Consider the following 115,343-nt stretch of genomic DNA (forward strand, 5'->3'; position numbering starts at 1 on the left):
GGGTTTATCCGCCTGGGCAGTTAAAGCCCGGGAATATGGCATCATCGACCACTACGTCGACAACTTCGCCCCGCGCGCGTTTTTCTCTACCCTGACTAACGTGAACTTCGACTCCCCGCGCATTGTGGGCTACGCCCGCGAAGCCATCGCCCTGCGTGAAGCCCTGAAAGCGCAGTGCCTGAATGTGGATGCCAGCGCCCGTGTCGACAACCCAATGGCCGACCTGCAGCTGGTCAGCGACGATCTGGGCGATCTGCAGCGTCAGGCGGCTGAATTTACCCCGAACAAAGACAAAGCGGCGATTGGCGAGAACATTCTCGGCCTGCGTCTGCTCTGCCTGTACGGCCTGAAAGGGGCCGCGGCCTATATGGAGCACGCCCACGTTCTGGATCAGTACGACAACGACATCTACGCCCAGTACCACAAAATTATGGCGTGGCTCGGCACCTGGCCTTCCGACATGAACGCCCTGCTCGAGTGTTCCATGGAGATCGGCCAGATGAACTTCAAAGTGATGAGCATCCTGGACGCCGGTGAAACCACCAAATATGGCCACCCAACCCCGACGCAGGTCAACGTCAAAGCGACCGAAGGCAAGTGCATCCTGATCTCCGGTCACGACCTGAAAGATCTCTACAACCTGCTGGAGCAGACCGACGGCACCGGCGTTAACGTCTACACCCACGGTGAGATGCTGCCCGCCCACGGCTACCCGGAACTGCGTAAATTCAAACATCTGATCGGGAACTACGGCAGCGGCTGGCAGAATCAGCAGGTGGAATTCGCCCGCTTCCCGGGCCCTATCGTGATGACCTCGAACTGCATCATCGACCCGACAGTGGGTGCTTACGATGACCGTATCTGGACCCGCAGCATCGTCGGCTGGCCGGGCGTGAGCCACCTTGAAGGCGACGATTTTGGTCCGGTAATTGCCCAGGCCCAGCAGATGGCGGGCTTCCCCTACAGTGAAATTCCACACCTGATCACCGTCGGTTTCGGTCGCCAGACCCTGCTGGGGGCGGCGGATTCCCTGATTGACCTGGTGAGCCGCGAAAAACTGCGTCACATCTTCCTGGTCGGCGGCTGCGACGGTGCGCGCGGGGAACGTAATTACTTCACCGACTTCGCCACCAGCGTACCGGACGACTGCCTGATCCTGACCCTGGCCTGCGGTAAGTACCGCTTCAACAAGCTGGAGTTCGGCGATATCGAAGGGCTGCCGCGCCTGATCGATGCCGGTCAGTGTAACGATGCCTACTCCGCGATCATCCTCGCGGTCACTCTGGCGGAAAAACTGGGCTGCGGCGTAAACGATCTGCCGCTGTCGCTGGTGCTCTCCTGGTTCGAGCAGAAAGCGATTGTGATCCTGCTGACCCTGCTCTCGCTGGGCGTGAAAAACATCGTCACCGGCCCGACGGCACCGGGCTTCTTTACCCCGGATCTGCTGGCGGTTCTCAACGAGAAGTTCGGTCTGCGTTCCGTGACCACCGTTGAAGACGATATGAAGCAACTGCTGAGCGCGTAAGGAGTAAAAGTATGACGATGCCAACCCATCAGTGCCCATGGCGGATGCAGGTTCACCACATCCATCAGGAAACGCCGGATGTCTGGACGATTTCGCTGCTGTGCCACGACTATTATCCTTACCGTGCCGGGCAGTATGCGCTGGTCAGCGTGCGTAACTCCGCAGAGACGCTGCGGGCGTATACGATCTCCTCAACGCCGGGCATCAGCGAGTACATAACGCTGACAGTTCGTCGCATTGATGAGGGGGCGGGCTCACAGTGGCTGACCGGTGAGGTGAAGCGTGGGGATTACATCTGGCTGTCGGACGCGCAGGGTGATTTTACCTGTGACGATAAGCCGGAAGATAAATTCCTGCTGCTGGCCGCTGGCTGCGGCGTCACGCCGGTAATGTCGATGCGTCGCTGGCTGGCGAAGAATCGCCCGCAGGCTGACGTGGCGGTGATCTTCAGCGTGCGCTCGCCGCAGGATGTCATTTTTGCAGACGAATGGCGTCACTACCCGGTTACCCTGGTGGCGGAAAACAACGCCACAGAGGGATTTGTCGCCGGTCGCCTGAGCCGCGAACTGCTGCAAAGCATACCGGACATCGCCTCACGCACGGTGATGACCTGTGGCCCGGCGCCCTATATGGAGATCGTTGAAGAAGAGGTGAAGGCCCTGGGCGTGACCCGCTTCTTTAAAGAGCAGTTCTTTACTCCGGTCGCGGAAGCCGCCACCAGCGGGCTGAAGATCACCAAACTGCAGCCTGCGAAAACCTTCTTTGGCCGCGTGGGCAGCACGCTGCTGGAGGCGCTGGAGAGCAATAACGTGCCGGTGGTGGCTGCCTGTCGTGCAGGCGTGTGCGGCTGCTGTAAAACAAAAGTGGTGGACGGGAACTATACCGTTACCAGCACCATGACGCTGACGGATGCCGAAGTGGCGGAAGGCTATGTGCTGGCCTGCTCCTGCCATCCGCAGGGGGATCTGGTGCTGGCCTGATAAAAAGCCCGGTGGCGCTACGCTTACCGGGCCTACAAAACCGTACTCCGAACGCCCGGTGGCGCTACGCTTACCGGGCCGACAAAAGACCGCGAACCGTAGGCCGGGCAAACGCAGTGCCGCCCGGCATTACCGTCGCAGAGGAGTTACTTCCACGCCGGATCGCTCACCACTGCAAACCGCCCTGCCCCTAAAAATGCCACGGCCAGCGCGCCAACGAAGAAGTAGATCAGACTCTCAATCGCCCATGCCCCTACTGCATCCAGCGCGAAGGTTTTGCCTGTGCCCACCATCAGCCACGCCACCACCATGGTGAAAGCTAATACCAGCGCCGCCGGACGGGTAAGAATACCGAGGATAATCAGGATCGGTGCCACCACTTCGCCAATCAGCACCCCATAGGCAATAAAGCCCGGCAGTCCTTTCGCCACCAGCATGCCTGCAATTCCCCCAACCCCGTCAATAGCCTTATGCAGTCCATGAAAGAGCATCAGCCCCCCCACTGCCAGACGCAGCAACAGCCTTCCAAAATCGTCATGCATTAGCGTTTTATTAACAGCTATTAACAATGATTTAACTATCTGAATTTACTCCGGTTTTTAATATTTACCGCCGCAGGATATGACGAAATATTGCACTTTGAAAGCAACTATTAATCAGGGGGAATAAACAGGCATAGCGGTGAGTTTCATCTAAGCTTGAAAGCGTTATCACATTCAGGAGATGGACTACCATGAAACAAACCGTGGCGAACTATATTGCGAAAATGCTGGAACAGGCCGGGGTAAAACGGATCTGGGGTGTTACCGGGGATTCCCTCAACGGTCTGAGCGACAGCCTGAACCGAATGGGCACCATCGAATGGATGCCGACCCGCCATGAGGAGGTCGCCGCGTTCGCCGCCGGGGCAGAAGCCCAACTTACCGGAGAGCTGGCGGTCTGCGCAGGCTCGTGCGGGCCAGGCAACCTGCACCTGATCAACGGCCTGTTTGATTGTCACCGTAACCATGTCCCGGTGCTGGCTATCGCCGCACACATTCCGTCGAGCGAGATTGGCAGCGGCTATTTTCAGGAGACGCATCCGCAGGAGCTGTTCCGTGAATGCAGCCACTACTGTGAACTGGTCTCCTCCCCTGAGCAGATCCCCCAGGTGCTGGCCCTGGCGATGCGCAACGCCATTCTGAAGCGCGGCGTCTCGGTGATTGTGCTGCCAGGCGACGTGGCGCTGCAGGCGGCCCCGGAAAGTGCCAGCACCCACTGGTATCCCGCGCCCCAGCCGGTGGTGACCCCCGCCCTCGCTGAGCTGAAAAAACTGGCCCAGCTGCTGCGCTACTCCAGCAATATCGCCCTGATGTGCGGCAGCGGCTGCGCCGGGGCCCATGAAGAGCTGCTGGAATTTGCCGGCACCCTGAAGGCGCCGATTGTTCACGCCCTGCGCGGGAAAGAGCATGTGGAGTACGATAACCCGTACGACGTGGGGATGACCGGGCTAATTGGCTTCTCCTCCGGGTTCCACACCATGATGAATGCCGACACCCTGGTGCTGCTCGGGACCCAGTTTCCCTATCGCGCCTTCTACCCTACTGACGCCAAAATTATCCAGATCGACATTAACCCCGCCAGCATCGGGGCGCACAGCAAAGTGGATATGGCGCTGGTGGGCGACATCAAGGCGACCCTGAGCGCACTCATGCCGCTGCTGGAGGAGAAGACCGATCGCACCTTCCTGGACAAGGCCCTGAGTGATTATCGCGATGCCCGCAAAGGGCTGGATGACAAGGCGAAACCCAGCGATAAAGCGCTGCACCCGCAGTATCTGGCCCAGCAGATCAGCCGTTACGCCGACGAAGACGCCATCTTTACCTGTGACGTGGGTACCCCCACCGTCTGGGCGGCACGCTACCTGAAAATGAACGGCAAGCGCCGCCTGCTGGGGTCGTTTAACCACGGCTCAATGGCTAACGCCATGCCGCAGGCGCTGGGGGCGAAAGCCACCGCGCCGGACCGTCAGGTTGTGGCGATGTGCGGCGACGGCGGCTTCAGCATGCTGATGGGCGATTTCCTTTCGGTGGCGCAGATGAAACTGCCGATCAAAATCATCGTCTTTAACAACAGCGTGCTGGGCTTTGTGGCGATGGAGATGAAGGCCGGAGGCTATCTGACCGACGGTACGGATCTGCACGACACCAACTTCGCCGCCATCGCCGAAGCCTGCGGCATAACCGGCATCCGCGTGGAGAAAGCCTCAGAGGTGGATGAGGCCTTGCAGCGCGCCTTTGCCACCGACGGCCCGGTGTTGGTGGATGTGGTGGTGGCCAAAGAGGAGCTGGCTATTCCGCCGCAGATCAAGCTGGAACAGGCGAAGGGCTTTAGTCTGTACATGCTGCGCGCCATTATTAGTGGTCGCGGTGACGAAGTTTTGGAGCTGGCAAAAACCAACTGGCTCAGGTAAAACATTTCACATCACCTTTTAAACTATAGGGATGTGAAATGATTGATTTACGTAGCGATACCGTAACCCGCCCGACGCAGGCCATGCTCAAGGAGATGCTGGCCGCGCCGGTCGGGGACGACGTCTATGGCGATGACCCCACCGTTAACGAACTTCAGCGCTATGCCGCCGAACTGAGTGGCCACGAGGCTGCGCTGTTCCTGCCCACCGGCACCCAGGCGAACCTGGTGGCGCTGCTCAGCCACTGCGAGCGCGGCGAAGAGTATATCGTCGGCCAGGGGGCACATAACTATCTGTACGAAGCGGGCGGCGCGGCGGTGCTCGGCAGTATTCAGCCCCAGCCTATCGATGCCGCCTCCGACGGCTCCCTGCCGCTGGACAAGGTGGCGGCGAAAATCAAAGCCGACGACATTCACTTCGCCCGCACTAAATTGCTCAGCCTCGAAAACACCCATAACGGCAAAGTGCTGCCGCGCGACTACCTGAAAGCGGCGTGGGAGTTTACCCGCGAGCGCAAACTGGGGCTGCACGTCGACGGTGCGCGCATCTTCAACGCCGTGGTGGAGTATGGCTGCGAGCTGAAAGAGATTACGCAATATTGCGACTCGTTCACCATTTGTCTCTCCAAAGGGCTGGGCACGCCGGTGGGTTCTCTGCTGGTGGGCAACGCCGACTATATCAAGCGCGCCAACCGCTGGCGCAAAATGACCGGCGGCGGCATGCGCCAGGCCGGGATCCTTGCCGCGGCGGGTCTGTACGCCCTGAAAAATAACGTTGTCCGCCTGAAGGACGATCACGACAACGCCGCGTGGATGGCTGCGCAGCTGCGCGAGATCGGCGCTGACGTCATGCGTCACGACACCAATATGCTGTTTGTCCGCGTCGGAGAGGAACACGCCGCGGCGCTGGGCGAATTTATGAAGGCGCGCGGCGTGCTGATTAACGCCTCGCCGGTGGTTCGTCTGGTGATGCATCTCGACGTCAACCGCGAGCAGCTGGCAGACGTGGTTGCCCACTGGCAGGCGTTTTTGCAGCGCTAAGGAGTCCTCGTGCCGCAACGTATTCTGGTGCTCGGTGCCAGCGGGTATATCGGTCAACATCTGGTGGCCGTCCTGAGCGCACACGGGCATCAGGTACGGGCTGCGGCACGCAGCATCGAGCGCCTGCAAAAGCAGGCCCTGCCCAACGTCACCTGCCATGCTATCGACCTCAACTGGCCGCAGACGCTGGCGGCGCTGCTGGAGGGGGTGGATACCCTTTACTATCTGGTACACAGCATGGGCGAAGGGGGCGACTTTATCGCCCACGAGCGCCAGGTGGCGATGAACGTGCGGGATCTGCTGCTGGAACACCCGGTTAAGCAGATTATCTTCCTCAGTTCGTTACAGGCACCCGAGCATGAGCAGTCCGACCATCTGCGTGCCCGGCAGCTTACCGCCGACACCCTGCGCAGCGCCGGGATCCCGCTTACCGAACTGCGGGCCGGGATCATCGTTGGCGCCGGTTCTGCCGCCTTCGAAGTGATGCGCGATATGGTCTATAACCTGCCGGTGCTGACCCCGCCGCGCTGGGTGCGCTCGCGCACCACGCCGATTGCGCTGGAGAACTTGCTGCACTATCTGGTGGAGCTGCTCAATCACCCGGCCACAGAGAACCGGGTGCTGGAGGCCGCCGGGCCCGAGGTGCTGAGCTATCAGCAGCAGTTCGAACATTTTATGGCAGTGAGTGGCCGCCGTCGCCCGCTGATCCCCATCCCCTTCCCGACCCGCTGGATTTCGGTGTGGTTTTTGAATGTCATCACTTCCGTGCCGCCGACCACTGCCAAAGCGTTAATCCAGGGGCTGAAACACGATCTGCTGGCCGACGACCGCGCGCTGCGGGCGCTGATCCCGCAGGAACTTATTCGCTTCGATGACGCGGTGCGCAACACGCTCAAGGAAGAGGAGAAGCTGGTGAACTCCAGCGACTGGGGCTACGACGCCCAGGCCTTCGCCCGCTGGCGTCCGGAATATGGTTACTACCCGAAACAGGCCGGATGCACGGTGAAAACCGCCGCCAGCCTCAGCGCGCTCTGGAAAGTGGTGAACCAGATCGGCGGTAAAGAGCGCTACTTCTTTGGCAACGCGCTGTGGCAAACCCGGGCGATGATGGATCGGCTCGTCGGGCACAGGCTGGCGAAAGGCCGTCCGGCCGCGCCATATTTGCAAACCGGCGATACCGTTGCCAGCTGGAAAGTGATTATCGTTGAGCCTGAAAAGCAGCTGGCGCTGCTGTTTGGCATGAAAGCCCCCGGTCTTGGGCGGTTGTGCTTTACCCTGAAGGACAAAGGCGACCACCGGGAGCTGGACGTGCGCGCCTGGTGGCATCCGCACGGCATGCCTGGCCTGTTCTACTGGCTGCTGATGATCCCGGCGCACCTGTTTATCTTCCGGGGAATGGCCCGGCGTATTGTTTTTCTGGCAGAACAAAACAAAGAAAAAGACTAATTAAAACTCTGAATCTTTCACGTTTCCCATTGCATACAGGCGTAATTCACGGAAGAATGCGCACGAAATTCTTTCAATACAGTGGATCGATATGAAGGTACTGGTTACCGGCGCCACCAGCGGCTTAGGCCGCAACGCGGTGGAGTTTTTGCGCAATAAAGGCGCCAGCGTCCGGGCCACCGGTCGTAATGAAGCGATGGGTAAATTGCTGCAAAAAATGGGCGCAGAGTTTGTCCATGCCGACCTGACGGAACTGGTCTCTTCCCAGGCAAAAGTGATGCTGGCCGGAATCGATACGCTGTGGCACTGCTCCAGCTTTACCTCACCATGGGGAACGCAGGAAGCGTTCGACCTGGCAAACGTGCGCGCCACTCGCCGTCTGGGGGAGTGGGCCGTGGCCTGGGGCGTGCGTAACTTCGTGCATATCTCCTCGCCGTCGCTCTATTTCGACTATCACCACCATCGCGACATCCAGGAAGATTTCCGTCCGGCGCGCTTCGCCTGCGAATTTGCCCGCAGTAAAGCCGCCAGCGAAGAGGTGATCGATCTGCTGGCGCAGTCTAACCCGCACACCCGTTTTACCATTCTGCGTCCGCAGAGCCTGTTTGGCCCGCACGACAAAGTGTTTATTCCGCGCCTGGCGCAGATGATGCACCACTACGGTAGCGTGCTGCTGCCGCGCGGCGGGGATGCGCTGGTGGACATGACCTATTACGACAACGCCATTCATGCCATGTGGCTGGCCAGCCAGCGTGAATGCGACGGGCTGCCATCCGGCCGGGCATACAACATCACCAACGGTGAGCCGCGCTCGCTGCGCAGCATTGTGCAAAAGCTGATCGACGAGCTGAACATTCACTGCCGGATCCGCTCCGTGCCCTACCCGATGCTGGATATTATTGCCCGCAGCATGGAGCGGCTGGGGAATAAGGCTGCCAAAGAGCCGATGCTGACGCACTACGGGGTGTCGAAACTGAACTTTGATTTTACCCTCGATACGCAACGCGCTGAGAGTGAGCTGGGCTATAAGCCGCTGGTGACGCTGGATGAGGGGATTGTGCGCACCGCGGCCTGGCTGCGGGATCACGGAAAGTTACATCGCTAACAGCACGGCGCGCGGCAGAGCAAAAAAAACGGCAACCCTGAGGTTGCCGTTTTGCTATTAAAGTGCGGTCCAGGCGTCTGCCCATGCCAGGCCTACGCCTGGTTCATAGTAAGCCGAGGCGCTGTTACACCAGCCGCTGTACGGGAATGGCTTGCACTGGAAGAGTTTACCGTGGTTGTTCACGATATCCCCTGCGTTGTACTTGCTGTTAGCACTCCACGCCGCGTAAGTGTCTGAGCTTTCATCACCTGACGGGGTCTGCGCTTTCGCTTTCACGTTCAGCAGGTAAGTCGTGGTGTCGCTCAGTTCGCCATCGCTGACGGTCAGGCTCACTTCAATCTGCTGAGCCGTTGCTGCTTCAGGCGCAGTAAAGGTCACTACCGCTTTGTCTTCACCGGAGACGGTCTGGCCGTCCTGGGAGCGCCAGGTGTAGGTCAGTTTGTTGCCATCTTCGTCAGTGGAGCCTTCAGCGCTCAGGGAGACCTGCGCACCCGCGTCAACCGCACCAACCGGGCCGGAAATGACCGCAACCGGCGCATGGTTGGTCACAGCTGGCGTCTCGTCTGCTGGCGTATTGTCAGCAGGCGTGTTGTCAGCCGGGGTGTTATCCGCAGGCGTATTGTCTGCCGGGGTATTGTCCGCAGGCGTGTTATCGCTCGGGTTAACCGCAGAGCCGTCGTCATTGATGATATTCACGTTAAAGAACTTCTGCACACACTTGGTGTAGTCGCCCTCTTTAAATGCGCTGAATGGCGTCTGATAACCCACCAGCTGACAGGCGTAGGTCTTGCCGTCTGGCGTATCCGCGCTCCATCCCCAGTCCTGTTCCCAGTAAATTTTCAGAGCACCGGCGCCGCCTTCATCAAACTGCTTCATGTTGGCACAGCCGAGTACTTCGTTTTCCGGAACCGGCACTTTCAGGTAGTTGGCGAACTCTTTGTAGTATTTGATACGGTTTTCCGACTGGGCAATCTCAGTTGGGCCGCCGCATTCCACGCCGCCGTTAATGATCTGGGTGGTCACGCCGAAGCCCGGAACCAGGCCGTTAGCTTTGTCATGATCGTTTGGCTGCCAGGTGCCGTCGATAACCTGCAGCATGCTCGGCTTCGGCGGTTGCGGGTAGGCGAAGAAGAAGATGGCGCTCGCCAGGTTCAGCCAGGTGTCGGCTACCAGCTCCGGTTTGTCCAGCAGCGTGCGGACGTCGCCGAACATCGCTTCCGAGAACGGACCGTAGTTATAGTTGTAGGAGAGCTGTTTGGCGCCGCGGCCAAAGTAGCTCAGGAAATCGCCGTCTTTGTCTTTGCCGCACGGCCAGGTCTGACCCTGCCAGACATCCGGGTTACATTCGCCGTTATAGCCGCCCTTCTGGCCTTCGCTCCAGCCCATTTCGCGAACGTATACCAGCGCCTGACGCCATTCGGCTTCCGGACGCCAGGATTCATGCCCGCCGGTCTCCTGCGCGAAGTGCGCAAACATGGTCGCCAGCTCTTTACGGCAAATGGCCAGGCTGTCGCGGCCATCGGTGTAGGTGTCGCACAGCGCCGGGAATTTACCTACCGCTTTCAGGAAGTTGCTGTAGCTGTACTCTTTGGCACGCAGCGGGAACAGATACTCCCAGTCGCTCTCCTTCAGAATACTTTCAACACGCTTCACGTTATCCGGGTTGGTAGCCTTACCCGGCTCAATCAGTTCCACCTGGGCGTTATCCAGGGTGCGAATTGTCGCTTTAACTGACTTCATCAGCGGAAAATCCGTTAACTCCTTCTCCTTTTTCGCCAGATCGCTGGCTTTCATCGTGTAGGGTTCGCTGCTTTCCGCCTTGAGCATGTTTGCCTGTGCCATCACTGGCGCAACACACGCCCCCGCGACCAGAATGCTTAGCAATGTCCTTTTATTCATCTACATTATTCCTGTTAAAAACGATAATAACCAATGCGATCTCGATTTATGTATTAATCCTTTAATAAATAAACCCGGGACAGCACCTTTTCTTTCTGAAGAACACTCGCAAGATATTCTTCAAAAAAAAGCCTGATTATCGGTATTGCGACATCCGTTTTATTCTTTGATATTTCGCCCAGACTTTTCTGGCGTAAATCCTGCGCTGGGGAAAGTTCTCCGGTTTCAGCCCCGCGTTATAGGCACCGACCGCTTCCCAGTTATAGCCGTAAACTTTAATCATCCCGGAGAGAATAGAAGCACCGACCATAATTGAGGTACAGGGCTCATTCATTAACCGGTATTCATCAATGCCCTTTTTTTTCAGCTCGGCAAAATGCGAACTATTTATTTGCATCAGCCCGACATCCCGTGAACCGTCATGGTTATAACCGACCGCGTTAGGATTGAGACCGGATTCCACGTCCGCAATAGCAAATAATAACCTGGGATCCACATGGTAATATTGTCCTGCGGAATTCCAGCAATTGGCTAATGCGCTCTGGCTAATTAACAACAACAGAAAAATAAAGCGTTTCATCTCTTCACCTGGCCGACGCTGATGGACTGACCGCGCTTCACCGCGCGGTCAGTGATGGCGGGCAAGTATCGCGCCCGCCATCTCAGAGAAGGATGATTATTCGCAGTCTGCTGCGCCTACTTTCACCCATACATCGCTGTTAGCTGGGTTATCACCACGGGTCCACCACTTCGCACGGTACTCAGAACCCTGATAGGTTGTGGTATCGCCACCGTTGTAAACCACGTCAGCTTTCCAGCCGAATTTCACCTTGCTGACCAGCTCCCATGCATCCACACCGAAGCCAGGCTGGTTGCCCTGAGTCCAGTACTTCGCTTTCCATACCAGGTTGTCGAAGCTAACGATGTCGCCACCGTTGTAGACCTTGCTGCTGCTCCACGCGGCATATTTGCTTGCGTTGGCATCGACAGGGTTATCGCAGCTACCGGATGCACCTTCGTCGGACGGCGCGGTCTCTTCGTCAGCCGGAGGCGTAACGTCATCTGCCGGTGGGGTAACGTCATCAGCTGGCGGCGTTACGTCATCCGCAGGCTCAGCGGCTTTCGGCGTGACGATAACCTGCACGGTGGAGTGCACGCTGTCTTTGCCATCGCCTACCACTACGCTCAGGGAATAGCTGGTCTCAGAGGCCACGTCCGGCGCAGTGATACGTACGCTAGAGGTATTGATACCGGTAGCGTTCATCTCTGCCGGTACGCTCCAGCTGTAGGTCAGCGCATCGCCATCTGGATCGGATGCCTGAACATGCAGGGACTGAGTCTGGCCCGCTTCCAGAGTAACGGCTTGCATTGGGTTAACTACCGGTGCCTGGTTCGCTTTTGGCGCTTTGTTCACAACCTGGACGTTCACGGTGCTGGAGAGCCCTTTAGCATCGGTTACGGTCAGGCGGAAGGAGAGCGTCTGGTCCTGGGTGACTGCCGGTACGTTAAAGGTGGCTTTCGCGGAGGTGCTGTTCGCGATATTCACCGTGGTTCCGGAAATCTGGGTCCACTTGTAGGTCAGCGCATCGCCATCCTGGTCGGAAGAGGCAGAACCATCCAGCGTTACGGTAACCGGACCGGTCACGGTCTGGTCAGCAGCGGTCGCCACAGGTGCATGGTTGGTGTTAACTGGCTCGTCAGAAGAGGAACCGTTGCCCAACAGGCTTTCGTTCATGGCGTTCAGGATATCGCCGTTATCGGATTCAATAGACCATGCGAACAGACCGCCGAGGTTTTTGTCCAGCACGTACTTACCTTTCGCCGCAACCGAGCGGGCGTCGTCATAGCTCACCAGCTCGCCGGTGGATTTATTGAACAGGTAAGGCGCTTCTGCCGCGCTGTCATATTTGTACTCCCAGCCTGACTTGCCTTTCATCTGGTTGGCAATCACGCGGTAGTCAATGATACCCGGTTCCCAGGTACCCGGAATTGCGCCAGTCGCGGTGCCGGTGAATGGGTTGTCGCCGGTGTAACCGTGTACGCCAGTCCAGCCACGACCGTACATCGCTGCACCCACTACGATTTTGCCCGGCTGTACTTTCTGGTCCAGCATCGCTTTCACGGCGTTATCGGTGGTGTAGTTGGTATCTGGCTTCCAGGAAGCACCGTACAGCGCCGCCTGGTGACCCAGATCGGTGTTGCTCCATGCGCCGTAGTAGTCGTAACTCATCAGGAAGATATGGTCGATATACTGCTGTGCAGTGGTGTAGTCGACATCTTCGATCTTATCTCTACCGGCGCCGATAGCGGTGGTCAGCTCGTAAGTACGGCCTGTCTCGGCTGACAGCTCGTTCAGCATCGCGCGCAGATCGTGCATCAGTGCGGTATAGGTAGCTTTGTCGGTCTGCGGGTTGCCAAGTTTGGCGTTCTCGCCGCCGCCGCCCGGGAATTCCCAGTCGATATCCACGCCATCAAACACTTTCCAGGTTTTCAGGAACTCTTTAACTGAGCCGACGAAACGGTCGCGCAGCACTTTGTTGTCCATCTGGAAGAATGGATCGGACAGAGTCCAGCCGCCTACGGAAGGCAGGATCTTCAGGTTCGGGTTGGCTTTTTTCATCGCCATCAGCTGGCCGTAGTTGCCTTTGTACGGCTCGTCCCAGCCGGTCACACCCTGCTGTGGTTTTTGCAGAGCAGCCCACGGGTCATGAATAGCGACGGTGTAGTCCTGACGGCCAGCACAGGCGCGTTTCAGGGATTCCAGCGCGCCAGAAGATTTCGCGCTGTCGTTGATGCCATCACCACCACAAATTGGAATGAAGCCGTAAAGGATGTGGTTCAGGTTGGCAACCGGGATTTTATCCACGGTGAAGTTACGGTCGTATACGCCCCACTCAGGGAAATAGGCCGCAACCACTTTATCGGTATGTTTGGCGAACGCTTTGTTGTTCTCATGAAGCGTGGTGTTTAATGGCAGCAGGTGGCTACCATCGGTATCCGCTACAATGATCAGTTTGCTGGCGCTGGTGCTGCAGCCACTGTCGTTACATACCTGAACCTGCTCCTGGTAACGGCCGCCTTTCTTAACCTTAAAGGTCGCAGAGCCTGTCGCGCCGCTTGCGCCAGACCAGACTTCTTTACCGTCCAGCAGCACTTTTGCAGACGTCGGAGCATCGCCGCTCCAGACGTTCCACTCAACCTTAACATCGGCACCATCATGAACTTTTACCAGGGAGTTATAGTCCTGCGCGGCCTGGTCAACTTCAACAATCGCAAACTTGTCGTTGCCGCTGGTCAGTGATGGCACCCCTGGAACGGCTGCAAATACAGGGCTGGTTGCCGCTGCAACAAAAAGCGCCAGGTATTTAGGCTTAAAGAAATTCATTTTCATATCCCAATAACTCTACGTGAACTTTAAAAAACATGTCTTCCTTAAACATGAAATAAAACCAGCATGGATTTAAAAAAATTAAATACATAATGACTTAAAATGTTTTTAATATTTTCAGTTAATCTTCATTATCGAATTAACGTCACATGCGGTTTACAACGAAGATAGTATTAGCAAAAGAATTATTGCTCACCTGTTTCCCTTGTCGAAAAAATCTCAAAATATAATTGACAGATTTAATTAGGGAATGAGCGAATAATTTTGCAAAATAAAGGCAATAACGCCTCCGACCGCCAGAGCGGGGCCAAATGGAATGTGCGCAGCTTTTTTATCTGATTTAATAAAAAGGAGATGCCCGGCAATGCCGGTTAACGACGCCAGTAACAGTACATCAGGCAGTGCCTGCCAGCCGCACCAGGCGCCCAGCGCGGCCAGCAGCTTGAAATCACCGTAACCCAGGCCTTCGCGACCGGTCATCAGACGAAACGCCCAGTATATAAGCCAGAGAGAGAGGTAGCCCGCCACGGCGCCGATAATGGCATCGCGCAGGGGCAGCGTCGGGCTGATAAGGTGAACCAGCAGCCCGGCCCACAGCAGCGGTTGCGTCAGGCAGTCCGGCAGCAGGAGATGCCGCCCGTCGATGATGGCCAGCGGCAGCAAGAAAGCGCTCAGCAGCCAGAGGGAAAAGAGCGCCGGGATGTCTGGCATACACCAGGCCGTGGCGCCAAAAAAGAGGAAGGTAAAGACTTCCAGTAACCATAAGCGCAGCGGGATAGCGCTGCCGCAGTGGTGGCAGCGCCCGCGCAGCGCCAGCCAGCTTACCAGTGGGATATTTTCCCACCAGGCCAAATCATGCTGGCACGCCGGGCAGTGCGAGGCCGGAAAAAGTAAGTTAATCCGCGCCTCATCTTCCAGCAGCATCGGCGGGATCCGCTCCGCCACCACGCCGAGAAAGCTGCCGATAATCGCGCCGAAAATGGCGCTCATCAGGCTGAACAGGGCCGGGCTGCTCTCTCTGAACAGGGCGAAGGCCGTCATGCCGTCTTTTTCCAGCTAAGCTGGATCTCTGCCCTGACGTCACGCTGGTGGTCGACAGGGGTCAGCTTCATTTTCTCCAGCTTGATCCCTGAGGCGGCGTTAATTTCGCGCAGCCAGTTCTTCAGCTCATTGATCTCCACCCGGGGTACAGTAAACGATAACGTCTGCCCCTCCTGGCGCACATCATTCAATGGCAACTTGATCTCGTGTGCGCTGTTTTCCACCACGCTGCGCGGATTATCGGTTTTCAATTGCTGCACCTGGAGATGGTTTTTATCGATTTCGCTGCGCATCCAGTTAAGGGTATCTCTCTGGCGCTTAAGCGTTAACTGGCTATTTTTAATCATATTATCCAGCGGAACCATGCCGCCGTAATAGACGACAGCACAGTACAGCGCCGCGGCGCAGAATTTCATCAGCAGCTTTTCGCGGGTAGAGTAATTCTGATACCGCGCTTTAAGCTGTGCGACACGCTCTTTCATTTATGTTTCCCCGTGATCATGGCGGTAAAGGGCGCGACCGTTGATACCGGCTGCAGAGAAAAGTTGAAATCCGCACTGCTCTGGTTGATGAACGTCTGCAGCGATGCGTTGTTCTGGCTGCTGGCGCTGAGCGTCCAGAGGTTTTGCGTACTGTCGTAATCCAGCAGATTAATTTCTATATCCGGCACCGCCTGCTTCGCTTTGTTCAGATCCTCCATTTGCAGAAAGACGCCTTTAGTGACCTTCTTCAGGTTCTGACCAAAGTGATACTTAATATTGCTTTGCTGGCGAAGGCTGGGGAAATGATACTGGTAGACCGTGGCGATCTCCTGTTGCAGCTGGTTTTCCTGTTGCACCAGCATCAGGGCCATCGCCAGTCTCGGCCCCAGCAGCAGTCCGACGCTGAGCAGCGCCAGCGCAACCATCGCCCCTTTCATCCCTTTGGGCGTGCCGCCCCGGGCGCCGCGGGGATGAAACTCACCGTGCAGCACGTTGGCCCGGCAGTTCTGCCACTGCGGCTGGATCAGCACTAACGGGTGCTGCCAGGGTAAGGATTCATCCACCGCAATTCCGGCAGGCGCCTCACCATAACAGCGCACCATCCCGGCCTGAGATTTCGCCATCAGCAGCGGCAGCAGCGAGGCGTCGGCTTCACAGGCGCTGGCCGGTGAAAAGCGCAGCCAGTAACTCTCATCCAGCGCAACCAGCGTGCTTCCCCCTTCCGCGACCGGCAGCAGCCAGGCGTCAGGCAGGGCCTGTATCACCTTCAGCCCGGCCTGCTCAAAACAGGCGAGCCAGTCGCGCAAGCGCCGGGCATCGATGGCGACGGCATCCACTTCCTGCCCTTTTTTCCTCAACACCGTCCAGTGCAGGTCGTCGACGTCACCGATCAGCGTCTCCTCCGCCATCCACGAGAACGGCGTCGCCTGAGCACTGAGCCCTTTCTTTGGCAGGGAGAAGTGGCGGAAGATCATCTCACCCGCGGGCAGCAGCAGACAGACGCGCGACGCCAGCGGATGATCCGCAAGCGTCGACAGGGCCGCCATGCCGTGGAGCGTATTGACCTGCTGGCTCCCGGATTCGCACCATGCAATAGTCCCGTCCTCGCGGCTATCGGGACGAACAAACAGTATCTTTTTCATCGGTATCGGCTTTTGTTATTCAATCATTCGGTAACGACGCTGCCAGGTTACGATCTCGCCCGCTTCACTGTTAACCTGAAGCTGACTGACCACGCGCAGCGTTAAATCATCGGTGTTGCCGGTGTAGTTCACCCGGAAGTAGCGACTGTTGACGGCCACCTGTTCGGCCACCTCAGTTAACTCGTCTTTCAGCTGGGGGAAGTTTTGCTCCAGCGCCTTGCTGAAAGCCTCCACGTTTTCCCATCCCGCTTCCGGGCGCGACGCGAGCAGCCGGGCGGCGTCATCTTCCGTCAGTTTTCCGGCAAACAGCGCCGCCAGCAGTTTTGCCTGCTCAGGCTTAAGGGTGTTGACGTTGATCTTGCTGCCGGCATCCGGCAGGGCACACAGCAGCGCGCTGACTTTGGCGTACGCCGCCGGTGGAAACGCGGGCAGCAGCCTGATTTCGCTGATATTGCGCATCATCTGGTTGGCCGGAAGCCGCGCGGGCTGTACGCCTGCCCAGGCGTCGGTCTCCTGAGCCTCTTTCGCCGTGGTGCTGTCGCCGTCCAGGTAATCCACCAGCTGCTGATAGACCTGCTCAGCGGTGATCTGATCCAGCCCCGCATCGGTAAGCAGCTGTTCAACCGTCTGCTGCTTACGGGATTTTTCCGGTATGGCTGATGTGGTCTGATCCTTCGCCGCCTGCTCCACGGCGAGCAGGTTATTGACGTTAAAGCAGTCCTGCGCGTCCTCAACCTGGCTCACCACCGTGTAAAACTCCCCCTGCGTCTCAAGAGGTTGATGCCACTCGCCGTCCGGCTCCAGTGGGTTCTCACCGCTGGCGGCGGTTTGCAACAGCTGCTTCACCGCCTGCTCCTGGCGCTGTATCGCCCAGCGCAGCTGCTGCTGGCTCACCTGGTAGTGGGTTTTCTGTAAATTGCGGCTGAACTGCTGGCTGATTCTGGCCGCCAGGGCCGACATCATCACCAGCAGGATAAGCACCACCAGCAGCGCAACGCCCCGCTGCTGGCTTTGATTCATTTTGTTCATGGCTGACTTTCCGGTACCGGTGCTACCGCCTGCTCCGGAGCGGGCGAAGGCTTCGCCTCTTCGGGCTTTTCAGCCGCTTTCACGGCGATCTGCGGCTGCGGCATATCCCCTGGGGTGGTAAAGACCCAGCGCCAGGTGTCGCCGCTCTCCATGGTCAGGGTTAACTCGACCCCGTTCGGCTGATGCCTGCTCTCACGCCAGTGCTTCTGCCATGAATCGCTGAAAAACCGCCACTGGACGGATTTCACCTCAGAGACAATCGGCACCTCTTCGGGTTTAACGTCTGCCGGGCTGTCGATGGTCGGCCAGACATCGCGCCATAACCGGTGATCCTCAAACCGCCAGCGCACCCGCTCAAGCTGGACATGCCCGCTCACCCCGTTGAGGGTGGTCAGTTCGATGGCGTTATCATCCTGGCGAAAAACGTCGGGTTCATTGCGCGGTGCGCGGGCCTGCTGCTGAAAAAAATCACGCTCCAGCAGGCTCCAGGCGCGCTGGATCTGATTGAGCCTGGACGCGTTGCGATCGGTGGCATTGCTGGTGCGCATCGCGCCGTCGAGGATCTGCCAGGCGAGGGTGCTGATCACCGCAAAGATGGTCAGCGCAATCATGATCTCCAGCAGCGTAAAGCCGCGCTGGCTTTGCCGTTTTTTCATTTTTTCTCTCCCGGTGGCAGAACCCGCATCGCCACTACCGGCTGGCTCTCATCCCCTTCGGCATAGACCAGGATCTCATCCGCCCAGCGCTTATCGGCAACCTTTACCCGCTGCATCCGCCAGTTCCAGTTGCGCCCGCCCATCAGTTCCGTTCCCTTCTGCTCTGCATCCGGGAAGTCGCTTTTGGTCAGTTGCGCTTCGGCGAGCAGATTCTCAGCGACCCAGCTGGCCTGGAGGGTATCCGCAAGACCGTGGGTAAAGCGGACGTTCAGGGAGACAGAGTTCATTAACGCCAGCGCGGCGGTGGAGAAGATCACCAGGGCGACCATCACCTCCAGCAGCGTCATCCCGCGCTGCGAGGCATTTCGTTTAGCCATCGTTCTCTACCGTAACCGGTGCCGCGCCCTGCGACACCACGCGGAAATGGTGTTGTTTATCATCACTCTGTAACGTCAGGGTGAAACGGCTCATCTCGCCGTCCGGTAAAAAGACGATCTGCGGCTCGGCGTCAGGCGTGGCGGCCAGACGCTGCGGGGTGAGCGAGACGTGCATCCCTTCAGGGAAGTCGCCCCCGGTGGTGATACGGCGTTGCGCTAATGGCACCCAGCGGCGTTCGCCATTTTTTTCATTGAGCGTCATCAGCTGATATTTATCCGGCGTCACTACCAGGCCCACAATATTTCCGTCCATCACCGCACGGTCGGAGCCATATTCAACAACGGCTTTTAATTGCTGGCCAAATATGTCCGCGCCGCTGCGCGACGGTATTGTGGAAACCACCATCATGGCGCAGCTGGCGAATATCACCAGCGCGAGAATAATTTCCAGCAGAGTAAAGCCGCGTTGCCTGTTCATTATTTTTTATCGAGCGACCAGTTGGTTATATCGTCTGCGGTATTGGCTTCGCCGTCCGGACCTGCGGAGAATACGTCAATAGCACCATGTTCGCCCGGGCTCACCAGAATGTAATCACTGCCCCACGGATCCTGCGGCAGGCGGCGAATATAGCCGTCGGCGCGATAGCCGTTCGGGATTGGCGCGATTTCCGGTTTGGTGACCAGCGCCTGCAGGCCCTGTTCGGTGGTGGGATAACGGTGGTTATCCAGCTTGTACATATCCAGCGAGCCTTCCAGCGCCACAATATCGCTGGTGGCTTTCTGGGTATCCGCCTTTTCTTTATTGCCCATTAAATTCGGCACCACCATACTGGCCAGCACGCCGAGAATAACAATGACCACCATTAATTCGAGCAAAGTAAAGCCCGCCTGGCGTGCCAGGTTTTTTCGTTTCATCGCCATAATTAACCTACCATATTATTAAGTTGCAGAAGCGGTTGTAATATTGACATCACAATAAACAGAACAATGGTCGCCATAGAGACCACCAGCGCCGGTTCAAATACCGACAGCGTTAAAGTAATTCGGTGCTGTAATGCTGATTCCTGGTTTTCGGCCGCACGATCCATCAGGTTACCCAGTTCGCCGCTCTCTTCGCCGGAGGCAATCATATACAGCATGGTGGGCGGGAATAATCTCGCCTGCTCCAGAGCGGCATATAACGAGGCCCCCTGACGCACGGTGTCCGCTGCCTGTTCCAACACCTGGCGGGCGTGCAGATTTTCAATCCCGTCCATGGCGATATACATCCCCTCAAGCAGCGGCACGCTACTGGCCTGCAAAATACTCAGGGTGCGGATGTAGCGCGCGCTGTTGATGGCGCACACCAGTTTTTTGATTGGTGAAGCGTTAACCAGCCAGCGGTGCCAGACAAAGCGATTCCGGACGTTTTTAAGCCAGCTTTTAAAGCCGATAAACGCCGTGACCAGCCCGCCGCCGATATAGAGGCCATAGGCCTGCAGGAAATCACTCACCGCGATCAGCGTGCGGGTGGTGATCGGCAGTTGCTGTTTCATATGGGTAAACTGCTCAATCACCTGCGGCACCACCGCCACCAGCAGGATGCAGATCACCGCCACCGCCACCACCGTCAGGGTGATGGGGTAAACCATCGCCTGGGTGAGCTTACTTTTCATCTTCTGGCGCTGTTCGTTGTACTCCGCCAGTTTTTCCAGCACGCCCCCGAGATGGCCGGTTTTTTCCCCGGCCATCACCAGGGTGCAGTAGAGTTTGTCGAAGGTGCGCGGAAACTGGCTGAACGCGTCGAACAACGTGTGTCCTTCCACCACTTTGTCGCGGATCTCGGTCACCATCGCCGCCAGCTTTTTGTCTTCCGACTGCTTTGCAATCGCCTTCAGGGCGCTCTCCAGCGGCAGCGCGGCGTTCACCAGGGTTGATAGCTGACGGGTAAACATCGACAGCACCGGGGTGGAGAGTTTGATCCCCTTCTGCGCGCTCCCGGCGGTCGCGGGTTCGCGGGTCGGCGTAATGCTCACCGGCATCAGCTTTTGCTCGCGCAACGTCTGGCGAACCTGCTTCGGCCCCTCGGCCTGGATGGTGCCGCGCTGGGTTTTCCCCGCCGCACTGGTGGCTGTCCACGCATACCACGCCATTATTCATCTCCCCCGCGCTCGGCGGTGACACGCATGACCTCTTCCAGGGAGGTGACGCCGGAAATCACCTTCAGCAGGCCGTTTTCACGCAGGCTGTAGGCCTGTTTAAAGAGTTCGGTCTCGATGGACATTTCATCTTTATCTTCGTGAATGGCCCGGCGCATCACGCTGTCCACCACCAGGAATTCATGGATCCCGGCTCGCCCCTGATACCCGCTCTGGCGGCAGTGTTCGCAGCCCACGGCGCGGTAGATCGCTTTCGGCGGCGCATCCATAAAGCTGAACAGCGCTTTTTCATTGGCGTCCAGCGGACTGGTGGTCCGGCAGTGTACACACAGCCGACGCACCAGACGCTGGGCAATGACCCCTAACAGGGATGAACCGATTAAAAATGACTCCAGACCCATATCGCGCAGGCGGGTGATGGCCCCTGCCGCGCTGTTGGTGTGCAGCGTGGACATCACCAGGTGACCGGTGAGCGACGCCTGCACCGCAATCTGCGCGGTTTCGCCGTCACGGATTTCACCGATCATCACCACGTCCGAGTCCTGACGCAGAATGGCGCGCAGCCCCCGGGCAAAGGTCATGTCGACGCGCGGGTTAACCTGGGTTTGCCCCACCCCTTCCAGCTCATACTCGATGGGATCTTCAACGGTGAGAATGTTGCGTTCATGACCGTTCAGCGCCGACAGAATGGCGTACAGGGTGGTACTTTTCCCGGAACCGGTCGGACCGGTTACCAGAATGATGCCATGCGGACGGCCAATTAATCCCTTCAGCTGCTGTAACTCTTCGTCGATGAGACCCAGCTTGTTAATGTCCGGCTTGAGATTGCTTTTATCGAGCAGACGCATCACCACCCGCTCGCCGTACTGCGAGGGGATGGTGGAAACACGCACGTCGATAGCTTTACGCCCGATACGCAGCGAGATACGTCCATCCTGCGGCAGGCGTTTTTCGGCGATATCGAGCTTCGACATAACCTTGATACGGGATACCAGCAGCGGCGCCAGCTTGCGCGCCGGTTGCAGCACCGGGCGCAGCACGCCGTCGACGCGAAAGCGGATGCTCAGCGTACGCTCGAACGTTTCGATATGAATATCCGAGGCGCCGTCTTTCACGGCCTCGCCCAGAATGGCGTTAATCAGGCGGATCACCGGCGAGTTTTCGTCGTTATCCAGCAGATCCTCGTTATCCGGGATCTCTTCGGTGAGCGCCATCAGGTCGATATCGGCGTCCATGTCATCCACCAGCTGCTGGGAGACGCCGCTGTTCTGCTGCCAGATTTTGGCCAGCATCTCGTCAAACGCCTCCGGCGTCAGGACAACCGGCGTAAACGAACGGGCCAGCACCCGGCGCATCTCCAGCAGAGCAAAGGCCGGGGCGTCATCGCGGACAAAGACCTGATCCTGATAAAAGAGGACGCCATTATCCTTGGCAAAGCTGCTGGTGCATAAGGCGTTGGTGAGTTCATCCATCTCCCGCCCCCTTACTCTTTAAACGGATTGCGCGGGGCCGCAGGGGCGGGAGTGCCCTGAGACGGATAGGCCGGCAGTACCGCTGTGTCATCGTTGGAGACGATGCCCAGCTTCTTCTCTTCCATGCGCTGCTGTTGGCGCGCGCGGATCTGGTCATATTTTTCCTTCGACGACGCACTGTAGCTGTCGTCGTCACGCAGGACGGTGGTGTGGATAAAGACCATCAGGTTACGTTTCGAGGTATCCTGGGAGGTGTAGCGGAAGAGCTGCCCCACCAGCGGAAGATCCCCCAGCAGCGGCACTTTCGAGACGTTCTGCTTGGTGACGTTCTCCATTAACCCGCCGAGGACTACCGTCTGCCCGCTGTGTACCATCACTTCGTTATTGATGGTACGGGTATTGAAGGTTGGACCGAGGCTGGCATCTTCCGTCGCGCTGGCATCCACGCTGGAAACTTCCTGCTCAATCTTCAGGTGAATGATGTCACCGTCGTTGATCTGCGGCACAATTTTCAGCTTGGTACCAACTGTCTTACGCTCCACCGAGTTAAAGACGTTATCGCCGCTGGTGGTCTGCGAGCCGGACAGCACCGGCACATCCTGACCTACGTTAAACGACGCCTCTTTGTTATCCAGGGTAACTACGCTTGGGGTTGAAAGAATGTCGTTTTTACCGTCGGTGGAGAGAGCAGTCATCAGCGCGCCAAAATCACCGTTAAAGAAACCGGTCGCCATGCCGGTAAAGCTGGTTCCTTTGATGGCGCCGCTCTTCACCTGGCTTATCGGCATGCCGGTTGCGCCAAACTGCACACCGCCATGTTTGCCGGTCCACTGCACGCCAAGGTCGAGACCGTTGCCGTCCTGCACTTCGGCAATGATCGCTTCTACCAGCACCTGCGGACGGCGGATATCGAGTTTGTCGATCACTTTTTCCAGCGAGTTCATCACGTTAGGCTGGGCGGTGATCACCAGTGAGTTGGTGGCTTCATCGGCGGTGATATTCAGATCGCTGCTGGTGGAGGCTGTTTTGCTTTTTGACGCCGGCGCTTTGTCTTTCAGCTGTTCGCCGATGCCGGTGAGCACCGGCACCACTTTGCTGGCGCTGGCATACTTCAGGTAGAAGACGCGGGTGTTGCCCTCGTTGTTCTGCTCACGATCGAGCTGACTGACCAGCGACCGGGTGCGCGCGCGGGCATCTTCCGAGCCGCTGATCACCAGGCTATTCGTCTCGTCATCGGCAACGACTTTGGTTGCCAGCTGCGGCGCGTTCTGCCCTTTTTGCTCTTCGTTGTTGAGATTATTCAACATGTCAGAGAGCTCTTTGGCCGAAGCATAGCGTAACGGCACGATCTCGCGACGCTGCATGCCGGAGCGATCGACCCGCTGCACCAGATCCACCAGCCGGTTCACCACCGAGGCTTTACCGGTCAGCAGCAGCACGTTGGAAGGTTCAAAATGGACCACGTTACCAATACCGGAGGCATCGTTCAGCTGGCGCAGCAGCGGTGCCAGCTCACGCACCGGCACGTTCTCCATCCGCACCACGCGGGTGATAATCTCATCACCCTTGCCAGGATGCTGACTGTCTGCCAGCGGCACGCCTGACGTACGCGCCACCGTGGAGCGCACCACTTTCACCATGCCGTTATCCATCGGGATCACCGACAGACCGTACAGATCCAGCACGCTCAGGAAGAACTGATAGTATTCCTCTTCCGTCAGCACGTTATAGGTCTTAACCGATACGTTGCCCTGAACGGACGGATCGACCAGGATGGTTTTATTAAGGTTGCGCCCTACCGTATCGATAAATTCACGAATATCGGTGTTCTTGAAACTGGCGCTGAAGTTCGCCGCCATTACCGAACTGGAAATAAAAGAGGCGGCAGTCAACGCTATACATGCCCAGGGAAATTTCTTCATCTCATTACACTTGTTAATTGGTTAAAACATTAACCCGAATATTTTCAAGATGAGCGTGGCGTCTGACTACGACTTCCGCTTCTCTCATTTTCGACCAGCCGGCAATAATACTTTTCGCCTGCTCCGCTCGCGTCATATCGACGGAATTCACTTTCACTACCACATCTCCCTTTTCCAGCCCGCTATTGCTAAAAAAGGAAGAGGCATTTTTTGGCTTAATTTGATAGCCTTCGAGCTGACCCTTTTCGATATAGGGTTTCAGCACTAAATAATCGTCGAGATGGATATTATCTGCTCCGGGATCGCCTTTAGGCTTCTGTGCGGGCGAGGAATTCATATCGCCTTTAAAATAGTCAGGACGTTTTAACGCCAGCACCTGCCGCTCGCCCTCGTAACTCACCACCACATTGTCGGGGTTGATCTCATCGATATAGGCATCGTTGTAACCGGGCAGCGGATCGCCTTCACGCAGACTCTTCTGCCCGACAGGCGTTTTGATGACGGCAAAGGAGAGCCACGCTTCATCGCTGTTGATGATGCCGTCCACCTCGGCAGAAATACGCTTTTTTGTCGCCTGCTGCGCCACGGGTTGGTAAGCGGCTGGCTGGAAAAGGGCAAAGGCCTGCTCTGACTGCTGCGCACGGGAAAGCGCGGGCGCCTTATCCGGACTGGAATTGGCCGCCTTTTTATACTCTTTAAATACGACATATCCCTGCTGACCGCTAAATATCAGCAGGACAAACATTACGCATGGCGCAATATACCGGGAATAGAACTGCATTTTCATTTTTAAAACTGACCTTTTAGTCAATGCAGGAGTTAGCAGCCTGGCGCTGCACCTGAATACCCAGAAATAGTAATAATGATGCGCCCCCCGCTCCATCGGGTTTGCCGTTAACTTTAATAAAGAAAAATATTGACCAGACAAATATCCGATGTTAACCAGCCGACGCAGGTTATTTTTCTCCTCCAGCGAAATTGACCCTTTACCGCGCTTCCCTTACTTTCCAGGTTGACATTTGGTCAATGAAATACAACGGTGAAGCGTTATGTTCCTCAGTCATTTTAAATTTGCCCGCCCCCCCTTCAGGAGCGCAGCCCGCCCCTGCGGCAGTTTCTTTGCGGCTTATCATCAGGATGTCTTCGGCATGCTGGCAGAGAAATCAACCATGCCAGGGATTGTGGCGCTGTTTGGCGATGACGAGGCACTGCTCAACACCTTCACCGGGCATCTGCTGGCGAAAACCTCCGCCGGGGTTGCCGTTAACGCTTTTCCGAAGCTGAACGCGAAAGGGCTGCTGTATAAACTCAGCGCCCAGGCAAAAGATGCCAGCAACAAAATTCACGCCATTGACGCGGTACTGCGCCAGTGGCACGAGAAATACCCTGCCTGCAAAAAGAGCGGCATGGTAATGACCGTCTCCGCCGTTCAGGCGATGCGCGATAACTGCTGGGAGGCGCTGGGCATGCTGCTCTCCCGGGCGCAGGAGTGCAACCTGTCGCTGACGCTGGTCCTGACCGGCACCCCTGACCAGGAAGCGCGCCTGATGAACCACTCTGGGCTGGCGTCCCGGGTGCATACCCGCCATACCCTGCGCCCGCTCACCTGCCGCGAAGTGATGAGCTATGTTCAGGCGCAGACCCAGGAGCATGGGGCGGAAACCTTACCCTTTACCCCTGCCCGCATACGCCGGATGCACGCCCTGAGCAAAGGATCGGTAAGCCAGCTGAACGCGCTGGCGCACCTGTCGCTACTGGCGGCCTGGACCGAACGAGCCCCCGGCGTCGGGCCACGCCATTTACGTCTGGCGGCAGGTGAAGTGCTGCCGCGCAAAACCCACCGCAAAACCCTGGCGACGGTTGGCCTGTTCGCCAGCGTACTGTTTGCCGCCTGCGGATGGTATTTCTCAGGCGCCATCACAGCGAAACTCCCCGTGCCGCTGCCTGTTCCGCCGAGCTGGAAACAGACAGTCCATACGCCGCAGGCCCCGGTTCTGCCGACCCTGGATAAAGAGGTGGTGAATTCACCGGATGCCATGCATCAGCTCTACACCATGTGGGGGTACGATCCCTCCACGGAAGAGGCGCTTTGCCAGAATGCCGCCCGGGTGAATCTCACCTGTAAACAGGGCCACGCCTCGCTGCAGGAGCTGGAAAAAGAGGGCTATCCGTGGGTGAGCGAACTGAAAACCGGCGATCACCTGAACTATGCGGTGGTGGCCCGCGTCGGTCAGAACTCGCTGGATTTACTGCTGAATAATCGCACCTGGCAGGTGAAGCGCAGCTGGTTTAACGCCCACGCCACCGGGAATTACACGTTGTTGCACCGTCTGACCCCGGCAGGACAAGATTTGGTCGGCGCCGCCAGCAGCCGCCAGGATCTGGCCTGGATCGACACGCAACTCAGTCAGGCGCTGCATGAACCTGAAACCCATGCTCAGTCCTGGACGCAGACGCTGGTGCAGCGCACCCGGGAATTTCAGGCCCAGGCTGGGCTGAACGTAGACGGCATGCCTGGGGAAGAGACGCTGATGCAGTTAATGCGAGCCAATAACACCATCCCGACGGTCATCACCCAGGTCGCTGACACCGCCCCGCAAGTTCTGGCGCAAGGAAAAACGCATTAATGTCTACTATATGCCTCGCTGCTCAGCGCAGCTTTAATACCGGCGAGGCGGTCTGGTTCTCATACCGCCTTCCCGCGTTGCATAAAATCGTCTTCAGAACCCTGGCCTGCTTATGCTGCCTGGGGGCCGTTTTGATCGCCGGGCTGTACGCCCATATTTACTGGAATCTTCAGCATCCGGCGCCAGCACCCAAACCAGTGAGCGTGGCGCAACCGGATACGCAGCTTTCGGATATGCATTATGTCTATATCTCGAAACCGTTCCCGGAACCGAAACCAAAAGTCGCGGAGTATACCGCACCGCCGCTACCGTCAGACGATCCGTTGATGATGGATAAATCTTTAGACTGGCAGCAGGCTCCGGACAATGATATTTCCAGCGAACCGTTGCCCGATACGCACATCGCCCAGCAAGCAACCGATTCCGATTCGTTAAAAGAGCGGTTTATGCAGGCATTAAAAGAGCAGCAGCAGGACTATTCGCAGGGAAAAATACCGGATGCACCGGTTGATGAGACACAAGATGATTCTGAGACGAATAATCGGGTGATAAACCAGACGGTAGCGTTAAAAACGGAAAAAATAGACACATCAATGCTAAAAAAATCTCCACAGGCGTTAACCCATGGAGATTTGCGGAATGGTTATCAGTAGCGTTCTGGCAGGCTGGTGATATTTATTAATTTACCTTTTTCAACGACAATATACTGACCTTTTTTCAGGTCTGAGAGAATTTTAATGATGGTGCTGCGCGCCAGGCTTGTGTATTCCTGAATGTAATCATAAACGTTAATATCACGATTCTGATGAACAATCAGTTCATTAATTTCGAGGAGGAATTCACGGACGACAGAATAAGCGCTGCGGGCAACCAGGATATCATCGCGCTTGCTCAGTACGTCGATATACCAGATCAAGAGCTGGCTGAACTCTGGCCACAGGTTTTTCTCGCTAATGATACGTTCGAACTCATCACGTTTGATGGTGCGAATGACGGTGGTATCGCGAACCAGGCCGTACATGTGAGAGGCTCTGTTATAGACGGCAGAGACCCCTAAAAATCCGGCCTGACGCATGGTAAACATACTTAACTCATCGGAGCTCCGACGAATTTCGACTTCACCACTGACCATTACATGAACATATTGGGAATCGGCGGTAATAATCTTCTGCCATTTCTTTAACGTTTTTTCAGGATAATCCGCCGTAGCGGCAATAATGGCGTCAATCGCCTTTTTCGGTCGACTATTTTTAGAGTATACGTTTAACATTATTATGCCTGTTGAAATTTTTATGGATAAAGCAGCCCACTGCGTCTAAAAAGGCGCAAAGGATAATTCGAAATAACGTTGCTGAGAGTAAGTCTCAAATAATATTTACTTTGTAATAATAGTTAGCAAGCTATATGTACATCTTATATTCGGGTAAATTTAAGTCAATTAACTAAAAATGAATCGCGATTGAACCTAAGATTAATCTTAAGTCGGGTACAGAGTAAAGCCCTTGAACGGCGCGGCTTGCAGCTTATCCCTGACCATATTTTTCAAGTAACGCTTCCGCGATAGCAATTGTTTCTCTATCAGAAACACCATTCCATAATTGCGGTCTGAAATGCATTTGAAAAGCCATAATAATGAGCTTTTGTTGTGAGGGTGGAATATTATCTGGAACATCATATCCGTAGCGAGATAATAAACTGAGGAGTGTGGCACTGTCTGCGGGTTGATAAGGCGGTTGCCCGTTCAGATAAAACGCCACACGTGCAGGATCCGGCCAGGCGCCAATCCCCTGCTGCGCCAGCGCCTGCCAGGGGAACAACGGACCGGGATCGTCCTTGCGCTGCGGGGCGATGTCCGCGTGGGCGACCACGTTCTGGGGTTTAATGTCGTAACGCTGGATAATATCCTTCGCCAGCGGGATCAGGGCAGCGATCTGCGCCGGTTCGAAGGGAGCAAAGCGTTTCTGGCCGTTAATTTTTTGCCAGCCGCGGTTTTCCAGCTCAATGCCAATAGAGGTGTCATTAATGCGCGTGGCGCCACGCCAGAAGCTGACGCCAGCATGCCAGGCCAGATCCCGCTCCGGCACCAGCTGCCAGATCCGCGGTTTTCCTTTATGCAGGGGCGGGATCGCCGGGATCAAATAGTGGGAGCTGACGTTTTTATCGGTCAGGGTGGCCAGCGAGCTGTCAAAATCGTCGGCGGTGTAATGGATAACCAGCACCTTAACGCGCGGATAGGCCGCCTGCGCCTGACGCCGGGTGTCCAGCTCATACGCCCCTTTCTCAATGACCCCTTTTTCTGCCGCACAGCCTGCCAGCAGCAACGCCAGCAGGAGGGGCACAAATGCCTGCTTCATCGGCGCGTTTTCACCGCCGTACCGCTGACGCTAACCATCAGCATACTGGCGTCTTTGCCGACGGTTTCGTAGTCGATATCGATCCCCACTACCGCGTCAGCCCCCATCGCCTTCGCCTGCTCGCCCATCTCCCTGAAGGCAATTTCACGCGCCTTGCGCAGCTCTTTCTCATAAGCGCCGGAGCGACCGCCGACGATATCGCGGATGCCGGCAAAAAAGTCACGGAAGACGTTGGCGCCGAGTATGGCTTCCCCGGTTACCACGCCGCAGTATTCGCTGATGGGTTGTCCTTCCAGAGTGGGGGTAGTTGAAAATTGCATCCTGGTCTCCTTTGCGCGAGTTAAGAGCCTAAGCGGTTAAGAACAAAATCATTATCTGCTCGTTACGCTATGATTTAAAGGTTAGTTAATTATTGCAGCCTAATAAGGAAATCATCATGCGCTATTCTGCTTTGACGCTTTTAGTGCCTTGCGCGCTGCTGCTCAGCGCCTGCACAACGCCAGTCACCCCGGCCTTCAAGGACATCGGTACCCGCAGCGGCAGCTGCATTACCGGCGGGCCGGATGCCGTGGCTCAACAGTTCTATGACTACCGCATCACGCACCGCAGCAATGACTTCACCGCCCTGCGCCCCTACCTGAGCGATAGCCTGGCCCAGCTGCTGAGCGATGCCAGCCGCGATCCGCAGCACCGTAACCTGCTGAAAGACGATCCTTTCTCCAGCCGCACCTCCGCGCCTGAAAAGGCCGAAGTCTCCAGTGCATCGACCATCCCGAATACCGATGCACGAAATATCCCGCTGCGCGTCAAGCTGACGCAGGGCAGCCAGACCTGGCAGGATGAAGTATTGATGATCCGCGAAGGCCAGTGCTGGGCTATCGATGACGTACGCTACCTGGGCGGCAGTGTTCACGCCCCGGCTGGCACCCTGCGCCAGTCGATTGAAAACCGCTAAATACGCGCGTTTCAGACCGTTAAGCAGGGGAAAACCCCGTAAAATGTCTGGCATTTCGTGAGGAATGCCGACATTTATTCTCGCCGACCTTAGCTTCCGCTATTTTGTGCTATGTTTAGGTATAGATTCGGTTTATATTTAACTTTTAACGCAGTTATATTGCATAACTATTCTGTCAACGGTACTATTTGCGGCCTCAATTGCTATAGATTGCCTGGATGAGTAAAGACTGCCCCGATGAGTATTCAACTAAACGGCATTAACTGCTTCTACGGCGCACACCAGGCGCTGTTCGACATCACACTGAATTGCCCTGAGGGCGAAACGCTGGTTCTGCTTGGTCCCAGCGGCGCGGGTAAAAGCTCGCTGCTTCGCGTCCTTAATCTGCTTGAAATGCCCCGCTCCGGTACGCTGGATATTGCGGGTAACCACTTCAATTTTGCGAAAGCCCCGTCTGAGAAAGCGATCCGCGATCTGCGCCAGAATGTCGGCATGGTCTTTCAGCAATATAATCTCTGGCCGCACCTCACCGTGCAGCAGAACCTGATTGAAGCGCCGTGTCGCGTGCTGGGCCTGTCAAAAGAGCAGGCGCTGGCGCGTGCCGAGAAGCTGCTGGAACGTCTGCGCCTGAAGCCCTACAGCGACCGTTATCCGCTGCACCTCTCCGGGGGTCAGCAGCAGCGTGTGGCCATTGCCCGCGCCCTGATGATGGAGCCGCAGGTTCTTCTGTTTGATGAACCCACCGCCGCGCTGGACCCGGAAATCACCGCCCAGATCGTCAGCATCATTCGCGAACTGGCGGAGACCAACATTACTCAGGTGATCGTGACCCACGAGGTGGAAGTGGCGCGTAAAACCGCCAGCCGTGTGGTCTATATGGAAAACGGTCATATTGTGGAGCAAGGGGATGCGCGCTGCTTTGCCGAGCCGCAGACCGATGCATTCAGAAATTATCTGTCTCACTAATCGAACCGAGAGAACGACAATGAAAAAAATAGTGATTGCCGCGCTGCTTGCCAGCGTTAGCCTCTCTGCCACCGCAGCTCAGACCATCCGTTTTGCCACGGAAGCCTCCTACCCTCCGTTTGAGTCTATGGATGCGAATAACAAGATTGTGGGCTTTGACGTGGATCTGGCGAACGCCCTGTGTAAAGAGATCGACGCCACCTGTACCTTCTCCAACCAGTCTTTCGACAGCCTGATCCCAAGCCTGAAATTCCGTCGTATCGACGCGGTGATGGCCGGTATGGACATCACCCCGGAACGTGAGAAGCAGGTTCTGTTCAGCACCCCGTACTATGAGAACTCCGCCCTGTTCATCGGTCAGAAGGGTAAATACGCCTCTATCGACGCGCTGAAAGGCAAGAAAGTGGGCGTGCAGAACGGCACCACCCACCAGAAATTCATCATGGATAAGCACCCGGAAATCACCACCGTGCCTTACGACAGCTATCAGAACGCCCGTCTGGATCTGCAGAATGGCCGTATCGACGCCGTCTTTGGTGATAACGCGGTGGTCACCGAATGGCTGAAAGCGAACGACAAGCTGGCCGCGGTGGGCGATAAAGTGACGGATAAAGACTACTTCGGCACCGGTCTGGGCATCGCTGTTCGTCAGGGCAACACCGAGCTGCAGCAGAAATTCAATACTGCGCTGGAAAAAGTGAAGAAAGATGGTACCTACGATTCCATCTACAACAAATGGTTCCAGAAGTAAGATCTGATGAACGAAATTTTTCCATTAGCAAGCGCCGCCGGGATGACCGTCGGCCTTGCCGTTTGTGCGCTGATCATCGGCCTGGTGCTGGCGATGATCTTTGCCGTGTGGGAGTCGGCTAAGTGGCGACCTGTCGCCTGGGCCGGCTCAGCACTGGTGACCCTGCTGCGCGGCCTGCCGGAAATTCTGGTGGTGCTGTTTATTTACTTTGGCTCCTCGCAGCTGCTGCTGACGCTGTCGGACGGCTTTACGCTCAATCTGGGCGTGGTGCAGATCCCGATTCAGATGCAGATTGAAAACTTCGACGTCAGCCCGTTCCTGTGCGGCGTGATCGCCCTCTCCCTGCTCTACTCCGCCTATGCCTCGCAAACCCTGCGCGGCGCGCTGAAAGCGGTGCCGGTGGGACAGTGGGAGTCCGGTCAGGCGCTGGGGCTGTCGAAAACCGCCATTTTCTTCCGTCTGGTGATGCCGCAGATGTGGCGTCATGCCCTGCCGGGGCTCGGCAACCAGTGGCTGGTGCTGTTGAAAGATACCGCGCTGGTGAGCTTAATCAGCGTGAACGACCTGATGCTGCAAACCAAAAGCATCGCCACCCGTACTCAGGAGCCTTTTACCTGGTACATCGTGGCGGCGGCCATCTACCTGGTGATCACGTTGCTCAGTCAGTACATCCTCAAGCGTATTGACCTGCGTGCGACGCGTTTTGAACGGAGACCAGGCTGATGCTGGATTACTTACCCGAACTGATGAAAGGGCTGCACACCAGCCTGACGCTGACGGTGGCCTCAATTATCGTGGCGCTGATTCTGGCGTTGATTTTCACCATCATCCTGACGCTCAAAACGCCGGTGCTGGTGTGGATCGTGCGTGGCTACATCACCCTGTTTACCGGCACGCCGCTGCTGGTGCAGATCTTCCTGATTTATTACGGCCCGGGCCAGTTCCCGACGCTGCAGGAATATCCGGTGCTGTGGCATCTGCTCTCCGAGCCGTGGCTCTGCGCCCTGCTCGCCCTGTCGCTGAACAGTGCCGCCTATACCACGCAGCTGTTCTACGGCGCGATCCGCGCCATTCCGGACGGTCAGTGGCAGTCCTGCGGCGCGCTGGGGATGAGCAAGAAAGACACGCTGGCGATCCTGCTGCCGTACGCCTTCAAACGCGCCCTCTCGTCGTATTCCAACGAAGTGGTGCTGGTGTTCAAGAGTACGTCGCTGGCCTACACCATCACGCTGATGGAGGTGATGGGCCACGGACAGCTGCTGTACGGCCGCACCTATGATGTGATGGTGTTTGGCGCCGCAGGTATTATCTACCTCATCGTCAACGGCCTGCTGACGCTGCTGATGCGTCTGGTTGAACGTAAAGCCTTGGCCTTCGAACGCCGCAATTAAAACTGCATAAGTTTGATTTAAGAAAGACGGGAACGCCTAACCGCTTCCCGTCTTTTTTATTTCTAAAATAATATTTAATCATTTTTATTGCATACAAATTCATTAAGTGGCATTGTAACTCTCAGCCGCAGACACGGCACATAATGACAAGATTGACAGACGGGAGCTTCATCATGAAAAAGTTAGTTCTGGCCGCTTTACTTGCTACCTTCGCTGCAGGCGCCTCTGCTGCCGATAAGATCAACTTCGGTGTTTCTGCGACCTATCCACCGTTCGAATCACTGGATGCCAGCAACCAGATCGTCGGGTTTGATATCGACCTGGCGAAAGCGCTGTGCAAGCAGATGCAGGCCGAGTGCACCTTTACTAACCACGCTTTTGATAGCCTGATCCCGTCCCTGAAATTTAAAAAATATGACGCGGTGATCTCCGGCATGGATATCACTCCGGAGCGTAGCAAGCAGGTCGCCTTCACCGAGCCGTACTACGCCAACTCCGCGGTGGTGATTGCCAAAAAAGGCCAGTACACCTCCTTTGAGCAGCTGAAAGGCAAGCGCATCGGCATGGAAAACGGCACCACGCACCAGAAATACCTCCAGGATAAGCACCCGGAAGTGAAAACTGTCGCTTATGACAGCTACCAGAATGCGATTATCGACCTGAAGAATGGCCGTATTGATGGCGTGTTTGGCGATACCGCGGTGGTGAACGAGTGGCTGAAGACCAACCCGCAGCTGGGTACTGCTACCGATAAAGTGACCGATCCGCAGTACTTCGGCACAGGTCTGGGCATCGCGGTTCGTCCGGATAACAAAGCCCTGGTCGAGAAACTGAACGGCGCCCTGAAAGCGATTAAAGCTGACGGCACGTATCAGAAAATCAGCGACCAGTGGTTCCCGCACTAAGCCTGTTTTGCCGGGTGGCGCTGCGCTTACCCGGCCTACAAAACCATAAACCGCACCATCCGTAGGCCCGGTAAGGCGTAGCCGCCACCGGGCATCAGACCGCACCATCCGTAGGCCGGGTAAGCGTTATCGCCACCCGGCGTTTTTATAACGGCACAAAGAAGCGAAAACGCGCCCCTTTCGCCGCCTCCATCAGCCTGATCCCTCCGCCGTGCAGTTCCAGCATCCTTTTGACGATCAATAGCCCCAGCCCGCCGCGATTGTCCCGCGACGCCTGCTGGCTCAGCGCAGAAGGCCGCATAAAGAGATCGTCGCGCAGGTGTTCATCTACCCCCGGCCCGCTGTCGTTGACTTCCACCTGCAACTGCTCGCCCTCCAGCCACACCTTCAGCCCGATCTCGCCGCCCGGCGGAGTATGCCGGATGGCGTTATCCAGCAGATTGGTGACCACCCGTTCGATCATCGACAGATCGGCGTTGATCATCGGCAGCTGGCGCGGCACGTCGATATGCAGCCGCAGCTTGCGCGTCTCAACCGCCAGATCAAACTTTTGCGCCACGTCGGAGATGAGCTCCCCGATGGCAAAGCGCTCCCGCTGGGGCTTAATGCTACCGTGCTCAAGGCGCGCCAGCTCAAACAGCTGCTGCGACAGATGGCGCACTTTATGCCCCTGACGCAGGGCAATGGAGAGATAGTGCTGCGTCTCCTGCGGGGAGAGCGTGCCGGATTTCAGCGACAGGGTTTCCAGATAGCCCAGCAGTGCGGTCAGCGGGGTACGCAGATCGTGGGAGATATTGGCAATAAACTCCCGGCGCTGCCGGTCGCTGTCGGCCAGCTGATCCCACTGGCTGGCAATCTGCTGCGCCAGTTCGATGAAGGTGTTACGCAGCAGGGCCACTTCATCAGAGGGCGCGGTCTGTATAGGCTGGGTGGCAAGCTGCTTGATGACGTGCATACTTTCGCGATCCAGGCCGCTCACCTCGTCAGTTAACTGCTTGACGGGCCGGGTCACCCAGTACCAGACCAGGCCGCCCGCCAGCGCGCCGAAAAGCGCCACCAGCAGCAAGGACCAGAGCACCGTGCTCCAGAGCGTTTTCTGCCATGCCTGCTCCGCCAGGGCGTTCAGCTCTTCACCCTGCAAAATGATGTAGAGATAGCCGCGCAACACGCCGTCCTGATGCAGCGGCACGGCGCTGAAAACCTTCTCTCCCGTCAGGCTGCGCGGATCGTCGCCATAGACCGGCATCATCCCGCCGCTCAGAAACTGCTGAACCGGCGCAACGGCGAGGTGCTGGCGTTTGATATGCCCCGGCGGCGCGGCATCGGCAAGGATCTGCCCGTCCGGGGAGAGGATGTAGAGCTCCACGCTGGGGTTGTAAGTCATCAGCCTGTCGAACAGCGGCTTGAGGCGGGAGCGATCCACCTGCCCGTGCGCATCCAGCAGGGTTTCTCGCTGGGCGATGTGCTGCGCCAGGCCGCCGGAGAGGCGCTGCACCATGGCGTTGCCGTACTGCATGCTGGTCCAGAGCTGCACCGCGCAGGCCACCGCTGCACAGCCCGTCAGCAGGAGGATGAAGATCAGGGTGAGACGGCGGATCATAGCGGGCGTTCCGCAAACAGATAGCCTTTACCCCAGACGGTGCGGATGATCTCCGGCTCGGCGGCGTCTTTCTCAATTTTTACCCGCAGACGATTGATATGGGTGTTGACGGTGTGCTCGTACCCTTCGTGCTGGTATCCCCACACCTGTTCGAGCAGGGCCAGCCGGGAGAAGACCTCGCCGGGATGGCGGGCGAAAAAGTAGAGTAAATCGAACTCGCGCGGCGTCAGGTCAACCACCTCGCCGCGCAGCAGCACGCTGCGGGCCAGCGGGTCGATGGTCAGGCCGTGGGCGTTAATCAGCCCGGACGTTTGCTGCCCCATTGCCTGCTGACGGCGGAACAGCGCCCGAATGCGCGCCACCAGCTCCTGCACCGAGAAGGGTTTAGCCAGATAGTCATCGGCCCCGGTTTCGAGGCCCAGAATACGCTCGGTTTCGCTGCTGCGGGCGCTGATGATAATCACCGGCAGGTAGTGGTCCCGGGCGCGGATCGCCCGGCAGAGGGTCAGCCCGTCAACGTTGGGCAGCATCAGATCGAGGATCACCGCGTCCCAGTGAGGTTGCCCGAGCAGCTGCAGCGCCCAGCCCCCGTCCGCTTCATGGGTAATCACGTAACCTTCGTCTTCTAAATTGAGGCGCAGTAACGCGGCGATATCGCCGTCGTCCTCCACCAGCAGGATGTGCTTCATCGGTCAGCCTTATTGAATCTTAACAGCTAAAGCTTACCTGATTTCCGGGGCGGGAAACGTTCACATTTTGTTTAAGATTCTGCGGGTGGGATTGCCGGGTGGCGGCTGCGCCTTACCCGGCCTACGAAACCGTAGGCCCGTGCAAGCGCAGCGCCGCCGGGCGGTTCCTCAGGATTTAACTAATAGCGTCAGCACTTCATAGTGCGCAGTATGCGGGAACATATCGAACAGCTGCACCCGCGCAATCTGGTAACCGGGCAGGTCGCGAATGTCTTTTGCCATCGTCTGGGCATTGCAGCTGGAGTAGATAATAAACTCTGGCGCCATCTGGCTCAGATAGTCGCACAGCGCCTTACCGATACCGCGGCGCGGCGGGTTTACCAGCACCAGCTCCGGCACGTTGCCCTGGCCAGTGGCGAACTGCGTCGAGTCGAGCGCCTGGAAGTGCAGATTCGTCAGCCCCAGTTCCGCGGCGGACTGGGTGGCGCAGGCGATCGCCTCCGCGGAGATCTCAATCCCGGTCAGCTGCATCTGCGGGGTGGCGCAGTGCAGGCCAAAGCCGCCGACGCCGCAGAAGAGATCCCACATATGGTTAACCGGCAGACCACGCACCCAGTCGCGTGCGGTGGCGTACAGCTCGCTTGCCACGGTCGGGTTGGTCTGGAAGAAGCTTTTCGGGCGGATCCACAGCGGCACGTCGTTAAAACGCTCTGCCAGCGCCTGGGCGTCGGTGAGGAAGATCTCCTCTTCCCCTTCAATGATCGCCATATGCACCGGCTGAATATTGGCGGTAATCACCTTCAGCTGCGGCAGCTGTTCCTGTAGCCACGGCAGCGCCGTGCGCAGCTGGGGCAGCTTGGCCTCCGAGCGCAGCACGAAGCGCAGCATCATCCCGCCATCAAGCTGGCTTTCGGTGAGTAGAATGTACTTTAACTCGCCGCGCTTGCGTTCCACGTTGTAGGGCGTCAGGCCCGCGCGGGCAATAAAGGGTTTCAGGGCGGCAAAGACCGGCGCGAACGAGGCCGGATAGAGCGGGCAGTCGGTCAGATCGACAGGGGTGCCGTCCCGGTGCAGCATGCCGAGCAGCGGTTTTTCGACGCTGCCGCTGACCACCATTTTGGCTTTATTGCGAAACGCCTGTTCCGGCCCGCTGACCGGCGCGCACCACTCCGCCACCGGCAGGCCAGACAGCAGCGTCTGCAGGTCGGTCATTTTGGCGGAAAGTTGTGAAGAGACCGGCTGCGCTATCCACTGACAGGAGCGACAGCGACCGGCATCATAGAGTGCGCACTGCATAACGAAACCTTAATACGTCTGGGGGCAGCGATTATACACGTTATTGCAGACGGAAAAACCGTCGGCTGGCCGCAGGCACAAACAGCAGGCCGAGCACCAGGATGTCGGGCAGTTTTTGCATCACCAAGGTGTGGAAAATCTCGCGCTTTGACTCGCCGGGGATGCTGAACAGTTCGGGATAGCCGTAGCCCAGCGATGCGGCCCATAGATAGCCGGTGGCGGTGATCTGGGTCAGCAGGTAGATAATCCGCGCCCAGTTACGCCCTTTCACCAGCGAAAAGGCGCAGTAAATTTCGATAAAGACCAGCATCAGGCTGGCAAAAAAGACCAGCGTCAGGCTCCAGGTCTGTACGCTGCGGTGAACAAACTCGCTCAGCCCACGCATCCCCAGCGTATTGAAAATCATAAACACATCAAGGCAGCGGATCATGATAATGGCGAGCGCCGCCACCTGCACCAGGGCAGGAACGTTCAGACGGGCATGCGAACGGCTTGTTTTCGTGAAAAATCCCAACGTGATGTCTTCCATGAAACGATGCCGCGATAACGCGGCATCTTAATTTCGCTTCTTTGCAGATTTTAGGAGCTTCAGCCGCGTCTTGCACGTTGGATATCGCGCTGACGCTGTTTTTCAGACCGCGCCATCAGATACCAGGCAATCAAACCGATGATGCCGACCACGCCGAGAATCAGCGTCGCCAGGGCGTTAATCTCCGGGTTAACCCCCATGCGCACGCTGGAGAAGACCAGCATCGGCAGCGTGGTGGCCCCCGGGCCGGAGACAAAGCTGGCGATCACCAGGTCGTCCAGCGACAGCGTAAAGGCCAGCAGCCAGCCGGAGATCACCGCCGGCATGATCATCGGCAGGGTAATGATGAAGAAGACCTTCAGCGGCGTCGCCCCGAGATCCATCGCCGCCTCTTCAATGGAGTGGTCCAGCTCGCGCAGGCGCGAGGAGATGACCACCGCCACATAGGCGGTACAGAAGGTGACGTGGGCCAGCCAGATGGTGAGCATGCCGCGATCGGACGGCCAGCCGATGGCATGCCCCATGGCGACAAACAGCAGCAGCAGCGACAGGCCAGTGATGACATCGGGCATTACCAGCGGAGCAGTGATCATAAAGGCGAAGCCGTTGGCCCCGCGAAAACGACCAAAGCGCACCATCACCACCGCGGCAATCGTGCCCAGGATGGCCGCCATCGTCGCCGCGCAGGCGGCAATGGTCAGGCTTAGGCCCACGGCGCTCATCATCGCCTCGTCGCGGAACAGCTCGCCGTACCAGCGCGTTGACCAGCCTGCCCACACCGTCACCAGCTTGGAGCTGTTAAAGGAGTAGATCACCAGCATCAGCATCGGCGCGTACAGGAAGGTAAAGCCGAGGACCAGGATCAGGATCCGCCACGGAGAGCGCACTACCGGTAAATTGTTCATCCGTGATCTCCCATCTGTTTCTGCTGGTACTTGTGGAACCACATGATCGGCACGATCAGCAGCAGCAACATCACGATCGCCACCGCCGAGGCCACCGGCCAGTCACGGTTATTAAAGAACTCCTGCCAGAGCACGCGGCCAATCATGATGCTGTCCGGGCCGCCGAGCAGTTCCGGGATCACAAACTCCCCCACCGCCGGAATAAACACCAGCATCGACCCGGCGATAATTCCGCCTTTGGTCAGCGGCACAATCACGCTGAAGAAGGTTTTCATCGGACGGGCACCGAGATCCAGCGCCGCCTCCACCAGCGAGTAGTCGATGCGCGTCAGGGCGGTGTAGATAGGCAGCACCATAAACGGCAGATAGGCGTAGACAATGCCGATATAGACCGCCAGATTGGTGTGCAGAATAGTCAACGGCTGATCGATAACCCCGAGCCAGAGCAGAACGTTATTCAGCACGCCGTTGTTTTTCAGGATCCCCATCCAGGCATAGACGCGGATCAGGAATGAGGTCCATGAGGGTAAAATCATCAGCAGCAGCAGAATATTACGCGTCGAGGGCTTGCTGTGCGCCACCGCCCAGGCCAGTGGGTAAGCCAGCAGAAGACAGCAGATCGTCGAGATAGCCGCGACCTGTAGCGACTGCAGATAGGCCTCAAAATAGAGCGGATCCTCGGTCAGCTGCAGGAAGTTGCCCAGGTTGAGCATGATCGACAGCTGACTGTCTCCCCACTCCAGCAGATCGCTGTAAGGCGGGATCGCCCGCGCCATCTCCGCCAGACTGATTTTAAACACAATCAGGAACGGCAGCAGGAAGAGCAGGATCAGCCACAGATAGGGCAGCGCAATCACCAGCTTGCGCCCGTGAGCCATCTGCATACGGGTCAGCCAGCTGGTATCAATGCCCGCCGCTACGCGGGTCGCAGGTTCAGGTTTGTTCATCGCCCTTCCTTATACCGTCAGCACAACGCAGCTATCGGCTTCCCAGCACAGACGCACTTCGTCACCCCAGGTCGGTAACCCCTTGCGGTAGCGGAAGGTGTTCTGCAATTGCGCACTGATCATCTGCCCGCTCTTCAGGCGGACATGGTAGATGGAGAGATCGCCGAGGTAGGCGATATGCACCACTTCCCCCACGGCAAAGTTGTAGCCATCCGCGGGCGCTTCTTCGCAGAGGGTGATTTTTTCCGGGCGCAGGGCCACATAGACCGGCACGTTATCCACTACCGAGTTGTCCGCCGCCACTTTTAGCGGGTGGATCAGCCCCGGCGAGTCAATCACCAGCCCGTCCTCTTCGCGGGTTTTCAGCAGCCCTTCAAACACGTTCATAGAGCCGATAAATTCGGCGCTGTAGCGGGTGGTCGGATGCTCGTAAATCTCTTCCGGCTCGCCAATCTGCACGAATTTGCCGCGGTTCATGATGGCGATACGCCCGGCCATGGTCATCGCCTCTTCCTGGTCGTGGGTGACCATCACGCAGGTCACGCCCACACGCTCGAGAATATCCACCACCTCCAGCTGCATACGGTCGCGCAGTTTTTTATCCAGCGCCCCCATCGGCTCATCGAGCAGCAGCAGCTTTGGTCGCTTCGCCAGGCTGCGGGCCAGGGCCACGCGCTGACGCTGGCCGCCGGAGAGCTGGTGCGGCTTGCGCTTCGCAAACTCCTGCATGTGCACCAGGCTCAGCATTTCAGCCACGCGGGCGGTGATTTCCGCTTTTGGCAGTTTGTCCTGCTTCAGGCCAAAGGCGATGTTCTGCTCCACGGTCATGTGCGGGAAAAGTGCATAAGACTGGAACATCATATTGATCGGGCGCTGATAGGGCGGCACCCGGGAGAGGTCGACGCCGTCCAGCATAATCTGCCCGGCGCTGGGCTGTTCAAACCCGGCGAGCATGCGCAGCAAGGTCGATTTCCCGCAGCCAGATGCGCCAAGCAGAGCAAAAATTTCACCTTTGTAGATAGTCAGGCTGACATCATCCACGGCATTCTGACCATCAAAGGATTTGGTCAGGTTACGGATTTCCAGCAGCGGGGTCAGCGCTTTACGGGTTTTCGCCTGCGGGCGGGGGATCGCGTCGTTCACGGGGTGCTCTCCGGCATCAATCAAAATGGTGCAGGCGCACCAGAACGGTGCGCCTGTTGCCGGGGGCGCTACGCTTGCCCGGCCTACGACGAACGGTTATTTACCGCTTTTCACTTTCGTCCACGCACGGGTACGGACGCGGTCAATTTTCGGCTCCTGCACGCTCAGGGTAAACATCTTGGCGCGCACCTCTTCCGGCGGGTAGATCCCCGGGTTATCACGCACTTCAGCGCTGACAAGCTTCGTGGCCTCTTTGTTACCGTTGGCATAGAAGACGTGGTCAGAGATGTGGGCGATCACTTCCGGGCGCAGCAGATAGTTCAGGAACTGGTAGGCTTCGTCTTTGTTTTTCGCATCGGCTGGCATCGCGAAGACATCAAAGAAGGCCATTGCCCCCTCTTTCGGGATCGAATAGGCGATATTCACGCCGTTTTTCGCCTCTTTCGCGCGGTTCGCCGCCTGCCACACGTCCCCTGCCCAGCCGATGGCTACGCAGATATCGCCGTTTGCCAGATCGTTGATGTACTGGGAGGAGTGGAAGTAACGGATATTGGGACGCAGCTTCAGCAGCAGATCGGTGGCCGGGCCGGTGTAGTCATCCGCTTTGGTGCTGTTGGGATCTTTGCCGAGGTAGTTCAGGACGGTGGCAAAAATCTCTTCAGGCGCATCGAGGAACGACACGCCGCAGCTTTTCAGCTTCTCGAGGTTCTCTGGCTTCAGCACCAGATCCCAGCTGTTTACCGGCGCATCGGCGCCCAGCACCTGTTTCACTTTCTCGACGTTATAGCCAATGCCGGTGGTGGCCCACATGTACGGCATGGCGTATTTGTTGTCCGGATCGTGTTTAGCGATAAGCTTCAGCAGCTCAGGGTCGAGGTTTTTCCAGTCCGGCAGTTTGCTTTTATCCAGCGGCTGGAACACGCCCGCAGAGAGCTGACGTTCCAGGAAGCTGGCTGACGGTACGACCAGGTCAAAGCCGGTGCTGCCCGCCATCAGTTTGCCTTCCAGCACTTCGTTAGAATCGAAGACGTCATAGACGACTTTAATCCCGGTCTCTTTTTCAAAATTGGCCACCGTATCCGGGGCAATATAATCAGACCAGTTGTAGATATGCAGCGTTTTTTGCTCTGCCGCCAGCGAGCCTGCAGAGACCGCCATCAGCGCGCCCGCAACCAGACCCGATAACCATTTTTTATTTAAAGCGATCATAGCGTTAATCCTTCTGAAAGCGCGTTAACAAACGCACTAAAAATGAACACTCTTAGCCTATGCAAGAAACGTGCATAATTTATCACTCTGCCTGTAGCAGAAGATGTTACTCAGGTGGCTGTATCTGCTCGCGTTTAACAGCATCGCAAGAATAAACTGTAGCTTGTCTCCGTAGCTATAGCTCAGATTAAAAAACGCCTTTTAACAATTTTTTATGCAAGAAGTATCTATGTGATAAGCCGAATTGGCGGGATGGCGGTGAATAATTCTTTAAAGAAAGGTTAAAGTCAGCAGAAAAGCGGGTGTTATGCAGCCGCCACAACAGCGACTGCCTAAATGTCAGACAGGTTTAGTGCAGAAAATTGCCCGCAGATTCAGGCTGCTCAGCGCCCTCTTCAGCGTTATAGAGCAGATGATAGGCGCTGGCTTCCAGCATTACCATAGAGATCTGCTCTTCGCTCTGCTGGATAAAGGCCGCGAACTGCGGGAAGGTCAGCCCAACGGATGCGGAGAAAGACTGGCAAACCACCAGCTTTGGCAGATTATCATCCTGTATATCGAGAAATGCTTTCACCGTCAAAGAACTGGCATTGATGGCGGACAAATCCGATGCTAAGGCCAGCAGCGCCGAGGGTTTGACCTCTGCCAACGCGGAGAAAAGAATAACGTCATTGATCAGGTCGAGCTTGGCATCAAACACGCCGTCAAAGTTTTGCATGTGCGGCAGGTGCAGCGCCTGGCAGGTGTCGCATTCAAAAAAGCTGACGCCCATGTTGTCCAGCCAGTGGCGTAACGTATCAAGTGTCGGTACTACAAGTGAATCCATAACGGTGGAACCCCTTCAAAAAAATAGTGCCTGGCCCAGGCCACACGGCGCGGCAGGCCAGTTATCCGCCCGTTTTCAGGCAAAACTCCGGCGTGGCATGGCGTTCAATCCAGCCGATCATCTTCCCGGCGATATCAATCCCGGTGGTTTTCTCAATGCCTTCCAGCCCTGGCGAGGCGTTGACTTCCATCACCAGCGGCCCTCTGTCGGCGCGTAAGATATCGACCCCGGCAACGTCCAGCCCCAGCGTTCTGGCGGCCAGCAGGGCCATCTCCCGCTCGCGTGGGGTGATCTCCACTACCCGGGCCACGCCGCCCCGATGCAGGTTCGAGCGAAAATCGCCCTCTTTCGCCTGACGCTCGATGGCGGCGACCACTTCATCGCCCACCACCAGGCAGCGAATATCGCGCCCTTTCGCCTCTTTAATGTACTCCTGCACCAGAATGTGCGCGTTCAGGCCGCGAAACGCATCCACCACGCTCTCTGCCGCCTGGCGGGTTTCGGCCAGCACCACGCCAATGCCCTGGGTGCCTTCAACCAGTTTAACCACCAATGGCGCGCCGCCGACCATCTCGATCAGATCGTGGGTATCATCGGGCGAGTGAGCAATACCGGTGATCGGCAGGTCGATCTCCTGGCGGGCCAGCAGTTGCAGGCAGCGTAGTTTGTCACGCGCCCGGGTGATCGCCACGGATTCATTCAGCGGATAACTGCCGAGCAGCTCAAACTGGCGCAGCGCGGCGGTGCCATAAAAGGTGATCGCTGAGCCAATGCGCGGAATAACCGCGTCAAAATGCGGCAGCTGGCGCCCTTTATAGTGAATAGAAGATGCCGCCGGGCTGATATTCATATAGCAGGACAGCGGATCGAGGATTTCCACCAGATGGCCGCGCTGCTGCGCCGCTTCACGCAGGCGTTTACACGACCAGAGCGTTCCATCCCGGGACAATATGGCAATTTTCACCCTGCACCTCTCAGACATGATCTGGTAAAAGCCTGCGTATCATACACGCAGGGAGGCGCAGGATGAATGACCTTATCGCGTCGCCCAGCCCTGTTTATGCAAATAGTCGAGAATAAACGGACGGTTTTCCTTGATGATGGTGCGCCGGATATGGTCGCTCCAGGTGTCGCGGCGGTTATTAGTCGCGCGGCTGAGGTAGTAGTTCGCCAGTTCCTCGTCGTACTGCGCCAGCACCGCTTTATCGACCGGCTGGTAGTGATTTTCATGCATCACCATCGCCGCAGGCAGGCGCGGCTTGACGTCCGGGTTATCCGCCGGCCAGCCGAGGCAGAGGCCAAACAGCGGCAGGACGTGCTTCGGCAGCTGCAGCAGTTCGGTCACCGCCTCAATGCTGTTGCGGATACCGCCAATGTAAACCCCGCCCAGACCCAGCGACTCCGCCGCCGTCATCGCGTTCTGCGCCAACATCGCGGTATCCACCACGCCCAGCAGCAGCTGCTCGGCGAGGCCCAGCTGCGCCTCAGGGCAGATTTGCAGATGGCGGTTGAAGTCGGCGCAGAAGACCCAGAACTCCGCCGCCTCGGCCACGTGCTTCTGCCCGCCGGTGAGGGTCACCAGCTGCTCGCGCATCGCGGGATCGGTGATGCGAATGATGGAGCTGCACTGCAGGAAGCTGGAGCTGGAGGTACCCTGCGCACCGGCAAGAATGGCCTCACGCTGGGCATCGCTGATGGGTTGATCGGTAAAATGGCGAATGGAACGGTGGGAACGAAGCAGATCAATTACGGGCGTCATGCGGTCTCTCTGTACGGGCGTTAATAACAATATCGCCAGTATAGGCAAAGAAAAGGCGGCTGTAATTGGCGAAACATAGCCTGGAGATATCAATGTAACAGGCAGAACCTGCTTTTCATTACCGTTAGTTATCGGCAATATAGCGTCATTCGCCGTCAGGCTTAGTTTCAGGAGAGAGAACATGTTTGCAGTAATTTTTGGACGTCCAGGCTGCCCTTACTGTGTGCGCGCAAAAGATCTGGCAGAAAAACTGACCGCTGAGCGTGATGATTTTAACTACCGCTACGTGGACATTCATGCCGAAGGCATCACCAAAGCCGATCTGGAAAAAACCGTCGGTAAGCCGGTTGAAACCGTACCGCAGATCTTCCTCGACCAGAACCACATTGGCGGCTTTACCGATTTTGAAGCCTATGCCAAAGCGAACCTCGGGCTGTTTGCTGCCCAGTAAGCCTTTCGCGCCCTCACTCTGAGGGCGTTTTTATTCTCGCCCGACGATTCTCCAGCGCCCGGCGCACGAACAGAAAGAACAGCGCCCCCAACGCACACCAGAAGACCCCACTTAACAGCCAGGCCATCTCCTGCACGATGGTGCGCGACGGGATAAAGACCAGACGCATCACCACCAGACAGAGGGGCGCAGCGAGCATCGCACCGACCAGCGGCCGGATGACCTCTCCCCCACGGGAGACAAAACTGGCGGCAGCACCTGGCAGGGTGAAGAACAATAATCCCAGCTCAGGACGCCCGGCGGCAATAAATGCCCCTCTTACGTTGAACGTCAGGCAGATGCATACACCAGTAAAAAGTAAAAAACAGCAAGCCACCCCAAACCAATTACGTTTAATATTCAAATCGTCCCCCTACAGCGTGGGCAAATTCATTTTTCGTCCACTGGACGCACAATCAGATGGTTTATATGGCATTCCATGCCTGAACGGCGCGTCGTTACGCAATCACGAGCAGATGTTGCTGTCTGTTATAAATAAAGTAATAGTTTGGTATTATTATTTGATATATATTATAGTGTGCGGCCGGGAGCCGCAGCGCTCCTCAACACCGGGAAAACAGTAGCCTAAATCACCTGTCCCTTCAACCACTTACTGGTAAACAAGAAGTTATCCTTCGTGAACATAAACGTCGCAGAATTGTTAAACGGGAATTACATCCTGCTATTATTTGTGGTACTGGCGCTGGGTCTGTGCCTGGGTAAATTACGCCTCGGATCAATCCAACTTGGTAATTCTATTGGCGTTTTAGTCGTCTCGCTATTATTAGGCCAGCAACATTTCAGTATTAACACGGATGCCCTTAATCTGGGCTTTATGCTGTTTATTTTTTGTGTAGGTGTTGAAGCCGGACCTAACTTTTTTTCAATTTTCTTCCGCGACGGTAAAAATTATCTGATGCTGGCGCTGGTGATGGTCGGCAGCGCCCTGCTGATTGCGTTAGGCTTAGGCAAACTGTTTGGCTGGGATATCGGCCTGACGGCGGGCATGCTGGCCGGCTCAATGACCTCCACGCCGGTGCTGGTTGGCGCGGGGGATACGCTGCGCCATCTGGGGCTGGATAACACCCAGCTCTCTATGGCGCTGGATCACCTCAGCCTCGGCTATGCCCTGACCTATCTGATTGGTCTGGTGAGCCTGATCGTGGGCGCACGCTATCTGCCGAAGTTACAGCATCAGGATCTACAGACCAGCGCCCAGCAAATCGCCCGCGAACGCGGTCTGGATACGGACAGCAAACGCAAAGTCTACCTGCCGGTGATCCGCGCCTACCGTGTCGGCCCGGAACTGGTGGCCTGGGCGGACGGTAAAAACCTGCGCGAGCTGGGCATCTATCGCCAGACCGGCTGCTATATCGAACGCATCCGCCGTAACGGCATTCTGGCGAACCCGGACGGCGACGCGGTGTTGCAGATGGGCGACGACATTGCGCTGGTGGGTTATCCAGATGCGCACGCCCGTCTCGACCCCAGCTTCCGTAACGGCAAAGAGGTCTTCGACCGCGATCTGCTGGACATGCGCATCGTCACCGAAGAGATCGTGGTGAAAAACCACAACGCCGTGGGTCGCCGCCTGGGGCAGCTTAAACTGACCGACCACGGCTGCTTCCTCAACCGGGTGATCCGCAGCCAGATCGAGATGCCTATCGATGACAACATCGTGCTGAACAAGGGCGATGTGTTGCAGGTGAGCGGCGACACGCGCCGCGTGAAGACCGTTGCCGACCGCATCGGCTTTATCTCCATTCACAGCCAGGTGACCGACCTGCTCGCCTTCTGCGCCTTCTTTATCGTCGGCCTGATGATTGGGATGATCACCTTCCAGTTCAGCAATTTCAGCTTTGGCATCGGCAACGCCGCCGGCCTGCTGTTCGCAGGCATCATGCTCGGCTTCCTGCGCGCCAACCACCCCACCTTCGGCTATATCCCCCAGGGCGCGCTGAACATGGTGAAAGAGTTTGGCCTGATGGTGTTTATGGCGGGCGTCGGCTTAAGCGCAGGCAGCGGCATTGGCCACAGCCTGGGCGCGGTAGGCTGGCAGATGCTGGTGGCCGGGCTGATCGTCAGCCTGGTGCCGGTGGTGATCTGTTTCCTGTTCGGCGCCTACGTGCTGCGCATGAACCGCGCCATGCTGTTTGGCGCCATGATGGGGGCGCGAACCTGTGCGCCTGCGATGGAAATCATCAGCGATACCGCGCGCAGCAACATTCCGGCGCTGGGCTACGCGGGCACCTATGCCATCGCTAACGTATTGTTAACCCTCGCGGGGACGCTAATCATCATCATCTGGCCGGGTCTGGGATAAAAAATTTTTGCGCAATGACGAAAAAATTTTCGCTATGCGCAGAACTTTTCTGCCAGACGTCAGTCATAACTATTGCCACTGCTTTTCTTTGATGTCCCCAATTTGTGGAGCCCATCAACCCCGCCGTTTTGGTTCAAGGTTGATGGGTTTTTTGTTGTCTGAAACCCTGCACCAGCCCTTTCGCAAAGCCCTTTATTGCTTGCCCCCACCCTTCCTCCAATTACCTGTTACGCTTAATACCTGAGCCCTCTCTTCCCCGAGCCCAAGGAGTCCCAATGCTCGCGTTGTACAACACAGTGATCGTGCTTTTAACCGTTGCCGCCATGGAACTCGTCGCCGCTCTGTCCCACAAGTACATCATGCACGGCTGGGGATGGGGATGGCATGAATCGCACCACGAGCCACGCACCAGCTGGTTTGAGGTGAACGACCTTTATGCCGTGGTATTCGCGGTGCTGGCGATTGTGCTGATTGCACTGGGAACGTGGGGCCTGTGGCCGCTGCAGTGGATTGGTGCCGGGATGACGGCCTACGGCGCGCTCTACTTTATGGTGCATGATGGGCTGGTGCATCAACGCTGGCCGTTTCGCTATATCCCGCGCAAGGGTTATCTCAAGCGCCTCTATCTGGCGCACCGCCTGCACCATGCGGTGCGGGGCAAAGAGGACTGCGTCTCCTTTGGTTTTCTCTATGCCCCGCCGGTAGAAAAATTGCAGGCGACGTTACGCCAGCGCAAGGCGCGTCGTGCGGCTAGCGAGGGCGCTGCCAGAGCTGAGCCGGACGCGGCGACGGCGTCGCAAAACGAGAAGTAAGCGCCAGCAAGGCGCCTTTTAGCAGTAATCCCGATTTTTCCACCGAACTGGTGCCCTGCCGATTATCCCAGGCGCGGGCACCCGCCGCGCTCACCTTCACGCCAATTTCACGGTAGACCCCGTGCGCCGAGGCAATTGCCCACGCGGATCGCAGCGGTAGCCCGGCCAGACCTTGCCGGGCAGAGGCGTAGTAAGGCTCGGCTTCGGCCACCAGCCTCTGGGCAATGCCCGCAAGGGGTTGGCGCATCTGGGGCGCGGTCATTGCCGCCGGGTCGATGTCCGCCTCTGCCAGCCACCGGGCCGGCAGATAGCAGCGACCAACCCGGGCATCCTCCACAATATCCCGGGCAATATTAGTCAGCTGAAACGCCAGGCCTAAATCACAGGCGCGATCGAGCACCGCTTCATCGCGCACGCCCATCACCCTCGCCATCATCAGCCCCACCACCCCCGCCACGCGATAGCAGTATTGCAGGGTGTCATCGAAGGTCTCGTAATGGGTCTCGCGCACGTCCATGGCAAAGCCATCCAGATGATCGTAAGCCAGCTGGAGCGGGATGTTGTGCCCCAGCGCCACCTCCTGAAAGGCGGCAAAGGCGGGTTCATGCATATCGCCCCCCTCCCAGGCGCGCAGGGTCTGGCGTTTGAGCATCTCAAGGCGTTGCTCGGCCGGGGCGATCTCCACGGGAGTGACGTTAAACCCCAGCTCCTGCCCGTCGATCACGTCGTCGCAATAGCGGCACCAGGCGTAGAGCATCAGCACGCTACGCCGGGTGGAGGGATCGAACAGCTTCGCGGCGGTGGCAAAACTTTTTGACCCCACGGCGATGGTGTCGGTGGCGTGATCCATCAGGGTTGTGTTCATCGGGAAAGCGCCTCCAGCATCAGTCCTGCCGTTGCTTTGGCCGAGCCGATCACCCCGGGAATACCGGCGCCTGGGTGGGTACCGGCCCCGACCAGATACAGGTTGGGGATGAGGCTGTCGCGATTGTGCGGCCGGAACCAGGCGCTCTGGCGCAGGATCGGTTCCACCGAAAAGGCGGAGCCCAGATGTGCCCCAAGCTCGTCGCGAAAATCAAAGGGGGTAAACATGCGGTGAGTCACCAGCTGGCTGCGCAGCCCTGGCATGTAGTGGGCTTCGAGATAGGCAAAAATCCTGTCGCGCAGGCGCGGCCCTTCAACGTCCCAGTCGAGATCCGCCGTTCCCAGATGCGGCACGGGCGCTAATACGTAGTAGCTGCCGCAGCCCGGCGGGGCCAGGGAGGGATCGGTGACACAGGGGGCATGCAGGTAGAGGGAAAAATCCTCAGCCAGGGCATTTTTATTAAATATCTCGTCGATAAGCGCTTTATAGCGCGGCCCGAAACAGACGGTGTGGTGGGCCAGATCGTGCTGCTTGTTGAGGCCAAAATAGAGCACAAACAGGGAGTTACTCATCCTTTTGCGCTTAAGCGAGGCCGCGCGCGCCGCCCCTGTGGGATGATGTCCCAGCAGCTTTTCGTAGGTATGCACCACGTCGGCATTGGAGGCCACCGCCGCGACCGGGATCGTCCGGCCATCTTTTAGAGTGACGGCGCTAATACGATCGCCGTCGGCCTGCAGCCGGGTCACCTCCGCATTCAGCTGTAGCTCGCCGCCCAGGTCCTGGTAGAGCTTCACCAGCCCCTGCACCAGCGCCCCGGTTCCCCCGCGGGCAAACCAGACGCCCCACTCCCGCTCAAGGGCGTGGATCAGGGTGTAAATGGACGAGGTGGCGAAGGGATTGCCCCCCACCAGCAGGGAATGAAACGAGAAGGCCTGGCGCAGCTGTTCGTTCTCGATAAAGCGGGAGACCATGCTGTAGACGCTGCGCCAGGCCTGCAGGCGGGTAAGCTGCGGCCCGGCGCGAAGCATGTCGCGAAACGAGAGGAACGGCACCGTGCCAAGCTTGAGATAGCCCTCGTTAAACACCTCCCGCGAATAAGCGTGAAACTTGCGGTAGCCCTCGACATCGCGCGGGTTAAATCGTCTTATCTGCTCTTCCAGCCGGGTCTGCACGTTGTCGTAATCAAAGACTTCTCCCGTCTCCCAGCAGAGGCGATAGAACGGGGTCACCGGCAGCAGCTCGACATAATCGGCCATGCGTTTACCGGCCAGGGTAAAGAGCTCTTCGATGGCGCTGGGATCGGTTATCACCGTCGGCCCGGCGTCAAAGGTGAATCCCTCGTCGTGATAAACATAAGCGCGTCCGCCGGGCTTATCCCGCTGCTCCAGCAGAAGCGTGTTGATGCCCTGCGCCTGCAGCCGAATGGCCAGCGCTAATCCGCCAAAACCGGCGCCAATAATCACTGTTTTATTCATGGTGAAACGCTCGCATCCGGGGAGTGAGTTTCAGTATGGCGAGCATCGCTTCGCCGACGGGGACCGGGGGCTTGCCTGCCAGGATCCGCGCTTTATCGGCCAGGGTCAGCTGCCCGGCGTAAAAGCGGGCAATCAGCCCTTCGTTAAGAGAGTAAAACCGCTGCATCACCTGCCAGCGCTTATCGGCATCCCCGGCCAGGAACAGCATGCGGTTGAGGGAGCGGAAAAAGCGCTGCTCGCGCCACTGGCGCAGGGCGTAGCGATGGATAACGGAAAAAAGCGCGGCTGCGCTGATATCTGCGCTTGCGGCAATGGCCTCGGCCAGCGCCACCGCGTGAGGCAGAGAATAGCCGGTGGTGGCATGAAACAGCCCGGCGCGCAGGCCGCTGCACGGCTGTTTGTCTCGCCCCTGCCAGAAGGACGGGAAATCGCCCGCCAGCATAATGGGGAGGTCGCCCTGCTCTTCGCGCTCAAGATGCGCCAGCCCCCAGCCCTGCTCGCGAGCGTAATCGGCGATGTTTTGCCGCGCAACGCCAGCATCCAGTCGGGCGGCGTCAACGTAGTGGGTATCTTCGATCAAGAGTTCGTTCGCAGAAAGCGGCAGCGTGTAGACAAAGCGATACCCGCCCTGCTGATTGACCGTGGCATCCATCAGGATGGGCCGGGTCAGGCCATGGGGCTCGCTCAGACGCCACTGCTGGCCGAGGAAAGACTGGCTGCCGGTAGTAAGATGCCTGTCCGCCATGTAGCCCCGACCATCAATGACCGCCCGGGCCTGGAGCGTGGTGCCGTCAGCAAGCGTCACCGACGTCGGGGTGAGCGCGGTGACTGCGACGCGGGTATGCAGATTGTCGCCGCAGGTCGCGGTCAACACCTCGGCAAAACGTTCGGAGGTGATGCTGAGATAGTCCCCGGCAAGGGTGCGGTTCAGGTCCGGAAAGCGGACGTCATACCCCTGCCAGCGGTGAGCCACCAGCGGGGCAACCCAGCGATGCTGTTCCGGAGTAATGTCGCCCTCGTGAAAAGACCAGGTGTGATTCCCGCCAGGCTTACTGTCGGCCTCAAGAAGCAGTACGCGCAGCGCCGGCTGTAGCTGTCGCAAGCGTAAGGCGATCAGCCCGTTGGCCAGTCCGCCGCCCGCTAAGATGATGTCCCACGCTGGCGCCATTACGTTTGCGCCACCAGCGTGGCCTGACGCAGCTGAGCCAGGTTTGCACTGCCGGTGCAGAAGCAGGCAACACGCAGCTGGTCGATGATCACCTGAAAATGGTCGATAACCGCCTCGCTGGAGGTTAACGCGCTTTGCAGCACGCCGGCCGCCTGCCCCACCAGGCTTGCGCCTAAGCGGATCGCTTTTGCCACCTCAATACCGTTGACGATCCCACCCGACGCCACCAGCGGCATATCGGGCAGCGCCTGATGCAGATCCTGAAGCGCCGTCGCGGTCGGGATCCCCCAGTCGGCAAAAGCCATCGCCACCGCCCGGTCGTGGGCGTTAACGGCGCGTTCGCCCTCCACCGCCGCCCAGCTGGTGCCCCCGGCACCGGCGACATCCAGCATCGCCACTCCCGCCGCCGCCAGCTTGCGGGCTACCGGAACTGAAATTCCGTTACCCACCTCTTTCACCACCACCGGCACATCTAGCGCCTCGACGGTGCGATGGATGGCGTCGATGACGCCGCACCAGTTGCGATCCCCGCCGTGCTGTAGCGCCTCCTGCAGCGGGTTAAGGTGGATGATGAGCGCATCCGCCGCGAGGGTCTCGACGGCCCGTTTGGCATAATCCAGCCCTTGTGGTCCCGCAATTTGCGCCGCGCCGAGGTTCGCCATCAGCACAATGTCCGGGGCAAAAGATCGCAGTTCGCGCGTCAGGCCATATCTGGCGTCACTCTCCAGCGCCACGCGCTGGGAGCCCACCCCCATCGCCAGCCCCAGTGTCTGTGCGGCAATAGCAAGGTGTTGGTTAATCTGGCTCGCCCGGCGGGTACCGCCGGTCATGGAGCTTATCAGCAGCGGCGCGTTCAGGGTTCGGCCAAACAGCGGGGTCGAGAGGTCAATCTCATCAAGATGCAGTTCGGGCAGTGCGCAATGCCCGAAGCGCCATTTTTCAAAGCCACTGGTACATTTTTTTACGCCGGGCATGCTGTTAAGGACGATATCGAGATGATCGCTTTTACGTTGCGACAGGCTGCTCATTGACACTCCGACAGGGATAACGACAGGCTCTGGCTGATAAGCGTCAGCTGTTTTTCAAACCAGATGTGAACATAGTAGCGGGCGGTATTTCCCGGCTGACAGGCGGTAGCGATATGCTGATCGGCGCTGCGCACGTGTTCGCGCAGCCGCAGGAAGACACTCTCTGCCCCGAGCACGGCTACCAGCGTCGATTTGTCTTTATCCTGATGCGGATCTTTGCCGTTGGCACTGGAGCCATCGGTAAGGTCATCAATCAGCTGGAAGGCCTGGCCGAGATCGCGGGCAAAAAAGCGCAGCCGTTCGCTGACCGGAGGCGGCGCGTCGGCGGCAATGGCCGCCAGTTGCAGAGCGGCGTTGAACAGGCTGCTGGTTTTCAGCTCATTGGTCAGCAGGATCTCATCGGTATTTCGGCTCTGGCGGGCCTCATTGAGATCGCGGAATTGCCCCTGCACCAGCCCCATATGCCCCACCGACGCAGAGAGCTCAGCAATCGCCCGCGCTTTTGCCTCGTGGGTCAGCGAAGGCGCGCGGGAGATAACGCAAAAAGCGTGACTGAGCAGCGCCACCGCCGCCAGGATCGCCACGTGTTCGCCATACTGGTAGTGAACCGTAGGCCGCCCGCGGCGGAGCGTCGCGTTGTCCATGCAGGGCATGTCATCCAGGATCAGAGAGGCGACGTGGACCATCTCAATGGCGCAGGCCAGATCGAGAATGCCCGTCGGCTCTGTTTTGTAGCCCATATCTCGCGCCGCCAGCAGCAGCAACAGAGGGCGCATACGCTTGCCCGCGACAAGCGTGGCATCACGCATGGCTGCATAGACTTGCCCTTCCTGCTCCCCCGCGGGCAAAAGTTGTTCGAGACGTTGCTCAAACGCAGACAGCAGCATCTTCACATCATCTTCATGACTGTGGGTCATAGTGGCTTCCCCGGTGTTATGGTGGCGACGTCCGCAGAAGAGGTAAAAACGCTTGCCGCAGGCTGGTTTACAAAGCGTAGCGTATCCTTCTGCGTTTTGTTGCCTGACAGGAAAAGAGAAAGCAGCGGCAGACTTTAATCTGTTTAAAATCAATGAATTGAAATAAAAACAAACCAGCAAATTGCACAAAAATTTACATTTGTAGAGATTTTAGGCGTCGTGGCTCCCTTCCTCTTTGCCAAAAGCTAACCGTAGCGCGTACTCGCGAATATCCTGCGGCCAGCTTGCGATAGTGGCCGTAAATGCCGCTTCATCGTCGGCAAACAGCGCGCGCATGCTGGCCTCGTAGCCAGGAAGATCCCCTGCGATTTCGTACATAAAGTGATAGGCACGGTCGTGGCGCTGGCGCTTGTTATCCGCCGGTTTAGCGCTTTTCCTCGCCTGATCGATAAGTCGGCGCAGCGTGGCGGAAGCGCCGCCGGGCTGCGTGGCCAGCCACTCCCAGTGTCGGGGCAGCAGGGTGACCTCTTTTGCCGACACGCCCAGTTTTGGCCGTCCACGGGTTTTCACCGCGGTACTTTCCGCCAGCTCCGGGTAGACCGCCAGGGTGCTGGCAATATCTTCATGAAGATGAATATCGAGGCGTTTGCCGCTGCGATCGTTGAAAATGAAAACGGTTTCACGACCGATGTTAACGGATTGTAGCTGCTGCATCAGTTCGCTCAGGGTTCCGTGCGCAATCTGCTGCTGCCGCCAGAAGGCAGTGAGGGTGATAGCGGGCATGCTCTTACCTTTTTTATCCGGGTAAAAATATAAGCATAGGCTGGCAATGAGAATGGTGCCAATTTTACCCGGATAAAATTTGTTATGCCCGTTTAGCCTGACGTGATGGCCCTATTTGTGCATAAAATTTAAACAATCTTTCTGCCACAATGTTGCGTAAAAGTAAAATCACTATCATCGTTTGCGGCAGAGGTTGCCGCTGGCCTGGAGCTTATCTCCCTCCCCCGCAATCCGCCCTACCATCGCCCTGAACTCTTCTCGCGAAAGCGGCTGCCGGTCGGTAACAAAATGCAGCGTCATCCCTTCTATAAACGCGTCCAGCGCGCGGGCGGTGACCGGATCAAACCACTGCTCCAGCGTCGTCTGGCTGGTTTTCATCCAGTCCTGCATCACGCTTTTTAACGATGGGCTGCGGTTCATAAAGGCATAAAGCTGATACATCAGTTCCATATTGTGCGGCGTGGTGACCTGGGAACTGTGAATCAGGGTGGTAATCGACTCGCAGGCCATTTCCGGCCCCGTCACCCCGGCAAAAAACTCGCGGTACTGCACCGACATCTGCTGCGTAAACCAGGTGAAGGCTTCCTCAAGCAGCGCATCCATCCCGGAAAAATAGTAGGTCATCGACCCCAGCGGCACCCCGGCGCAGCTGGCGATTTTGCGGTGGGTGACGGCGTTCAGGCCGTGTTCGGCAATGGTGTCCAGGGTGGCCTGCAATATCCGTTCCCGCCGTTGCGGATCGTTGGGTCGTCTGTTCATTTTTACCTCAGCGAATTTATGTACAAATGTACACAAACTTGCTAGTGTTGTCTCCTGTGTTGTCCCTCTGGTACAGAAATCATGACCGACATCTCATCGCGCAAAAAGCTGCAACGCCGCCTGTGGGCGCTGTTTATGTTCTTCTTTATCCCCGGCCTGTTGATGGCCTCCTGGGCCACACGTACCCCCGCTATCCGCGACATTTTGTCGGTCTCGACGGCGGAAATGGGCATCGTGTTATTTGGCCTGTCGATAGGCTCGATGAGCGGCATTCTCTGCTCCGCCTGGCTGGTTAAGCGCTTCGGCACGCGGACCGTGATCCGCACCACCATGTGCTGCGCGATTCTGGGTATGATGATGCTCAGCGCTGCGCTGTGGTTTGCCTCCCCGCTGGCATTTGCCCTCGGGTTGACCGTCTTTGGCGGCAGTTTTGGCGCGGCAGAGGTGGCGATCAACGTCGAAGGCGCCACTATCGAGCAGGAGATGAACAAAACCGTGCTGCCGATGATGCACGGCTTTTACAGCCTCGGTACCCTGGCAGGCGCCGGTATCGGCATGGCACTCACCGCCTCCGGTATCGCTGCCACGACCCATACTTTGCTGGCCGCGCTGGTCTGTATCGCCCCGGTTCTGCTGGGGATCACCGCCATCCCGGACGGCAACGGCAAGAACCAGGCCGGTGAGAGCAAAAAGGGTGAGAAAGGCGTGCCGTTTTATCGCGATATGCAGCTGATGTTGATTGGCGTGGTGGTGCTGGCGATGGCCTTTGCCGAAGGCTCTGCAAACGACTGGCTGCCGCTGCTGATGGTGGACGGCCACGGATTCAGCCCTACCTCCGGCTCGCTGATTTACGCCGGGTTTACGCTGGGTATGACCGTCGGACGCTTTACCGGCGGCTGGTTTATCGACCGCTACAGCCGCGTGGCGGTGGTCCGCGCCAGCGCCCTGCTGGGCGGGCTGGGTATTGCGTTGATTATTTTTGTTGATGTCGACTGGATTGCTGGCGTGTCGGTGATCCTGTGGGGACTTGGCGCCTCGCTCGGCTTCCCGCTCACCATCTCGGCAGCCAGCGATACCGGCCCGGATGCGCCAGGGCGCGTCAGCGTGGTCGCCACCACTGGCTATCTCGCCTTCCTGGTAGGCCCACCGCTGCTGGGCTTCCTGGGGGAGCATTATGGCTTACGCAGCGCCATGCTGGTGGTACTGGGCTTAGTGATCATTGCCGCTCTGGTCGCCCGGGCGGTCGCTAAACCGGCGTCGCAGAGTGAATCTGTCATGGAGAATGGATAATGAGCGTTAAGATGATTGCGGTTGATATGGATGGCACCTTCCTGAACGATGCGAAGGAGTACAATCGCGCGCGCTTTCTGCGCCAGTATGCGCAAATGAAGGAACGGGGCATACGGTTTGTGGTCGCCAGCGGCAACCAGTACTACCAGCTGATCTCCTTTTTCCCGGAGATCGCCCACGAGATTGCCTTCGTCGCCGAAAACGGCGGCTGGGTGGTAAATGCCGGAGAAGATGTTTATAACGGCGAGCTGACCCAGGCGCAGTTCGCCACCGTCGCGGAGTTTCTCTGTTCCATCCCGGAAGTGGAAGTGATCGCCTGCGGGAAAGGCAGCGCCTATACCCTCAAGCACTATGGCGAAGCGTTCCACGATGTTGCCGCAAAGTATTATCACCGCCTGGAAAAGGTGGATAACTTCGACAACTTTAACGACATCTTCTTTAAATTTGGGCTGAATCTACCGGATGAGGAGATCCCGCGTATCCAGGAGATGATCCACGACAAACTGAGCGATATTATGGTGCCGGTGACCACTGGCTACGGCAATATCGACCTGATCCTGCCGGGGATCCACAAGGCCAACGGCCTGCGTCTGCTTCAGGAACTGTGGGGCATTGATGACAGCGAAGTGGTCGCCTTTGGCGACAGCGGTAATGACATGGAGATGCTGAGCCAGGCCGGGTTTAGTTTTGCCATGGCCAACGCCCGGGATCACATCAAAGCGGTTGCCCGCTATGAAGCGCCGCACAATAACGAAGAAGGGGTGCTGGAGATTATCGACCGCGTCCTGAATCGCGAGGCGCCGTTCAACTAAGGTCATGCCCGGCGGCGCTTCGCTTGCGAGGGCCTACGGGTTCGCAGGTTTTGTAGGCCGGGTAAGGCGAAGCCGCCACCCGGCAAAATGCGGGCACCATGCCCGCTTAATCCGGCTGTAACGAACTGCCCACCCGCTTGTCTTTCAGGAAGACAAACATCAGCGCCAGCCACAGCAGGCCGTTTACCAGGTTAAACAGGCTGAACAGCCCGTTGCCGCCGCTGCTGAAGGCGTGTTTGCTCACCTCAATGCCCACGGTAAAGATCAGCATCTGTAACATGCCCATCGCCGCCGACACCGTTCCTTTGCTCACCTCGCTGGCAAACAGCGTCAGGCGCACCAGCCCGGCGTTTGCCAGCCCAATGCCAAATGCGTAGATGCTGAGCCCGGCGGTCATCCACAGGTAAGCGTGCGATGAGACGACCGTCGCCACCGCGGCCACCACCAGCCCAATCACGATCGGCCAGCCGCCCATAATAATCAGCGAGCGTACGGTACGGCGCGAGGTCAAACGGGCCAGCACAATGTTACCCACAATCAGCGCGCCAAAAATCGGCACCTGCAGCAGGCCATATTCGTAGCTGCTGAGGTTTTCGCCGCTGATGATGATCACCGGTGACTGGGCAATCCACGCCAGCAGCGGCAGGCAGACAAAGCCAATCGCCAGCGCCCCGGCCACAAAGCGACCGTTTTTCAGCACCTCTTTATAGTCGCGCCCCAGCTCCTGCAGTGAGAGCTTTTCGCCGATGCGGGTAGCCGTTTCGGGCATCGCCCGGTGCAAACCGTAAAACGAGATGGCGGCCAGCGCCGCAAACAGCACAAACATCCCCTCCCACGGCGCGACGTGCACCCACGCCGCCCCCACCAGCGGGCCCAGCAGCGGCGCAATCAGCGCCACGTTAGCCATCAGGGCGGTGATTTTGATGCACACCGCCTCCTCAAACGACTCCTGGATGGCGGCGTACCCAACCGCGCCGATAAAGCACAGGCTGATCCCCTGTAAAAAACGCAGCACCATAAACTGCTCGATGGTTTGCGCCAGCAGGGTCGCCAGGCAGGTGACGATAAACCACGCCACCCCGGTGAGCATCACCGGACGACGGCCAATACGGTCCGACAGCGGGCCGAGCAGCCACTGCAAAAACATCCCCCCTGCCAGATAGGCGGTCATGGAGGTGGGTACCCACTCAATCCCGGCGTTGTACTGCTCCACCACGGCCAGCATGCCGGGCTGGATCATATCGTTACCGATATAGGTGGAGAATTCGTAAAGCACCAGGCACAGGGGGAACAACAACGCCTGACGCCCCAGGCGAGTGCCAGAAGAAGAACGGTTTAACATGGAGTCTCAATATCCGATAAAAAATCGCGCAGAGTGTAATGAAATGGTCGCGCCAGCGATAGCAGATTCACGCAGCAGTTCAGAAATAACGCACAAATCGCCGTCGTTTAAGGTTTCCTTAAGTTGGCATCCGTATGCTTAGGCTTTTCCAGTCATTGACCTCAATTATGACACAGATTTCCTCCGCTTCAGAATTGTCTAAGTTAAAGAGTTCTAAGACAAAACCGCTTTACCCTTTGCCGGTACGTTTTTATGTTAACCAGTTCATTGTGCTGCTGGTGCTGGCCGCGGTTTTTACCTGGCTTTCGCGGGATGAAACCCTCGACAGGGTGCTGACCGGCTACTGGTTTGACGCGGCGAGTCAACACTTTCCGCTGCAGCAGAACGCGATGCTCGATCTGCTCAATCATCGACTGGCGAAATACCTGACCATCACTCTGGCTGCCGGGACGCTGCTGTACGGTATCTGGCGACGCAACGCTCAGTGGGTGACCGGGGCGTTGCTGATGGGGCTTGGCACGGCGGTGGTGGGCATACTGAAAGCCACCAGCCATCACAGCTGCCCCTGGGACCTGGTGGAGTATGGCGGCAAAGCGCTGTCGTATCCCCTGTTTGATCCCGCCCCTGCCGGCAGTGGCCCCGGGCGCTGTTTTCCGGGCGGGCACGCCTCAAGCGGCTTTATGGGGATGGGGCTGTTCTTCGCCTTCTGGCGTGAACGTCCGCGCCTGGCCTGGGGAATGGTCGCCGCGGGTATCGCGCTCGGGCTGGGGATGGGCTATGGCCAGGTGATGCGCGGTGCACATTTCTTCTCCCATAACCTGTGGGCAGGCTGGTGGGTGTGGTTTTCTCAGGTGGTGGCCTATGGCCTGGTGTCCGCTTGGTTTGCAAAAGAGTAACGAGGATATGTTAGAAGATCTGAACTACGGACTGTTTCATCTGATCAATGCCACCCCTGCTTCAGCGGAGTGGAGCATTAATCTCGCCACCTTTGTGGCGAAAGACCTGATCAGCATCGTGCCGGCGCTGATTGCGATCCTCTGGTTGTGGGGACCGCGCAAACAGGTGGGTGCCCAGCGTCAGCTGGTGATTAAAATTGCCATGGCGCTGGTGATTAGCCTGGCGGCATCGTGGCTGCTGGGGCATCTCTTCCCTCATGACCGCCCGTTTGTCGATCGTGTCGGCTATAACTTCCTGCCTCACGCCGCCGATGACTCCTTCCCGAGCGATCACGGCACCGTCATTTTCACCTTTGCGCTGGCGTTCCTGTTCTGGCACCGCGTCTGGTCAGGCATCGTCTTAATGATGATGGCCTGCGCTATCGCCTGGTCCCGCGTCTATCTTGGTGTGCACTGGCCGATGGATATGCTGGGCGGGCTGATGGTCGGCTTGCTGGGCTGCCTGAGCGCGCAGATCCTCTGGAATCTGTGCGGTGACGTTATCTATCAACGTCTTTCGCAGCTTCACCGCTTCTGCTTTGCCCTGCCTATCCGCAAAGGCTGGATACGTGACTAAGTCGGGTTTAGCGGGTTAAACTTGAGCCCCCGGCGTAACGGGGGTTCATTTTTGGCTCCGAGGACCTATGGAAACACGACGTGACGAACGGCTGGCTCAACTGATTAATGCGCTTAAGCGCAGCGACAAATTGCATCTGAAAGAAGCCGCCGCGCTGCTGGGTGTTTCTGAGATGACCATTCGACGGGATCTCAACAGCGAAAGCGGCCCCGTGGTGCTGCTTGGCGGCTATATCGTCCTCGAACCCCGCAGCGCCAGCCACTATCTGCTGAGCGATCAAAAGACCCGTCTGGTGGAAGAGAAGCGCAAAGCGGCACGTCTGGCCGCCTCGCTGGTGCAGCCGCATCAAACGCTCTTTTTCGATTGCGGTACCACCACGCCCTGGATCATCGAAGCCATTGATAACGACCTGCCCTTTACCGGCGTCTGTTACTCCCTGAACACCTTCCTCGCCCTGCAGGAAAAACCGGGTTGCCGGGTGATCCTCTGCGGCGGCGAGTTCCACGCCAGCAATGCCATCTTCAAACCGCTCAATCTGCAGGACACGCTCAATAACCTCTGCCCGGATATCGCCTTTTACTCCGCGGCGGGTGTACATGTCCGTCAGGGCGCGACCTGCTTTAATCTGGATGAGCTGCCGGTAAAACAATGGGCGATGAGCATGGCTCAGTACCATGTGCTGGTGGTGGATCACAGCAAGATAGGCAAAGTGCGCCCGGCCCGAATGGGCGAGCTGACCTGTTTTGATGCCATCGTGAGCGACTGCCGTCCGGATGAGGAATTGGTTGCTTATGCTAAGGCGCAGCAGATAAAGCTGATGTACTGAGTGGGGTTTAATGCCCGGCGGCGCTGCGCTTGCACAGGCCTACGATTCAGGCGTTTGGGCCGTTCGTAGGCCGGGTAAGGCGAAGCCGCTACCCGGCGCTGTGTTATTTACTTAAACCAACCCCCAAACCATTCGTGGAATTTCATCATGACGAAATCCCACATCCGGCCAAAAAAGCCCCCCTCTTCTACCGCTTCCATCACAATCAGCGGACGCTGCTCGATAGATTTGCCGTTCAGCTGGAAGTCGATGGTGCCGACTACCTGGCCTTTCTTCAGCGGTGCGGTGAGCTGTTTGTCAGTGAGGGTGTAGCTGGCTTTCAGGTTTTTCAGCTGGCCGCGCGGAATGGTCACGGAACCGCTCTCCCCGGCGCCGAGCTTAACCTCGCTCTTGTCGCCAAACCAGACGCGCTGGCTGACAAACGTCGCATCCGGCTTGATAGGGGTAACAGTTTCGAAGAAGCGGAAGCCCCAGGTCAGCAGTTTTTCCGACTCGTTAAAGCGGATGCGGTCGGTTTTGGTGCCCAGCACCACCGAAATCAGACGCATATCGCCCTGGGTTGCCGAGGCGACCAGGTTATATCCCGCCCCGGCGGTGGTGCCGGTTTTCATCCCATCAACGTTAAGGTTGCTGCTCCAGAGCAGGCGGTTACGGTTCGGCTGGCGGATTTTGTTGAAGGTAAACTCTTTTTCTTTGTGGATCGCATACTCTTCCGGCACGTCATGAATCAGCGCCTTACCGAGCAGGGCCATATCGCGGGCGGTACTGAACTGGCCCGGCGCATCCAGACCGTGAACGGTTTTAAAGGTGGTGTTGGTGAGGCCCAGTCGCTGGGCATAGCCATTCATCAAACCAATAAAAGAATCCTGGCTGCCAGCCACATAATCGGCCAGCGCGATACAGGCATCATTCCCTGACTGAATGATTACCCCTTTGTTCAGGTCAGAAACCGCCACCTGATCGCCAGGCTTCAGGAACATGACCGAGGAGCCGCGCAGCGCCGGATTACCGGTCGCCCAGGCGTCTTTACCGATGGTCACCATGTCGGTGAGCTTGATTTTGCCCGCTTTCAGCGCTTGCCCTACTACGTAGCTGGTCATGATTTTGGTCAGGCTTGCAGGATCAAGTTTCTCGTCTGCGTTGCCCTCGGCCAGCACTTTACCGCTGGCGTAGTCCATCAGTATCCAGGCGCGCGCATCAACTGGCGGTGCCTCTGGCGCCGCCTGTTCCGCTGCGTACAGCGAAGGTGCAAAAAGGACCAGCAGCGCACTACCTGCTACCAGACCACGTAAATAAGAAGTTTTTCGCATCATGTTGCCACCCGAATGTCCATTCCAAAAATCACGTCATACCGCCGTGTCGCAAGAAACGTTGATTAATAACGTACTAATGGCTTTAAAAAAACTAAAACCTGGTAAACTTTTTTAAAGTTTACGCAATTACAATCCGATACGCTTTGACCCCATCGATTTTTTTCGCCTCTGTTGCGTATTTGTTAGGTTTATCTCACCATGGGTGATCATAAACACGGATTTCATCCTGAGATCGGCTTTAATTATAAGGGGTTATTATGATTACTTTGTGGGGCCGGAACAATTCAACGAACGTCAAAAAGGTGCTCTGGACGCTGGAAGAGCTCGATTTACCCTTTACCCAGATCATGGCGGGGATGCAGTACGGGGTGAATAAAGAGGCGGAGTACCTGGCGATGAACCCCAATGGCCTGGTGCCGCTGCTGCGCGATGATGAAACCGACCTGACGCTGTGGGAGTCCAACGCTATTGTGCGCTACCTTGCGGCGCAATACGGACAGAATCGTCTGTGGATCGATGCGCCCGCGAAGCGTGCCGTCGGCGAGAAGTGGATGGACTGGGCCAACCAGACGCTCTCGCCCGCCCACCGTGTGATCCTGATGGGGCTGGTGAGAACCCCGGAAGCCGAACGTAACTATACGGCGATTAACGCAGCAAAAGAGAGCTGTGAATCCCTGTTCGCCATGCTGGATGAGGCTCTCGCGAAACAACCGTGGCTGTCGGGCGATGAGTTTGGCGTGGGTGATATCGCCGTCGCACCGTTTGTCTGGAACCTCACCAACGTCGATCTTGAGTGGGCGCCCCGCCCCAATCTGGCGCGCTGGCTGACCAACCTGAGCGAGCGCCCGGCGTACCGCAACGTGGTGATGATCCCGGTCAGCTAAGCTATGCCCCGGACGGGCTGACCTTCAACAGCTGCCCGTCCGACTCATCGGTGAGTACGTATAAATAGCCATCCGGCCCTACCCGCACATCGCGAACCCGCTGATTGCGATCCCCCAGAATACGCCCCTCTTCCGTGACGCGATTGCCGTTGACGTTCAGCACAATCACATCTTTGTCTTTCAGCGCGCCGATAAAGAGTTTGTTCTTCCACTGCGGGAAACGATCGCTGTTATAGAAGGCCATGCCGCTGATGGCCGGGGACTGTTTCCAGACAAACAGCGGCGGCTCGGTGCCTTCCACCTGTTCACCCTTCGCTTCCGGTATCGGCAATCCGCTGTAATTGATGCCGTGCGTCGCCAGCGGCCAGCCGTAGTTTTTGCCCTTTTCCGGAATATTAATCTCATCGCCGCCGCGTGGGCCGTGCTCATTAAGCCACAGCGTATCGCTCCACGGGTTCATGGCTAACCCCTGCGGGTTACGGATGCCGTAAGACCAGATCTCGGGTCGTGCGCCCTGGCGGTTTACGAACGGATTATCGTCCGGTACGGCCCCCTGGTCGGTGAGGCGCACCACTTTGCCCTGCAGCTTGTCCAGATCCTGGGCGGTGGGCCGCTGGTTATTCTCGCCCAGTGCGATATAGAGATAGCCTTTCCCGTCGAACACCAGCCGGCCACCAAAGTGATTGCCGGTGGAGAGTTTTGGCTGCTGGCGGAAGATCACCTTGAAGCCCTCCAGCCGGGTATTGTCGTCGCTAAGACGGCCATACCCTACCGCCGTGCCCGCTTTACCGTCATCCCCCGCTTCGGCATAGCTCAGCCAGACCCGGCGCGACGTGGCAAAGTCAGGGGCCAGCGCCACGTCAAGCAACCCGCCCTGGCCGTTAGCCCAGACCTTCGGCACGCCGACGATGGGATCGGAAAGACCTTTGCCCGCCTGCCAGCGCTTAAGCTGTCCGCCTTTCAACGTGATGAGCATCCCCTGATCCTGCGGCAAAAACGCCAGCGCCCAGGGGTGATCGAGTTTATTTTGCAGCACCGAAACCTTCACTTCGGCTGGTGCGGCAAACAGCGAGGCGGAGATTAGCAACAATGGCAGGGAAATAAGCGAGGATCGACGCATGACGTACTCCTTTTCGACGTATGCCTTAAAGGTAGCCACTCAGCGCAGGGGCATTATTAATTTTACAAAAGCTTAAGCAGATGGGGGAGTTGCCTCCCCCAAGGTCAGCTCTGAATCAGCGGTGTATGCGATTTCAGATACTGGATGCAGAGAGTGAGATCGTTCAGACAGTTTTCCAGCTTCTCTGCGTTGACGGCGATGAACGTCGGGCAATCATGGTTGCCGGTCATCATACAGACGCCTGCAGTGGTGAGCGAACCGGCGGCACGATAGAGCATCGCCTGCTCCTCAGCATTGCAGTGCGCCCTCAGTTCAGGCGCTTTTTCACGCATGTAAGTACAAAGTTCAAAGAAGTTGTCACGCAGATGGTCGCTTTCGCTGACTGACATATACCCCTTCGCTTTCCTCAACTGCAGATAGGCCGCGAGATCGATTCGGGCGTTGATCATCTTGTTAAGAAGATCGCGTTTCAGTCTGTCAACGGACATGCTTTTTCCTCCCTTGTCAGCTTTAGAACATCTTCAGATTATGTCTATTTTTTGTGCAATTTAATGCGTCAAGTCAATAATCCGCGACGGACTACCTAAATTTACAATGTTAAAACAACCGACGAAGTGAGCTGCAGCGCACTCCACCTTCCGCTTCGCTATTACAATGACATCCTCTGTCAGTGACCTCGCGTAGAGTGTGTGTCATTCACGGCAGAAATAGATATCACATTTAATACGCGATTAACCTTAATTTTCCTGCGGAACTGCCGTTAATAACATGATGTACGCTGATTATTAAAGGAAAGATATGATGCTCTCCCAGCCAGAACACGCCCTGATTGATACTCAACTTCCCGCGTTGCGCGCATACTGGCAGCGATACGAATTCCCCGCAGAACAGCTGAACACGATTGAAGAAAATATTCGTACTTTCTCCGTGCGTCTGCCGCTCATTGGTGCCTTTAGCGCCGGTAAATCGTCGCTCATCAACACACTGTTGCAGGATAACTTGCTGTCAGTCGCCATCGATCCCGAAACCAGCCTGCCGACCGAACTCCGTTATGCTCCCCTGGAGTCAATTGTCCTGCGCCGCAAAGATGGGTCCCTGTTGCCGCTAAGCCGTGAGGCATTAAAAACGCAGGCCTTTGGCGAACATGATCCGCAGAATGTCGTCGATATCACGTTGCCTGACGCTACGCTGGCCGCGCTGGAAGGCATGACGCTGGTGGATATGCCCGGTTGGGAATCTGGCATTGCACAGCATTCGCTGGCGATTGATAACTATCTAGATCGCAGCGCTGCCTATGCGGTAGTGGTCAGCGTCGATGAGGGGGTACTGAAAGAGAGCCTGCGGAAGATCGTTGAGGAGCTGGCGGTTCATGACAAGCCCATGATGCTGGTCATCACTAAATGCGATAAGAAAACCCCGGAGGACGTTGAGGCGGTGTTGGCGCACGTTCGTCAGCAAATTGAAGCCCTGACGGGTAAACCGCTGCTCGCCGTATGCCGCACACAGCGAAAAAATGCCAACGAATTGGCCACGGCGCTGCCGGTACTGCTGCCATTACAGCACCGTTTCTGGCACCGGGCCATCGGCCTGCCGGTGCAGCAATGCGTGCGAGATCTGCTGGTGCGTATCGACCAGCTGGCGCAGAGCCATAACCAGACGCTGAGCGAGATCGAAAGCGAGCGCGAATTACTATCAGCGCAGTATCAACGCATGCAGGCGGACCTTCAGCATGTCACCACCCGGCTACACGAGCAGCAAGAGGTCGCCAGGCGTGCCATTGTTAATGATTTCGCCAGCCGCCTTAACAGCCAGCTCGAGACGCTCACCCGGGCGCTGCTCAACGGTGAAGACGTGAGCGGGACGATCGGCCATGCCCTGCGCATGTCCTGGTCCCAGGGACTTGAACGCTATCTTAAGCCCGTGATTCAAAGAGAGCTGGGGCACCTGCAGCTACCGGACGGGTTGCCGATGCAGGAGACGCCCTACGCGTATCGTTTTAAAGCCAGTGAATCGAGTGCAGAGCTGATTAAAAGTACCCTCTCTTACATTCTGCCTGCGGCCATCAATCTGATTACCCGCATCCCGATGGGTAAAGTGTTAGCACCGATCATCATCTCTACGCTGGAAGGTTTATTTCAGCGCGGTAGCCAGGAGCTGATTCAGCGTCAGCAGCAGGAAGAGACTCGTCGGCACGTGATTAACACCGTGATCCCGTCCTGCTGTTCGACTGCGGAACCCGACATTGCTCGTGGGCTCAGCAACACCATTGATGAGGTAATGCAGTCCATTTCCCGTGCAGCGGATAAGGAGATGGCAACAGTACGACAAACGCTGGAACTCAAGGCCCGCGAGCTGAAAACAGAACAGGCCGCCGAGGCGCAGCGCCAGCAGGCCCGGCAGCAGGACAGCGCGGCACTGACGCAGATGCTGGCATGGTTACAGGAGTTCAACCATGGTTGATCTGGACGAAAGCACCCTGCGTGATCGCTACGCCCTGCTCTGCCAGGCCTGTGAAGATCGTCCCGGCGGTGCGGCAAAAGAAGATGAAGCCCTGCTGCGTGCGCTGGAGGATCTGATTGAGCATGATCTTCCCGCCCTGGCACGTCGCGGCAGCCCGCCCATGTTCACCGATATTCTGCGCGCTCTGCGTCACGAAATGGTGCGGTTCCGTGAGTTTTGTGAATATCCGGCGCTGTCCGGCAAAGTAGTGGTCGGGCTTGGCGGGAGCTTCAGCGCCGGGAAATCGTCCCTGATTAACGCGCTGGTAGGCGATCGCAAGTGTCTGGTCACCGAAGTGGATCCCACCACCTCCCTGCCAACCTATCTGGTACAGGGAGAACAGGAGACGCCGGACGTCAAAGCCATCAATCTGTTTAACCGTCTGATTACCCTGAGCCACAGCCAGTTTCGTACCCTCACCCATGAGGAACTTGAACGCTACGGCAGCCAGGTGAGCCGGATGTTGAAATCTGTGGTGGTGGCGCATAACGGCTTCAACTGGGAGAACCTGGCGCTGCTGGATACCCCCGGCTACAGCAAAGCCGACGAGGAAGGCAGCGCTCGCACCGACGCCAGCGTGGCGCGTAGCCAGCTTAACAGCGCCCAGTTCATCATCTGGCTGGTGCCAGCCGATAAGGGCACCATCACCGAAGATGACATTGCGTTTCTGGCCTCGCTGGGCAAGCAGATCCCCAAACTTATTGTCGTCAGCCGCGCCGATAAGCATCCCGAAGAGGCCGTAGGGAATATTGTTAGCCTGGTGCGCGAGACGCTGGCCCAGCGCGGTATCAATGTGCTGGACGTGCTGCCCTTCTCCACCCGCCCGCGTCAGCCGTGGTCCATTACTCCCCTGACAGACTACCTGACCCAATGGAATCAGGTCTGGCGCGACCCGGGCTTTACGCGGCAATTTAAGCGCCAGTTTATGGCGTATGAAAATTATCTCGATGAGGCGCGCCAGGAGGGGCAACGCCAGCTCAGTAAGTTCAACCGCATTTTGACCCTGAGCGATGATGCGAGCACCCAGTCCGATATTCAGAGCCTGCAGCGTAATAGCCGCGGCAATCTCTACCAGCTGGAGGAGGTTTGCCAGGCATTAAGCGAGATCCAGCAGCAGTTCTTCAGCATCCTGAAGACGCTGGGCGAACGACTGGCGATCCCACTCGAAGAGCCGGACAGCCTGTCGATGCTGCAATACGCCCCGGTGAATCTGCAAAGCCTGCTGCTGGCGCTTGCGGACGAATGCGGTTTGGATCTTCAAGAAGTGGATCCCGAGCTGTGGCACCCCCTTACCCGTAATCTGCCCATGGATAACCTCGACCACGTGTTGCGCCGTGACAGCGTCAGTAACGATCAACTGTGGCAGCCGCTAATGGAGAATAAGCCCCTGACCCGCCTCGATGAACTGCTCAAGCGCGACAGTACGCACTACGCCTCATTACAGGCCCTGAGCAATGGAGAGAACGCATGACCACAGGAAATTTTGATGCGCTGATGAGTGGCGCACGCTTACAGCTGGAGCCGCTGGATGCGCATTTTATCGCTGGGAACGACGCGGCGTTGAAAGACGATTATTTGATCCTGCTTGCGGCCCTGCTGCTGGAAAATGGCGCGCTCACTGAAGCCCAGCAGCGGCTGATCACGATGCTGATCGCATCCATCCAGCCCGCGTTCCCGCTAGCGCATTATCTGCAGCAGTCAGCAAAACTGGATAGCGAAGGACTGGCCCGTATAGTTCGCAACCTTGGACAGACTAAGCATGCAGCGCAGGCACTGATGTTTGATTTTGCCGTGTTGCAACGCATTACCGGCCCGCTGGCACCGCTGCAGGTTGAGCGTCTGGGCTGGCTGGCAAAAATATGTGGGCTGGCAGACAAGCAGATCATGCTGATTAACTTCTGGAGCCTGCGACTGCTCGGGATTAAGACTTCGGTTGAGGCTTTTTCTGGCGCGTTGACAGTGGTAAAGACCGCGCGAGTTGAACAGCTGTTCCCGTCAGATACGCAGTTGAAAGACAAAATTATCCACAACGGCATGCCGCAGGTTAACCAGATTATGAAAAAGGGGAGCTACGTTTTCAAAACGAAGAATTCCTCGGGCACAGCATATAACGCGTTTCTGGGTTATATGCTGTGCCGTTTTGCGCTGGTCTCCAGTAAGGGTATCGTCATTCGTATCGTCATGGACGCCAACCAGGATGCTGATAGCGCATACGGCAAAAAAGGAGAACCCCTCTTCGAAATCATCCCCCTTCCACCGGCTTACAACGCCTGGCACAGCTTTTTAACAGGGGATCACCATGACTGAGATTAACGCTTTAGCCATTTTGCAGCAGCTGGATAAGCTACGCCTGAAAGAAAACCCGTACAGCGCCCACACCCTTGCGGACGAAAACGAGAACAGCCGCCGCCATTATTGCGCTCTGCTCTTTATGGTAATGCTGAGCCACAGTCCAATCAGCGAATATCAGCAGCGCATGCTCCAGCTCTGGCTGCCAGCGATTGGTATGGAAGGCCGTCAGGCGGAGCTGTGCCAGCTGGCGACCCGGTTCGGTGAAGAGGGGCTGGACGAGGCACTCAACGCTGTGCGTGAGAGCGCCGGTCAGATCTGTTTACTGCTCGACTGTCTGGTGTTTTGCCGGGTAAACGGGCCGTTGACCTCCAGCCAGACCGCCCTGCTTGAAGCACTGGCGGCAATGTTGGGGATCAGCCAGGAGGAGATGGAGAACGTGGTCTATATCGCCTGTCTGATTCTGGGCCTGCCGGTGGGTGAGAAAAAGGCCTCAGAGTTGCTGTTGGGTATCCGTGAGATGAGCGTCTGGCGGGAATTTCTTATGAGTTATATTGAGCTGCTTTTCGTTGGATTAAAATCATGGATTAACGAAAATAAACTCAACATCGTAATTCCGGCTAAAAACATTAGCGATTTACTGGAAATTGAGGAGATCAATCTTTATTCCAATACCTGGCAATATATCACCCCGTTCCCGCCGGGTTTTACGCTTCTGGAAAATCTGCAAACTTTGGTTTTTGACTCTTTTAACATTACCACTTTCCCTGCTCTTAGCTCCCTCCCAGCTTCGTTAATGTCAATTAAAATAGGAAGTTATGGAAGGCTCAGCCATTTACCTGACTCCATTTGTTACCTTAATAAGCTAAGAAAACTGGAACTATCAAATAACCAGCTCGGAGGAATTTCTCACAAAGTTCACCAGTTTTTGCGCAATAACAACGTCGAACATTCAATCAACGTAAGCGCCTTCATTAAGGGATCCAAATGACCGCACCATTACTCCAGCGCATTGAAAAAAACCTCGACGCCTGCGCCAGCGTCCCCCACACCTTTACCACCGAACTGGATGCGCTAAAGGCGCTGGCGCAGGACTATAAGCAGAAACTCGCCCGCTGGCAGCATAAAGAGCAGACGCTCAATATTGGCATCATGGGCCAGGTCAAAGCCGGAAAAAGCACCTTTCTCAACACCCTGCTTTTTGATGGACGTCCGATCCTGCCCGAAGCCGCCACGCCGAAAACCGCCAACCTGACGCGGATTGGCTATGGCGAACAGCATAGCCTGCAGGTGGAGTATTACAGCCAGCAGGAGTGGCAACAGATCGAAGAGCAGGCCGGCCAGGCATCCGGCAGCGACAGTCAGAAAGTCGCCACAGAACTGCTCGGTATGTCGGCGGAGAAGCAGATTGATTTCGCCGCCCACTGGCAGAAAGTGGCGCGCCTGGAAAACCACACCGAAGTGGTTCTTGCCAGTGATATCAGCGAACTGCAGGGGTTGCTGAACCAGTTTACCGGCAACGATGGTCAGTATACCGCGCTGGTCAAATCCACGGTGCTCACTCTTCCGGACGATGCCCTGAAAGGCTTTGAGGTGGTGGACACCCCGGGGATGAACGACCCTGTACAAAGCCGTTCGCAAAAAACGCGCGACTATATGGCCAACTGCGACGTGGTCTTTTTCCTCTCCCGCTGCAGCCAGTTCCTGGATGATGCCGATATCCGGCTGCTGGGAGAACAGCTCCCGGGCAAAGGGGTGAAACGACTGGTGCTCGTCGCCGGACAGTATGACTCGGTGATCCTCGACGATGGCTACGATCGTGATTCGCTGGCGGCAACGGAAGAGAATATTCAGACCCGCCTGCTGCGTATCGCGCAAAACAAAGCGCAACAGCTGGTTGCGTTTCAGCGTGACAACGGCAACGAGGCGCGCGCCGCGATCCTCGAGCGCTTAGCCAGCCCGGTATTCGCCAGCACCTTTGCCTGGGGATTTGCCCACTGGCCGCAGGAGAAGTGGAGCCAGAGCATGCTGCACACTTTTGGTGGGCTGCAGGAAATGGCCGAAGATTGCTGGCCGGAGCCTTTTACTCAGCAGGACTGGGAACGTATTGCAAACTTCTCCCCTCTGCAGGCGGAGTGGCAGCAGGCACGTGAGGACCGCCTCCCGCTACTGACAAAGCAGCGGGAAGGCTTTACCTGTGAATCGGCGGGACAGTTCGCTGAGATTGTCACGCGCCTGCGTACCCGCATTAACGATCGTATTTCCAGCCTCGAAACCCAGGATCTACAGAGCTTACGTCAGCAGCAGTCCCAGTGCCGCAAACGGCTGGAAGGCATTGCCGCCGAGCTGCGCACCATCATCGGCGACACGCTGCACAAGGCACGAACTGAGACCCTGCGCGTCAGTGGCAGGCTGAGCGATGATATTACCCGCTTCCGCCAGCTACAGTCGCATACCGGGTATCAGCAGGAGCGGTACTCATATGAGGTCAGTGATTCGACCTGGTACAAGCCCTGGAGCTGGGGTAGTACCCGTACCGAATATGGCACCACCTCCGTAGCCTATCAGTATTTCAACGCACAGGACGCCATCGAGCAGATCCGCCAGTACAGCCGGGCCTGCGCCAGCCAGATCCGCCAGCACTTTAACCAGCTGATCGAGCCTGCGGCGCTGAAAAGTGCTCTCCGTCAGGCGCTGGTTCACCACCTGAATACCGACAGCGAGCAGTTCGACCCTGCACTGTTCCGCGGGGCGCTGGAAAGCGCCATTTACGGGCTGGCAATGCCGAAGCTGGTGCTGGAGGCGGATGAATCCCAGGTGATGATCCCCTTCCAGGGCGAAATTAAAAGCAGTGAAGATAAGCAAAAATTGCAACAGGCGCTGGATCGGGCACTCGGGTCGATGTTTGACACGCTGGCAAAGCAGCTGGACGCGGGTACGCAGTCGATTTTTGCTCAGCTTGAGACGTTGAAGAACGGCCTGCAGGAGACGCTCAGTCAGAGCCTGCAACAGGAGTTCAGCGAAATCGAGCAAGGTCTGGAGCGCAAAGAGAGCGAGACCGGCGCGTACCGCGCACTATTGAGCCAGTTAGAGTAAGGCTATGTGATTATCATGCTGGCCGGGAAACGGCCAGCCGATGGTATATCTTATGCTGCCTCGGCACCCACAATCACCATGCCAATCGCATGGCAGCTATCCTTGTGCTTACTGCCCCTGCACTTACAGATATATACCGGGTCATGCCGGTAGCTAAACCCCTCTTGTTTCAGCCCGCTTAGCCTTTCATCGGCCCGATTAACGGTCAGCGATGAGAAATCCCGGTAAAAACCCACTCCCCATATTGACCGACGTTTTTGTTTTGCTTTCGCGAAATGGGAGTTCACGACTTCATAATTTTTAATCAAATCCGTCGCGATACTTTCGACAAGTTCCGTTGCTCGTCTGGCAAGCTTAAATTCAACATAAATAAACCTGTCCAGCCGCGTGTATTTTTTCCTGAAAATGAGATCAACAATTACATGTTGTCGACCACTTTGGTGTCTTTTATCCGTAATTGCTCGTAATTCCCGTTTCGCTGAAAAATCTAAATAATGCTCAAGGAAAAATTCGAACTCTATCTGCAGCCATTTTTCCCAGTCATTCGCTTTTTTATCGAGGATATGGGAGAGTTTTTCCTTCGTGTTTTTGTGCGCAAAAAACGCGGTTAAAGCACCTTCCAGAACCTTTATATCACCGTTAACTGCCATAAATATCCCTGAATGAAAGAGCAAAGCATGTCATTGATTTCATTATTTATCGGCATATAAAAAAACAACTTTAACCCGAATCCGACACTTTTATAATACAAGTAAAGAACAGAAAATGACGGCCGGGGCGGCAGGAAATCTCTCCCACAAATGTTTCGCTGATGCTCCTGTATCTCCCCTATAATTCCTGCGCGGAAATCTGTACAATCCCTGCCCTGATAACTCCATAACTGACTACTTTTTAATCTATGAGCAATGTGACACACCAGCCGAAAATCGGCTTCGTCTCTCTGGGCTGCCCGAAAAACCTGGTGGATTCCGAACGTATCCTGACCGAGCTTCGCACCGAAGGCTATGACGTGGTACCAAGCTACGACAACGCCGACATGGTGATCGTTAACACCTGTGGCTTTATCGATAGCGCCGTACAGGAGTCTCTGGAAGCCATCGGTGAAGCACTCACCGAAAACGGCAAGGTGATTGTCACCGGTTGCCTGGGTGCCAAAGTCGATCAGATCCGCGAAGTCCACCCTAAGGTGCTGGAAATCACCGGTCCGCACAGTTACGAGCAGGTGCTGGAACATGTGCATCACTATGTGCCAAAACCAAAGCATAACCCGTTCCTGAGCCTGGTGCCGGAACAGGGCGTGAAGCTCACCCCCCGTCACTACGCGTACTTAAAAATTTCCGAAGGCTGCAACCATCGCTGCACCTTCTGCATTATCCCGTCCATGCGTGGCGATCTGGTGAGCCGTCCGATTGGCGAAGTGCTGGCCGAAGCCAAACGTCTGGCCGATGCGGGCGTGAAAGAGCTACTGGTGATCTCCCAGGACACCTCCGCCTACGGCGTGGACGTGAAGCACCGCGCCGGTTTCCACAACGGCGAGCCGGTGAAAACCAGCATGGTCGGCCTGTGCGAACAGCTCTCTAAGCTTGGCATCTGGACGCGTCTGCACTACGTCTACCCTTACCCGCACGTGGACGACGTGATCCCGCTGATGGCGGAAGGCAAAATCCTGCCGTATCTGGATATCCCACTGCAGCACGCCAGCCCGCGCATCCTGAAGCTGATGAAGCGTCCTGGCTCCGTTGACCGCCAGCTGGCGCGCATCAAGCAGTGGCGTGAAATCTGCCCGGATCTGACCCTGCGCTCCACCTTTATCGTTGGCTTCCCGGGTGAAACCGAAGAAGATTTCCAGATGCTGCTCGACTTCCTGAAGGAAGCGCGTCTGGATCGCGTGGGCTGCTTCAAGTACAGCCCGGTTGAAGGGGCGACCGCCAACGAACTGGCGGATCAGGTGCCGGAAGAGGTAAAAGAAGAGCGCTGGAACCGCTTCATGCAGCTGCAACAGCAGATCTCTGCTGAACGTCTGCAGGAGAAAGTGGGCCGCGAAATACTGGTGATCATCGACGAAGTGGATGAAGAAGGCGCGATTGGCCGCAGCATGGCCGACGCCCCGGAAATCGACGGCGCAGTCTACCTGAACGGCGAAACGAAGGTGAAACCGGGCGATATCGTGCGCGTGAAAGTTGAAAACGCGGACGAATATGATCTGTGGGGCAGCCGGGTTTAATCACACCGCTACATAGATTAAGGGGACGTCACGTCCCCTTTTTTATTGTGATTAATACTCAAACTGTCGGTAATAACGGCGGATATCCAGACTGTGGCCGGTGTAATGCTCGAAGTGGGCGGCAAGGCGGTCCACCAGCAGGGTTGAGATGACGCACGGCGCCAGCAGCCAGCGGAACGCATCGTCAATGCCCGCCAGCGTGTAATCACGCGGATCCAATACCACCAGGTTATCGGTAATTTTCGCCGCAAAACGTTCGACGCGGTCGTCCAGCGCCCGGCATTTGCCCTCGCCTTTGACCAGGAACAGCGGCACCTCTTTCTCCAGCAGCTCCAGCGTGCCGTGGAAAAACTCCGCCGAAGAGACCGATTTGGTGCGCTTCCACTGCATCTCCTCCAGAATACACATCGAGAAGAGATAGACTTCGCCCCACATCTCGGCGCCGCCAATCCACATCATATAATCGGCGGTATGGTATTTTTGCGCGATGGCATCGGCCTGCGGATCAAATTGCTTTTTGGCGTTAAGGAGATTCTCAGGTAACAGCTCCAGCTGGCTGGCGAAGCGGTCGTAATCCGCGAATTCCCCGTTACGATGCAGTAAACGGAAGAATACCCAGTAGAGCAGCATATACTCATATTCCACGCCGTTCTTGTGCCGCATCGGAATATGCCAGGTGGCGGCATTCGCCAGCGGTGAGTCGCTGTTTTTGGTGATCGCCACCACGCGGATCCCCTGCGCCTTGCACCATTCGGCAATCGCCACCGACTCTTTGGTATCCCCCGATTTCGAGAGCGTAATCACCACGGAATCTTTATTTAAGCGTTTATGTCCGGCATGAATTAATTCCGCCGCCTGTTCAAGATAAACCGGCATTTCGGTTAATTCCCGGGCGAAGGCGTTAATGGCCATCATCGGCGCCAGCGATCCCCCTACCGAGGCGAAAAATAACGTGCTGAAGCCCTGCTGAATAATCTCATCAGCAACCTGTTCCGCCTGTTTACGCGCAGCAACAATCTCACGAGCACTGGTCAGGTACTCGTCCTGATTAAAACCTAACATAGTTGTTCTCCTGCTATATTTTGCTTTTTAAAACCCGATCGAAGTCATCGAAGATACGCACCGAGAGATCGATGCCTTTGGCGCAGGCGGTACGCCAGGCCAGAATTTGCATGGGGACAATCAACAGCAGCGGCGAGAGCAGATGATCTACGGAGCAGTTCAGCGCCAGGGTATTTTCCTGTTCATCGCCCGTCAGCGTCACCAGAAAGGCCTGTTTAACCGCCGGAGCCATATAGTCCCTGAGCGCCCGCAGGCGTGGGTTTGGCGCATCCTCAATAAAGAACATCACATGCTCAGCGTTGGCCTCCAGATAGGGGCCGTGCATGTAGGCCTCCAGCTCAAATCCGCCGGACGGCACACGCACCGTTTCGGTGAACTTGGTCTCAAACTCCTTCGCCACCCCGGTCAGGGCCCCTTCACCGATGGCAACAAAGCGTGTGCCCTCCTGAAGGATGTGCTGATGGTGCGCGAAAAACGCCTCCGTGCGGGCGATGGTGTCGGGGATGGCCGCCGCAAGCTGGTGCAGCGCCTTCAGGTAGTCCTGTGCTTCCCGCTCATCAATCTGCTGTTGCGCCCGGGCAAGAGTGAGCGCTACCAGCAACAAATTGAGCACCGTGGCGCTAAAGCCGCGGGTCACAAACCCCACTTTCTCGATCCCGGTATGGATATCCAGCACACGATCGCAGCGGCGACCTATCGGGCTATCCGGGTCCGACGTCAGGGCGAACACCGGCAGCCCGGCGGCCTGCACTTTCTCCATCGCCGCCAGCGTCGAGGCGCTTTTTCCGCTTTGGGAGACCACCAGCACCATGTCGGTGTGCGGGTCGATGGCTTCATAATGCACAAAGTTGTACGGCTCCTTGATTTCCACCAGCAGGCCGAAGCGGTGTTCAAAGAAGTAGCGCGCGCACATCGCCGCATTCAGCGACGATCCGGTCGCCAGCACCAGCAGACGGCGTACCGGGTGCTGACGGGCAAAGGCCTCCAGCGAGTCGAGATGAGCCGGATAGTGCCGGAGAATATTCTCCAGCGCCGCAGGCTGCTCCTCGATATAGGTCATCATTGTTGGTTGCATCGTTTTCTCCGCTTAAAACAGACCGATCCACGAACCCAGAATGCCCACCAGCGCCATGCCGCCGATGATGGTGAGCGGTTTTACCTTGCGCCCCAGCAGCCAGTAGACAATGCCGAAGCTGATAAGGGGCAGCAGACAAGGCATGATGTTGTCGATGATCCCCTGGACCTCGGTTTTCGCCTCTCCCGCGCCGAAGGAGATAGGGATAGTGATGTTGATCATCGAGGCGGCCATCGCCCCCACTACCATCAGCCCGATAATCGACGCGCCATAGGTAAGGCTCTCCATCATCCCGCTCTTCTGCACCCGATGGAGCACCCCGGTGCCCAGCACGTATCCCCAGCGGGTAAAGAGCCAGCGCACCAGAATGTGCGGCACGTTAAACACCAGCAGGAACAGGATTGGCCCCAGGATATTGCCCTGCAGCGCCAGGCTGGTGCCGATCCCGGTGGCGATCAGGCGCAGCGTTCCCCAGAAAAAGGAGTCCCCCAGCCCGGCCAGCGGCCCCATCAGCGACGCCTTCACGTTGTCGATCGCCGTGCCGTCCATTTCGTTTTGCTGGCTGTTTTTCTCCTCCATCGCGGTGGTGATGCCCAGCAGCAGCGTGACGATATGCGGCGTGGTATTGAAGAACACCAGGTGGCGTTTTAGTGCCGCCGCCAGCGCGGCCTTTTGTGGATAGAGCTTTTTCAGCACCGGGATCAGGGCATAGACGAAGGCAAGGTTCATCTGCCGCTCATAGTTCCAGGAAAACTCCATCTGGAACGACCGCCAGAACACCCGGCGCAGATCGCGGGCATTAATCGCGTTCTCATCCTGCGTCTCTGGCAGGGTCTCTTCAGAAATCTTCGTCGTCATCAGCGACTCCTTGATCGGTCGTCGTACGGGGAGCGTTAAGGGTGGTCATATTGACCATCACCACCGCCACAATGGCACCGAGAATGGCGATACCGGTGACGGGTATTTTCAGGTACGCCATCAGGGCAAAGCCGAGGAAGAAGAACGGAGCCACTTTTTTGTTAATCAACAGTCGGGCGAGCATGGCAAAGCCCAGCGCCGGAATGATCCCCGTCGCCACGCTTAACCCGTGCTTAATAAATTCCGGAATGGCATCCAGCAAGGATTTCACCGCGCTGCTGCCCACCAGGAACGACACCGTCACCACCGTCGCCAGCATCAGCGACAGACCAAACCCGGCGATAAGGTGCATCCGCTCAATGCCGCCGGTATCCGCCTGTTCGGCATAGCTGTCGGCCTTCTGGCTGAGCATGGGGATAAACATGCCGAGATAGACGTTTTTCAGTACCAGCGTCAGGGTGGCGATTGGCAGGCCGAGCAGCAGCGCCGTTTCCGTTCCTGCCCCGGAGGTGATGGCGAATGCCACGCCGAGCACTCCGCCGGTGACCACGTCCGGCGGAATTGACGCCCCCACCGAAAACGACCCGATAAACGCCAGCTCGAGCGTCGCGCCCATCACCACCCCCGTCTGCACATCGCCCAACACCAGCCCGGTTAACAGGCCGGTGACAATGGGCCGGGAGAGCAGCGAGGTGCCGAGGGCATATTCAGACTGGGCGATAAACGCCACCAATCCGAGTAAAAGTGCCTCTACCATAGTGAGTCCTCATGAATTACAGCGTTTCCGCTAATAACTGCTTGCGATCGTTCGGCACCTGGCGAATTTCGACTTCAATACCGTTGCCGACCAGTTGAGTGAGTTTTTCTATTTCGTCCGGCAGCAAATTAATGGCCTTAGAGATATTGCGCGCCCCCTCTTTCGCTTTAACGCCGCCAAGATTAATGCTTTTAATACCGTCTACCGCCGAAGCTAAACGCCAGGCATCGTCCACAGACTCCACGACGATAAAAAGATGATATTTATCGGTGACGCCGCTTTTAATGGCTTCAATGGAGTCGTTGATATTTTTAATCACCAGCTTCACCGCGGGCGGTTTTGCCAGCTTGATGGTCGTTTTACGTAATTCATCATTCGGCACACTGTCGTTGGCAATTAATATGCAATCAGCCCCGACATACTGGGTCCAGGAAAAGGCGACCTGTCCGTGTAATAAGCGGTGGTCAACGCGTAATAACGTAATCATTATTCTTCCTCTCGATCAGAAGTCTTTATCCGCCTGCAGCGCACTGGCAATAGACTGGTTGCAATACTGAATACTCTCTCTGGAACTGAATAACGCTTCGTGAATTAATTTCTCGCTATCCTGCTCATCCGCTGAAATCAGCAAGCCGATCACCAACGGGAGATTGAGGCCCGCGATCAAATGAAAATTTGGCCGGTGCAAAAAGCGGATAAATTCGTTGTTGACGCTACCGGCAAAAATATCGGTGATCGCAATCACCTCATCCTCTTCGGGCAGGCTGGAGAGTAAAGTTTCTACCTGCTCGGTTAAATCGCGGTTCTCGTCGACGTAGGCGCAGAGCGTATGGATGTCCTGCTGCTTGCCGAGGATCAGCTCAACCGAATCGAGTAACCCGCGGGCAAAGGTGCCGTGACTGGCAAAAATGTAATGTCGTTTCATCCTGTCCTCGAAAGCTCATTCCACTGTGCAGCGATGTGCTAAACAGAGAGTGCAACCCACGTGCCAGGAAAAAGTGGCGCGTGGGTGAGGAAAAGAGAGGAATGTATTAAAACTCTTGATCTGCCTGAATAAATTCCGTTTCCAGGGTCAGAATATTGTGGATGTAACAGAGCTCGACGACGGGGATTTTGACACTATAACTGCTCTCAATGACACTAAAGGCCTGGCGCAACAGCGCCAGCTCGCTTTCAGGACACTGTCGCCCGGCGTAGGTGGTAGGCGAGGCGTTACGGATCAGCCGCTCAATCAGACAGCTAATGTGTACATAGAGCGCCACCTTGCGTTCGTTTGGTACCTGGTAGCCAGCCAGATGCTCATAGCGAAAGACAAACTGCTCCACCTGGTTAATCACTTTGGTGGTATCCAGAATGGTGACCGACTCAATCACCCGCCGCAGGGAGAAGTTCTTTAGCAGCAGATTGTTAATCTCGTCCACCTGCTCCTGAGTGGCAATGTCACCAAAGATGCGCATCAGCGGTCGCGTCCCCTCCCCGGCAATCAGCGAATCCAGCGAGATCCACGGTACAGCGGGCACCTGTGGATCGAAGGTGCCGACAATCGCCAGTATGTCGTAGCGGTTGAAGGCCACCGCCCGCTCCTGGGGGTCGCTGAGCATCTCGTAATCGCAGGCGATCACCTCTATCCCCAGCGCCTCCGGGATGCTGGCCTTCAGCAGATGACAGAGATTGGCCGCCGCGCCGATCCCGGTGATGCAGGTGGTAAGTATGACCCGGGGTTTACTGGCCTGCGGCCAGAAGAGCTGGTGCTCCACCGGTAAATCACCGCCGATCTCGCGGGCGATCTCCTCGATGTGGTGCCCTTGCAGGATCCTTTCTCCGACATAGAGCGCCATGCTGGTGGAGACGTTATTCACAATCGCCACCGGGGTCGAGAGGCGACGCTGAAAGTGGCTATGGATAGCGTTAAGCGACCCCATATCCACCAGGATCATCAGCCCGGACGTCACGGCGTTACTTTCGATGTAGTGCATGACCTGCTGGGCAATCGCCTCCGGCGTGACGTCGAGAGGCATATCGAAGGATTCAAAAACGGTCTGTTTCAGTAAGCGGTTCGTCACATTAGCAATACTGCTGGCGGTGGCGTAGCCGTGGGCCAGGATCACCGCCCGCATCACCTGGGATTGACTCACCGCCCCGGCTTTATGCAGCCACAGCACAAGTAGCAGGGCATCGATACGCTGAGCTTCGATATCGAGTTTTTGCGTCAGGGCGGCGATCATCGCCTGGCAAAAACGGTACAACTGGGGGTACTTTTGCGCCAGGAAATCATCCAGCAGACGGACACGCTCCTGGCTCAGGGCAGAGAGGCCACTGTGGGCGCGATGCACCAGATAGTGGCTCAGGGCGTAAATCCCATTGCCGTTAAACTGCACGTTAAACTGCTGCTCCAGGCGGTAAAACGCCTCCCGCACCTGCTGGGTGGTGAGCTGCAACAGTGGCGAGGCGGTAGTCTCGCGATGGTGAAACACCAGCCGGTCGAACAGGGTTTCGATCTCCTCCCCCATCCGCCGGTGCACATCCTCCCAGTCTGACCGACCGGCGATCACCTCTTCGTACAGAGCCAGCACCTGACACTGGGTGTCATGGATCAATCCCTGGGTCCGGTCGTGGGCGCGGAGCAGCCACAGCAGGTTGGTCTGAGGTTCGATGGTCAGCGGCTCTTCCACTACAGGCGCGTCGCTCAGCGTCGGGATAGCAGCCAGTACCTTCTCCGGCAGATCCTGAAGGGTAACGCTAATCGCCGCCTGCCCCCGCTGTCTGGCCCACGCCGCGGCGACCGCATACTTGACCACATTTTTCAGCTCGCCCACGTTACCGCGATAAAGGACGTGGAGAAGCACCTGGCGCAGTCGGGGCGTAAGGGTCAGGGGAACATCCAGCTTCTTCGCTTCCCGCCAGAAGAACTGAAGGATCAACGCCTCTTTTTCCTGGCGGGAACGCGCGTTAAGGTCGGGCAGCGTGACCAGAATGGGAATACGCCGCAGGAAGGTGGTTAAGAAGGTGCTGTGCAGATCCTCGGTAGTGGCAAAGACCAGCCGGGTGGTGATGGGGCGACCCTGGGCGGTTTCCCCCACCCGGTAGATCTCCTTGCGGTCGAGCCAGGTAAAGAGTTTCTCCTGGCCCTCGGCGTTCAGGCGATGCACCTCGTCGAGAAACAGCATTCCCCCATCGGCGGCTTCGAATGCACCTTGTTTATCGGTCTGCGCCCCGGTAAAAGCCCCTTTCACATAGCCGAACAGGTTCGCCGCCAGCAGCTCCGGGTTGCTGGCGTACTGAGCGCAGTTGAAGCTGACGAAGGGGGCATCGTCCGCCAGGAGCCCCTGCGAAATGGCGTAGGCATGCATCAGGTTCGCCATATAGCTTTTGCCAGTGCCGCTCTCACCGGTGATCAGCAGCGGCAGGCCGCCATCGGGGTAAAAGAGCGCCGTTTTTAGCTGGGCAATGGCCTTTTTCAGGCTGCCGTCATGACCGATCAGCAGCGAAAAGTGATCCGGCGGTTCCTGCCCGCTGTCGCCGTCATTCAGCAGCTGCGCGATGCTGTCGTATTCGTTGCCTGACGGGGGGGAGAACTGCTGGCTGAAGGCTTTCTTGTGCAGGAAGTAGACCGGCCGGGTATTGATTTTAACCAGCTCGCCCTGGGCCACCAGCTGGTTCAGGTAGTGGCTGGCGGTGTTGCGTTTGAGATCAAACCGCTCTGCAAGGTAGCTGGCGGTGAAGACCTCGCTCAGGTTTTGCGGGTCAAAAAAATCGGTCTGGTTGGCCAAAAAGCTCAGGATTTCATTACGCATGGCTTATCCCACAACTGGAGTGTCATGGGGGTATGATGCCCGCAAACGCGCGGACGGAGGGTACGCGACGGCGGGTTATGTGCGCTTTTGTGGGGGAGTGCACAGATTGCCGGGTGGCGGCTACGCCTGACCCGGCCTATGAAAAAACGGCACCGCATTGAGTGTAAATGTCCCCTGCCCTGCATTATTTGGCTCCTCCCTCTCTACATATCTACTACGTCTCATCTGTGAGTCACCTCTTATTTACATCATTTAAACCTTCCATTAACTGGATAAAAAGAACGCGTCACCGCTATAGTGGTTTTGTTCTATAAAATCATGTTGTACACAGTAAAACAAAAGGAATGCACCGCAGCCGGGCTTAACAAGCTAGTGACCAAAGGGAGAGCGCTGCTTACTTTGCTGAGAATTTCCTGATAAACATAATGAAACCCTGCGAGGAAATAATGACAGAGCACATTCATAACGGCGTGACGGCCACAGAGGCGATAGAAAGAGAGACCATGCGCAAGGTTATCTGGCGCATCCTCCCGTTTCTGATCGTCAGCTACCTGGTCTCGATTATCGATCGTGGAAACATTGGCATGGCTTCACTGCAGATGAACGAAGATCTCGGCCTCAGCAAAGCCGCGTTTGGCTTCGCCAGTAGTCTCTACTTTGTTGCCTATTTCCTGTTTGAAGTGCCGAGCAACCTGGCAATGCAGAAAGTCGGCGCGCGACTGTGGATCCCACGCATTATGATCAGCTGGGGCGTGGTGTCGATGTGCATGTCGCTGGTTGAGAGCACCACGTCGCTCTATATCGTGCGTTTTCTACTCGGCGCGGCAGAAGCGGGCTTCTTCCCGGGCGTGGTGCTGTATCTCACCTGGTGGATCCCATCCCGCTACCGGGCACGGATCATCGCCTCATTTATGGTGGCGATCCCGCTGGCCAACTTTATCGGATCTCCCCTCTCCGGCCTGATCCTGACGCTGGATGGCTGGATGGGTCTGCGCGGCTGGCATCTGCTGTTCATCATTGAAGGCTTACCCGCCGTGCTGCTGGGGATTGTTGCCTGGTTTATTCTCCGCGACCGCCCGCATCAGGCCAGTTGGCTGAACAATGAACAAAAACAGTGGCTGGAATCCACTCTGGAAAGTGAACGTCAGCAGTCAAAAAATATCGGCCACCAAACGACCTGGCAGCTGCTGAAACACCGTCACATCTGGCTGATGGCGCTGATCTACACCGGTGCGTCCTCGGCAGGTACCACCATCAGCGTCTGGTCCCCGCAACTTCTGAAATCGTTCCACCTCGACAACATGACCACCGGTCTGCTCAACGCCATCCCTTACGGTCTGGCATCGGTGCTGATGATCGTGTGGGGACGCAGCTCAGACCGCAGCAACGAGCGTCGCTGGCATACCGCGCTGACTCTGTTCTTAATTGCAGCAGGCGTGTTCGCGGCGTTTGTTAGCATCTCTCTGCCGGTAACTATTGCGATCCTCAGCGTGATGCTGGTTGGGGCATACTCGATGAAAGGTCCATTCTGGGCGCTGGCGTCGGGCTGGATGAACAGCACTTCGGCAGCTGCGGGGCTGGCCGCCATCGGGGCCATTGCTAACCTGATTGGCGGTGTGGTGATGGTGAACGCCTATGGCATCATTAATGAACGCACCGGCAGCCATACGCTGGCGATGCTTCCACTGGCAGGTCTGTGTATTGCCGGGGGCATTGCGGTGCTGGTGATGGGACGTCAGGCTCGCCGTCACGTGAGCCAGGAAAACCAGTTGACCCATTAAGATGGCCACGCGGGACTGCGGTCCCGCGTGCAGGCATCAGTTCTCCAGCTCCTCTGCTTCACCGTAGAACTCAATGCAAAATGGCTTGCTGGCCCCCATCTTCAGCGAAAGACGGCTGGCGGTGGCCTTCATCAGTTGGCTTACTCCCCGATCCCGACGGTCTTCGGTCAGCCTTGACGACGGCCCGGTCAGTGCCAGGGCAGCAATAAGTTTGTCATGCACGCCAAACACCGGCATTGCAAAGGCGGCGGTATGGGGGTCGCGTGCTCCTGAGGTGTAGAGCGGAACCGATGGTTCTCCCTCAGGCAACGCTTCATTCAGCCCCCAGTGACGAAGTACCTTGCTAATAGCGGAATCGTCGAGCGGAAATTGACTGCCCGGCAGGTTGCTGTGGCGCAGCCCATGAGACGCTTCTGCACGAAACAGGCAGAGTCGCTGCCCGCCTTCCAGCACATACCAGCTTGCACTTTCCTGCGACTCCTGCGACAACGCCTGCAGCTCAGGCTGTACCACTCTGGCGAGATGAAACGACTGTTCGTAGAGCTTACCCAGATAAAGCAGACGCGGACCTAGGGCATAGTTGCCATCATCATGTCTGACGACGTAGTTCATGCGTTCCAGAGAATTCATCAACCGGTATACGGTGGTTTTATGATATCCCGATAACTGTGCCAGCGCGGTCAGCGTCAGGCTCTCATCGCCGGGACGGAAGCAATCCAGTAAAGCCAGCGCCTTTTCAACCGCCACAACGCCTTCATTACCCATCGTTTTCTCCTTTTATGGTCGGCAAAGAGTGTACCTCAAATTTTGTGAGTCACTTCGTGTTTACATCACAAACGCCAACGCAGCTCTGGCTAAAAGCGAAACAATCCCGCTATAGTTGTTTTTCATTGTACACCTGCATTGTACACAGTAAAACAACTATGGAGGCATTCATGTCCGCATCAGAAAAAACCATGATCAATCGCCAGTTCGAACGTGTATCCCCGGAAGAGGTTCTCCAGGCCTCTGAATATCAGGCTGCTATCCTTGCGGATGTGGCAGGTCGTCGCGGTACGCTGCACGGCCGCATTAAGCCGCTGGCACCGCATATGGCCCTCGCCGGCCCGGCAATTACCGTGGAAGTGCGTCCGGGTGACAACCTGGCCATTCATGCCGCCATGGCAATTGCCCAGCCCGGCGATGTGCTGGTGGTGGATGGCAAGGGCGATATCAGCTGCGCCCTGTTGGGTGAAATCATGGCGACTCAGGCCGAGGCCAGCGGTATTGCCGGGATCATCATTGACGGTGCCGTACGTGATGCTGAAACCCTGAGTAAGGGAAATTACCCGGTGTTTTCCGCAGGCCTTAATCCATGTGGCCCCACCAAATCGATCCCGGGCCGGGTGAACCATGCCATCTCCGTTGCCGGTGCGACCGTGTGTCCCGGGGATCTGGTGGTGGCGGATATTGACGGGGTGGTGGTCATTCCACGCGATGAAGTGCAGCAGGTTATTGCCCAGGCCAAAGTGAAGCTGGAGACCGAAACCCGCCGCCTCGAGGCCATCCGCAAAGGCGATCTGCGCCCGCACTGGCTGAATGATGCGTTGCGTAAAGCAGGAATGTTAACCGACGGGGAGACGCTGTAATGGGCGATAAAAAGGTCATTCTGGTTACCGGGAGCGATCTGGCTGAGCAGGCTGTCGCGATGTTGGGTAACTATGAGATCGTGTATGCCGGTCGCCAGCCCACGGAAGCGCAGCTGATAGCGCTCTGCGAACAGTACAATCCTGTGGCGATCCTGGTGCGTTACGGCAAGATCACGGCCAGTATCATGGACGCAGCCCCGGGGTTAAAGGTCATATCCAAGCATGGTAGCGGTATTGACGTCATCGATCAGGCGGCAGCGGCTGAGCGGAATATCGCCGTCTGTTCTGCGCCTGGTGCCAACGCCGCCGCCGTGGCGGAACATACATGGGCCATGATCCTGGCCTGCGCCAAATCTGTTGTCTCCCTCGATAAACGTCTGCGTGACGGGCACTGGGATAAATCCACGCATAAATCTCTGGAGCTGGAGGGCCTCACCCTGGGCCTGATTGGCCTGGGAGCGATTGGATCCCGTGTTGCCACGGTGGGTAATGCGTTCGGCATGCGCGTGCTGGCCTACGATCCCTTTGCTAAAACCCTGCCCTCCTCCTGTGAGCGTGCAGAAACGCTGAATGACCTACTGTCCCACGCGGACGTGATCTCCCTGCACTGCCCCTTAACCGCGGACAATCGCGGTATGATTAACGCTGAAACGCTCGCCCGCTGTAAGCGAGGCGCTATTCTGGTTAATACCGCTCGCGGCAGTTTGATTGATGATAACGCCCTGATTCATGCCCTGGACGAGGGGATCCTACGAAGCGCCGCGCTGGACAGCTTTACGGTCGAGCCGCTGGCGGCACCCCATATCTGGCAAGGGAGAGAAGATGTGATTATTTCCCCTCATATTGGCGGCGTGAGTGAAGCCTCGTATATCAAAATGGGCACCGTCGCGGCCGGGAATATTTTGCAGGTTTTAAACACAAGCCGCTAAGATTTCACTATTGAGCTTATACTTGGATGGTTATTAAACCGTAATCCTGTACCGAACATAATCATCCACCGTTGCAAGCTTGTCATATAACGCCCGGGCCGGATTGCCCTCCCGGGTGACCCAGTAAACCTTCGACCATCCTTTCTCCCGGGCTTCATTAATAACTGCTTCAATCAGCGCCCTGCCCGCCCCCTTGCCGCGTGCCGCGTCATCGACAAACAGGTCTTCCAGATAGCAGAGCGGCTGGGTCACCCAGGTGCCTTCATGCAGCACGCAGATAGCAAAACCCACCACGCCCTGTTCGGTTTCTGCCAGTCGGCAAAACAGAGCGGAATCCGGGGACAGTACCCGCCGCCAGGTCGCCAGAGTCACCGCCTCATCCAGCCTGTTGCCGTAAAAATCGAGATAGCCCTTCCACAATTTTAGCCATGCGTCGTAATCGTCCGCTTTTGCCTCACGAACCTTAACCATCATTGTTACTCCTTGTTCTGTCAGAGAGAGTCTGATGATAACAAGATTTGCCCCCTGCCTGCCCGACGCTTCAGAAAGCTATTTCTGGTAAATATATTGTTACCTGGTTGTTGTACACTCGCGCGCCTTAGATTATAAATCGTCACTTTTGAGTGATTTCACTCAGCTTTTGCCAACATCAGGGAACATTTATGTCCGATCAAAAATTATCCAGAACCGCAGCGGTACTGCTGGGGCTTCTGGGCGTCTTAATTCTGGCGATGGGGATATTCTTCGCTTACTACGGTGGGAAGTTGGTCAGCGTTCAGGGCAGCCCCTACTTTCTGATCAGCGGCTGCCTGCTTATCATCTCGGGTGTGCAGATCCTGCGCCAGCGTCTGAGTGGAGCGGCCCTCTATTTTGTGGTGCTGGCAGGTACTGCCCTTTGGGCCCTGTGGGACGTCGGCCTGGACTTCTGGTCACTGGTCTCCCGTCTGTTAACCCTCGCGGGCATCGCCATCCTGGTGGCGCTCTCTCTGCCATCGCTGCTGCGCCGCGCCGGTAGAACCCCGTGCTGGAAAGGTGCTGGCGCAATTGCGGCAGTGCTGGCGATCGCCTTTGCTGCCACCGTGGGAGGTATGTTTGTCCCACACGATCCGGTGGCGGCTTCGGGTGCGCAGTTACCCCTCACCCCGGTTAAACCCGGTGAAGAACAGAAGAACTGGGCGAACTACGGCAACACGCCGGGCGCATCGCGCTTTGTGGCTCTGGATCAGATCACCCGTGATAACGTCAAAAACCTGCAGGTGGCCTGGACCTACCGTACCGGCGATGTTCCCGTCAGCCCGAACGGCGGCGGCGCGGAAGATCAGCAGACCCCGCTGCAGATCGGCAACAGGCTGTTCCTCTGCACGCCGCATAACAACGTGATAGCCGTCGATGCGACCACCGGCAAGGAGTTGTGGAAAACCGAAATCAACGCGAAACAGAAAAAATGGATGCGCTGCCGCGGCCTGGCCTACTTTGATGCTGACGCCCCGCTGCAGCAGCCAACCCTGCCGGGCTCTTCGCCGGTAGCCGCCGTTTCTCTGCCAGCGGATGCCCAGTGCAAACGCCGGATCATCATGAACAGTGTGACCCCTGAACTGGTTGCCCTCGATGCCGATACCGGTCAGTTCTGCGAAGAGTTCGGCAACCACGGCCGCGTCAGCCTTAGCGCGCAGATGGGTAAAGGCGCGGATACCGGCCAGTACTACCCGACGTCTGCCCCGACCCTCGCCGGAACGACCATCGTGGTGGGCGGCCGCGTGGCGGATAACGTGGCGACGGATATGCCTGGCGGCGTAGTGCGCGGTTTTGATGTGATCACCGGCCAGCTGCGTTGGGCCTTCGATCCGGGCAAACCGGACGACCAGAACGCGCCGGCCGACAACGAAACCTACACCCGTTCCACCCCGAACGTCTGGGCGCCGATGTCTTACGATCCGCAGTCCAACACTGTCTATATGCCAACCGGCAGCGCGGCGGTGGATCTGTGGGGCGTGAAGCACAACGCCCTGGATCGCAAGTTTGGCGCCTCTATGGTGGCGGTGGACGCCAGCACCGGTAAGGTGAAATGGGTTTACCAGACTGTTCACAACGACCTCTGGGACTTTGACGTCCCGATGCAGCCAACCTTTAGCGACTTCCCTGCCGCAGATGGCAAAACCACCCCGGCGCTGATCTTCGGCACCAAATCCGGCCAGCTGTTTGTGCTGGATCGCGCAACCGGTAAGCCGCTGACCAAAGTCGAAGAGCGTAAGGTGACGCAGGGCCAGATCCCGAAAGAGATCTACTCCCCGACCCAACCCTTCTCGGTAGGCATGCCGACCATCGGCGCAGAAGTGTTGAAAGAGTCCGACATGTGGGGCGCAACCCCGTTTGACCAGCTGATCTGCCGTATCGAGTTCAAATCCAAACGTTACAACGGCCTGTTCACCCCGCCGGGGGATGATCCGTCGCTGAACCTGCCGGGCTCGTTAGGCGGCATGAACTGGGGCGGCCTGTCGATTGACCCGGTGAATCAGTACCTGTTCATCAACGACATGCGCGTGGGCCTGGAAGTGCAGCTGATCCCGGCCTCACCGGAGATTCAGGGCGCCAAAAATGATGGCAACGAAGCGGCCGCCATCAGCCGTCCGGTGCCGCTGGCCGGTACGCCGTACGCCATTAACGCCAAAGTGCGCTTTATGTCGCCGGTAGAGATCCCCTGCCAGAAACCGCCGTTTGGCACCCTGACGGCGGTGGATCTGAAAACCCAGAAAATTGCCTGGCAGGTGCCGGTGGGTACGGTAAAGGATACCGGTCCGTTTGGCGTGAAGATGGGACTGCCGATCCCGATTGGTATGCCGACTATCGGCGGCACCATGGCCACCCAGGGCGGCCTGGTGTTTATCGCCTCCACGCAGGATTACTATCTGCGCGCGTTCGATACCTCGACCGGTAAAGAGGTATGGAAAGCCCGCCTGCCGGTGGGGAGCCAGAGCACGCCAATCAGCTATAAATCGCCGGTGGACGGGAAGCAGTATCTGCTGATCACCGCGGGCGGCGCGCGTAATTCCCCGGATCGGGGTGACTACGTGATTGCTTATAAGCTGCCGTAATAGTTCTGAAACAGCCATCCCTCAGGGGATGGCTTAACCGAACCAGGCTACTTTTATATCTCGTATCATCACCGGAGATAACAATGAAAGTCTTAATGGTTCTCACCTCTCACAGCGACCTTGGCAATACCGGTAAGAAAACGGGCTTCTGGCTGGAAGAGTTTGCCGCCCCGTATTACATCTTCAAAGATGCGGGAGCCGAGGTGGTGCTGGCTTCCCCGGCAGGCGGTCAGCCACCGCTGGATCCCAAAAGTGACTCAGCCGATTTTCAGACCGAACTGACCCAGCGCTTCAAAGCCGATCCGGTGGCCCAGCGCGAGCTCGCCAACACCCTGAAGCTCGACAGCGTGCGCCAGGACGATTTTGACACTGTCTTCTATCCGGGTGGCCACGGCCCGCTGTGGGATCTGGCGGAATCCCAAACCTCCATCGCGCTGATTGAAGCCTTTACCCGCGCAGGTAAACCAACCGGCTTCGTCTGTCACGCCCCGGGCGTGCTGCGCCATGTGAAAACCGCCTCTGGCGAGCCGCTGGTTAAGGGCCGCAAGGTGACCGGTTTTACCAACGGTGAAGAGGCCGACGTGGAACTGACCGACGTGGTGCCTTTTCTGGTGGAGGATGAGTTGAGCGCGCTGGGCGCGCATTACCAGAAAGGCCCGAACTGGGGCTCGTATATTGTCGAAGATGGCAAACTGATCACCGGGCAGAACCCGGCAAGCTCCGAAGAGACGGCCAAAGCGCTGGTTGCTGCGCTGCGCTAACTCCCCACCCGGCCGCTGGCCGGGCTTTTCGCCTGCGTGTACCGCAAAGAGTGTTAAATGCAAAACGGTTTCAGGCTGTTAAGCTTTTGCGCTTCACACGGGAGAACGCATGAACACCATTATTGACCTGTTTAACGACCATAAAAGCGAGCGCAGCTTCACCGATCAAGCCATCGATGACGCCACGCTCGAACGCATCATCAGCACCGCTTACCGCGCTCCTACCTCCGTCCATTCCCAGCAGGTGTCGGTGATCGTCACGCGCGATGCCGAAAAGCGGGCGCAGATTTCGCAGATCGCCGGCGGCCAGCCGTGGATTGCCAAAGCCCCGGTGTTTATCACCTTTGTGCTGGATATGTACAAAACCGAGGTTGGCATGAAGCTGGCGGGCAAGGAGCAGATAGCGCACCAGAGCATTGAGAGCCTGGTGGCAGGCGCGACCGACGTGGGCATTGCCCTGGGCTCGGTGATGGCGGCAGCCCGCTCCGAAGGGCTGGGGATTGTGCCGATTGGCGGGATCCGTCTGAAGCCGCAAGAGCTGATTGAACTGCTTGAGCTACCGGAACACACCTTCCCGGTGGCGGGCGTGGTGATTGGTCATGTCGATGTGCCATCCCATCACAAACCGCGTCTGCCGCTGGAGACCTTCCGCCACGACGAAGCCTATGTCACTGAAGGGCTGGAAGCGAAAATCACCCGCTACAACCAGCAGATGACCGAACACTGGCAGGCGATTAACCGTACCGACGGGGATACCTGGAGTGAAAGCGTGAGCGGGTACTACCAGCACATTTACTTCCCGGACGTGCTGCCAGCCCTGATTAAGCAGGGCTTCGGCGTCGACAAGTAATTTCTGCCATTGCCCGGCGGCGCTTCGCTTGCACGGGCCTACGGGTGATGGGCCCTTGTAGGCCGGGTAAGCGCAGCGCCACCCGGCAAAAATGCGCGCCCCCGCTCACCCCTTAATGCGCGGGTCCAGCGCGTCCCGCAGCCCATCTCCCAGCAGATTAAACGCCAGTACGGTGAAAAAAATCGCCATGCTCGGGAACAGCGCCACGTGCGGAGCAATCACCATATCGGCCCGCGCCTCGTTAAGCATCGCTCCCCACTCCGGGGTCGGCGGCTGGGCGCCTAAGCCGAGAAAGGACAGGCTCGCCGCTGAGATAATCGACACCCCGATACGCATGGTGAAATAGACCACGATGGAGGAGACGGTGCCCGGCAGGATATGGTTAAACAGAATCGTGGTGTCGCTGGCACCAATGCTGCGCGCCGACTCGATAAAGGTCTGCTGTTTCAGCACCAGCGTATTGCCGCGCACCAGACGGGCGAAGGCTGGAATCGAGAAGATCGCCACGGCGATAATCACGTTGGCCATGCCGTTGCCCATCACCGCCACCACCGCAATCGCCAGCAGAATACCGGGGAAGGCAAAGAGCACGTCGCAGATGCGCATGATAATCCGGTCCCACCAGCCTTCATAATAACCTGCCAGCAGGCCCAGCACCGTGCCGATAGCCGCGCCAATCAGCACCGCAAACACGCCCGCCGCCAGCGAAATCTGTGCGCCCATCAGCACCCGGCTGAAGATATCGCGCCCCAGGGAGTCCACGCCGAACCAGTGCATCATTGATGGCCCCTCGTTCAGACGGTCGTAATCGAAATAGTTCTCCGCATCGAAGGGAACGATCCACGGGGCCAGTATCGCCACCAGGATCAACATCAGCACGAACAGCCCGGCGGCGATCGCCACCGGCTGCTTGCGAAAGCGTCGCCAGAATTCATGCCACGGAGTGCGGATCTGATCCGGTTTAAGTCCCGGCATCGCCTTTAACATGGCCTGCCGGCGCCAGTTTAACAGTCGCATCTTACTTGTACCTGATAGCCGGATTAATGGCGGCATACAGGACATCCACCACTAAGTTGATAAGAATAAACTCCAGCGAAAAGAGCAATACTTCCGCCTGAATCACCGGGTAGTCGCGCATATCGACGGAATCGACCAGCAGGCGCCCGAGCCCAGGCCAGTTAAAGACCTTTTCCACCACAATGGAGCCGCCGAGCAGAAAACCGAACTGTAGCCCCATCATGGTGACCACCGGGATCATCGCATTGCGCAGGCCGTGCTTGAGGATCACCCACCTCTCGCTCACCCCCTTCGCCCGGGCGGTGCGCATATAATCTTCATTCAGCACGTCAACGAACGAGGCGCGGGTGAAGCGGGCCATCACTGCCGCCACCGCCGCGCCCAGCGTCAGCGAAGGCAAAATGTAGTGCCGCCAACTGTCCGCGCCCACGGTGGGCAGCCAGCCCAGCTCCACGGAGAAGATCTGCATCAGCAGCATCCCCAGCGCAAAAGCCGGGAAGGAGATGCCGGTCACCGCCAGCGCCATACCCAGCCGGTCCGGCCAGCGGTTACGCCACACGGCCGCCACAATCCCGGCCATCAGGCCAAACAGCACCGCCCAGGCCATGCTGGCGAGAGTCAGCCAAAAGGTAGGCATAAAGCGGCTCGCAATTTCCGCGGAAACGGGCCGACGGGAGACCATCGAGATACCAAAATCGCCCCGCAGGACGTTGGTAATGTAGTGCCAGAACTGCCGGTAGAGCGGCTGATCCAGCCCCAGCTGCTTACGCACCAGCTCAATGACCGTGGCATCCGCTTCCGGGCCGGCAATCAGCCGCGCCGGATCGCCTGGCAGCATATGGACGAATAAAAAGACCAGCACCGCGACAATCAGCAGCGTCGGGATCAGCCCCAGCAGGCGTTTAATCACATAATTCAGCATGCACATTCCTCTCATCCCGCAGGCGCATACCTGCGGGAATGAGTGCTCTATTTCAGATCCGCGTCGTCAAAGCTAAAGCCGGTATCCGGCATGATGTAGAATCCGGTCAGCGCCTTGTTGTGCGCCGAAACCAGCTTCTCTACCACTAACGGCACCCACGGCGACTCCTTCCAGATGGTGTCCTGCGCGTCCTTGTACAGTTTCGCTTTCTCTTCCGGCTGGGTGGTTTTCAGGGCATCTGTCAGATCTTTATCCACCTGCGGATTGCTGTAAAACGCGGTATTGAACAGGGTTGGCGGCCAGTTTTGCGAGGCGAACAGCGGCGACAGCGCCCAGTCGGCTTCGCCGGTGGAGGCCGACCAGCCGGTGTAGAACATCCTCACCCCGCTTTCTTTCTGCCCTTTGCCTTCCACTTCAGCGGCACGCTGTCCGGCATCCATCGCCGTCACCTTCACCTTAATACCCACCTGCGCCAGCTGCTGCTGGGTAAACTGCAACACCTTCTGGGCGGTGCTGTGATTGTGCGACGACCACAGAGTAGTGCTGAAGCCGTTCGGGAAGCCAGCCTCTTTCAGCAGCGCGCGCGCCTTCGTCGGATTGTATTCCCACGGATGGTACTGCTGGGAGTATGCAATGGACGGCGGCACCACGCCCGTTGCCGGGGTGGCATAGCCCGCAAAGGCTACCTTCACCAGCGCCTCGCGGTTGATGGCGTAGTTAATCGCCTCGCGCACTTTCGGGTTATCGAACGGCTTTTGCGTCACGTTCATGCTGATGTAGCGCTGCATAATGGACGGGCTGGCGACCAGCTCCAGCTTGCTGTTTTTGCCGAGCAGCGCCGCCTGCTCATAGGGGATCGGGAAGGCAAACTGCGCTTCGCCGGTCTGCAGCATCGCCGCGCGGGTGTTGTTATCCACCACCGGACGCCAGGTGATGGTGTCCAGCTTCGGCAGCCCCTGCTGCCAGTAACCGGCAAACTTCTTCACCTTCACAAAGTCGGTCTGGTTCCAGGTCACAAGCTCATACGGCCCGGTGCCCACCGGATGAAAACCAATCTCTTTGCCATATTTTTTCAGCGCCTCGGGGGAGATCATCGCCGTGGCCGGGTGCGCCAGAATGTTGATAAAGGCGGAGAACGGTTCCTTGAGAGTGATTTTTACCGTGGTGGGATCGACGGCTTCGGTGCTGGCGATATTTTTATAGAGGTTGTAGCGCTTGAGGCTGTTGTCCGGGTTGCTGGCGCGATCGAGGTTGACCTTCACCGCCTCGGCATTGAAATCGGTGCCGTCCTGGAACTTCACCCCGCTGCGCAGCTTGATGGTGTAGACCAGCCCGTCGTCAGAGACGGTATAGCTCTCGGCCAGCACGTTTTTCAGCTGCATCTCTTTATCGAGACCGAACAGCCCCTGATAAAACGACTTTGCCACCTGCTGGGAGAGCGTGTCGTTGGCGTCATAGGGATCGAGGGTGGTGAAATTGGAGGCCACCGCCACTACTACATCTTTTGCTGCGAAGGCCGGCGTGGCCGCGAGGGCCGCCGTTACGCTCGCGGCTAACAGCCATCTGCGAGCAACAAATTCTGTCATGTTCTTCTCCTGTTGTTCCCTGCTGTCTTAAGTTATAAACGCGAAAAAGCATTGTCCTGACGCGGCGGTGCGACAAAATGGCCGGGGCTGACCTCCCGCAACGCCACGCGCTCGGTGGGTTCTCCCCGCTGGCGAATGTTGCCCGGCAGCTCGTCCTGCAACAGCACCCGTCGGGCCTGCCGGTGAGCCGGATCGGCCACCGGCACCGCCGCCATCAGTTTGCGGGTGTAAGGGTGCTGGGGATTTTCAAACACCGCCCGCCGCGGGCCAATCTCGACAATCTGCCCGAGGTACATCACCGCCACCCGGTGGCTGATGCGTTCCACCACCGCCATATCATGGGAAATAAACAGAAACGCGATGCCCATCTCCCGCTGCAAATCGAGCAGCAGGTTAATGATCTGCGCCCGGATGGAGACATCCAGCGCCGAGACGGACTCGTCGGCAATCACCACCTTCGGGTTCAGCGCCAGCGCGCGGGCAATACAGATCCGCTGCCGCTGGCCGCCGGAAAATTCATGGGGATAGCGCCAGGCGTGTTCCGGTTTGAGGCCCACGCGCTCCAGCAGCCACGCCACCCGCCGCTGGGCGGCATCCCCGTCCAGCAGGTTATGCACCCGCAGCGGCTCCATAATCGAATAGCCCACCGTCTGGCGGGGATCGAGGGAGGCGTAGGGATCCTGGAAAATAAACTGTATATCCCGCCGCAGGGGTTGCAGCTTCCCGGCCGGCAGGGTGTCGATGCGCTCACCGTTAAAGGTGATGGTGCCCTCCTGGGCCTCCACCAGCCGCAGCAGCGCCCGGCCAGTGGTCGATTTGCCGCTGCCGGATTCGCCCACCAGCGACAGCGTTTCGCCGGGCCATAAATCGAAACTGACGCTCTCCACCGCGTGGACTTCGCGCTTGACGCGGTTAAACAGGCCGCCGCGCAGCGGAAAGCGGGTCACCAGGTCACGCACCTGTAAAATGGGCTCGCCGGGCACCACGGTATCCTGCTCGGTTTCAGCCTCCTGATAGCCGGGTTCGGCAAGGGAGAACAGCGGAAAACGCCGGGGCAGATCGCTGCCGTTCATCGCCCCCAGGCGTGGCACCGCGGCCAGCAGCGCCTTCGTATAGGGGTGCTCAGGGGCATGGAAAATCTGCTCCACGGTGCCGGTTTCCACCGCCTCGCCCTGATACATCACCAGCACCCGATCGGCGATATCCGCCACCACGCCCATGTCGTGGGTGATAAAGATCACCCCCATCTCCATCTCCTCCTGCAACACCTTGATGAGCTGCAGGATCTGCGCCTGAATGGTGACGTCCAGCGCGGTGGTCGGTTCATCGGCAATCAGCACCGCCGGGCGACAGGAGAGCGCCATGGCGATCATCACCCGCTGGCGCATGCCGCCGGAAAGCTGGTGCGGATAACGCGACAGCACGGCATCGGCCTCCGGGATCCGCACCTGCTCCAGCATGCGCCGGGCTTCCGCCAGGGCCCCCTCGCGGCTCAGACCCTGATGCAGGCGAATGGATTCGGCGATCTGCTCCCCCACCGGAAAGACCGGATTGAGGGAGGTCATCGGCTCCTGGAAAATCATGGCGATATCCGCGCCGCGCACGCTGCGCATCTGGGAGGAGTTCAGGGTAGTAAGATCGCTCACCTGGCCGTTACGACGGCGCAGCAGCAGGCTGTCGCACGCCACCTGCCCGCCGGACTGTTCAATCAGGCGCATCAGCGACAGCGCGGTCACCGATTTACCGGAACCGGACTCACCGACAATTGCCAGCGTCTCGCCGCGTTTTAGCGAAAAAGAGAGGTGTTTAACCGCCGGGATCGACTGACGGTTGTCGGGAAAGGCAACGTTCAGGTTGTGTACCGCCAGCACCTGCTGACTGTCCAGTTCATCACTGTGCGGCATGCCTCTCCCCCTTATTCACGGTAAATTCCGGTGCTTGGCGTATCGCCTGCGTATCCCCAGGCACGGTACATGCCCTCACTGTTAAACGGTAGTGCCACATTGCCCTCGCGATCGATGGCAATCAGCCCGCCGCTGCCCTCCAGCGCCGGGAGTTTTTCCATCACCACCCGCTCGCAGGCTTCTGCCAGGCTTAAGCCGCCGTAGTCCATCAGCGCGGCAATGTCATAGGCAGCCAGGGTGCGGATAAACACTTCGCCAGTGCCGGTACAGGAGACCGCCACGCTGGCGTTATTGGCATAGCAGCCTGCACCGGGCAGCGGGCTGTCGCCCACCCGACCGGGCAGTTTGTTGGTCATACCGCCGGTGGAAGTGGCGGCAGCCAGGTTACCGGCCTTATCCAGCGCCACTGCGCCGACCGTGCCCGTTTTCGTGGACTCATCCAGCGGGGCTGAGTGATCGAGCCGGGTTTCCCCCGCACCGCGCGCCGCCAGTAGCTGCTGATAGCGCTCCGGGGTAGAGAAAATCTCCGGCGACACCGCCTCCATGCCGTGGGCAAAGGCGAATTTCTCGGCGCCCTCCCCAACCAGCAGCACGTGCGGGCTCTGCTCCATCACCAGACGGGCGGCCAGCACCGGGTTGCGCAGATGGCTGACCCCGGCCACGGCGCCCGCTTTCAGGGTAATGCCATCCATCACGCAGGCATCCAGCTCGTGGGTTTCGTCGCGGGTAAACACCGCGCCAATCCCGGCGTTAAATAGCGGGCACTCCTCCAGCAGGCGTACCGCCTCGGTAACCACATCCAGCGCGCTCTCGCCCGCCTCCAGCATCCGCTGGCCGGTTTCCACAATCGATGAGAGCGCCTCAACGTAACGCCTTTCCTGTTCCTGACTAAGCTGCGCGCGGGTGATAGCCCCGGCGCCGCCGTGGATTGCAATGACTGCCTTCCCCATATACTTTACCTTTGGGCACGTTATGGCCGCTTTTTTTATAAATATCATTATCGTGGCTGACAATTCATATAATTTTTGAATATAGAAAGACGTCACGGTGATGTAAAGGGTAAGCCCATGGTGTCATACAGTTAACGGCACTTTTCTGCCATAATGGCCGCCTTCGTTATTCTCTCCCTGGAGTGACCCATGGATTTTACCGCCGGACTGATGCCGCTTGAGACGGCACTCACCCAGATGCTCGATCGTATTTCTCCGCTTACAGAGCAGGAAACCTTACCGCTGCTGCGCTGTTTTGGCCGCGTAACTGCCGCCGACATCATCTCTCCCCTGAACGTGCCGGGCTTTGATAACTCAGCGATGGATGGCTACGCCGTGCGTCTGGCGGATCTGGCGGCAGGTAACGGGCTGCCGGTGGCGGGAAAAGCCTTTGCCGGTCAGCCTTTCCAGGGTGAATGGCCTGCCGGAAGCTGCGTGCGCATTATGACCGGCGCGCCGGTGCCGCCAGGCTGCGATGCGGTGGTGATGCAGGAGGAGACCGAACAGACCGACGATGGCGTGCGTTTTACCGCCAGCGTTAAGCCGGGACAAAATATCCGCCGCAGCGGGGAAGATATTGCCCTCGGCGCGACCGTCTTCCCGGCCGGGACAAAACTGACCGTCGCCGAACTGCCGGTGCTGGCCTCGCTGGGCATCGCAGAGATCGCCGTGGTGCGCCAGGTGCGCGTGGCGCTCTTCTCCACCGGCGATGAGCTTCAGTTGCCGGGCCAGCCGCTGGCCGAGGGGCAGATCTACGACACCAACCGGCTGGCGGTGCACCTGATGCTGGAGCAGCTCGGCTGCGAGGTGATCAACCTCGGCATTATTCCTGACGATCCGCAAAAACTGCGCGAAGCCTTTATTGAAGCGGATCGCGTGGCCGACGTGGTCCTGAGCTCCGGCGGCGTCTCGGTGGGCGAAGCGGACTACACCAAAACGATCCTCGATGAGCTGGGTGAGATCGGCTTCTGGAAACTGGCCATCAAGCCCGGCAAGCCTTTTGCCTTCGGCAAACTGCCGGATAGCTGGTTCTGCGGCCTGCCAGGGAACCCGGTCTCTGCGGCGCTCACCTTCTACCAGTTGGTACAACCATTGCTGGCGAAGCTCTCCGGCAACCGGGCGCACAGCCTGCCTGCCCGCCAGCGCGTGCGCGCCGCCACCCGGCTGAAAAAATCGCCGGGCCGTCTCGACTTCCAGCGCGGCATTCTGACGCGTAACGCCGACGGCGAGCTGGAGGTGAGCACCACCGGCCATCAGGGCTCGCATATTTTCAGCTCCTTCAGCCAGGGCAATTGCTTTATCGTGCTTGAGCGCGAACGCGGTAACGTGGAAGCGGGTGAGTGGGTGGAAGTCGAGCCGTTTAACGCCCTGTTTGGAGGCTAACCATGACGGTGGAGCTGAGCGACAACGAGATGCTGCGCTACAATCGCCAGATTGTGCTGCGCGGTTTTGATTTCGACGGCCAGGAAGCGTTAAAAGCCGCGAATGTGCTGGTGGTCGGCCTCGGCGGATTAGGCTGCGCCGCGGCGCAGTATCTGGCGGCGGCCGGTGTCGGGCGCCTGACGCTGCTCGATTTCGACACCGTGTCGCTCTCCAACCTGCAACGCCAGACCCTGCACAGCGATGCGACCCTGGGCGAGCCGAAAGTGGTCTCGGCCCAGGCATCGCTTTCGCGCATCAACCCCAACGTGCAGTTTACGCTGCTCAACGCCCTGCTTGACGACGCCGCGCTGTCTGACCAGATAGCCCAACACGATCTGGTGCTCGACTGCACCGACAACGTCACCATTCGTAACCAGCTTAACGCCGGCTGTTTCAGCCATAAAACACCCCTGGTCTCCGGGGCGGCTATCCGCATGGAAGGCCAGGTGAGCGTCTTTACGTACGCGGAGGGCGAGCCTTGCTACCGCTGCCTGAGCCGTCTGTTTGGCGAAAACGCCCTGACCTGCGTTGAGGCGGGAGTGATGGCGCCGCTGGTGGGGGTGATCGGTTCGATGCAGGCGATGGAGGCGATTAAGGTGCTGACCCGTTACGGCACGCCCGCGGCGGGGAAAATCGTGATGTACGATGCGATGACCTGCCAGTTCCGCGAGATGAAGCTGATGCGCAATCCGGGATGTGAGGTGTGCGGGGGGTAAAAACATGCCGGGTGGCGGCTTCGCCTTGCCCGGCCTACAAAAACCTCGAACCGTAGGCCGGGCAAGCGTTAGCGCCGCCCGGCAATAAGGTCAGATCGACGTCCGTCCAAAGGCGTTCTGCCAGTCCTGCTCGAATTTCGCAATCGCCGCGTCCACCGCCGGAGAGGTAATCAATTGCTGGGCCACGTCCAGCGGCAGGGTGATGGATTCACAGCCCGCCAGCAGGCAATCCAGCGCCTGACGCGGGGTTTTGAAGCTCGCGGCCAGCACTTTGGCGTGCGGCGCGTGGAGCGTCAGCAGCTGTTGCAGCTCCGCCACCGTCTGAATGCCATCCCCGCCCTGCGCATCCACGCGGTTGACATAGGGCGCGACATACTCCGCCCCCGCCAGCGCCGCCATCAGCCCCTGCGCCGCGCTGTAGACCGCCGTACCGAGCGTTGGCACGCCCTGCGCTTTCAGCATCTTAATGGCCGACAGCCCTTCCGCCGTCACTGGCACTTTGACCACCAGATCGGCCACGATACCGCGCAGCTTCAGCGCATCTTCCACCATCCCTTCCGCGGTGGTCGCCATCACCTGGGCAAACAGACGACCCTGGCCGCCCATCGCCTCCTGCAGCTGCGGCAGTAAGATTTCCAGCGGCGTTTTGCCCGCGGCAACAATGCTTGGGTTGGTGGTGACGCCTGCCAGCGGAAAGACGCGGGCCAGTTTTTTAACAGTAATGACGTCGGATGTGTCGAGATACAGTTCCATGATGGGGTCCTCAAAAATGACTATGCCGTAACCCTACCACGGCAAAACCTGCCTCAGAGTTGATTTGCGTCAAGATTACTTTCATTCGAAAGTAATTTAATCTTCATACGCAACAAGAGGCGACATTATGATCTTCAACATTCAGCGTTATTCGACACACGACGGCCCCGGTATTCGTACCGTGGTCTTTATGAAAGGCTGCTCTCTGGGCTGCCGCTGGTGTCAGAACCCGGAAAGCCGCGAACGCTCGCGGGATCTGCTGTTCGACGCTCGCCTGTGCCTGGAGGGGTGCAACCTCTGCCAGCAGGCGGCGCCCGCGGTCATCCACCGCACGCTGAATGGCCTGGTGATCCACCGCGAAAAACTCGACGATACCCACCTGGATGCCCTCACCCACTGCTGCCCGACCCAGGCCCTGACCGTCTGCGGCGAAGAGAAGCAGGTGGAGGAGATTATGGCGACCGTCCTGCGGGATAAGCCGTTCTACGATCGCAGCGGCGGCGGCGTTACCCTCTCCGGGGGCGAACCTTTTATGAACCCGACGCTGGCCCGCGCCCTCTTCCAGGCCAGCCACGACGCGGGGATTCATACCGCTGTGGAAACCTGTCTGCATGTGCCGTGGCACTATATCGAACCGTCGTTACCGTACATCGATCTGTTTCTCGCCGACCTGAAACATGTCGACGGCGCGGTCTTCAAGCAGTGGACCGACGGTTCGGCGAAACGGGTGCTGGATAACCTCAGACGCCTCGCCGCCGCCGGGAAAACGCTCACCATTCGCGTGCCGCTGATCCAGGGCTTTAACGCCGATGAAGCGTCAATTACCGCGATTACCAATTTTGCCGCGGATGAACTGAACGTCCGTGACATCCATTTTTTACCGTATCACACGCTGGGCATGAACAAATACACCCTGCTCGGCCAACCCTACTCCGCCCCTGATAAACCGCTCGATAATCCTGCATTACTGGACTTTGCCCGGCAGTACGCCGCCCAGAAAGGGTTAACCGCGACCTTACGAGGATAATGTTATGACACAGCTGAATCTTACTACCCTGAGCGATCGCATTAAGGCGCATAAAACTGCCCTGGTCCATATTGTTAAGCCGCCGGTCTGTACCGAACGTGCGCAGCACTATACCGAAATGTACCAGCAGCATATGGATAAGCCGATCCCGGTCCGCCGCGCGCTGGCCCTGGCGCATCACCTGGCGCAGCGCACTATCTGGATCAAACATGACGAACTGATTATTGGTAACCAGGCAAGCGAAGTGCGCGCCGCGCCGATCTTCCCTGAATACACCGTCTCGTGGATTGAAAAAGAGATCGACGATCTCGCCGACCGTCCGGGCGCGGGCTTTGCGGTAAGCGAAGAGAACAAACGCGTTCTGCATGAACTCTGCCCGTGGTGGCGTGGCCAGACGGTGCAGGATCGCTGCTACGGTATGTTCACCGATGAGCAAAAAGGCCTGCTGGAAACCGGGATTATTAAAGCCGAAGGCAACATGACCTCCGGCGACGCCCACCTGGCGGTGAACTTCCCGCTGCTGCTGGAAAAGGGGCTCGACGGCCTGCGCCACAAGGTGGCCGAGCGCCGCTCCCGCATCAACCTGACGGTGCTGGAAGATCTGCACGGTGAACAGTTCCTGAAAGCGATCGATATCGTGCTGGAAGCGGTAAGTATGCATATCGAACGCTTTGCCGACCTGGCGCGTGAGATGGCCGCCAGCGAAACCCGCGAAAGCCGCCGCGACGAGCTGCTGGCCATGGCGGAAAACTGCGATGTGATCGCCCACGAACCGCCAAAAACCTTCTGGCAGGCGCTGCAGCTGTGCTACTTCATCCAGCTGATCCTGCAGATTGAGTCCAACGGCCACTCCGTCTCCTTTGCCCGTATGGACCAGTATCTCTACCCGTACTACCGCCGCGACGTGGAGCTGAACCAGTCTCTGGATCGTGAACACGCCATCGAACTGCTGCACAGCTGCTGGCTGAAGCTGCTGGAGGTGAACAAGATCCGTTCCGGCTCGCACTCCAAAGCCTCTGCCGGTAGCCCGCTGTACCAGAACGTCACCATCGGCGGTCAAAAACTGGTGAACGGTGTGGCGATGGATGCGGTGAACCCGCTCTCGTACGCCATTCTGGAATCCTGCGGTCGTCTGCGCTCCACCCAGCCGAACCTCAGCGTGCGCTACCACGCGGGCATGAGCAACGACTTCCTCGACGCCTGCGTGCAGGTGATCCGCTGTGGCTTCGGGATGCCAGCCTTCAACAACGATGAGATTGTGATCCCGGAATTTATCAAGCTCGGGGTAGAGAAAGAGGACGCCTACGACTATGCCGCCATCGGCTGTATCGAAACCGCCGTGGGCGGCAAGTGGGGCTATCGCTGCACCGGCATGAGCTTCATTAACTTCGCCCGCGTGATGCTGGCGGCGATGGAGGGCGGCCGCGACGCCACCAGCGGTAAAGTATTCCTGCCGCAGGAAAAAGCGCTCTCGGCGGGCAACTTCAATAACTTCGACGAAGTGATGGCCGCCTGGGATAGCCAGATCCGCTATTACACCCGCAAGTCCATCGAAATCGAGTACGTGGTGGACACCATGCTGGAAGAGAACGTCCACGACATTCTCTGCTCGGCGCTGGTGGATAACTGCATTGAGCGCGCGAAGAGCATCAAGCAGGGCGGCGCGAAGTACGACTGGGTATCCGGCCTGCAGGTAGGCATCGCCAACCTCGGCAACAGCCTGGCGGCGGTGAAAAAGCTGGTCTTTGAACAGGGGGCGATTGGTCAGCAGCAGCTGGCGGCGGCCCTTGCAGATGATTACGAGGGGCTGACCCACGAGCAGCTGCGCCAGCGTCTGATCAACGGCGCGCCGAAGTACGGTAACGACGACGATAGCGTGGATCTGCTGCTGACCCGTGCCTACCAGACCTACATCGAAGAGCTGAAGCAGTACCATAACCCGCGCTACGGTCGCGGCCCAATTGGCGGCAAATATTATGCCGGCACCTCGTCCATCTCCGCCAACGTGCCGTTTGGCGCGGCGACCATGGCGACCCCGGACGGGCGTAAAGCGCATACTCCGCTGGCGGAAGGGGCCAGCCCGGCCTCCGGTACGGACCACCTGGGCCCAACCGCGGTTATCGGCTCCGTGGGCAAACTGCCTACCGAGGCGATTCTGGGCGGCGTGCTGCTGAACCAGAAGCTCAACCCGGCGACGCTGGATAACGACAGCGACCGCCAGAAGCTGATGGTGCTGCTGCGTACCTTCTTCGAGGTGCATAAAGGCTGGCATATTCAGTACAACATTGTGTCGCGCGAAACGCTGCTGGAAGCGAAGAAACACCCGGATCAGTATCGTGACCTGGTGGTGCGCGTGGCGGGTTACTCGGCGTTCTTCACCGCCCTGTCGCCAGATGCGCAGGACGATATTATTGCGCGTACTGAGCACACGCTGTAAACAAACGCCCGGTGGCGCTACGCTTACCGGGCCTACAATTCCCCTCGTAGGCCGGGTAAGCGTCAGCGCCACCCGGCTTTTCACTTTCATTCGAAATTAAATTTGTGGTTTTGGTCACATTGTTATTAGAATGTTGCTGGTCGCAGTTATATCCAGGAGCGCAATGTATGACCGTTAAAGTTATCGTCACCGACATGGACGGAACTTTTCTTGATGACGCCAAGCAGTACGATCGTGACCGCTTTCAGGCGCAGTTCCAGCAACTTCAGGCCCGGAATATCGAGTTTGTTGTCGCCAGCGGCAACCAGTATTACCAGCTCATCTCCTTCTTCCCGGAGCTGAAATCGCAGATCTCCTTCGTGGCGGAGAACGGCGCGCTGGTGTTCGATCACGGCGAGCAGATCTTCCACGGCGAACTGACCAAACATGAGTCGCAAATTGTCATTGGCGAACTGCTGAAAGACAGCGCCCTGAACTTTGTCGCCTGCGGTCTGGAGAGTGCTTACGTTAGCGACAAGGCACCCGATGCCTTCGTCGACCTGATGTCAAAACACTATCACCGCTTACAGCGCATCAGCGACTATCGCGACATCGACGACGTGCTGTTTAAATTCTCGTTGAACCTGCCGGACAGCGATATCCCGAACCTGATTGACGCCCTGCATGTCTCCCTTGACGGCATCATGAAGCCGGTGACCAGCGGGTTTGGTTTTGTCGATCTGATCATTCCCGGCCTGCATAAAGCCAACGGCATCAGCCGCCTGCTGAAACGCTGGCACATCTCTCCGCAGGCGTGCGTGGCCATTGGCGACAGCGGTAATGACGCCGAAATGCTGAAATTTGCTCACTACTCCTTCGCCATGGGTAACGCGGGCGAAAATATCAAAGCCATCACCCGCTATCAGACCGACGACAACAACCACCAGGGCGCGCTGAACGTGATTCAGGCCGTCCTCGATAACACCCCGCCTTTCAGCAACTGATTTTCTCGCCGGAGCCTCCTCCGGCGAACCTCCCTCTTTCTCTCCGGGTTGTGCACTTCATCAAGTTATTTAACTTGCATTAACTTTTTTTTAACCTAAAGTATCACTTGTAATTACTTTTACTTTCGAATGAAAGATAGCGAGGCTGTTATGACCTTAACGTTTACCAGTGAAACTTTGCCCGCTGACCATAAAGCGGCCATCCGCCAGATGAAACGCGAGCTGCGGGCGCAGATTGGCGACGTGCAGGGCGTGTTTGATCGCCTGAGCGATAAAATTGCCAGCCGCGTGGCAGAAATTAATGCCCTAAAAAGCAAAGGCGATCCTGTCTGGCCGGTGATCCCCTTTGCGGACGTGCAGAGCGGTAACATCAGCCCGGCGCAGCGCGAGGCGGTGAAACGCCGGGGCTGTGCGGTGATCAAAGGTCATTTCCCGCGCGAGCAGGCGCTGGCGTGGGATAACGCGATGCTCGACTATCTGGATCTCAACCGTTTTGATGATGTCTATAAAGGTCCAGGGGATAATTTCTTTGGCACCCTCACCGCCTCCCGCCCGGAGATCTACCCGATCTACTGGTCGCACGCCCAGATGGAAGCCCGTCAGAGCGAAGAGATGGCCCAGGTGCAGTCATTCCTGAACCGTTTATGGACTTTTGAGAGCAACGGCAAGCAGTGGTTCAACCCGGACGTCAGCGTGATCTACCCGGACCGCATTCGTCGTCGTCCGCCGGGAACCACCTCGAAGGGGCTCGGAGCGCACACTGACTCCGGCGCGCTGGAGCGCTGGCTGCTTCCGGCCTATCAGCAGGTCTTCGCCCGGGTCTTTGATGGCAATATCGAGCAGTACGATCCGTGGGATGCCGCCCACCGCACCGAAGTGGAAGAGTACACCGTGGACAACACCACCAAATGCTCGGTGTTCCGCACCTTCCAGGGCTGGACGGCGCTCTCAGACATGATCCCGGATCAGGGGCTGCTGCACGTGGTGCCAATCCCGGAAGCGATGGCGTACATTCTGCTGCGTCCGCTGCTGGATGATGTGCCGGAAGATGAACTCTGCGGCGTGGCGCCAGGACGCGTGCTGCCGATCTCCGAGAAGTGGCATCCGCTGTTAATGGAAGCGTTGACCAGCATTCCGGCTCTGGAAGCAGGTGACTCCGTGTGGTGGCACTGCGATGTGATCCACTCGGTGGCCCCGGTCGAGAACCAGCAGGGCTGGGGCAACGTGATGTACATTCCGGCGGCGCCGATGTGCGAGAAAAACCTCGCCTATGCGAAGAAGGTAAAAGCGGCGCTGGAAACCGGCGCCTCGCCAGGCGATTTCCCGCGTGAAGATTATGAAGCGACATGGCAGTCACGCTTCACCGTTGATGATCTGAACATTCACGGCAAGCGCGCACTCGGCATGGCCTGACCCCTTTACGGCGGCGCGTCGCATTTTGCACGTCGCCGCCGTTTCCACCGAATTTCGTGATCGCGCTCCGGTTACGTTAAAAATCATTTTTCTTAGCGCAAACAACAGGTCATGATGTCTCACCGTATAACGGTTACAAAGTGTGTGCCGCTTTTATCCCGCTTTTTGCACGAAACTGCCTGATTTCCGCCCGCCGCCGGTTCTCCCTTCTTTTAAGTTGTTATACCAATTTCCCGAGAGTTATATGACAGGTGAAATGGCACCATAATTGGTATACCAATTATATAAACGCATTGATATTGTATTTAAAAACAAGAAGTTATGAAAAATGCGGGGGAAAGCGTGTAGACAGGGGGAAAGCAGACCCTCCCCGGACGGGAAGGGTCAGAAACGGATGATTAGCCGTCGATACCTTTGCTGCGCAGGTAGTCTTCGTAGTTACCGCTGAAGTCCACCACACGCTCCGGCGTAATTTCAATTACGCGGGTCGCCAGCGAGCTGACGAACTCACGGTCGTGGGAGACGAAGATCAGGGTACCCTGATACATCTCCAGCGCCATGTTCAGCGATTCGATCGATTCCATATCCAGGTGGTTGGTCGGTTCGTCCATCACCAGAATGTTCGGTTTCTGCATCATCAGCTTGCCGAACAGCATACGGCCCTTCTCACCACCGGAGAGGACCTTCGCCGGTTTTTTGATGTCGTCCTGGCTGAAGAGCAGACGGCCCAGGAAGCTGCGCACCACCTGCTCATCGTCGCCTTCTGATTTCCACTGGCTCATCCATTCGAATACGGTCAGATCGTTTTCAAACTCATACTCGTGATCCTGCGCGTAATAGCCAATAGAGGCATTTTCGGACCACTTCACGGTGCCGCTATCCGGCTGCAGTTCGCCCACCAGGGTCTTCAGCATGGTGGATTTACCCACGCCGTTGGCACCGATAATCGCGATCTTCTCCCCCACTTCCAGCAGCAGGTTGAAGTTTTTAAACAGCGGCCCCTCTTCAAAGCCCTTGGTGAGGGCTTCCACTTCCAGCGCGTTACGGAACAGTTTCTTATCCTGCTCGAAGCGGATGAACGGGTTCTGACGGCTGGAGGCTTTAACCTCTTCCAGCTTGATCTTGTCAATCTGACGGGCGCGGGAGGTGGCCTGACGGGATTTAGAGGCGTTGGCGCTAAAGCGGCTGACGAAGGATTGCAGGTCGGCAATCTGCGCCTTTTTCTTGGCGTTGTCAGCCAGCAGACGCTCACGCGCCTGGGTCGCGGCGGTCATGTACTCGTCGTAGTTGCCCGGATAAACGCGCAGCTCGCCGTAGTCGAGATCGGCCATGTGGGTGCAGACCATGTTCAGGAAGTGACGGTCGTGCGAGATGATGATCATGGTGCTGTTACGCTCGTTCAGCGTCTGCTCCAGCCAGCGAATGGTGTCGATGTCCAGGTTGTTCGTCGGTTCGTCGAGCAGCAGGATATCCGGGTTGGAGAAGAGCGCCTGCGCCAGCAGAACACGCAGCTTCCAGCCTGGCGCGACTTCACTCATCGGGCCGTAATGCTGTTCAACCGGAATACCGACGCCGAGCAGCAGCTCACCGGCGCGGGCTTCGGCGGAGTAGCCGTCCATTTCGCCGTACTGGGTTTCGAGATCGGCCACTTTATAGCCATCTTCTTCGCTCATTTCGGCAAGGCCGTAGATGCGATCGCGCTCCTGCTTCACTTCCCACAGCTCAACGTGACCCATGATCACCGTATCAAGCACGGTGAACGCTTCAAAGGCGAACTGATCCTGACGCAGCTTACCGATGCGCTCGTTCGGATCGAGAGAAACGTTGCCCAGGGTCGGCTCTAAATCGCCGCCGAGGATCTTCATGAAGGTGGATTTTCCGCTACCGTTGGCACCAATCAGGCCGTAACGGTTGCCGCCGCCAAACTTGACGGAAATGTTTTCAAACAGCGGCTTACTGCCAAACTGCATAGTGACGTTGCTGGTAACTAACACGGGAGATTCCTGCGAGAAGTGTGATAAACCCGGCATTATGCCACAATTCCGAAATGAGATCCCGCTTAACAACGTAGCGCTACACTTAACAGAATTGAAAAAAGTGTGATTTAGTACACATCCGAATTCCATGCGGGTGGGAATGCACATATAATGCGCTCCCTAAACCATTCTGACTTTTAAACAACCTGCCAACGTGGCACAGATACCTCGCACAACATGAATATGAAATTAACTTCGCTTTTTGCGGCGGCGTTTGCCGTAGTAGGGTTTTGCAAGACCGCTTCTGCTGTCACCTATCCACTGCCAACCGACGGTAGCCGTCTGGTGGGTCAGAACCAGGTTGTGACCATTGAAGAAGGCAACAGCCAGCCGCTGGAATATTTCGCAGCAGAATATCAGTTGGGCCTCTCCAACATGATGGAAGCTAACCCGGGTGTCGATCCGTACCTGCCGAAAGGCGGCACCGTGCTGAACATTCCTCAGCAGCTGATCCTGCCGGATACCGTACATGAAGGTATCATCATCAACAGCGCCGAAATGCGTCTGTACTACTACCCGAAAGGCACCAACACCGTAATCGTGCTGCCAATCGGTATCGGCCAGCTGGGTAAAGATACCCCGATGAACTGGACCACCAAAGTTGAGCGTAAGAAAGCGGGCCCAACCTGGACCCCAACCGCGAAGATGCACGCGGAATACATCGCCGCGGGCGAGCCGCTGCCAGCCGTTGTGCCTGCGGGCCCGGATAACCCAATGGGTCTGTACGCGCTCTACATTGGCCGCCTGTATGCGATTCACGGCACCAATGCCAACTTCGGTATCGGCCTGCGCGTGAGCCACGGTTGTGTGCGTCTGCGTAACGACGACATCAAATTCCTGTTCGAAAACGTACCGGTGGGTACTCGCGTACAGTTCATCAACGAGCCGGTAAAAGCGACCACCGAGCCAGATGGCAGCCGTTACCTCGAAGTGCATAACCCGCTCTCTACCAGCGAAGAGCAGATCGACAATAACGTGACTGTGCCAATTACCCTGACCAGTAATGTGCAGGCGGTGACCGGCCAGCAGGATGTGGATGCGACCATCGTTGAGCAAGCGATCAATAACCGTTCCGGTATGCCGGTTCGTCTGAACTGATGGTAGTAGGAACAATTCTGTTGTAACGGTGGAATTGTTCCGTTCACTAAAGCATTTCTGCATTATGTTCATCCCGCTGCGGTGAACGTGTTAAGGGGGCTATCGCCGCCCCCTTAACAATCCCGGCTCCCGGCAAAGAAAATCGCCGCTTCGCGGTTCCCTCAGCTTATTCCTTCCGGCTTTCGGGTCGGGCGTGATCCTACATCCATGTAGGTCACGCCCTCTCGGCGCATCCATGCGCCTCGCCCCGGCCTACAGGAAACGCTTCGGCGATTTTCAGCCGGACTCCCGCCCCCTCCACCATTCCAGCTGTTTGAAAGAAGATTTAAAAAGATTTTTTATAAGTCTTGCATGTGGCACGGGGGTTGAGTTCCCGCTGAAATCGGCGAGCCGGAGACCGGATGACAAGGGCTGGACGCCAGGGATGGCGGCCAGAGGCGAATCGAGACAGGATGTCGAGTTGAGCCGACCGCAGGCAGCAGGTCGGGAGGTGAGCGCAGTGCGAAGCACCGATTTCTTGCGGGGCCGCGGGGATTGAAAAGGGGGCCGCGGTGGCCCCCTTTTCCCGTTCACGTGTGCTGGCAATTTATAATCTACGGGTCTCAAAGTGAACGGAACACACTACCGAACTCACCCAGATGCCCCTCCCCTGCTACCAGCAATCATCCCCTCGGCGCATCCCCGAACACAGCATAATCCGGCAGCTGCACCTCCTGATACGGCTCCCATCCCCCACCAAGCGCTTTATAAAGCGCCACCAGATCCAGCGCGCTCTGCACCCGGGCCTGATCCCGCTGCTGCTGCGCCTGGGCTAGCTGGCGCTGGGCATCCAGCACGTCGATAAAGGTAGCGATCCCCTGGCGATAGCTACTGCTCGCCAGATCGAAAGCGTTTTGCAGCGCATCAATGGTTTTGCTTAATCCCGCCTCCCGCTTCTGGTCGGTGCGGTAGCTGACCAGCGCATTTTCTACATCCCCCAGCGCGGTAAGCACCGTCTGACGATAGTCCAGCACGGCGGCGCCCTGCTGCGCGCGGGCAACCTTCACGCTGGAGACCAGCCGTCCGCCCTGGAAGATGGGAATAGAGACCTGCGGCCCGACGCTGTAGAAGTGGCTGCTCCAGTCGGTGAGCCAGCTGGCCTCGCTGTTACGCAGGCCAAACTGGCCGCTGAGGGAGACGCTGGGGAACAACTGCGCCACCGACACGCCGATCTGCGCGGTGGCCGCATGCAGATTCGCCTCGGCCTCACGCACGTCCGGGCGGCGTCGCGCCAGCGTAGACGGGATCCCGGTGGGGACAATCTCCGGCAGCGCGGGCAGCGGTTTGCTGGCCTGCAACTCGCCGTCCAGGGCTCCCGGCGGTTTGCCCAGCAGGATCGCCAGGCCGTTCATCGCCTGCCGCGCCTGGGCTTCATATTGCGGAAGCTGCGCCTCCAGGTTGCCGAGCTGGGCGCGGGCGTTCTCCACATCCAACTGCGGCGACAGCCCACCGCGCTGGCGGCTGCTGGTCAGCTCCAGAGTCTGCTGCGCGCTCTCGATCTGGGTATTGAGGGTCGCGATGCTGCTCTGGGCACCGCGCAGCTGGAGCCAGGCGCGGGCGACTTCCGCCTCCAGCGACACCAGCGCGTCGTTGCGCTGCTCGATAGCCGCCTGCTGCTGGGCGTTGGCGGCTTCCACCTGACGGCGCACCTTGCCCCACAGATCCAGCTCCCACTGGGCATCAAAGCTGCCCTGATAGAGGTTAATCGGCTGGGTCAGCGGTCCCAGCGCCCCGCGCAGTTCAGGATCCACATCATCAAGCTGGTCGTATACGCCGTGGGATTTCAGCTCCCCCTCCAGCCCCAGCTGCTGCCGGGTGGCCTGCAGGTTGCCGTTCACCGCCGGGAAGAAGGCACCGCCCGCCTGGTTGATCTGTTCCCTCGCCCCGGCGATGCGCAACACGGTTTGCTGCAGAGACAGGTTGCCGGCGATGGCGCGCTCAATCAGGCTGTCCAGCTGCGGATCGCCAAAGGATTTCCACCAGCGAGGATTGATGGCGGTCGACGCGGTTTGCGATTTCACGCCGCCATCGCCCGTATCGTTCCAGTGCGTCGGGGTTTGCGGCGCGGGCTGCTGGTAGTCGGGCCCCACGGCACAGCCTGCCAGCAGCAGCATTAACATCAGGGGGCTTAAACGTCGAATCATCAGTGTGCTCCTGCACTCCCCTCGCTCTTAACCGGCGAGAGCAACAAACAAAACGGAATCAGTAAAAGGGCCACCACGCTCAGAATGGTGAAGACATCCACGTAGGCCAGGAAACGCGACTGTTCGATCATCGCCTGGTACATGCGCCCGGTGGCGATGCCGGTGGGGTCGCCCACCTGGGTGGTAAAGTTCTGGATCGCCTGGGCCATCTCGCGGATCGTCTGCTGGAACGGCTCGTCAAACGCCGAGGTATGCGTGGCGAGATGGGCGCTGTGGGCCTGGGAGCGCTCGGTGATGGCCGCTGTCGAGAGCGAAATGCCCACCGACCCCGCCACGTTGCGGAACATGGTAAAGAGCGCCGCGGCGTCGGCGTTCAGCCGCCGGGGGATCGAGATAAAGGCGATGGTGGTCAGGGGCACAAACAGGAACCCCAGCCCAATCGACTGGGCGCTGCGGAACAGCACCAGGGTCTCGAAGTCGATATCCGGCGTCAGCGTCCGCGACCAGAAGAAGGCCGTCGCCAGGCAGGCAAAGCCGAAGGCGATGATCCAGCGCGTCTGCACAATCGGCATCAGCTTCAGCACCAGCGGGATGGTCAGCACAATGAGGATCGCGCCGGGCGAGAGCACCAGCCCTGACCAGGTGGCGGTATAGCCCAGGTCCTGCTGCGCCAGCTGCGGGATCACCACCGAGCTGCCGTAGAGGATCATCGCCATACCGGCCATCAGCAGGCTGGAGACGGCGAAGTTTTTATCCTTCATGCAGTGCAGATCCACCACCGGCTTTTTGGCATACAGCAGCCAGTAGATAGCGCCGATAATGCCAATCAGCGTCAGCACCGCGAAGGTGCGCGTAAAGTTCGAGTTAAACCAGTCTTCGTCTTCCCCGCGGTCGAGCATCACCTGCAGGCAGCCGAGGCCAAGGGCAATCAGCCCGATGCCCGTCCAGTCGACGGAAAGTTTCTCCTTCGATTTGCTCTCCCACGGCGGATCTTCCAGCAACTGATAGATCGCCAGCACGGTCACTATCCCCACCGGAATGTTGATAAAGAACACCCAGCGCCAGGAGTAGTTATCGGTGATCCAGCCGCCGAGCGTGGGTCCCAGCACCGGGGCGACAATAATGGCGATGGACGACAGGCCAAAGGCTTTGCCGCGATCTTCCGGCTTAAAGTAGTCGAGCAGTACCGACTGCTGGGTCGGCTGCAGCCCGCCGCCGAAGAAGCCCTGCAGAATACGGAACAGGATGATCTGCCAAAGCTCGGTGGCAATCCCGCACAGGAAGGAGCAGATGGTGAACATTACAATGCAGATCAGGAAGAACTGCTTGCGGCCAAAAAGCCGGCTCAGAAACGCCGAGATGGGCAGCACGATGCCGTTCGCCACCAGATAGCTGGTAAGCACCCAGGTGGATTCGTCATAGCTGGCGGAGAGCGAGCCCGCCACGTGGGGCAGCGCCACGTTGACGATGGTGGTGTCGAGGATCTCCATAAACACCGCGAGGGTGACGACGATCGCCACCGCCCACGGGTTGCTGGCGGGCCGCCAGTTTTCATGGCTGTGGTCGGTCATTCCACGGTTACCTTCGGCTCAACCGACAGGCCCAGCGGCAGCGGCTTATTGGGATCCAGCCCTTTATCAATGACAATTTTCACCGGCACGCGCTGGACGATCTTCACGAAGTTACCGGTGGCGTTCTCCGACGGGAAGGCGGCAAAGCGCGAGCCACTGCCCTGCTGGATAGAGTCGACATGCCCTTCCAGCTCCATATCTGGCCAAGCGTCCACGCTCAGCGTGACCTTATTACCGGGGCGCATCCGCTCCAGCTGGGACTCTTTAAAGTTGGCGACCACCCAGATATCGCTCGAGACCAGGGAAAAGAGCGCGGTGCCCGCCTGCACCAGGGTACCGGTCTGGACGTTGCGTTTCGTTATGTAGCCGTCAAAGGGAGCCCGCACTTCGGTATAAGAGAGGTTCAATTCGGCGGTCTTCAGCTGGGCGCGCGCCTGCTCCACCTGGCGCTCCCGGGCTTCGACGTTGGTCTCCTGCTGACGAATTTGCAGCTGTACCTGGGAGGCCACCTCAAGCTGCGCTTTGGCGCTGGCAAGCTGGGCCTGGGCGCTGCGCAGCTGAGCGTTGGCCGCGTCGATGCTCTGTTGGGTAGTGGCGCGAGGATCGACGCCGCGCTGACGGCGATACTCCGCCTGGGCATTGGCGAGATCGGCCTGGGCTTTGATCACCTGGGCGTTAGCTTCGTCGCGCTGGGCGGGGTATTGCACTTTCGAAAGCGCCAGTTGCGCCTGGGCCTGATGCAATTGGGCCTCGGCCAGACCCAACTGGGCTTTAGCCTGATCGCGCTGGGCGAGCGTATCCCGGGGATCGATGGTCACCAGCAGATCGCCTTTTTTGACCCGCTGGTTATCCCGCACCCGCAGTTCGGTGACGTAGCCAGCGGTTTTTGGGGCAATTGTGACAGCGTCACCTTCGGTGAAGGCATCGTCGGTGGTCTCCTGGTTGCGGGTCATAAACCACCATACCAGCGCCACGATGACCATGACGATCACCACAATACCCAGAATAATCAGCGGCTTTTTGCCGGGGCGTTTACGTTCAGTCTCTTTATTTTCTTTATTATCGGTATCTTCAGAGGTGTGGTTTTCTTCTGCCATAGAACAGCGTCCGTCCTGTTAGTGAGCGGCATCACAATTTATACCGCTCAATAAAGTTAGGACGTTGCTATACATTTGCCAGGAAAAACTGACAAATAGGGCACTATATGAGAAGGAATAATCCGAAACCGACAAACCCGGCCCAGACCAGCATCGGCAGCGACCAGAGATGGAAGCGCCACCAGATACGACGATCGTTTGCCATCCGCAGCGCGATGAGGTTTGCGAGGGATCCTGGCAGCAAACCGAAGCCCCCGACATTCACCGCCCAGGCCAGTAGCGCCGTCGGCGGCACATAGTTCAGCAGCAGAATGGTCGAGGGTACGTTGCTGATAAACTGCGACAGCCCGATGGCGGTGAGCCACAGCCCCGGCTGCGACAGATGGGTGACATTCTGCAGCATGCCCTGCAACGCCGGCACCTGAATCAGCAGGTGCACATCGATAAACATCGCCATAAACACCAGCAGCAGCGTCCAGTCGACGCTTATCAGCACCCGACGCGCCAGCAGCAGGAAGCCCCCCGCCACCAGCAGCACGCCCCATAGCTCCTGTTTCAGATCGAGAGCCACCAGAAAGACCAGATAGAACGCCAGACAACTCCACGCCAGCCGCGGTTTCGCCTGGGCGATGGCGCTGCCACTGTGATAGCGCAGCGGCGTTGCCGGGAAAGCAATCCAGCACAGCAGCGCCAGGGTTAACATCATCACCAGCGCCAGCGGCGCCATCTGCCAGGTAAAGGCGGCGAACGACAGTCCGGAGCGCCCCCACAGCAGGATGTTTTGCGGGTTACCAATCGGGGTCAACAGCGATCCGGCGTTAACCGCCAG

105 protein-coding genes (2 of these 105 running past the window's edge) are annotated in these 115,343 nt (G+C 57.7%); 42 read left to right on the forward strand and 63 right to left on the reverse strand.

Going from position 1 to position 115,343, the window contains the following annotated elements; genetic code table 11:
- Together hcp and hcr are read left to right on the forward strand one after the other, a co-directional pair.
- On the forward strand, positions 1-1,525 hold the 3' portion of the coding sequence (gene hcp, locus DVA44_RS16200) for a hydroxylamine reductase (RefSeq protein WP_114387540.1). It extends 128 nt beyond the left edge of the window; 1,525 of the gene's 1,653 nt are visible here — the last part of the coding sequence; its start codon lies off the left edge, out of view; its stop codon occupies positions 1,523-1,525.
- Between the two features lie 11 nt (positions 1,526-1,536).
- A complete protein-coding gene (gene hcr, locus DVA44_RS16205; RefSeq protein ID WP_114387541.1) occupies positions 1,537-2,505 on the forward strand; it encodes an NADH oxidoreductase in 969 nt (322 codons plus the stop codon).
- 146 nt (positions 2,506-2,651) lie between these two features.
- On the opposite strand, the gene DVA44_RS16210 is transcribed toward hcr, so the two are convergent.
- Positions 2,652-3,086: a DoxX family protein gene (locus tag DVA44_RS16210; protein ID WP_114315475.1), complete on the reverse strand. Its 435-nt coding sequence runs from the start codon at positions 3,084-3,086 to the stop codon at positions 2,652-2,654.
- Between the two features lie 152 nt (positions 3,087-3,238).
- Here DVA44_RS16210 and poxB point away from each other — a divergent pair, with 152 nt between their 5' ends.
- The 4 genes from poxB to DVA44_RS16230 all read left to right on the forward strand — a co-directional run bounded on the left by poxB (position 3,239) and on the right by DVA44_RS16230 (position 8,548).
- Entirely contained in the window at positions 3,239-4,957 is a 1,719-nt protein-coding gene (poxB, locus tag DVA44_RS16215; RefSeq protein ID WP_103823407.1) for a ubiquinone-dependent pyruvate dehydrogenase, read from the forward strand.
- 38 nt (positions 4,958-4,995) lie between these two features.
- Positions 4,996-5,997 carry a low-specificity L-threonine aldolase gene (gene ltaE, locus DVA44_RS16220; protein ID WP_114387542.1) on the forward strand — a complete coding sequence of 334 codons (1,002 nt, stop codon included), beginning with the start codon at positions 4,996-4,998 and terminating at the stop codon, positions 5,995-5,997.
- A 9-nt stretch (positions 5,998-6,006) separates the two neighbouring features.
- A complete protein-coding gene (locus DVA44_RS16225; protein WP_114387543.1) occupies positions 6,007-7,443 on the forward strand; it encodes an SDR family oxidoreductase in 1,437 nt (478 codons plus the stop codon).
- Positions 7,444-7,534: 91 nt separating this feature from the next.
- Positions 7,535-8,548, forward strand: coding sequence for an NAD(P)-dependent oxidoreductase (locus DVA44_RS16230; RefSeq protein ID WP_114387544.1), 1,014 nt, complete (start codon positions 7,535-7,537; stop codon positions 8,546-8,548).
- Positions 8,549-8,605: 57 nt separating this feature from the next.
- Here the strand turns inward: DVA44_RS16230 and DVA44_RS16235 are convergent, their stop codons facing one another.
- The 15 genes from DVA44_RS16235 to gspC form a co-directional block, all read right to left on the reverse strand.
- Positions 8,606-10,447: a glycoside hydrolase family 19 protein gene (locus DVA44_RS16235; protein WP_114387545.1), complete on the reverse strand. Its 1,842-nt coding sequence runs from the start codon at positions 10,445-10,447 to the stop codon at positions 8,606-8,608.
- A gap of 136 nt (positions 10,448-10,583) precedes the next feature.
- On the reverse strand, positions 10,584-11,027 hold the full coding sequence (gene iagB / locus DVA44_RS16240; RefSeq protein WP_114387546.1) for a type III secretion system invasion protein IagB: 444 nt from the start codon (positions 11,025-11,027) through the stop codon (positions 10,584-10,586).
- Between the two features lie 96 nt (positions 11,028-11,123).
- Entirely contained in the window at positions 11,124-13,832 is a 2,709-nt protein-coding gene (locus DVA44_RS16245; protein ID WP_114388440.1) for a glycosyl hydrolase family 18 protein, read from the reverse strand.
- Positions 13,833-14,078: 246 nt separating this feature from the next.
- Positions 14,079-14,876 (reverse strand): A24 family peptidase, encoded by a 798-nt coding sequence (locus DVA44_RS16250; protein ID WP_114387547.1) that lies wholly within the window; start codon positions 14,874-14,876, stop codon positions 14,079-14,081.
- On the reverse strand, positions 14,873-15,358 hold the full coding sequence (gene gspM / locus DVA44_RS16255; protein WP_114387548.1) for a type II secretion system protein GspM: 486 nt from the start codon (positions 15,356-15,358) through the stop codon (positions 14,873-14,875). The genes DVA44_RS16250 and gspM overlap by 4 nt, the downstream gene beginning before the upstream one ends.
- Positions 15,355-16,500, reverse strand: a complete 1,146-nt coding sequence (gspL, locus tag DVA44_RS16260) for a type II secretion system protein GspL (RefSeq protein WP_114387549.1) — start codon at positions 16,498-16,500, stop codon at positions 15,355-15,357. Before gspL ends, gspM begins: the two co-directional genes overlap by 4 nt.
- A 15-nt stretch (positions 16,501-16,515) precedes the next feature.
- Positions 16,516-17,520 carry a type II secretion system minor pseudopilin GspK gene (gene gspK, locus DVA44_RS16265; RefSeq protein ID WP_371413871.1) on the reverse strand — a complete coding sequence of 335 codons (1,005 nt, stop codon included), beginning with the start codon at positions 17,518-17,520 and terminating at the stop codon, positions 16,516-16,518.
- A 5-nt stretch (positions 17,521-17,525) separates the two neighbouring features.
- Complete coding sequence (gene gspJ, locus DVA44_RS16270) at positions 17,526-18,185, reverse strand: type II secretion system minor pseudopilin GspJ (RefSeq protein WP_114387551.1); 660 nt, start codon at positions 18,183-18,185, stop codon at positions 17,526-17,528.
- Positions 18,182-18,562: a type II secretion system minor pseudopilin GspI gene (gene gspI / locus DVA44_RS16275; RefSeq protein WP_114315483.1), complete on the reverse strand. Its 381-nt coding sequence runs from the start codon at positions 18,560-18,562 to the stop codon at positions 18,182-18,184. Before gspI ends, gspJ begins: the two co-directional genes overlap by 4 nt.
- Positions 18,555-19,040 carry a type II secretion system minor pseudopilin GspH gene (gspH, locus tag DVA44_RS16280; RefSeq protein ID WP_114315484.1) on the reverse strand — a complete coding sequence of 162 codons (486 nt, stop codon included), beginning with the start codon at positions 19,038-19,040 and terminating at the stop codon, positions 18,555-18,557. The genes gspI and gspH overlap by 8 nt, the downstream gene beginning before the upstream one ends.
- Positions 19,040-19,483, reverse strand: coding sequence for a type II secretion system major pseudopilin GspG (gene gspG / locus DVA44_RS16285; RefSeq protein ID WP_103823420.1), 444 nt, complete (start codon positions 19,481-19,483; stop codon positions 19,040-19,042). The genes gspH and gspG overlap by 1 nt, the downstream gene beginning before the upstream one ends.
- A gap of 2 nt (positions 19,484-19,485) precedes the next feature.
- Complete coding sequence (gspF, locus tag DVA44_RS16290) at positions 19,486-20,694, reverse strand: type II secretion system inner membrane protein GspF (RefSeq protein WP_114387552.1); 1,209 nt, start codon at positions 20,692-20,694, stop codon at positions 19,486-19,488.
- Positions 20,694-22,172, reverse strand: a complete 1,479-nt coding sequence (gene gspE / locus DVA44_RS16295) for a type II secretion system ATPase GspE (RefSeq protein WP_114387553.1) — start codon at positions 22,170-22,172, stop codon at positions 20,694-20,696. The genes gspF and gspE overlap by 1 nt, the downstream gene beginning before the upstream one ends.
- Before the next feature lie 11 nt (positions 22,173-22,183).
- Positions 22,184-24,094 carry a type II secretion system secretin GspD gene (gene gspD, locus DVA44_RS16300; protein ID WP_114387554.1) on the reverse strand — a complete coding sequence of 637 codons (1,911 nt, stop codon included), beginning with the start codon at positions 24,092-24,094 and terminating at the stop codon, positions 22,184-22,186.
- Between the two features lie 13 nt (positions 24,095-24,107).
- Positions 24,108-24,839 (reverse strand): type II secretion system protein GspC, encoded by a 732-nt coding sequence (gene gspC / locus DVA44_RS16305; protein WP_114317120.1) that lies wholly within the window; start codon positions 24,837-24,839, stop codon positions 24,108-24,110.
- A gap of 304 nt (positions 24,840-25,143) precedes the next feature.
- On the opposite strand from gspC, the gene DVA44_RS16310 reads away from it, so the two are divergent.
- The gene (locus DVA44_RS16310; RefSeq protein ID WP_114387555.1) at positions 25,144-26,721 is read left to right on the forward strand and encodes an ExeA family protein; all 1,578 of its coding nucleotides are present in this window, start codon (positions 25,144-25,146) and stop codon (positions 26,719-26,721) included.
- A 131-nt stretch (positions 26,722-26,852) separates the two neighbouring features.
- The gene (locus DVA44_RS16315; protein ID WP_327060613.1) at positions 26,853-27,374 is read left to right on the forward strand and encodes a hypothetical protein; all 522 of its coding nucleotides are present in this window, start codon (positions 26,853-26,855) and stop codon (positions 27,372-27,374) included.
- Here DVA44_RS16315 and DVA44_RS16320 read toward each other — a convergent pair.
- The 3 genes from DVA44_RS16320 to DVA44_RS16330 form a co-directional block, all read right to left on the reverse strand.
- Positions 27,368-27,991 (reverse strand): helix-turn-helix domain-containing protein, encoded by a 624-nt coding sequence (locus tag DVA44_RS16320; protein WP_114315489.1) that lies wholly within the window; start codon positions 27,989-27,991, stop codon positions 27,368-27,370. The two genes, DVA44_RS16315 and DVA44_RS16320, sit on opposite strands and share 7 nt — an antisense overlap.
- A gap of 253 nt (positions 27,992-28,244) precedes the next feature.
- The gene (locus tag DVA44_RS16325) at positions 28,245-29,075 is read right to left on the reverse strand and encodes an N-acetylmuramoyl-L-alanine amidase (RefSeq protein ID WP_114387556.1); all 831 of its coding nucleotides are present in this window, start codon (positions 29,073-29,075) and stop codon (positions 28,245-28,247) included.
- On the reverse strand, positions 29,072-29,395 hold the full coding sequence (locus tag DVA44_RS16330; RefSeq protein WP_103178871.1) for a heavy metal-binding domain-containing protein: 324 nt from the start codon (positions 29,393-29,395) through the stop codon (positions 29,072-29,074). Before DVA44_RS16330 ends, DVA44_RS16325 begins: the two co-directional genes overlap by 4 nt.
- Positions 29,396-29,511: 116 nt before the next feature.
- Between DVA44_RS16330 and DVA44_RS16335 the strand changes: the two genes are divergently transcribed.
- The 6 genes from DVA44_RS16335 (at position 29,512) to artJ (ending at position 34,043) form a co-directional block, all read left to right on the forward strand.
- Positions 29,512-30,030, forward strand: a complete 519-nt coding sequence (locus DVA44_RS16335; RefSeq protein ID WP_114387557.1) for a lipoprotein — start codon at positions 29,512-29,514, stop codon at positions 30,028-30,030.
- A 237-nt stretch (positions 30,031-30,267) separates the two neighbouring features.
- Positions 30,268-30,996 carry an arginine ABC transporter ATP-binding protein ArtP gene (gene artP, locus DVA44_RS16340; RefSeq protein WP_039029538.1) on the forward strand — a complete coding sequence of 243 codons (729 nt, stop codon included), beginning with the start codon at positions 30,268-30,270 and terminating at the stop codon, positions 30,994-30,996.
- A 19-nt stretch (positions 30,997-31,015) separates the two neighbouring features.
- Positions 31,016-31,747, forward strand: coding sequence for an arginine ABC transporter substrate-binding protein ArtI (artI, locus tag DVA44_RS16345; protein WP_103178869.1), 732 nt, complete (start codon positions 31,016-31,018; stop codon positions 31,745-31,747).
- Positions 31,748-31,753: 6 nt separating this feature from the next.
- The gene (gene artQ / locus DVA44_RS16350) at positions 31,754-32,470 is read left to right on the forward strand and encodes an arginine ABC transporter permease ArtQ (protein ID WP_103178868.1); all 717 of its coding nucleotides are present in this window, start codon (positions 31,754-31,756) and stop codon (positions 32,468-32,470) included.
- On the forward strand, positions 32,470-33,138 hold the full coding sequence (gene artM / locus DVA44_RS16355) for an arginine ABC transporter permease ArtM (protein WP_103823430.1): 669 nt from the start codon (positions 32,470-32,472) through the stop codon (positions 33,136-33,138). Before artQ ends, artM begins: the two co-directional genes overlap by 1 nt.
- Positions 33,139-33,311: 173 nt before the next feature.
- A complete protein-coding gene (artJ, locus tag DVA44_RS16360) occupies positions 33,312-34,043 on the forward strand; it encodes an arginine ABC transporter substrate-binding protein ArtJ (RefSeq protein ID WP_114387558.1) in 732 nt (243 codons plus the stop codon).
- A 145-nt stretch (positions 34,044-34,188) separates the two neighbouring features.
- Here artJ and DVA44_RS16365 read toward each other — a convergent pair whose 3' ends face one another.
- From DVA44_RS16365 to nfsA, 11 genes are all read right to left on the reverse strand, one after another.
- Positions 34,189-35,643 (reverse strand): sensor histidine kinase KdpD, encoded by a 1,455-nt coding sequence (locus DVA44_RS16365; protein WP_114387559.1) that lies wholly within the window; start codon positions 35,641-35,643, stop codon positions 34,189-34,191.
- Entirely contained in the window at positions 35,640-36,332 is a 693-nt protein-coding gene (locus DVA44_RS16370) for a response regulator transcription factor (RefSeq protein WP_114387560.1), read from the reverse strand. Before DVA44_RS16370 ends, DVA44_RS16365 begins: the two co-directional genes overlap by 4 nt.
- 168 nt (positions 36,333-36,500) lie before the next feature.
- Positions 36,501-37,628, reverse strand: a complete 1,128-nt coding sequence (gene rlmC, locus DVA44_RS16375) for a 23S rRNA (uracil(747)-C(5))-methyltransferase RlmC (RefSeq protein WP_114387561.1) — start codon at positions 37,626-37,628, stop codon at positions 36,501-36,503.
- A 40-nt stretch (positions 37,629-37,668) separates the two neighbouring features.
- Entirely contained in the window at positions 37,669-38,157 is a 489-nt protein-coding gene (locus DVA44_RS16380; protein WP_103823434.1) for a YbjO family protein, read from the reverse strand.
- A 59-nt stretch (positions 38,158-38,216) separates the two neighbouring features.
- Positions 38,217-39,062, reverse strand: coding sequence for a putrescine ABC transporter permease PotI (potI, locus tag DVA44_RS16385; protein ID WP_103178862.1), 846 nt, complete (start codon positions 39,060-39,062; stop codon positions 38,217-38,219).
- Entirely contained in the window at positions 39,059-40,009 is a 951-nt protein-coding gene (gene potH, locus DVA44_RS16390) for a putrescine ABC transporter permease PotH (RefSeq protein WP_114387562.1), read from the reverse strand. Before potH ends, potI begins: the two co-directional genes overlap by 4 nt.
- A gap of 9 nt (positions 40,010-40,018) precedes the next feature.
- On the reverse strand, positions 40,019-41,152 hold the full coding sequence (potG, locus tag DVA44_RS16395; RefSeq protein ID WP_114315495.1) for a putrescine ABC transporter ATP-binding subunit PotG: 1,134 nt from the start codon (positions 41,150-41,152) through the stop codon (positions 40,019-40,021).
- A gap of 96 nt (positions 41,153-41,248) precedes the next feature.
- Positions 41,249-42,361, reverse strand: coding sequence for a spermidine/putrescine ABC transporter substrate-binding protein PotF (potF, locus tag DVA44_RS16400; protein ID WP_103823436.1), 1,113 nt, complete (start codon positions 42,359-42,361; stop codon positions 41,249-41,251).
- Positions 42,362-42,710: 349 nt separating this feature from the next.
- On the reverse strand, positions 42,711-43,187 hold the full coding sequence (locus tag DVA44_RS16405) for a YbjN domain-containing protein (protein ID WP_114387563.1): 477 nt from the start codon (positions 43,185-43,187) through the stop codon (positions 42,711-42,713).
- Positions 43,188-43,248: 61 nt separating this feature from the next.
- A complete protein-coding gene (gene rimK, locus DVA44_RS16410) occupies positions 43,249-44,151 on the reverse strand; it encodes a 30S ribosomal protein S6--L-glutamate ligase (protein ID WP_114387564.1) in 903 nt (300 codons plus the stop codon).
- A gap of 72 nt (positions 44,152-44,223) precedes the next feature.
- The gene (nfsA, locus tag DVA44_RS16415; RefSeq protein WP_103178856.1) at positions 44,224-44,946 is read right to left on the reverse strand and encodes an oxygen-insensitive NADPH nitroreductase; all 723 of its coding nucleotides are present in this window, start codon (positions 44,944-44,946) and stop codon (positions 44,224-44,226) included.
- A 181-nt stretch (positions 44,947-45,127) separates the two neighbouring features.
- Here nfsA and DVA44_RS16420 point away from each other — a divergent pair, with 181 nt between their 5' ends.
- Positions 45,128-45,397 (forward strand): GrxA family glutaredoxin, encoded by a 270-nt coding sequence (locus DVA44_RS16420; RefSeq protein ID WP_103823439.1) that lies wholly within the window; start codon positions 45,128-45,130, stop codon positions 45,395-45,397.
- A 13-nt stretch (positions 45,398-45,410) separates the two neighbouring features.
- Here the strand turns inward: DVA44_RS16420 and DVA44_RS16425 are convergent, their stop codons facing one another.
- Positions 45,411-45,800 (reverse strand): inner membrane protein YbjM, encoded by a 390-nt coding sequence (locus tag DVA44_RS16425; protein ID WP_103823440.1) that lies wholly within the window; start codon positions 45,798-45,800, stop codon positions 45,411-45,413.
- 273 nt (positions 45,801-46,073) lie between these two features.
- On the opposite strand from DVA44_RS16425, the gene DVA44_RS16430 reads away from it, so the two are divergent.
- Both DVA44_RS16430 and DVA44_RS16435 read left to right on the forward strand, forming a co-directional pair.
- Positions 46,074-47,759, forward strand: coding sequence for an aspartate:alanine antiporter (locus DVA44_RS16430; RefSeq protein ID WP_114387565.1), 1,686 nt, complete (start codon positions 46,074-46,076; stop codon positions 47,757-47,759).
- A gap of 275 nt (positions 47,760-48,034) precedes the next feature.
- Positions 48,035-48,571 (forward strand): sterol desaturase family protein, encoded by a 537-nt coding sequence (locus DVA44_RS16435; RefSeq protein WP_114387566.1) that lies wholly within the window; start codon positions 48,035-48,037, stop codon positions 48,569-48,571.
- Here DVA44_RS16435 and crtB read toward each other — a convergent pair.
- The 7 genes from crtB to DVA44_RS16470 form a co-directional block, all read right to left on the reverse strand.
- On the reverse strand, positions 48,510-49,436 hold the full coding sequence (gene crtB / locus DVA44_RS16440) for a 15-cis-phytoene synthase CrtB (RefSeq protein WP_114387567.1): 927 nt from the start codon (positions 49,434-49,436) through the stop codon (positions 48,510-48,512). The two genes, DVA44_RS16435 and crtB, sit on opposite strands and share 62 nt — an antisense overlap.
- Complete coding sequence (locus DVA44_RS16445; protein ID WP_114387568.1) at positions 49,433-50,911, reverse strand: phytoene desaturase; 1,479 nt, start codon at positions 50,909-50,911, stop codon at positions 49,433-49,435. The genes crtB and DVA44_RS16445 overlap by 4 nt, the downstream gene beginning before the upstream one ends.
- Positions 50,904-52,079, reverse strand: a complete 1,176-nt coding sequence (gene crtY / locus DVA44_RS16450; protein ID WP_114387569.1) for a lycopene beta-cyclase CrtY — start codon at positions 52,077-52,079, stop codon at positions 50,904-50,906. The genes DVA44_RS16445 and crtY overlap by 8 nt, the downstream gene beginning before the upstream one ends.
- Complete coding sequence (gene fni / locus DVA44_RS16455; RefSeq protein ID WP_114387570.1) at positions 52,079-53,107, reverse strand: type 2 isopentenyl-diphosphate Delta-isomerase; 1,029 nt, start codon at positions 53,105-53,107, stop codon at positions 52,079-52,081. Before fni ends, crtY begins: the two co-directional genes overlap by 1 nt.
- Complete coding sequence (locus tag DVA44_RS16460; RefSeq protein WP_114315510.1) at positions 53,104-54,024, reverse strand: polyprenyl synthetase family protein; 921 nt, start codon at positions 54,022-54,024, stop codon at positions 53,104-53,106. The genes fni and DVA44_RS16460 overlap by 4 nt, the downstream gene beginning before the upstream one ends.
- Positions 54,025-54,234: 210 nt before the next feature.
- Positions 54,235-54,807 (reverse strand): DUF2239 family protein, encoded by a 573-nt coding sequence (locus DVA44_RS16465; protein ID WP_114387571.1) that lies wholly within the window; start codon positions 54,805-54,807, stop codon positions 54,235-54,237.
- 174 nt (positions 54,808-54,981) lie between these two features.
- The gene (locus DVA44_RS16470; RefSeq protein WP_114387572.1) at positions 54,982-55,566 is read right to left on the reverse strand and encodes a TetR/AcrR family transcriptional regulator; all 585 of its coding nucleotides are present in this window, start codon (positions 55,564-55,566) and stop codon (positions 54,982-54,984) included.
- An 81-nt stretch (positions 55,567-55,647) separates the two neighbouring features.
- Between DVA44_RS16470 and DVA44_RS16475 the strand changes: the two genes are divergently transcribed.
- Positions 55,648-56,856: an MFS transporter gene (locus DVA44_RS16475; protein WP_114387573.1), complete on the forward strand. Its 1,209-nt coding sequence runs from the start codon at positions 55,648-55,650 to the stop codon at positions 56,854-56,856.
- The gene (locus DVA44_RS16480; RefSeq protein WP_114387574.1) at positions 56,856-57,668 is read left to right on the forward strand and encodes a Cof-type HAD-IIB family hydrolase; all 813 of its coding nucleotides are present in this window, start codon (positions 56,856-56,858) and stop codon (positions 57,666-57,668) included. Before DVA44_RS16475 ends, DVA44_RS16480 begins: the two co-directional genes overlap by 1 nt.
- 106 nt (positions 57,669-57,774) lie before the next feature.
- Here DVA44_RS16480 and DVA44_RS16485 read toward each other — a convergent pair whose 3' ends face one another.
- A complete protein-coding gene (locus tag DVA44_RS16485; protein WP_114387575.1) occupies positions 57,775-59,010 on the reverse strand; it encodes an MFS transporter in 1,236 nt (411 codons plus the stop codon).
- A 167-nt stretch (positions 59,011-59,177) separates the two neighbouring features.
- Between DVA44_RS16485 and DVA44_RS16490 the strand changes: the two genes are divergently transcribed.
- The 3 genes from DVA44_RS16490 to deoR all read left to right on the forward strand — a co-directional run bounded on the left by DVA44_RS16490 (position 59,178) and on the right by deoR (position 61,348).
- Positions 59,178-59,906: a phosphatase PAP2 family protein gene (locus DVA44_RS16490; RefSeq protein WP_114387576.1), complete on the forward strand. Its 729-nt coding sequence runs from the start codon at positions 59,178-59,180 to the stop codon at positions 59,904-59,906.
- Between the two features lie 7 nt (positions 59,907-59,913).
- Positions 59,914-60,522, forward strand: coding sequence for an undecaprenyl-diphosphate phosphatase (gene ybjG, locus DVA44_RS16495; RefSeq protein ID WP_114387577.1), 609 nt, complete (start codon positions 59,914-59,916; stop codon positions 60,520-60,522).
- A 67-nt stretch (positions 60,523-60,589) separates the two neighbouring features.
- On the forward strand, positions 60,590-61,348 hold the full coding sequence (gene deoR, locus DVA44_RS16500; RefSeq protein WP_103823460.1) for a DNA-binding transcriptional repressor DeoR: 759 nt from the start codon (positions 60,590-60,592) through the stop codon (positions 61,346-61,348).
- 107 nt (positions 61,349-61,455) lie between these two features.
- Here the strand turns inward: deoR and dacC are convergent, their stop codons facing one another.
- Positions 61,456-62,661, reverse strand: a complete 1,206-nt coding sequence (gene dacC, locus DVA44_RS16505; RefSeq protein WP_103178834.1) for a serine-type D-Ala-D-Ala carboxypeptidase — start codon at positions 62,659-62,661, stop codon at positions 61,456-61,458.
- Between the two features lie 257 nt (positions 62,662-62,918).
- On the opposite strand from dacC, the gene DVA44_RS16510 reads away from it, so the two are divergent.
- On the forward strand, positions 62,919-63,545 hold the full coding sequence (locus tag DVA44_RS16510) for a glutathione S-transferase family protein (protein ID WP_114387578.1): 627 nt from the start codon (positions 62,919-62,921) through the stop codon (positions 63,543-63,545).
- Between the two features lies 1 nt (position 63,546).
- Here the strand turns inward: DVA44_RS16510 and DVA44_RS16515 are convergent, their stop codons facing one another.
- Both DVA44_RS16515 and bssR read right to left on the reverse strand, forming a co-directional pair.
- A complete protein-coding gene (locus DVA44_RS16515) occupies positions 63,547-64,665 on the reverse strand; it encodes a PQQ-dependent sugar dehydrogenase (RefSeq protein WP_114387579.1) in 1,119 nt (372 codons plus the stop codon).
- A gap of 104 nt (positions 64,666-64,769) precedes the next feature.
- Positions 64,770-65,153, reverse strand: coding sequence for a biofilm formation regulator BssR (gene bssR, locus DVA44_RS16520; protein ID WP_103823464.1), 384 nt, complete (start codon positions 65,151-65,153; stop codon positions 64,770-64,772).
- Positions 65,154-65,463: 310 nt separating this feature from the next.
- Here bssR and DVA44_RS16525 point away from each other — a divergent pair, with 310 nt between their 5' ends.
- Genes DVA44_RS16525 through DVA44_RS16545 form a run of 5 tightly spaced genes read left to right on the forward strand, consistent with a single transcriptional unit; the run spans position 65,464 to position 72,549 of the window.
- Complete coding sequence (locus DVA44_RS16525; protein ID WP_114387580.1) at positions 65,464-67,125, forward strand: dynamin family protein; 1,662 nt, start codon at positions 65,464-65,466, stop codon at positions 67,123-67,125.
- Complete coding sequence (locus tag DVA44_RS16530; protein WP_114315520.1) at positions 67,118-68,635, forward strand: dynamin family protein; 1,518 nt, start codon at positions 67,118-67,120, stop codon at positions 68,633-68,635. The genes DVA44_RS16525 and DVA44_RS16530 overlap by 8 nt, the downstream gene beginning before the upstream one ends.
- Positions 68,632-69,471 carry a hypothetical protein gene (locus DVA44_RS16535; RefSeq protein WP_114387581.1) on the forward strand — a complete coding sequence of 280 codons (840 nt, stop codon included), beginning with the start codon at positions 68,632-68,634 and terminating at the stop codon, positions 69,469-69,471. Before DVA44_RS16530 ends, DVA44_RS16535 begins: the two co-directional genes overlap by 4 nt.
- Entirely contained in the window at positions 69,464-70,444 is a 981-nt protein-coding gene (locus tag DVA44_RS16540; protein ID WP_114387582.1) for a hypothetical protein, read from the forward strand. Before DVA44_RS16535 ends, DVA44_RS16540 begins: the two co-directional genes overlap by 8 nt.
- Positions 70,441-72,549: a dynamin family protein gene (locus tag DVA44_RS16545; RefSeq protein WP_114387583.1), complete on the forward strand. Its 2,109-nt coding sequence runs from the start codon at positions 70,441-70,443 to the stop codon at positions 72,547-72,549. Before DVA44_RS16540 ends, DVA44_RS16545 begins: the two co-directional genes overlap by 4 nt.
- A gap of 50 nt (positions 72,550-72,599) precedes the next feature.
- Here DVA44_RS16545 and DVA44_RS16550 read toward each other — a convergent pair whose 3' ends face one another.
- Positions 72,600-73,199, reverse strand: a complete 600-nt coding sequence (locus DVA44_RS16550; protein ID WP_114315524.1) for a hypothetical protein — start codon at positions 73,197-73,199, stop codon at positions 72,600-72,602.
- A 248-nt stretch (positions 73,200-73,447) separates the two neighbouring features.
- Here DVA44_RS16550 and rimO point away from each other — a divergent pair, with 248 nt between their 5' ends.
- Positions 73,448-74,773, forward strand: coding sequence for a 30S ribosomal protein S12 methylthiotransferase RimO (rimO, locus tag DVA44_RS16555; protein ID WP_114387584.1), 1,326 nt, complete (start codon positions 73,448-73,450; stop codon positions 74,771-74,773).
- A gap of 51 nt (positions 74,774-74,824) precedes the next feature.
- On the opposite strand, the gene DVA44_RS16560 is transcribed toward rimO, so the two are convergent.
- The 7 genes from DVA44_RS16560 to DVA44_RS16590 form a co-directional block, all read right to left on the reverse strand.
- Positions 74,825-75,835, reverse strand: a complete 1,011-nt coding sequence (locus DVA44_RS16560; protein ID WP_114387585.1) for an SIS domain-containing protein — start codon at positions 75,833-75,835, stop codon at positions 74,825-74,827.
- Positions 75,836-75,848: 13 nt separating this feature from the next.
- The gene (locus tag DVA44_RS16565) at positions 75,849-76,910 is read right to left on the reverse strand and encodes an SIS domain-containing protein (RefSeq protein ID WP_114387586.1); all 1,062 of its coding nucleotides are present in this window, start codon (positions 76,908-76,910) and stop codon (positions 75,849-75,851) included.
- 12 nt (positions 76,911-76,922) lie between these two features.
- Entirely contained in the window at positions 76,923-77,768 is an 846-nt protein-coding gene (locus tag DVA44_RS16570) for a PTS system mannose/fructose/sorbose family transporter subunit IID (RefSeq protein WP_114387587.1), read from the reverse strand.
- Complete coding sequence (locus DVA44_RS16575; RefSeq protein ID WP_114387588.1) at positions 77,749-78,525, reverse strand: PTS mannose/fructose/sorbose/N-acetylgalactosamine transporter subunit IIC; 777 nt, start codon at positions 78,523-78,525, stop codon at positions 77,749-77,751. The genes DVA44_RS16570 and DVA44_RS16575 overlap by 20 nt, the downstream gene beginning before the upstream one ends.
- 16 nt (positions 78,526-78,541) lie before the next feature.
- On the reverse strand, positions 78,542-79,012 hold the full coding sequence (locus tag DVA44_RS16580; protein ID WP_114387589.1) for a PTS sugar transporter subunit IIB: 471 nt from the start codon (positions 79,010-79,012) through the stop codon (positions 78,542-78,544).
- A gap of 15 nt (positions 79,013-79,027) precedes the next feature.
- Positions 79,028-79,450 carry a PTS sugar transporter subunit IIA gene (locus DVA44_RS16585; RefSeq protein ID WP_114387590.1) on the reverse strand — a complete coding sequence of 141 codons (423 nt, stop codon included), beginning with the start codon at positions 79,448-79,450 and terminating at the stop codon, positions 79,028-79,030.
- 106 nt (positions 79,451-79,556) lie between these two features.
- Positions 79,557-82,319, reverse strand: a complete 2,763-nt coding sequence (locus DVA44_RS16590) for a sigma 54-interacting transcriptional regulator (RefSeq protein ID WP_114387591.1) — start codon at positions 82,317-82,319, stop codon at positions 79,557-79,559.
- Between the two features lie 446 nt (positions 82,320-82,765).
- Between DVA44_RS16590 and DVA44_RS16595 the strand changes: the two genes are divergently transcribed.
- Positions 82,766-84,100, forward strand: coding sequence for an MFS transporter (locus tag DVA44_RS16595; RefSeq protein ID WP_114387592.1), 1,335 nt, complete (start codon positions 82,766-82,768; stop codon positions 84,098-84,100).
- 36 nt (positions 84,101-84,136) lie between these two features.
- Here the strand turns inward: DVA44_RS16595 and DVA44_RS16600 are convergent, their stop codons facing one another.
- Positions 84,137-84,865: an IclR family transcriptional regulator gene (locus DVA44_RS16600; RefSeq protein WP_114315532.1), complete on the reverse strand. Its 729-nt coding sequence runs from the start codon at positions 84,863-84,865 to the stop codon at positions 84,137-84,139.
- 170 nt (positions 84,866-85,035) lie between these two features.
- On the opposite strand from DVA44_RS16600, the gene DVA44_RS16605 reads away from it, so the two are divergent.
- Together DVA44_RS16605 and DVA44_RS16610 are read left to right on the forward strand one after the other, a co-directional pair.
- On the forward strand, positions 85,036-85,728 hold the full coding sequence (locus DVA44_RS16605) for an RraA family protein (protein ID WP_114387593.1): 693 nt from the start codon (positions 85,036-85,038) through the stop codon (positions 85,726-85,728).
- Positions 85,728-86,657 (forward strand): NAD(P)-dependent oxidoreductase, encoded by a 930-nt coding sequence (locus DVA44_RS16610; RefSeq protein ID WP_114387594.1) that lies wholly within the window; start codon positions 85,728-85,730, stop codon positions 86,655-86,657. The genes DVA44_RS16605 and DVA44_RS16610 overlap by 1 nt, the downstream gene beginning before the upstream one ends.
- Before the next feature lie 33 nt (positions 86,658-86,690).
- Here DVA44_RS16610 and DVA44_RS16615 read toward each other — a convergent pair whose 3' ends face one another.
- Positions 86,691-87,131 carry a GNAT family N-acetyltransferase gene (locus DVA44_RS16615; protein ID WP_114315535.1) on the reverse strand — a complete coding sequence of 147 codons (441 nt, stop codon included), beginning with the start codon at positions 87,129-87,131 and terminating at the stop codon, positions 86,691-86,693.
- Between the two features lie 188 nt (positions 87,132-87,319).
- Here DVA44_RS16615 and DVA44_RS16620 point away from each other — a divergent pair, with 188 nt between their 5' ends.
- The 3 genes from DVA44_RS16620 to DVA44_RS16630 all read left to right on the forward strand — a co-directional run bounded on the left by DVA44_RS16620 (position 87,320) and on the right by DVA44_RS16630 (position 91,360).
- The gene (locus DVA44_RS16620) at positions 87,320-89,749 is read left to right on the forward strand and encodes a membrane-bound PQQ-dependent dehydrogenase, glucose/quinate/shikimate family (protein ID WP_114387595.1); all 2,430 of its coding nucleotides are present in this window, start codon (positions 87,320-87,322) and stop codon (positions 89,747-89,749) included.
- Between the two features lie 83 nt (positions 89,750-89,832).
- Positions 89,833-90,510: a type 1 glutamine amidotransferase domain-containing protein gene (locus DVA44_RS16625; protein WP_114387596.1), complete on the forward strand. Its 678-nt coding sequence runs from the start codon at positions 89,833-89,835 to the stop codon at positions 90,508-90,510.
- 109 nt (positions 90,511-90,619) lie between these two features.
- Complete coding sequence (locus tag DVA44_RS16630; RefSeq protein ID WP_103823476.1) at positions 90,620-91,360, forward strand: nitroreductase family protein; 741 nt, start codon at positions 90,620-90,622, stop codon at positions 91,358-91,360.
- Positions 91,361-91,465: 105 nt separating this feature from the next.
- Here the strand turns inward: DVA44_RS16630 and gsiD are convergent, their stop codons facing one another.
- Genes gsiD through iaaA form a run of 5 tightly spaced genes read right to left on the reverse strand, consistent with a single transcriptional unit; the run spans position 91,466 to position 97,739 of the window.
- The gene (gsiD, locus tag DVA44_RS16635; protein WP_114387597.1) at positions 91,466-92,377 is read right to left on the reverse strand and encodes a glutathione ABC transporter permease GsiD; all 912 of its coding nucleotides are present in this window, start codon (positions 92,375-92,377) and stop codon (positions 91,466-91,468) included.
- Position 92,378: 1 nt separating this feature from the next.
- Positions 92,379-93,299, reverse strand: coding sequence for a glutathione ABC transporter permease GsiC (gsiC, locus tag DVA44_RS16640; protein WP_103823478.1), 921 nt, complete (start codon positions 93,297-93,299; stop codon positions 92,379-92,381).
- A 47-nt stretch (positions 93,300-93,346) separates the two neighbouring features.
- Complete coding sequence (gene gsiB, locus DVA44_RS16645) at positions 93,347-94,885, reverse strand: glutathione ABC transporter substrate-binding protein GsiB (RefSeq protein ID WP_114315539.1); 1,539 nt, start codon at positions 94,883-94,885, stop codon at positions 93,347-93,349.
- A gap of 32 nt (positions 94,886-94,917) precedes the next feature.
- Positions 94,918-96,789: a glutathione ABC transporter ATP-binding protein GsiA gene (gsiA, locus tag DVA44_RS16650; RefSeq protein WP_114387598.1), complete on the reverse strand. Its 1,872-nt coding sequence runs from the start codon at positions 96,787-96,789 to the stop codon at positions 94,918-94,920.
- Positions 96,790-96,800: 11 nt separating this feature from the next.
- Positions 96,801-97,739 (reverse strand): beta-aspartyl-peptidase, encoded by a 939-nt coding sequence (gene iaaA, locus DVA44_RS16655; protein ID WP_114387599.1) that lies wholly within the window; start codon positions 97,737-97,739, stop codon positions 96,801-96,803.
- A 189-nt stretch (positions 97,740-97,928) separates the two neighbouring features.
- Here iaaA and moeA point away from each other — a divergent pair, with 189 nt between their 5' ends.
- Together moeA and moeB are read left to right on the forward strand one after the other, a co-directional pair.
- Positions 97,929-99,161, forward strand: a complete 1,233-nt coding sequence (moeA, locus tag DVA44_RS16660) for a molybdopterin molybdotransferase MoeA (protein WP_114387600.1) — start codon at positions 97,929-97,931, stop codon at positions 99,159-99,161.
- 2 nt (positions 99,162-99,163) lie between these two features.
- Positions 99,164-99,916 carry a molybdopterin-synthase adenylyltransferase MoeB gene (moeB, locus tag DVA44_RS16665; RefSeq protein ID WP_114387601.1) on the forward strand — a complete coding sequence of 251 codons (753 nt, stop codon included), beginning with the start codon at positions 99,164-99,166 and terminating at the stop codon, positions 99,914-99,916.
- 90 nt (positions 99,917-100,006) lie between these two features.
- On the opposite strand, the gene fsa is transcribed toward moeB, so the two are convergent.
- Positions 100,007-100,669: a fructose-6-phosphate aldolase gene (gene fsa, locus DVA44_RS16670; RefSeq protein WP_114387602.1), complete on the reverse strand. Its 663-nt coding sequence runs from the start codon at positions 100,667-100,669 to the stop codon at positions 100,007-100,009.
- Between the two features lie 127 nt (positions 100,670-100,796).
- Here fsa and DVA44_RS16675 point away from each other — a divergent pair, with 127 nt between their 5' ends.
- The 4 genes from DVA44_RS16675 to DVA44_RS16690 all read left to right on the forward strand — a co-directional run bounded on the left by DVA44_RS16675 (position 100,797) and on the right by DVA44_RS16690 (position 106,529).
- Positions 100,797-101,696 carry a glycyl-radical enzyme activating protein gene (locus tag DVA44_RS16675; protein ID WP_114387603.1) on the forward strand — a complete coding sequence of 300 codons (900 nt, stop codon included), beginning with the start codon at positions 100,797-100,799 and terminating at the stop codon, positions 101,694-101,696.
- 4 nt (positions 101,697-101,700) lie between these two features.
- Complete coding sequence (locus DVA44_RS16680; RefSeq protein ID WP_114387604.1) at positions 101,701-104,133, forward strand: formate C-acetyltransferase/glycerol dehydratase family glycyl radical enzyme; 2,433 nt, start codon at positions 101,701-101,703, stop codon at positions 104,131-104,133.
- A 167-nt stretch (positions 104,134-104,300) separates the two neighbouring features.
- Positions 104,301-105,116, forward strand: a complete 816-nt coding sequence (locus tag DVA44_RS16685) for a Cof-type HAD-IIB family hydrolase (RefSeq protein WP_103178808.1) — start codon at positions 104,301-104,303, stop codon at positions 105,114-105,116.
- Positions 105,117-105,266: 150 nt separating this feature from the next.
- The gene (locus DVA44_RS16690) at positions 105,267-106,529 is read left to right on the forward strand and encodes a DUF1479 domain-containing protein (RefSeq protein ID WP_114315548.1); all 1,263 of its coding nucleotides are present in this window, start codon (positions 105,267-105,269) and stop codon (positions 106,527-106,529) included.
- A 398-nt stretch (positions 106,530-106,927) separates the two neighbouring features.
- On the opposite strand, the gene DVA44_RS16695 is transcribed toward DVA44_RS16690, so the two are convergent.
- Positions 106,928-108,523 (reverse strand): ABC-F family ATPase, encoded by a 1,596-nt coding sequence (locus DVA44_RS16695; protein ID WP_103823489.1) that lies wholly within the window; start codon positions 108,521-108,523, stop codon positions 106,928-106,930.
- A 219-nt stretch (positions 108,524-108,742) separates the two neighbouring features.
- On the opposite strand from DVA44_RS16695, the gene ldtB reads away from it, so the two are divergent.
- Positions 108,743-109,663: a L,D-transpeptidase gene (ldtB, locus tag DVA44_RS16700; protein ID WP_103823490.1), complete on the forward strand. Its 921-nt coding sequence runs from the start codon at positions 108,743-108,745 to the stop codon at positions 109,661-109,663.
- A 662-nt stretch (positions 109,664-110,325) separates the two neighbouring features.
- Here ldtB and DVA44_RS16710 read toward each other — a convergent pair.
- From DVA44_RS16710 to DVA44_RS16725, 4 genes are all read right to left on the reverse strand, one after another.
- On the reverse strand, positions 110,326-111,849 hold the full coding sequence (locus DVA44_RS16710) for an efflux transporter outer membrane subunit (protein WP_210405545.1): 1,524 nt from the start codon (positions 111,847-111,849) through the stop codon (positions 110,326-110,328).
- The gene (locus DVA44_RS16715; RefSeq protein ID WP_114315551.1) at positions 111,846-113,417 is read right to left on the reverse strand and encodes a DHA2 family efflux MFS transporter permease subunit; all 1,572 of its coding nucleotides are present in this window, start codon (positions 113,415-113,417) and stop codon (positions 111,846-111,848) included. Before DVA44_RS16715 ends, DVA44_RS16710 begins: the two co-directional genes overlap by 4 nt.
- Positions 113,414-114,514, reverse strand: coding sequence for an HlyD family secretion protein (locus tag DVA44_RS16720; protein WP_114387606.1), 1,101 nt, complete (start codon positions 114,512-114,514; stop codon positions 113,414-113,416). The genes DVA44_RS16715 and DVA44_RS16720 overlap by 4 nt, the downstream gene beginning before the upstream one ends.
- A 103-nt stretch (positions 114,515-114,617) precedes the next feature.
- Positions 114,618-115,343, reverse strand: partial view of an anion transporter gene (locus DVA44_RS16725; RefSeq protein ID WP_114387607.1) — the 3' portion only. Its footprint extends 384 nt past the window's final position; 726 of the gene's 1,110 nt are visible here — the last part of the coding sequence; its start codon lies off the right edge, out of view — the gene reads right to left on this strand; it ends in the stop codon at positions 114,618-114,620.

Source organism: Leclercia sp. W17 (assembly GCF_003336325.1).
In the GTDB taxonomy this organism is placed as follows: Bacteria; Pseudomonadota; Gammaproteobacteria; order Enterobacterales; family Enterobacteriaceae; genus Enterobacter.

Coding starts and splice junctions, on each gene's coding strand:
- DVA44_RS16465 (WP_114387571.1), bottom strand. CDS start 54,807: ATGCCCGCTATCACCCTCACTGCCTTCTGGCGGCAGCAGCAGATTGCG.
- iagB (WP_114387546.1), bottom strand. CDS start 11,027: ATGAAACGCTTTATTTTTCTGTTGTTGTTAATTAGCCAGAGCGCATTA.
- rimO (WP_114387584.1), top strand. CDS start 73,448: ATGAGCAATGTGACACACCAGCCGAAAATCGGCTTCGTCTCTCTGGGC.
- DVA44_RS16380 (WP_103823434.1), bottom strand. CDS start 38,157: ATGGAAGACATCACGTTGGGATTTTTCACGAAAACAAGCCGTTCGCAT.
- gspJ (WP_114387551.1), bottom strand. CDS start 18,185: ATGAAAAAACGGCAAAGCCAGCGCGGCTTTACGCTGCTGGAGATCATG.
- DVA44_RS16560 (WP_114387585.1), bottom strand. CDS start 75,835: ATGTTAGGTTTTAATCAGGACGAGTACCTGACCAGTGCTCGTGAGATT.
- DVA44_RS16330 (WP_103178871.1), bottom strand. CDS start 29,395: ATGCAATTTTCAACTACCCCCACTCTGGAAGGACAACCCATCAGCGAA.
- DVA44_RS16460 (WP_114315510.1), bottom strand. CDS start 54,024: ATGACCCACAGTCATGAAGATGATGTGAAGATGCTGCTGTCTGCGTTT.
- deoR (WP_103823460.1), top strand. CDS start 60,590: ATGGAAACACGACGTGACGAACGGCTGGCTCAACTGATTAATGCGCTT.
- DVA44_RS16535 (WP_114387581.1), top strand. CDS start 68,632: ATGACCACAGGAAATTTTGATGCGCTGATGAGTGGCGCACGCTTACAG.
- DVA44_RS16525 (WP_114387580.1), top strand. CDS start 65,464: ATGATGCTCTCCCAGCCAGAACACGCCCTGATTGATACTCAACTTCCC.
- dacC (WP_103178834.1), bottom strand. CDS start 62,661: ATGATGCGAAAAACTTCTTATTTACGTGGTCTGGTAGCAGGTAGTGCG.
- gspM (WP_114387548.1), bottom strand. CDS start 15,358: ATGAAAGAGCGTGTCGCACAGCTTAAAGCGCGGTATCAGAATTACTCT.
- moeA (WP_114387600.1), top strand. CDS start 97,929: ATGGATTTTACCGCCGGACTGATGCCGCTTGAGACGGCACTCACCCAG.
- DVA44_RS16620 (WP_114387595.1), top strand. CDS start 87,320: ATGTCCGATCAAAAATTATCCAGAACCGCAGCGGTACTGCTGGGGCTT.
- ltaE (WP_114387542.1), top strand. CDS start 4,996: ATGATTGATTTACGTAGCGATACCGTAACCCGCCCGACGCAGGCCATG.
- DVA44_RS16530 (WP_114315520.1), top strand. CDS start 67,118: ATGGTTGATCTGGACGAAAGCACCCTGCGTGATCGCTACGCCCTGCTC.
- crtB (WP_114387567.1), bottom strand. CDS start 49,436: ATGAACACAACCCTGATGGATCACGCCACCGACACCATCGCCGTGGGG.
- DVA44_RS16685 (WP_103178808.1), top strand. CDS start 104,301: ATGACCGTTAAAGTTATCGTCACCGACATGGACGGAACTTTTCTTGAT.
- DVA44_RS16570 (WP_114387587.1), bottom strand. CDS start 77,768: ATGACGACGAAGATTTCTGAAGAGACCCTGCCAGAGACGCAGGATGAG.
- DVA44_RS16715 (WP_114315551.1), bottom strand. CDS start 113,417: ATGACCGACCACAGCCATGAAAACTGGCGGCCCGCCAGCAACCCGTGG.
- DVA44_RS16490 (WP_114387576.1), top strand. CDS start 59,178: ATGACACAGATTTCCTCCGCTTCAGAATTGTCTAAGTTAAAGAGTTCT.
- DVA44_RS16480 (WP_114387574.1), top strand. CDS start 56,856: ATGAGCGTTAAGATGATTGCGGTTGATATGGATGGCACCTTCCTGAAC.
- gspC (WP_114317120.1), bottom strand. CDS start 24,839: ATGTTTGTCCTGCTGATATTTAGCGGTCAGCAGGGATATGTCGTATTT.
- DVA44_RS16435 (WP_114387566.1), top strand. CDS start 48,035: ATGCTCGCGTTGTACAACACAGTGATCGTGCTTTTAACCGTTGCCGCC.
- nfsA (WP_103178856.1), bottom strand. CDS start 44,946: ATGACGCCCGTAATTGATCTGCTTCGTTCCCACCGTTCCATTCGCCAT.
- DVA44_RS16675 (WP_114387603.1), top strand. CDS start 100,797: ATGATCTTCAACATTCAGCGTTATTCGACACACGACGGCCCCGGTATT.
- bssR (WP_103823464.1), bottom strand. CDS start 65,153: ATGTCCGTTGACAGACTGAAACGCGATCTTCTTAACAAGATGATCAAC.
- moeB (WP_114387601.1), top strand. CDS start 99,164: ATGACGGTGGAGCTGAGCGACAACGAGATGCTGCGCTACAATCGCCAG.
- gsiB (WP_114315539.1), bottom strand. CDS start 94,885: ATGACAGAATTTGTTGCTCGCAGATGGCTGTTAGCCGCGAGCGTAACG.
- DVA44_RS16610 (WP_114387594.1), top strand. CDS start 85,728: ATGGGCGATAAAAAGGTCATTCTGGTTACCGGGAGCGATCTGGCTGAG.
- DVA44_RS16475 (WP_114387573.1), top strand. CDS start 55,648: ATGACCGACATCTCATCGCGCAAAAAGCTGCAACGCCGCCTGTGGGCG.
- gsiA (WP_114387598.1), bottom strand. CDS start 96,789: ATGCCGCACAGTGATGAACTGGACAGTCAGCAGGTGCTGGCGGTACAC.
- gspI (WP_114315483.1), bottom strand. CDS start 18,562: ATGGCTAAACGAAATGCCTCGCAGCGCGGGATGACGCTGCTGGAGGTG.
- artM (WP_103823430.1), top strand. CDS start 32,470: ATGCTGGATTACTTACCCGAACTGATGAAAGGGCTGCACACCAGCCTG.
- gspH (WP_114315484.1), bottom strand. CDS start 19,040: ATGAACAGGCAACGCGGCTTTACTCTGCTGGAAATTATTCTCGCGCTG.
- gspF (WP_114387552.1), bottom strand. CDS start 20,694: ATGGCGTGGTATGCGTGGACAGCCACCAGTGCGGCGGGGAAAACCCAG.
- iaaA (WP_114387599.1), bottom strand. CDS start 97,739: ATGGGGAAGGCAGTCATTGCAATCCACGGCGGCGCCGGGGCTATCACC.
- gspG (WP_103823420.1), bottom strand. CDS start 19,483: ATGGCGATGAAACGAAAAAACCTGGCACGCCAGGCGGGCTTTACTTTG.
- potF (WP_103823436.1), bottom strand. CDS start 42,361: ATGATCGCTTTAAATAAAAAATGGTTATCGGGTCTGGTTGCGGGCGCG.
- rlmC (WP_114387561.1), bottom strand. CDS start 37,628: ATGCAGTGCGCACTCTATGATGCCGGTCGCTGTCGCTCCTGTCAGTGG.
- poxB (WP_103823407.1), top strand. CDS start 3,239: ATGAAACAAACCGTGGCGAACTATATTGCGAAAATGCTGGAACAGGCC.
- DVA44_RS16485 (WP_114387575.1), bottom strand. CDS start 59,010: ATGTTAAACCGTTCTTCTTCTGGCACTCGCCTGGGGCGTCAGGCGTTG.
- fni (WP_114387570.1), bottom strand. CDS start 53,107: ATGAGCAGCCTGTCGCAACGTAAAAGCGATCATCTCGATATCGTCCTT.
- DVA44_RS16690 (WP_114315548.1), top strand. CDS start 105,267: ATGACCTTAACGTTTACCAGTGAAACTTTGCCCGCTGACCATAAAGCG.
- DVA44_RS16565 (WP_114387586.1), bottom strand. CDS start 76,910: ATGCAACCAACAATGATGACCTATATCGAGGAGCAGCCTGCGGCGCTG.
- DVA44_RS16605 (WP_114387593.1), top strand. CDS start 85,036: ATGTCCGCATCAGAAAAAACCATGATCAATCGCCAGTTCGAACGTGTA.
- DVA44_RS16420 (WP_103823439.1), top strand. CDS start 45,128: ATGTTTGCAGTAATTTTTGGACGTCCAGGCTGCCCTTACTGTGTGCGC.
- artQ (WP_103178868.1), top strand. CDS start 31,754: ATGAACGAAATTTTTCCATTAGCAAGCGCCGCCGGGATGACCGTCGGC.
- DVA44_RS16510 (WP_114387578.1), top strand. CDS start 62,919: ATGATTACTTTGTGGGGCCGGAACAATTCAACGAACGTCAAAAAGGTG.
- DVA44_RS16250 (WP_114387547.1), bottom strand. CDS start 14,876: ATGACGGCCTTCGCCCTGTTCAGAGAGAGCAGCCCGGCCCTGTTCAGC.
- hcr (WP_114387541.1), top strand. CDS start 1,537: ATGACGATGCCAACCCATCAGTGCCCATGGCGGATGCAGGTTCACCAC.
- gspL (WP_114387549.1), bottom strand. CDS start 16,500: ATGAAAAAGATACTGTTTGTTCGTCCCGATAGCCGCGAGGACGGGACT.
- gsiC (WP_103823478.1), bottom strand. CDS start 93,299: ATGCTGAATTATGTGATTAAACGCCTGCTGGGGCTGATCCCGACGCTG.
- DVA44_RS16365 (WP_114387559.1), bottom strand. CDS start 35,643: ATGATCCGCCGTCTCACCCTGATCTTCATCCTCCTGCTGACGGGCTGT.
- DVA44_RS16405 (WP_114387563.1), bottom strand. CDS start 43,187: ATGGATTCACTTGTAGTACCGACACTTGATACGTTACGCCACTGGCTG.
- DVA44_RS16470 (WP_114387572.1), bottom strand. CDS start 55,566: ATGAACAGACGACCCAACGATCCGCAACGGCGGGAACGGATATTGCAG.
- DVA44_RS16625 (WP_114387596.1), top strand. CDS start 89,833: ATGAAAGTCTTAATGGTTCTCACCTCTCACAGCGACCTTGGCAATACC.
- DVA44_RS16235 (WP_114387545.1), bottom strand. CDS start 10,447: ATGAATAAAAGGACATTGCTAAGCATTCTGGTCGCGGGGGCGTGTGTT.
- DVA44_RS16245 (WP_114388440.1), bottom strand. CDS start 13,832: ATGAATTTCTTTAAGCCTAAATACCTGGCGCTTTTTGTTGCAGCGGCA.
- DVA44_RS16720 (WP_114387606.1), bottom strand. CDS start 114,514: ATGGCAGAAGAAAACCACACCTCTGAAGATACCGATAATAAAGAAAAT.
- DVA44_RS16590 (WP_114387591.1), bottom strand. CDS start 82,319: ATGCGTAATGAAATCCTGAGCTTTTTGGCCAACCAGACCGATTTTTTT.
- DVA44_RS16445 (WP_114387568.1), bottom strand. CDS start 50,911: ATGAATAAAACAGTGATTATTGGCGCCGGTTTTGGCGGATTAGCGCTG.
- artI (WP_103178869.1), top strand. CDS start 31,016: ATGAAAAAAATAGTGATTGCCGCGCTGCTTGCCAGCGTTAGCCTCTCT.
- artJ (WP_114387558.1), top strand. CDS start 33,312: ATGAAAAAGTTAGTTCTGGCCGCTTTACTTGCTACCTTCGCTGCAGGC.
- fsa (WP_114387602.1), bottom strand. CDS start 100,669: ATGGAACTGTATCTCGACACATCCGACGTCATTACTGTTAAAAAACTG.
- DVA44_RS16585 (WP_114387590.1), bottom strand. CDS start 79,450: ATGAAACGACATTACATTTTTGCCAGTCACGGCACCTTTGCCCGCGGG.
- DVA44_RS16615 (WP_114315535.1), bottom strand. CDS start 87,131: ATGATGGTTAAGGTTCGTGAGGCAAAAGCGGACGATTACGACGCATGG.
- potI (WP_103178862.1), bottom strand. CDS start 39,062: ATGAACAATTTACCGGTAGTGCGCTCTCCGTGGCGGATCCTGATCCTG.
- DVA44_RS16515 (WP_114387579.1), bottom strand. CDS start 64,665: ATGCGTCGATCCTCGCTTATTTCCCTGCCATTGTTGCTAATCTCCGCC.
- DVA44_RS16335 (WP_114387557.1), top strand. CDS start 29,512: ATGCGCTATTCTGCTTTGACGCTTTTAGTGCCTTGCGCGCTGCTGCTC.
- DVA44_RS16630 (WP_103823476.1), top strand. CDS start 90,620: ATGAACACCATTATTGACCTGTTTAACGACCATAAAAGCGAGCGCAGC.
- ldtB (WP_103823490.1), top strand. CDS start 108,743: ATGAATATGAAATTAACTTCGCTTTTTGCGGCGGCGTTTGCCGTAGTA.
- DVA44_RS16545 (WP_114387583.1), top strand. CDS start 70,441: ATGACCGCACCATTACTCCAGCGCATTGAAAAAAACCTCGACGCCTGC.
- gspK (WP_371413871.1), bottom strand. CDS start 17,520: ATGAATCAAAGCCAGCAGCGGGGCGTTGCGCTGCTGGTGGTGCTTATC.
- DVA44_RS16325 (WP_114387556.1), bottom strand. CDS start 29,075: ATGAAGCAGGCATTTGTGCCCCTCCTGCTGGCGTTGCTGCTGGCAGGC.
- DVA44_RS16540 (WP_114387582.1), top strand. CDS start 69,464: ATGACTGAGATTAACGCTTTAGCCATTTTGCAGCAGCTGGATAAGCTA.
- DVA44_RS16595 (WP_114387592.1), top strand. CDS start 82,766: ATGACAGAGCACATTCATAACGGCGTGACGGCCACAGAGGCGATAGAA.
- DVA44_RS16600 (WP_114315532.1), bottom strand. CDS start 84,865: ATGGGTAATGAAGGCGTTGTGGCGGTTGAAAAGGCGCTGGCTTTACTG.
- DVA44_RS16550 (WP_114315524.1), bottom strand. CDS start 73,199: ATGGCAGTTAACGGTGATATAAAGGTTCTGGAAGGTGCTTTAACCGCG.
- gspD (WP_114387554.1), bottom strand. CDS start 24,094: ATGAAGAAATTTCCCTGGGCATGTATAGCGTTGACTGCCGCCTCTTTT.
- gspE (WP_114387553.1), bottom strand. CDS start 22,172: ATGGATGAACTCACCAACGCCTTATGCACCAGCAGCTTTGCCAAGGAT.
- DVA44_RS16575 (WP_114387588.1), bottom strand. CDS start 78,525: ATGGTAGAGGCACTTTTACTCGGATTGGTGGCGTTTATCGCCCAGTCT.
- potH (WP_114387562.1), bottom strand. CDS start 40,009: ATGAACAAACCTGAACCTGCGACCCGCGTAGCGGCGGGCATTGATACC.
- DVA44_RS16680 (WP_114387604.1), top strand. CDS start 101,701: ATGACACAGCTGAATCTTACTACCCTGAGCGATCGCATTAAGGCGCAT.
- crtY (WP_114387569.1), bottom strand. CDS start 52,079: ATGGCGCCAGCGTGGGACATCATCTTAGCGGGCGGCGGACTGGCCAAC.
- DVA44_RS16580 (WP_114387589.1), bottom strand. CDS start 79,012: ATGATTACGTTATTACGCGTTGACCACCGCTTATTACACGGACAGGTC.
- DVA44_RS16320 (WP_114315489.1), bottom strand. CDS start 27,991: ATGTTAAACGTATACTCTAAAAATAGTCGACCGAAAAAGGCGATTGAC.
- artP (WP_039029538.1), top strand. CDS start 30,268: ATGAGTATTCAACTAAACGGCATTAACTGCTTCTACGGCGCACACCAG.
- DVA44_RS16230 (WP_114387544.1), top strand. CDS start 7,535: ATGAAGGTACTGGTTACCGGCGCCACCAGCGGCTTAGGCCGCAACGCG.
- ybjG (WP_114387577.1), top strand. CDS start 59,914: ATGTTAGAAGATCTGAACTACGGACTGTTTCATCTGATCAATGCCACC.
- DVA44_RS16310 (WP_114387555.1), top strand. CDS start 25,144: ATGTTCCTCAGTCATTTTAAATTTGCCCGCCCCCCCTTCAGGAGCGCA.
- DVA44_RS16370 (WP_114387560.1), bottom strand. CDS start 36,332: ATGAAGCACATCCTGCTGGTGGAGGACGACGGCGATATCGCCGCGTTA.
- gsiD (WP_114387597.1), bottom strand. CDS start 92,377: ATGCGACTGTTAAACTGGCGCCGGCAGGCCATGTTAAAGGCGATGCCG.